Annotated in this window: 86 protein-coding genes (1 of these 86 cut by a window edge); 37 read left to right on the top strand and 49 right to left on the bottom strand. The window is 70.5% G+C overall.

Annotated elements, in window-relative coordinates; genetic code table 11:
• Nucleotides 1-817: 817 nt before the first annotated feature.
• Nucleotides 818-2725: a ricin-type beta-trefoil lectin domain protein gene (locus ABH935_RS33900; protein WP_370382038.1), complete on the bottom strand. Its 1908-nt coding sequence runs from the start codon at nt 2723-2725 to the stop codon at nt 818-820.
• A 209-nt stretch (nt 2726-2934) separates the two neighbouring features.
• Here ABH935_RS33900 and ABH935_RS33895 point away from each other — a divergent pair, with 209 nt between their 5' ends.
• Entirely contained in the window at nt 2935-4143 is a 1209-nt protein-coding gene (locus tag ABH935_RS33895) for an ROK family protein (protein WP_370382037.1), read from the top strand.
• A 95-nt stretch (nt 4144-4238) separates the two neighbouring features.
• On the opposite strand, the gene ABH935_RS33890 is transcribed toward ABH935_RS33895, so the two are convergent.
• Together ABH935_RS33890 and ABH935_RS33885 are read right to left on the bottom strand one after the other, a co-directional pair.
• Entirely contained in the window at nt 4239-4583 is a 345-nt protein-coding gene (locus ABH935_RS33890; RefSeq protein ID WP_370382036.1) for a hypothetical protein, read from the bottom strand.
• A gap of 33 nt (nt 4584-4616) precedes the next feature.
• Entirely contained in the window at nt 4617-5468 is an 852-nt protein-coding gene (locus ABH935_RS33885) for an NPCBM/NEW2 domain-containing protein (RefSeq protein WP_370382035.1), read from the bottom strand.
• A gap of 259 nt (nt 5469-5727) precedes the next feature.
• Here ABH935_RS33885 and ABH935_RS33880 point away from each other — a divergent pair, with 259 nt between their 5' ends.
• From ABH935_RS33880 to ABH935_RS33870, 3 genes are all read left to right on the top strand, one after another.
• Nucleotides 5728-6285 carry a hypothetical protein gene (locus ABH935_RS33880; RefSeq protein ID WP_370382034.1) on the top strand — a complete coding sequence of 186 codons (558 nt, stop codon included), beginning with the start codon at nt 5728-5730 and terminating at the stop codon, nt 6283-6285.
• Nucleotides 6286-6665: 380 nt separating this feature from the next.
• Nucleotides 6666-6914, top strand: coding sequence for a helix-turn-helix domain-containing protein (locus ABH935_RS33875; RefSeq protein WP_370382033.1), 249 nt, complete (start codon nt 6666-6668; stop codon nt 6912-6914).
• Nucleotides 6914-7549, top strand: a complete 636-nt coding sequence (locus tag ABH935_RS33870; RefSeq protein WP_370382032.1) for a Clp protease N-terminal domain-containing protein — start codon at nt 6914-6916, stop codon at nt 7547-7549. The genes ABH935_RS33875 and ABH935_RS33870 overlap by 1 nt, the downstream gene beginning before the upstream one ends.
• Nucleotides 7550-7580: 31 nt before the next feature.
• On the opposite strand, the gene ABH935_RS33865 is transcribed toward ABH935_RS33870, so the two are convergent.
• A complete protein-coding gene (locus ABH935_RS33865) occupies nt 7581-8954 on the bottom strand; it encodes an aspartate aminotransferase family protein (protein WP_370382031.1) in 1374 nt (457 codons plus the stop codon).
• A gap of 128 nt (nt 8955-9082) precedes the next feature.
• Between ABH935_RS33865 and ABH935_RS33860 the strand changes: the two genes are divergently transcribed.
• The 10 genes from ABH935_RS33860 (at nt 9083) to ABH935_RS33815 (ending at nt 22528) form a co-directional block, all read left to right on the top strand.
• Nucleotides 9083-9340 carry a hypothetical protein gene (locus tag ABH935_RS33860; protein ID WP_370382030.1) on the top strand — a complete coding sequence of 86 codons (258 nt, stop codon included), beginning with the start codon at nt 9083-9085 and terminating at the stop codon, nt 9338-9340.
• Nucleotides 9337-10047, top strand: coding sequence for a hypothetical protein (locus ABH935_RS33855; RefSeq protein WP_370382029.1), 711 nt, complete (start codon nt 9337-9339; stop codon nt 10045-10047). Before ABH935_RS33860 ends, ABH935_RS33855 begins: the two co-directional genes overlap by 4 nt.
• A complete protein-coding gene (locus tag ABH935_RS33850; protein ID WP_370382028.1) occupies nt 10044-10856 on the top strand; it encodes a protein phosphatase 2C domain-containing protein in 813 nt (270 codons plus the stop codon). Before ABH935_RS33855 ends, ABH935_RS33850 begins: the two co-directional genes overlap by 4 nt.
• A gap of 2 nt (nt 10857-10858) precedes the next feature.
• Nucleotides 10859-11896 carry a hypothetical protein gene (locus ABH935_RS33845; RefSeq protein ID WP_370382027.1) on the top strand — a complete coding sequence of 346 codons (1038 nt, stop codon included), beginning with the start codon at nt 10859-10861 and terminating at the stop codon, nt 11894-11896.
• A gap of 94 nt (nt 11897-11990) precedes the next feature.
• Entirely contained in the window at nt 11991-13352 is a 1362-nt protein-coding gene (locus ABH935_RS33840) for a hypothetical protein (RefSeq protein ID WP_370382026.1), read from the top strand.
• A gap of 3 nt (nt 13353-13355) precedes the next feature.
• Entirely contained in the window at nt 13356-15491 is a 2136-nt protein-coding gene (locus ABH935_RS33835) for an AAA family ATPase (RefSeq protein ID WP_370382025.1), read from the top strand.
• Entirely contained in the window at nt 15488-17260 is a 1773-nt protein-coding gene (locus ABH935_RS33830) for an Hsp70 family protein (protein ID WP_370382024.1), read from the top strand. The genes ABH935_RS33835 and ABH935_RS33830 overlap by 4 nt, the downstream gene beginning before the upstream one ends.
• 2 nt (nt 17261-17262) lie before the next feature.
• Complete coding sequence (locus tag ABH935_RS33825; RefSeq protein ID WP_370382023.1) at nt 17263-18483, top strand: hypothetical protein; 1221 nt, start codon at nt 17263-17265, stop codon at nt 18481-18483.
• Between the two features lies 1 nt (nt 18484).
• Nucleotides 18485-20902: a GTPase-associated protein 1-related protein gene (locus tag ABH935_RS33820; protein ID WP_370382022.1), complete on the top strand. Its 2418-nt coding sequence runs from the start codon at nt 18485-18487 to the stop codon at nt 20900-20902.
• Nucleotides 20903-20908: 6 nt separating this feature from the next.
• Nucleotides 20909-22528: a hypothetical protein gene (locus ABH935_RS33815; RefSeq protein ID WP_370382021.1), complete on the top strand. Its 1620-nt coding sequence runs from the start codon at nt 20909-20911 to the stop codon at nt 22526-22528.
• A 43-nt stretch (nt 22529-22571) separates the two neighbouring features.
• Here ABH935_RS33815 and ABH935_RS33810 read toward each other — a convergent pair whose 3' ends face one another.
• From ABH935_RS33810 to ABH935_RS33715, 20 genes are all read right to left on the bottom strand, one after another.
• Nucleotides 22572-23198, bottom strand: coding sequence for a 4Fe-4S single cluster domain-containing protein (locus tag ABH935_RS33810; RefSeq protein ID WP_370382020.1), 627 nt, complete (start codon nt 23196-23198; stop codon nt 22572-22574).
• A gap of 229 nt (nt 23199-23427) precedes the next feature.
• Nucleotides 23428-25686, bottom strand: a complete 2259-nt coding sequence (locus ABH935_RS33805; protein WP_370382019.1) for a hypothetical protein — start codon at nt 25684-25686, stop codon at nt 23428-23430.
• 13 nt (nt 25687-25699) lie between these two features.
• The gene (locus ABH935_RS33800) at nt 25700-28402 is read right to left on the bottom strand and encodes a CHAT domain-containing protein (RefSeq protein WP_370382018.1); all 2703 of its coding nucleotides are present in this window, start codon (nt 28400-28402) and stop codon (nt 25700-25702) included.
• Nucleotides 28403-28560: 158 nt separating this feature from the next.
• On the bottom strand, nt 28561-28806 hold the full coding sequence (locus tag ABH935_RS33795) for a hypothetical protein (protein WP_370382017.1): 246 nt from the start codon (nt 28804-28806) through the stop codon (nt 28561-28563).
• A 70-nt stretch (nt 28807-28876) separates the two neighbouring features.
• Nucleotides 28877-31441, bottom strand: a complete 2565-nt coding sequence (locus ABH935_RS33790) for a caspase family protein (RefSeq protein ID WP_370382016.1) — start codon at nt 31439-31441, stop codon at nt 28877-28879.
• 85 nt (nt 31442-31526) lie between these two features.
• The gene (locus ABH935_RS33785; protein ID WP_370382015.1) at nt 31527-34532 is read right to left on the bottom strand and encodes a helix-turn-helix transcriptional regulator; all 3006 of its coding nucleotides are present in this window, start codon (nt 34530-34532) and stop codon (nt 31527-31529) included.
• Nucleotides 34533-34764: 232 nt separating this feature from the next.
• Complete coding sequence (locus ABH935_RS33780; RefSeq protein WP_370382014.1) at nt 34765-35793, bottom strand: hypothetical protein; 1029 nt, start codon at nt 35791-35793, stop codon at nt 34765-34767.
• Between the two features lie 429 nt (nt 35794-36222).
• Nucleotides 36223-40035: an AAA family ATPase gene (locus ABH935_RS33775; RefSeq protein ID WP_370382013.1), complete on the bottom strand. Its 3813-nt coding sequence runs from the start codon at nt 40033-40035 to the stop codon at nt 36223-36225.
• The gene (locus ABH935_RS33770; RefSeq protein WP_370382012.1) at nt 40020-40754 is read right to left on the bottom strand and encodes a 4Fe-4S single cluster domain-containing protein; all 735 of its coding nucleotides are present in this window, start codon (nt 40752-40754) and stop codon (nt 40020-40022) included. The genes ABH935_RS33775 and ABH935_RS33770 overlap by 16 nt, the downstream gene beginning before the upstream one ends.
• A gap of 187 nt (nt 40755-40941) precedes the next feature.
• Nucleotides 40942-42270: a hypothetical protein gene (locus ABH935_RS33765; protein WP_370382011.1), complete on the bottom strand. Its 1329-nt coding sequence runs from the start codon at nt 42268-42270 to the stop codon at nt 40942-40944.
• Between the two features lie 275 nt (nt 42271-42545).
• On the bottom strand, nt 42546-46085 hold the full coding sequence (locus ABH935_RS33760) for a CHAT domain-containing protein (protein ID WP_370382010.1): 3540 nt from the start codon (nt 46083-46085) through the stop codon (nt 42546-42548).
• Between the two features lie 81 nt (nt 46086-46166).
• Nucleotides 46167-48530 carry a putative Ig domain-containing protein gene (locus ABH935_RS33755; protein WP_370382009.1) on the bottom strand — a complete coding sequence of 788 codons (2364 nt, stop codon included), beginning with the start codon at nt 48528-48530 and terminating at the stop codon, nt 46167-46169.
• A gap of 342 nt (nt 48531-48872) precedes the next feature.
• A complete protein-coding gene (locus tag ABH935_RS33750; protein WP_370382008.1) occupies nt 48873-50225 on the bottom strand; it encodes a recombinase family protein in 1353 nt (450 codons plus the stop codon).
• Nucleotide 50226: 1 nt separating this feature from the next.
• Entirely contained in the window at nt 50227-51336 is a 1110-nt protein-coding gene (locus ABH935_RS33745; protein ID WP_370382007.1) for an ABC transporter ATP-binding protein, read from the bottom strand.
• A 1-nt stretch (nt 51337) separates the two neighbouring features.
• The gene (locus ABH935_RS33740) at nt 51338-52927 is read right to left on the bottom strand and encodes an ABC transporter permease (protein WP_370382006.1); all 1590 of its coding nucleotides are present in this window, start codon (nt 52925-52927) and stop codon (nt 51338-51340) included.
• Nucleotides 52924-54012 carry an iron ABC transporter substrate-binding protein gene (locus ABH935_RS33735; protein WP_370382005.1) on the bottom strand — a complete coding sequence of 363 codons (1089 nt, stop codon included), beginning with the start codon at nt 54010-54012 and terminating at the stop codon, nt 52924-52926. The genes ABH935_RS33740 and ABH935_RS33735 overlap by 4 nt, the downstream gene beginning before the upstream one ends.
• Nucleotides 54013-54231: 219 nt before the next feature.
• Nucleotides 54232-54732: a MarR family winged helix-turn-helix transcriptional regulator gene (locus tag ABH935_RS33730; RefSeq protein WP_370382004.1), complete on the bottom strand. Its 501-nt coding sequence runs from the start codon at nt 54730-54732 to the stop codon at nt 54232-54234.
• Entirely contained in the window at nt 54729-55610 is an 882-nt protein-coding gene (locus ABH935_RS33725; protein WP_370382003.1) for an NAD-dependent epimerase/dehydratase family protein, read from the bottom strand. Before ABH935_RS33725 ends, ABH935_RS33730 begins: the two co-directional genes overlap by 4 nt.
• 151 nt (nt 55611-55761) lie before the next feature.
• On the bottom strand, nt 55762-56532 hold the full coding sequence (locus ABH935_RS33720; protein ID WP_370382002.1) for a cupin domain-containing protein: 771 nt from the start codon (nt 56530-56532) through the stop codon (nt 55762-55764).
• A 20-nt stretch (nt 56533-56552) separates the two neighbouring features.
• Nucleotides 56553-57119: a TetR/AcrR family transcriptional regulator gene (locus tag ABH935_RS33715; protein WP_370382001.1), complete on the bottom strand. Its 567-nt coding sequence runs from the start codon at nt 57117-57119 to the stop codon at nt 56553-56555.
• 189 nt (nt 57120-57308) lie between these two features.
• On the opposite strand from ABH935_RS33715, the gene ABH935_RS33710 reads away from it, so the two are divergent.
• A complete protein-coding gene (locus ABH935_RS33710) occupies nt 57309-57641 on the top strand; it encodes a chorismate mutase (RefSeq protein ID WP_370382000.1) in 333 nt (110 codons plus the stop codon).
• Between the two features lie 898 nt (nt 57642-58539).
• On the opposite strand, the gene ABH935_RS33705 is transcribed toward ABH935_RS33710, so the two are convergent.
• A complete protein-coding gene (locus tag ABH935_RS33705; RefSeq protein WP_370381999.1) occupies nt 58540-59301 on the bottom strand; it encodes a GntR family transcriptional regulator in 762 nt (253 codons plus the stop codon).
• Nucleotides 59302-59520: 219 nt separating this feature from the next.
• Nucleotides 59521-60939, bottom strand: a complete 1419-nt coding sequence (locus ABH935_RS33700; protein WP_370381998.1) for a cellulose binding domain-containing protein — start codon at nt 60937-60939, stop codon at nt 59521-59523.
• Between the two features lie 306 nt (nt 60940-61245).
• Between ABH935_RS33700 and ABH935_RS33695 the strand changes: the two genes are divergently transcribed.
• The 5 genes from ABH935_RS33695 to ABH935_RS33675 are packed head-to-tail and all read left to right on the top strand — an operon-like array spanning nt 61246 to nt 66410.
• On the top strand, nt 61246-62592 hold the full coding sequence (locus ABH935_RS33695) for an extracellular solute-binding protein (RefSeq protein WP_370381997.1): 1347 nt from the start codon (nt 61246-61248) through the stop codon (nt 62590-62592).
• Nucleotides 62589-62957 carry a hypothetical protein gene (locus tag ABH935_RS33690; protein WP_370381996.1) on the top strand — a complete coding sequence of 123 codons (369 nt, stop codon included), beginning with the start codon at nt 62589-62591 and terminating at the stop codon, nt 62955-62957. Before ABH935_RS33695 ends, ABH935_RS33690 begins: the two co-directional genes overlap by 4 nt.
• A complete protein-coding gene (locus tag ABH935_RS33685; RefSeq protein ID WP_370381995.1) occupies nt 62954-63943 on the top strand; it encodes a carbohydrate ABC transporter permease in 990 nt (329 codons plus the stop codon). Before ABH935_RS33690 ends, ABH935_RS33685 begins: the two co-directional genes overlap by 4 nt.
• Before the next feature lie 24 nt (nt 63944-63967).
• Complete coding sequence (locus tag ABH935_RS33680) at nt 63968-64798, top strand: carbohydrate ABC transporter permease (protein WP_370381994.1); 831 nt, start codon at nt 63968-63970, stop codon at nt 64796-64798.
• Nucleotides 64799-64844: 46 nt separating this feature from the next.
• A complete protein-coding gene (locus tag ABH935_RS33675; RefSeq protein WP_370381993.1) occupies nt 64845-66410 on the top strand; it encodes a beta-N-acetylhexosaminidase in 1566 nt (521 codons plus the stop codon).
• Here the strand turns inward: ABH935_RS33675 and ABH935_RS33670 are convergent.
• Nucleotides 66383-68200: an LCP family protein gene (locus ABH935_RS33670; RefSeq protein WP_370381992.1), complete on the bottom strand. Its 1818-nt coding sequence runs from the start codon at nt 68198-68200 to the stop codon at nt 66383-66385. The genes ABH935_RS33675 and ABH935_RS33670 overlap by 28 nt on opposite strands.
• 119 nt (nt 68201-68319) lie before the next feature.
• Nucleotides 68320-69177, bottom strand: coding sequence for an NmrA family NAD(P)-binding protein (locus ABH935_RS33665; RefSeq protein ID WP_370381991.1), 858 nt, complete (start codon nt 69175-69177; stop codon nt 68320-68322).
• A 67-nt stretch (nt 69178-69244) separates the two neighbouring features.
• On the opposite strand from ABH935_RS33665, the gene ABH935_RS33660 reads away from it, so the two are divergent.
• Nucleotides 69245-69589, top strand: coding sequence for a hypothetical protein (locus ABH935_RS33660; protein ID WP_370381990.1), 345 nt, complete (start codon nt 69245-69247; stop codon nt 69587-69589).
• Between the two features lie 139 nt (nt 69590-69728).
• Here ABH935_RS33660 and ABH935_RS33655 read toward each other — a convergent pair whose 3' ends face one another.
• Complete coding sequence (locus tag ABH935_RS33655; protein WP_370381989.1) at nt 69729-70826, bottom strand: glycoside hydrolase family 19 protein; 1098 nt, start codon at nt 70824-70826, stop codon at nt 69729-69731.
• 384 nt (nt 70827-71210) lie between these two features.
• Between ABH935_RS33655 and ABH935_RS33650 the strand changes: the two genes are divergently transcribed.
• The 4 genes from ABH935_RS33650 (at nt 71211) to ABH935_RS33635 (ending at nt 74483) form a co-directional block, all read left to right on the top strand.
• Nucleotides 71211-71699, top strand: coding sequence for a hypothetical protein (locus tag ABH935_RS33650; protein WP_370381988.1), 489 nt, complete (start codon nt 71211-71213; stop codon nt 71697-71699).
• Between the two features lie 95 nt (nt 71700-71794).
• The gene (locus ABH935_RS33645) at nt 71795-72841 is read left to right on the top strand and encodes an aldo/keto reductase (protein WP_370381987.1); all 1047 of its coding nucleotides are present in this window, start codon (nt 71795-71797) and stop codon (nt 72839-72841) included.
• A 101-nt stretch (nt 72842-72942) separates the two neighbouring features.
• Nucleotides 72943-73521 (top strand): SigE family RNA polymerase sigma factor, encoded by a 579-nt coding sequence (locus tag ABH935_RS33640; RefSeq protein ID WP_370381986.1) that lies wholly within the window; start codon nt 72943-72945, stop codon nt 73519-73521.
• Nucleotides 73518-74483, top strand: a complete 966-nt coding sequence (locus ABH935_RS33635; RefSeq protein ID WP_370381985.1) for a hypothetical protein — start codon at nt 73518-73520, stop codon at nt 74481-74483. The genes ABH935_RS33640 and ABH935_RS33635 overlap by 4 nt, the downstream gene beginning before the upstream one ends.
• A 146-nt stretch (nt 74484-74629) precedes the next feature.
• On the opposite strand, the gene ABH935_RS33630 is transcribed toward ABH935_RS33635, so the two are convergent.
• The 3 genes from ABH935_RS33630 to ABH935_RS33620 all read right to left on the bottom strand — a co-directional run bounded on the left by ABH935_RS33630 (nt 74630) and on the right by ABH935_RS33620 (nt 77548).
• Nucleotides 74630-75457 carry a heavy metal-binding domain-containing protein gene (locus ABH935_RS33630; protein WP_370381984.1) on the bottom strand — a complete coding sequence of 276 codons (828 nt, stop codon included), beginning with the start codon at nt 75455-75457 and terminating at the stop codon, nt 74630-74632.
• 89 nt (nt 75458-75546) lie between these two features.
• Nucleotides 75547-76476: a nuclear transport factor 2 family protein gene (locus tag ABH935_RS33625; RefSeq protein WP_370381983.1), complete on the bottom strand. Its 930-nt coding sequence runs from the start codon at nt 76474-76476 to the stop codon at nt 75547-75549.
• Nucleotides 76477-76540: 64 nt separating this feature from the next.
• Complete coding sequence (locus tag ABH935_RS33620; RefSeq protein ID WP_370381982.1) at nt 76541-77548, bottom strand: zinc-dependent alcohol dehydrogenase family protein; 1008 nt, start codon at nt 77546-77548, stop codon at nt 76541-76543.
• Between the two features lie 130 nt (nt 77549-77678).
• Between ABH935_RS33620 and ABH935_RS33615 the strand changes: the two genes are divergently transcribed.
• A complete protein-coding gene (locus tag ABH935_RS33615; RefSeq protein ID WP_370381981.1) occupies nt 77679-78254 on the top strand; it encodes a CGNR zinc finger domain-containing protein in 576 nt (191 codons plus the stop codon).
• 27 nt (nt 78255-78281) lie between these two features.
• On the opposite strand, the gene ABH935_RS33610 is transcribed toward ABH935_RS33615, so the two are convergent.
• Complete coding sequence (locus ABH935_RS33610) at nt 78282-78869, bottom strand: TetR family transcriptional regulator C-terminal domain-containing protein (RefSeq protein ID WP_370381980.1); 588 nt, start codon at nt 78867-78869, stop codon at nt 78282-78284.
• Between the two features lie 140 nt (nt 78870-79009).
• On the opposite strand from ABH935_RS33610, the gene ABH935_RS33605 reads away from it, so the two are divergent.
• Entirely contained in the window at nt 79010-80026 is a 1017-nt protein-coding gene (locus ABH935_RS33605) for an alcohol dehydrogenase catalytic domain-containing protein (protein ID WP_370381979.1), read from the top strand.
• A gap of 10 nt (nt 80027-80036) precedes the next feature.
• Here ABH935_RS33605 and ABH935_RS33600 read toward each other — a convergent pair whose 3' ends face one another.
• The 4 genes from ABH935_RS33600 to ABH935_RS33585 all read right to left on the bottom strand — a co-directional run bounded on the left by ABH935_RS33600 (nt 80037) and on the right by ABH935_RS33585 (nt 83115).
• Nucleotides 80037-81038 (bottom strand): alpha/beta hydrolase, encoded by a 1002-nt coding sequence (locus tag ABH935_RS33600; protein ID WP_370381978.1) that lies wholly within the window; start codon nt 81036-81038, stop codon nt 80037-80039.
• 98 nt (nt 81039-81136) lie between these two features.
• Nucleotides 81137-81475: a hypothetical protein gene (locus ABH935_RS33595; protein WP_370381977.1), complete on the bottom strand. Its 339-nt coding sequence runs from the start codon at nt 81473-81475 to the stop codon at nt 81137-81139.
• Between the two features lie 60 nt (nt 81476-81535).
• Nucleotides 81536-82291, bottom strand: coding sequence for a GAF and ANTAR domain-containing protein (locus tag ABH935_RS33590; RefSeq protein WP_370381976.1), 756 nt, complete (start codon nt 82289-82291; stop codon nt 81536-81538).
• A 128-nt stretch (nt 82292-82419) separates the two neighbouring features.
• Complete coding sequence (locus ABH935_RS33585) at nt 82420-83115, bottom strand: ANTAR domain-containing protein (RefSeq protein ID WP_370381975.1); 696 nt, start codon at nt 83113-83115, stop codon at nt 82420-82422.
• 207 nt (nt 83116-83322) lie between these two features.
• On the opposite strand from ABH935_RS33585, the gene ABH935_RS33580 reads away from it, so the two are divergent.
• Together ABH935_RS33580 and ABH935_RS33575 are read left to right on the top strand one after the other, a co-directional pair.
• Nucleotides 83323-84726 (top strand): mycothione reductase, encoded by a 1404-nt coding sequence (locus tag ABH935_RS33580; protein ID WP_370381974.1) that lies wholly within the window; start codon nt 83323-83325, stop codon nt 84724-84726.
• Between the two features lie 116 nt (nt 84727-84842).
• On the top strand, nt 84843-85496 hold the full coding sequence (locus tag ABH935_RS33575) for a hypothetical protein (protein WP_370381973.1): 654 nt from the start codon (nt 84843-84845) through the stop codon (nt 85494-85496).
• Between the two features lie 239 nt (nt 85497-85735).
• Here the strand turns inward: ABH935_RS33575 and ABH935_RS33570 are convergent, their stop codons facing one another.
• Nucleotides 85736-86023: a hypothetical protein gene (locus ABH935_RS33570; RefSeq protein ID WP_370381972.1), complete on the bottom strand. Its 288-nt coding sequence runs from the start codon at nt 86021-86023 to the stop codon at nt 85736-85738.
• Nucleotides 86024-86196: 173 nt separating this feature from the next.
• Between ABH935_RS33570 and ABH935_RS33565 the strand changes: the two genes are divergently transcribed.
• Nucleotides 86197-86490: a GlsB/YeaQ/YmgE family stress response membrane protein gene (locus ABH935_RS33565; protein WP_370381971.1), complete on the top strand. Its 294-nt coding sequence runs from the start codon at nt 86197-86199 to the stop codon at nt 86488-86490.
• 76 nt (nt 86491-86566) lie between these two features.
• Here the strand turns inward: ABH935_RS33565 and ABH935_RS33560 are convergent, their stop codons facing one another.
• Nucleotides 86567-87148 (bottom strand): hypothetical protein, encoded by a 582-nt coding sequence (locus ABH935_RS33560; protein WP_370381970.1) that lies wholly within the window; start codon nt 87146-87148, stop codon nt 86567-86569.
• Between the two features lie 124 nt (nt 87149-87272).
• On the opposite strand from ABH935_RS33560, the gene ABH935_RS33555 reads away from it, so the two are divergent.
• Nucleotides 87273-87854, top strand: a complete 582-nt coding sequence (locus tag ABH935_RS33555) for a hypothetical protein (RefSeq protein WP_370381969.1) — start codon at nt 87273-87275, stop codon at nt 87852-87854.
• Nucleotides 87855-87956: 102 nt separating this feature from the next.
• Here the strand turns inward: ABH935_RS33555 and ABH935_RS33550 are convergent, their stop codons facing one another.
• From ABH935_RS33550 to ABH935_RS33535, 4 genes are all read right to left on the bottom strand, one after another.
• Nucleotides 87957-89051, bottom strand: coding sequence for a 1-acyl-sn-glycerol-3-phosphate acyltransferase (locus ABH935_RS33550; RefSeq protein WP_370381968.1), 1095 nt, complete (start codon nt 89049-89051; stop codon nt 87957-87959).
• Between the two features lie 2 nt (nt 89052-89053).
• Nucleotides 89054-89962, bottom strand: coding sequence for a patatin-like phospholipase family protein (locus tag ABH935_RS33545; RefSeq protein WP_370381967.1), 909 nt, complete (start codon nt 89960-89962; stop codon nt 89054-89056).
• Nucleotides 89963-89975: 13 nt separating this feature from the next.
• Nucleotides 89976-91793: an APC family permease gene (locus tag ABH935_RS33540; protein ID WP_370381966.1), complete on the bottom strand. Its 1818-nt coding sequence runs from the start codon at nt 91791-91793 to the stop codon at nt 89976-89978.
• Between the two features lie 327 nt (nt 91794-92120).
• Nucleotides 92121-93149, bottom strand: coding sequence for a GDSL-type esterase/lipase family protein (locus ABH935_RS33535; protein ID WP_370381965.1), 1029 nt, complete (start codon nt 93147-93149; stop codon nt 92121-92123).
• Between the two features lie 83 nt (nt 93150-93232).
• On the opposite strand from ABH935_RS33535, the gene ABH935_RS33530 reads away from it, so the two are divergent.
• Nucleotides 93233-93637, top strand: coding sequence for a hypothetical protein (locus tag ABH935_RS33530; protein WP_370381964.1), 405 nt, complete (start codon nt 93233-93235; stop codon nt 93635-93637).
• Nucleotides 93638-93663: 26 nt separating this feature from the next.
• Here ABH935_RS33530 and ABH935_RS33525 read toward each other — a convergent pair whose 3' ends face one another.
• The gene (locus ABH935_RS33525; RefSeq protein ID WP_370381963.1) at nt 93664-94104 is read right to left on the bottom strand and encodes an ATP-binding protein; all 441 of its coding nucleotides are present in this window, start codon (nt 94102-94104) and stop codon (nt 93664-93666) included.
• 87 nt (nt 94105-94191) lie between these two features.
• A complete protein-coding gene (locus ABH935_RS33520) occupies nt 94192-95202 on the bottom strand; it encodes a LuxR C-terminal-related transcriptional regulator (protein ID WP_370381962.1) in 1011 nt (336 codons plus the stop codon).
• A 218-nt stretch (nt 95203-95420) separates the two neighbouring features.
• Between ABH935_RS33520 and ABH935_RS33515 the strand changes: the two genes are divergently transcribed.
• Genes ABH935_RS33515 through ABH935_RS33505 form a run of 3 tightly spaced genes read left to right on the top strand, consistent with a single transcriptional unit; the run spans nt 95421 to nt 98816 of the window.
• The gene (locus tag ABH935_RS33515; protein WP_370381961.1) at nt 95421-95600 is read left to right on the top strand and encodes a hypothetical protein; all 180 of its coding nucleotides are present in this window, start codon (nt 95421-95423) and stop codon (nt 95598-95600) included.
• Between the two features lie 11 nt (nt 95601-95611).
• A complete protein-coding gene (locus tag ABH935_RS33510; protein WP_370381960.1) occupies nt 95612-95959 on the top strand; it encodes a hypothetical protein in 348 nt (115 codons plus the stop codon).
• 43 nt (nt 95960-96002) lie between these two features.
• Nucleotides 96003-98816: a hypothetical protein gene (locus ABH935_RS33505; protein WP_370381959.1), complete on the top strand. Its 2814-nt coding sequence runs from the start codon at nt 96003-96005 to the stop codon at nt 98814-98816.
• Nucleotides 98817-98931: 115 nt separating this feature from the next.
• On the opposite strand, the gene ABH935_RS33500 is transcribed toward ABH935_RS33505, so the two are convergent.
• Nucleotides 98932-99579 carry a maleylpyruvate isomerase N-terminal domain-containing protein gene (locus ABH935_RS33500; protein ID WP_370381958.1) on the bottom strand — a complete coding sequence of 216 codons (648 nt, stop codon included), beginning with the start codon at nt 99577-99579 and terminating at the stop codon, nt 98932-98934.
• A 242-nt stretch (nt 99580-99821) separates the two neighbouring features.
• Here ABH935_RS33500 and ABH935_RS33495 point away from each other — a divergent pair, with 242 nt between their 5' ends.
• Entirely contained in the window at nt 99822-103199 is a 3378-nt protein-coding gene (locus ABH935_RS33495; protein ID WP_370381957.1) for an FtsX-like permease family protein, read from the top strand.
• 11 nt (nt 103200-103210) lie between these two features.
• Nucleotides 103211-106117: a hypothetical protein gene (locus tag ABH935_RS33490; protein WP_370381956.1), complete on the top strand. Its 2907-nt coding sequence runs from the start codon at nt 103211-103213 to the stop codon at nt 106115-106117.
• Between the two features lie 25 nt (nt 106118-106142).
• Here ABH935_RS33490 and ABH935_RS33485 read toward each other — a convergent pair whose 3' ends face one another.
• From ABH935_RS33485 to ABH935_RS33475, 3 genes are all read right to left on the bottom strand, one after another.
• The gene (locus tag ABH935_RS33485; RefSeq protein ID WP_370381955.1) at nt 106143-107774 is read right to left on the bottom strand and encodes a hypothetical protein; all 1632 of its coding nucleotides are present in this window, start codon (nt 107772-107774) and stop codon (nt 106143-106145) included.
• A gap of 69 nt (nt 107775-107843) precedes the next feature.
• A complete protein-coding gene (locus ABH935_RS33480; protein ID WP_370381954.1) occupies nt 107844-108983 on the bottom strand; it encodes an alpha/beta hydrolase in 1140 nt (379 codons plus the stop codon).
• A 13-nt stretch (nt 108984-108996) separates the two neighbouring features.
• Nucleotides 108997-109065 carry the end of a hypothetical protein gene (locus ABH935_RS33475; protein ID WP_370381953.1) on the bottom strand. It continues 180 nt past the right edge of the window, so 69 of the gene's 249 nt are visible here — the last part of the coding sequence; the start codon falls outside the window, past its right edge — the gene reads right to left on this strand; it ends in the stop codon at nt 108997-108999.

Raw genomic sequence — 109065 nt, 5'->3', positions numbered from 1 at the left:
TCCGGCGGGCGCTCTACAGCGAGGGGGCGACCCGCGCGTCCGGCGCTTCGGCGGCGGCCCGCGACTGCTCGGCTTTCTATCCGCTGTTGCCTGCGTTGCGCTGGTCGGCGGCGGTCGCTGCTTGTGGTCACCAGGGTTCTGTGCCCCTCGCCACGTCGTCGCCGTAAACGGAACCAGCCCGGTCCGGTGGTGTAAAGCCGGATCGCTCCTGCTGTGGTCCGGTTTCGTCCGGCTTGACACCACCGGCCCGGGCAGGTTGGCAGAGCCCGCCGACGCGGCGAGGGGCCCAGAACCAACACCCCGCATGGTCCTTCGGACCCCCTCACCACACCACCGGTCGCGCTGGCCCGTCACCACCCGCAGCCACCAAAGCACCGGCTCTCACCGAAACCGGCAGGCTGGCAGCCGCCGGATCGACGACCGTTCCGCCGAAATCGGCAGCCTGGCTGCGCCGCTCCGACTACCGTTCCGCCGAGACTGACCGCCGCCCGCCGCCCGCCGCCCGCCGCCCGCCGCCCGCCGCCCGCCGTCCGCCGTCCGCTGCCCGCCAGTGCAACCCGCTCAGAGACCGCCGCGTGGTCGTGCTTGCGCCTGGCCGCCTGCCCGCCACCGCGACTCGCCCGCCCCACCGAACTGCGTCTCTCTCCCGCACCCCAACAGCGAAGTGGTGGTGGAGGCACTCGCCACTGCCTCCACCACCACCCTCGCCGCCGCGTGGCGTCAGCAGGCCCGCCGCCTGCTGGCGCTCCGCAAGCGCGGGGCGCGCGCCACCGAAACCGGCGCGCGGCCCGCCCTTTCCGTCGTCAGTTCCCTCGGCTCACGACGGTAGGTTCCACTGTTGGTTTGCACCGTCGGTGCAGTCCCAGATTTGTAGCCTGGTGCCGTTCGCCGAGCTTGGGCCGGTGGCGTCCAGGCAGCGGCCGGAGTTGGTGTTGACCAGCTCGCCGTTGGCTTGGTGTTGCCATTGTTGTGCTGCTGTTCCGTTGCAGTCGTAGAGTTGGACCTTTGTGCCGTTCGCTGTGCCGGCGCTGGTGACGTCCATGCACTTGCCGAGGGCCTGCAGGGAGCCGTTTGAGGCGACCGTCCACTGCTGGGCCGCGGTTCCGTTGCAGTCGTACAGCTGGACTGCGGTGCCGTTCGCCGAGTTCGCGCCCGCTATGTCGACGCACTTGCCGCCGTAGCCGGTGATCTGGCCGGTGGTCGTGCCGCCTCCGCCGCCGGAGCCTTGGGTGCCGCTCCAGGTGAAGGTGGCGGAGGTCTGCGGCGGTAGTGAGTAGCTGAAGTTCTCGTTGCCCCAGTTGACGGTCAGGGTTTGCGTGCTGCCCGACTCGTTGTAGGCGACCAGTGCCTTGGAGCCGTCCGGGTTCTGCCATGCGACGTTCGGGATGCTGCTGTTGGCTGTGGAGTCGATGCGGTACGCGCCCGGCTTCACGAACTTGGTCAGCTGCCCCATGTCGTAGTACTCGATGTTGTAGTCGACCTGGCCGGAGCGCGAGTCGCCGTTGTGCACGGTGATCAGGCCGGTGCAGGTGCCGCAGCCGCCGTTGTGCGGGCCCATGTTCTGGTCCACCGCCAGCGACCACTTCACCACCGACTTACCCCAGTTCCGGGTGTAGTCGATGATGTTGTTCATGTCCTCCTGCTGCTGGTTGGCGATCCAGGTGCCGCCGGAGTGCTCGGTGTCGTAGGCGTCCACGTTCGGGTACTGGTTGTGGATGTCCGTCTGCGTGGTGACGCTGCCTCCGTACCCGTGCCACGCGATTCCGCCGAAGTTGGGGTCGTTGCGGACCGTGGCGTCGTCGACGGTGGGGGCGCCGTACGAGGCGTAGGTGTCGGGGTTCCAGTCCAGGGCCAGCACCTTGGTGGACAGACCCGCGGCGTGGAAGGCCGGGAGCAGGTCGTTGACCGTGAAGTAGTCGAGGCCTGATCCGTTCCACTGCATCGACGGGTAGCCGGAGCAGCAGGTGGGTTCGTTCTGCGCCGAGACGAAGTCGATCGGGACGCCCTGCGCCTGGTACGCCTGGATGTACTTCACGAAGTACTGCGCGTAGGCGGAGTAGTACTGGGACTGGAGGTAGCCCTGGCTGTACGCGCCGCTGTCCTTCATCCACGGCGGCGCCGTCCACGGCGTGGCCATGACCTTCAGCCCCGGATTGAGCTGCTGCGCCTGCTTGGTCAGCGGCAGGACGTCGGCCATGTCGTGCGCGATGGAGAAGTTCGCCAGCGACGGGTCGGTCTGCCCCGACGGCATGTCGTCGAACGTGTAGCTGTACCGGGCGAGGTCCGAGGCGCCCAAGGGGTTGCGCAGGAAGTCCAGCCCGATGCCTGTCGTGGGGTTGAACAGGTTGTTCATCAGGGTGTTGCGGGTGGAGGCGCTGAGTGCGCCGCTGCTGTTCATCAGCCAGGCCGCGGTGTCGGTGAAGGACGCGCCGGCGCCGGTGAACTGCTGGTAGTGCGTGTTCTCGTTGACGTTGACCACCTGGCCGCCGCCGCCGGTGCCGGCGCTGAACGAGATCGGCGCCTGCTGGTGCAGGCCCTGGGTGACGTTGCGGCCGCCGGAGTCGTTCGTGGTGGTCAGCCAGATGTTGACCGACTCGTTCGCGGCGTGGGCCGGAGCCGCGTCGGCGATTGCGAATCCTGACGTAACAAGCGCGGCGGCTGAGACCGCGCGGATCAGGAGTCGGACGCGGTGTCTCGCGGTGGAGCCTGGTGACGATTTAGACATGGGGGTACCGCCTGAGGACTACGTGGGGGAGTGGGGAGGTGTGCTGGGTTGATCGTCTCAGCTCTTTTATTCACTTCTTAGTTCAAGACGTGATTGAACTCTCACCGCTCGGTCTCGTCAAGGGTCTAAACCAATCGGCCGCCGAAGCCCTTCGGTGTGGATCAGCCGAACCCGACCTCGCGCGGCGGTGACATGGCAGAATCCGTCCCGTGACCTCCCGCGCCCAGAAAACGACCCGTGATCTGCGGTGGCACAACCGCTCGGACGTCCTGACGCGGCTGTATCTCCGGGAGTGCACCAATCGCAACGACCTGGCGCGGGCCTCCGGGCTCAGCGCCGCGACGATCAGCAACGTGGTCTCCGACCTGATCGCGGACGGCCTGGTCGGCGAGAACGGTTCGCAGAGCTCGGCCGGTGGCCGGCCGCGCTCGCTGCTGCGTGTGCGCCCCGACTTCGGGCACGTGGTCGGCGTCGACATCGGCGAGACCGAGATCCGGGTGGGCCTGTTCGACTGGACGCTGCAGCCGGTCGCCGACGACGAGGTGCGCGCCGTGGCCACCGCGCAGATCCCGCCGCACGAGGTGGCCGACCAGATCCTGTCCGAGATAGCCGCGGTCACCGCGCGCGCCGGCATCACGCCGGACGGCCTGCTCGGCGTCGGGATCGGCGTGCCGGGCGCGGGCGGGTCGGTGATCCACGCGCCCACCCTCGGCTGGTCCGCGGTCCCGCTGGCCGGGCTGCTCCGCGCCGGCCTCGGCTTCGCGCCCGACGTCGACAACGGCGCGATGGCCTTGGGCCAGGCCGAGAACTGGCGCGGTGCCGCACGCGGCGCGGAACGTGCCGTGACGCTTCTGCTGGGGATCGGCGCCGGCGGAGCGCTGTCGATGACGGCCGGTCCGGCGGGCCGGGCCCGCAGCTTCACGATGGAGTGGGGACACACGGTCGTCGACCTCGACGGCCCCACGTGCCGCTGCGGCGCGCGCGGCTGTCTGGAGACGTACATCGGGGCCGAGGCGATCCTCGCGCGCTACGCGGCCACGTCGGGCAGCGCGCCGTTCGACGGCGACGGCGTCGAGGCGCATCTGGCCGAACTCGTCGCACGCGCCGTCAAGCAGCAGGAACCCGCGGCCGGCGCGGTGCTGGACGACACGGCCCGGTACCTCGGCATCGGAATCAGTAACCTGATCAACCTGGTCGCGCCGGACCGCGTGATCCTCTCCGGCTGGGCCGGCGCGTTGCTGTGCGACGCGCTGTTGCCGGCTGTGCGTCTGGTCGTGCGGCAACACGCGCTGCCTTACCTGCAGGAGTTCACGCGGATCGAGCCGGGCGAGCTCGGCCCTTCGGCGACGGCGCTCGGTGCGGCGACGTTGCCAGTCGCGCGGCTGTTGGCCGACGGCGGCCGGCGCGGGGACGAGTGAGGTTCGGCGAGCCCTGATAAGTCGACGAGCCCGGCGTGAACGACCAACGTCGCTTCCGCCGGGCTCATTCCTCGGCCGGGCCGTTCCCGCGAGATCTACCGCGCGTAGGTGACGACCTGGGCCGCGGGGTCGAATCCGGTGTTCTCCCACTTCCAGCGGGTGACGCGCGGGATGACCCAGAACCCGTAGATGCCCAGCGTGATGAAGCTGAAGAACCACCACTTGAGCCAGTTGCCGAACAGGCTCCAGGCCGATCCGGTGAAGATCAGGCGCTGGCCGTCGATGAACGAGTGCTTGGCCTGCCAGCGCTGCATCAGCACGACGCCGAACGGGTAGCAGATGCCGAGCGTCAACATCGTGATGAGGCCGGCCAGCAGGGCGGTGCCCCAGAACGTGGCGGCGCCGCCGTCGAACATGAAGCGGTTGTTCTCGCGTGCCATGGTGCTGACTCCTTTTCGGAGGGGTTTTCGGGCTCAGGACGAGCTGGGCGCGGGCGGGTGGTAGCCGGGGACGGTCGTCAGCTGGCCGTTGCCGAGGATGAGCGTGGTTCCCAGCGCGTCGGAGTTGTCGCTGTCGAGGCTGGTGTACTTGATGTCGAGGCGGAGTACGCCGCTGACGTTCAGGTTGATCTGCGCCGGGTGACCGAGCGTGGGTGTGAAGGTGGCGATCTTGAGCCCGTCGCCGTCGATCTCCACGGTGGGGTGCATCGTGGACTTCGCCGAGTTGTCGTCGAGGCCGATCTGGCCGGTGAACTTCGTGTAGTAGCGGCCGAGGTTGTAGCCCACGTCGCCGTTCGTGTTGTACTCCACGATGTCCTGCATGATCGAGAACTGCTGAAGCGTGCCGTTGATCATGGGGTTCGCGTTGTGTGACTGCCACGTCCCGCCGGCCGGCGCCAGGTCGACCAGCGGTACGACGCCGACCCCGGTGGAACTCGGGTTCGGCGAGGTGTCGATTGCCGACGGGGCAGTGGTCCCGGTCGGCGTGCCGGGGGCGGTGCCCAGGGGTCCCGCGGCCGAGCCGCTGGACGTCGCGGACGACGGCGCGGCGCCGGCCGCGGTGGTCGTCGCGGTCGTGGTGACGAAGCTGGTCGGCCCGGGCGTGACGGTGTTCGTGCCCTTCGATCCGCCGCCGACGGACATGCCGAGGGCGCCCCCGACGATCAGCGCGACCGCCGCCGGGACGACGGTGAGCAGCTTGCCGCCGGGCGTCCGCCAGGCGTTCTTCACCTGGTCCAAAGCCCCGCCCGCACCGTCGGGGCGGTTGCCGTCCGGTCCGGCGGGGTAGCCCCAGCCGGTGCCGGGTGTTTCGTTCCGCTCGGTCATGATGTCCTCCTCTGAGATCCCGGGCCCGTTGTCGCGGTGGCACCACCGTGGCGTCGTTCTCTGACGGACGGGCCGGAGGACGGCGTGGCGCGAGGGCTGGCGGACGGCATGCTCAGCGCGATCTGCCGCAGGGCCGTATCCAGGTGCTTCGACTTTCCCCGCACCCCGGCGCGCCGGACCCGCCGAAGCCGTCCCGGCCAGTAGCCTTCGCCAAAGTTGATCTTGCTGGCACCGACTCAGGAACCGGAGACCCCACCCGATGAGATCCGCCATCCTCGGCCCCGTGCTGACCGCCGCCGCGGCCCTCGCGCTCACCGCCGCCGCCCCCGGCGCCCCCGCCCGAGCCGCCACCACCGCCTCGCCGGTCCTCGTGGCGAGCTGCACCGCGACCATCAGCGGCACCTACACCTCGCCCCTGGACCCGGGCGGCACCAACGCCCAGCAGGCCGACATGATCCAGCAGACGGGCAACGTCACCTGCGTCGACGACGCCGGCCAGCCCCTCGTCCGGGGCGCGATGACCCGCACCACGATCCTGCCGGCGGCCCAGTGCAGCGGCATCGCCTACAGCGACCCCTCGACGACCACCATCAACTGGACCGACGGCACCACCACCAGCCTCACCCTCGACCAGGCCAACGTGGTCTCAGTCCTCGGCGCCGCCTCCACCACCGGCACCGGCACCGTGACGACGAACAGCACCAAGTTCGCCGGCGACTCCATCGACGGAGCCGTCATGGGCACCGGCCCCGGCTGCGGCACCCCGGCCGGGCAGACCACGGTGAACTCGACGGTAGTGTTCACGCTCGCGCACTGAGGTGCATGAAGCGCACTGAACGCGCACGGCGATCGGCGGGGCTGCCTGGCGGCCTCGCCGACGTCGACCGGCAGGCCGCCGCTCGCGAGCCGCCACTTGCCGAACTCGCCGATGCCTGCCGCAATCAGCATCGCCCGCCGGTCGCCAGCCTGCCGCTGCCTCCCCGCGTGCCGCTGTCGTCGGCCGCCGCGCGCGAGCCGCCAGTCGTCGAGAGCGCCGTTGCCTGTCACGACCGCGCGCGCTCGCGAGCCGCTGCCTGCCGTGTGCCTCCGCCAGCGTGCCGCCCGGCCGCCAGATGTCGCCCGCCGCCGCTGATCGCCGAGCCCCCTCCCCGTCAACCCCGGTTGACAACCCGCCATCCGTCAACCTACATTGACACCATGACCGAAGCAACAGATCTGGCTGCCGCAGCCGGCAGCACCGACCCGCGCGAAGGCCTCCGCGCGGTGGCGGCGTTGGGCCGGTTGCTCGAATCGCTGGAGTCGCTCCAGGTGCACCACGCCCGGGCGAAGGGCTGGTCGTGGCAGGAGATCGCCGATGAGCTCGGCGTCAGTAAGCAGGCTGTGCACAAGAAGCATGCGGGGCGGGCGCAGGGTGCGTCTGTGCCGGTGTCCGGACGGGAGTTGTGATGTTCGAACGGTTCACGGGTGAGGCGCGGGCGACTGTCGTCGTCGCTCAGGACTCGGCGCGCGTCCTGGGGGATCGCCGCATAGGGACCGAGCACGTGCTGCTCGGGCTCGTGCAGGGTGCCGACAGTGTGGCGGCGCGGGTGCTCGCCGGGGTCGGGGTCACGCGGGAACGCGTCCTCGCCGACATCGAGCGGATCGAGCAGGGGCGGCAGGAGCCGGAGCGCGATCTGGTCGAGAAGGACGCCGCGGCGCTGCGCACGATCGGGATCGATCTCGACGCGGTGCGCGCCGCCGTCGAGGAGTCGTTCGGACCCGGCGCGCTGGAAGGCGGTGCCGCGCACCGTGACGGAAGTCAGGTCCCGTGGTGGCGTCGGCGGCACGGTAAGGAATCGCAGACCCGGAACACCGGCTCACCAAGCGGCCACATTCCCTTCTCGCCGCGCGCCAAAAAGGTCCTGGAACTCTCGCTCCGCGAAGCCATGGCCCTGAAGCACGGCTACATCGGGACCGAGCACCTCCTGCTGGGCCTGATCCGCGAAGGCCAAGGCCTGGCGGCCCGGATCCTCACCGAGGAAGGCGTACGACTGGAGCACCTGCGCGAACTCGTCCTGGAGGAGCTTCAGCGAGCTGCTTGACAAGCTGCTGAGAAGGTCGCAGAAAGAACTCTCAAGCCGACCGGGCCTGCTTCATCAAAGTCTTCCCGAAGTCCCACATCATCCCCGTCCCCTTATGCGCGTCCTCCATGACATCCGCAAAAGCGGCCAGAAACTCCTCGACCTCGCGCTCCCCAATGGTCAGCGGCGGCAGCAGCTTCACCACCTCCAGGTAGTCTCCCGACACCTGCGTCAGAATCCGGTGCCGCCGATACAGCGCCATCACGATCATCTGCGCGAACAACCCCTTGCGGGCCGCCTGCAGCATCGACCACCCGGCCTTCAGCCGCAGCGACGAAGCCTTCCCGAACTCGATCCCGATCATCAGTCCGCGCCCCCGCACGTCCGCGAGCATCTCGTATCGTCCGATCATCTCCCGCAGCCCCGTCATGAGCTGGTCCCCGGCCCGCGCGGCGTTCGCCGTCAGCTCCTCGTCCTCCAACACCGACAAGGTGGCGAGCGCCGCGGTCATGGCCATCCCCATCGACCCGAACGTGGAATCGTGCACCAGCACCCGGTCCATCGAGGAGTAGACCTTCTGGAAGATCCATTCCTTCCCGAGCGTCGCGCCGACCGGCACGAACCCGCCGGACAGCGTCTTGGCGACCGTCACGAGGTCCGGCTCCAGCCCCTCGCTCTCATACGCGAAGAACGTCCCCGTCCGCCCCAGCCCGGTCTGCACCTCGTCGCAGATCAGCAGCGCCTTGTACTTCCGCACCAGCTCCCGGGCCCGCACCAGATAGCCGGCCGGCGGCAGGAACACCCCCTTGCCCTGAATCGGCTCCACGATGAAGGCGGCGACATCGCCCTTGCGAAGCTCCGCCTCCAACGCCCCCAGATCCCCGAACGCCACCGCCGCCCCGGGCAGCAGCGGCCCGAACCCGTCCCGGAACTCCCGGGCCCCGTTCACCGACAACGACCCGGCCGTCAGCCCGTGGAACGCATGGTCGGCATACAGCACCCGCGCCTTCCCGGTCGCACACCGCGCGAACTTCAACGCGGTCTCGACCGCCTCCGTCCCGCTGTTCGCGAAATACGCGCGCTCCATCCCCGGCGCCTTGCCCACCAACTGCTCGGCCAGCACCCCGGCCGGCAGCGCGCAGTCGAACTGCACGAGGTCCGCGAACCCCGTGTCCAGGTACTGATGCAACGCCTGCCGCACCACCGGATGGTCGCGCCCGAGCCCGAACACCCCGAACCCGCTGAGGAAGTCCAGGTACCGCTGCCCGTCGGCACCCACCAGGAAAGCGCCCTCGGCCTGCTCGTAGACGGTGTCGAAGCCGATCGTCCGCAGCATCCGGGCCAGCTGGGGGTTGCCGTATTTGGCGTGCAGCCCGTATCCCTCGCCTCGGCGCGCGGCGAGTAGTTCGGCGAGGTCGAATCTCATGTCACGAGTTTCGCGCACGGAAGTCCCTTAGCGGACGTTCAACACGATTTACCCGGAACGGCACCCCGTCGTCGCGAAGAATGAAGATCCTATTCCGAACCCGACGACGAGACGGTAGCGTGCGAGTCGTGACACCGGGTCCCTTTCGAAGGAGTCTGCGACGCGGTCGGCGCGAGACCGAGCCCCAGGACGTCTGGGCGGCGGTCGACGGCATGCCGGGCGTCGTGCTCACCGTGCCGTCCCCGGAGATGTTCGTGATGATCGACGGCCTCGCCGTCCGCGCGACACCGGAGCCCGGCACAGCACTGCCCGGACCCGGCGACACCGTGCAGATCCGCCATGAGGTTGACGCCGCCCCCAACACCGCCCGCCTGGTGGCCGCATGACCGCCGACCCCTCCACCTTCGCCCGCCACGGCTACCACGAGCGCATCCCCCTGGTCCTCGTCCTGGACACCTCCGCCTCGATGGGCCGCCCGGCGAACGCGCCCCGCATCGTCCAGCTCAAGGACGCACTGTCCCGGCTCCTCGCCGGCCTGCGCGCCGACCCCGCGCACGCGGCGCGCGTCGACGTCGCCTTCGTCCTGTTCGCCTCCAGCATCGAGGAGCCCGGCCGCGGTTTCCGCCCGGTCGGCGACGTCGTGGTGCCGCCGCTGACCGCCGGCGGCCACTCCGTCATGCTGCCCGCGATCTGGCGCGCGCTGCGCATCGGCGAGGACCATCGCAGTGCCCTGGTGAGCGCGAACGTCCTGTGCCGCCACCCGGTCGTCTGCCTGATCACCGACGGCGCGCCCACCGACGGCAACGGCGAGTTGCAGACCGAACGGGACTGCGCGCTCGTCGCGAAGGAGCTCCGCGTGGCCGAGGCGAACGGCAGCCGGTTCGTCGCGGTCGGCGTCGGCGGCGCCGACCTGGACCTGCTCGCGACGCTGGCGCCGAAGTCGCATTTCGCGGTCGGCGACTTCGACATCGGACGCGTCGTGGACATCATCACCGCCAGCGTCGAGATGCGCGCCACCGGCGGCAACCCCGACGCCGACTACGGCCTGCTGGAGAAGCTGAAGAAGATCCAGGACCTGGAGAACGGGATGTGAGGCCCTGGGGCCCGGTAGCCGGTTGGACCCAGACCGGCACATCTCACGTGGCGCGCGGCCGACCGGCCCAGGACGCCTTCCTCATCCGCCAGGCGCAGGACGGAAACGACGCGCAGGACGGCGACGGCAACGCCCCGCTCGTGATCGCCGTAGCCGACGGCGTCGGATCCCGGCACCGCAGCGCCCTCGGCGCGCACCTCGCCGTGGACGTCGCCTGCCGGCTTCTGGCCCGCGGCGTGCCCGACCCGACGGCGTCGGCGGCGATCTGGACCGACTGGATACGTGCGGCAGCCACCTCGATCACCGACGAACTCCACCGCTGTGTCATGGCCCTGACACCCGACTCTGATCCCGCCGAACTGTCGACCACCATGGCCGCAGCGGTGCTGCACGGATCCTGGGCCGGCTTCGTCGCCATCGGCGACTGCTTCGGCGCGGTGCAGACCTCCCCGGCCACCTCCACCTCGCCGACCTGGCACCTGGTCCTGCCGCCGACCGCGTCGACCCGCGCCTTCGCCCTCTGGGACCCCGACCTGACCGCGGTCCTCCTCGCCACCGACGGCTGCATGGCTCTGGCCCTGGAACGCCCCGAAACGCTCGGACTCCCCGCCACCGCCGGTCCACAGCCCGCCCCCGCGTTCTTCGACGAAGTCGCCCGCGGGATCCGCGCCTACGACGGCTCCGCAGCCCTCGCCGACCTGCTCCGCACCGGCGCACCCGGCCGCTCCGCCGACGACATCACCATCGTCTGTGCCCTGATCGCCCACGCCACCCCGGGCGCCGACACCACCCCGGCCGACGGGCACTGACCGTGCCGATCGACGTCGTCACCGCGGACGGCCGCGCCCTGACCCTCACCGAGCGCGTCGGCGTCGGCGCGCAGGGCGGTGTCTTCCGGGTCGCCGGATCCTCGCTGCTCGCCAAGCTGATCATCGGTGCCGACGACACCTCGCCGACGGCCCGCAAGCTGGACCGCATGGTCCGCCACAGCCGCGCCCCGCGCACCGTGAAACTCCTCGGCGGAACCGGAGCCGAGACACCGCCGCGCGCCGCCTGGCCGCTGGTCCGCATCGCCACTCGCGACGGCAGCGTCGTCGGCTTCCTCATGACCGACCTGACCGCCTGGTACCACTCCTTCGACGTCTTCTTCTCCCCGCGGTCCCGCCACGCCGCCTTCCCCGGCATCACCTGGGCGCTCGCCGTCGCCGCCGCGCGCGACCTGAGCGCCCTGGTGGCGGACCTGCACGCCGAGAACTACGTCATCGGCGACCTCAAAGCCGGGAACCTGTGGCTGGACACCGCCGGCCGGGTCGCGATCAGCGACGCCGACTCCTTCCAGTTCACCGACGGCGAAGCGTTCTTCGCCTGCCGCGTGCGCTCCGACGGCTACATCGCCCCCGAACTGACCGCGTCGCCCGACCGCCTGCCCGACGAGCACACCGACACCTTCGCCCTCGGCGTCCTGGTGCACCAGCTGCTGATGTGCGGCGCGCACCCCTTCGCCGGCGTCGGCCCGGACGGCGACTACCGGGGCCTCGACGACAACGCCGCGCGCCGCCGCACCCGCCTGCTCGACCCGGCGTCGGTACGCGTCGCGCCGGGCACCCCTCCGCTGTCAGCGCTGCCCCGACCGGTTCGCGACCTGCTGAAGCGCTGCTTCGACCCCGGCCGCGGCGGCCCGCGATCACGGCCGACCGCCCGGGAATGGTTCGACACTCTGTCCGCCTGCGCCGCCCCACGTGCGCTCAAGCGGTGCTCGGTCATCGCCACCCATTGCTATCCGTCAGATATCCCGTGGTGCCCTTGGTGCGATGTGCGCAAGATCGGTGTGGACTGCTTTCCGCAGTGAACCGTGCCCTGATCACGCGGAACATCCGCGAGGGGAATCAGAACGCAGATAAGATCTCGGCGCGACGACGTCAGTCGATGGGGAGGGGCGGACCATGAGTGGATCCCCGAAATACAGTGTCGTGACATACAACCCGCGCGCGATCGAGCGGGCCGCGCAGGCGCGTGCCCGCCGGGAGCAGGCGCGCCGAGATCAGGAACGGCGTCGGCAGGAGCGGGAGCGGGAGCGCGTCGAGCGGCTGACCGCCGCGGCGCGGGAGGCGGCCCGCGCCGCGCTCGCGCCGTGCCGGGCGTCGGCCGACGAGCTGCGCACGACCGTGAGCGCCGGCTTCGAGAGCAACCTGCGCGTCTTGGACGAGCGGATCAAGACCCTGACAGGGCGCATCGGCACCGCGACGCTCGCCGAACAGCACGACATCGTCCAGAAGGCCGGGCAGGTGCGGCGGGAACTGTCCGATCTGCGGGTGCAAATGGCGGTCGCCGAAGGCGTCGCGAAGCGGACGGAAGTGGTCGGCACGCTGCGCGCGGCGCTGAACGCCGCCGATCTGAACCACGACGCTGAGGCCGCCACGCAGATCAGCCGGGCGCGCGAAGAGCTCGACCGGCTCCAGGACACGGTCGCCGGGGCCGACGGCTTCGCCTTCGACGTCCGGCGGGGCACGGCCGAGGCCGCCGTGAACCGCGCGCTGCTCGCCGCCGCCGGCGCGGCCGAGCGCGAGCGGACCGAGAAGCGCGAACGCGGCGAGGCCCAGGCGCGCCTGGCCGCCATGACCGAGCGCGTCGAGACCGCGGTGTCCGACGCCGTCGGCTTCGCGGCGGACGACATCGGCGAACCGCTGCACGCGGCGCTCGCCGCGGTCCGCGAGGCGCTGCTCAGCGGCCCGGCGTCCCGGGCCACGGCGCTGCTCGACGATCTGGAGCGCCGGACCGCCGAGACCGAGGCACGACTGGACGAGCTGGCGGTGGCCGCCGAGCAGCGGCTGGCGCTGGCCGACGTCCTCAAGGGCGCGATGGCCGGCCAGGGCCTGCTGTATCTCGGCGGCCAGGACCACGGCAGCAGCCTGACGATGAACTTCCAGCGCTCGAACGGCGCGGTGTACTGGACCCACATCGAGGACAGCGGTCCCGGGGGCGGCGGCGCCGTCCTGACCTACCGCATCGCCGGCGAGCCCGACGTCGCGGAGGAGTCCGAGATCGCCGTGACCGCCGACCGGGTCTGCGACGCCACCGCCGCCCTGCTGGACCGGGTGCACGGGGACCTGAGCGAGGACTACCGCGCCGGTCAGCTGTTCTGGTCGGGGCAGCCCAAGCAGCCGGGCCCTGATTCGGTCGAGCAGGAACTGCCGGTCTCCGAAGAGGTGGTCGAGGACCAGGAGGTGGGGAAGCCTGCGAAGAAGCCCGCCAAGAAGCATGCCGGTCCGCCCCAGCAGGCTAAGCAGCGTGAGCGGGGGGCGTAGTCAGTGACCGACCAGAGTGCTGACATACAGACCGGCACGGCCGGATCCGCGGGTGCCGTCACCGCCAAGTCCACGGGAGAGCTGCCGCTGTGGGCTGTCGTCCTGGGCTGGGAGCTGCGCCGCGGCCGACAGGTGATCCTGCACGGCGAGGTCAACGACCGGTACTGGCTCTGGGGGCGGCCTGCCAGCTTCCAGGCTGTGCTCGCCGAATACTTGGAGATCACCGGTGCGGAGGTCGTCGTCTGGTGGGATCCGCTCGACGGGATGACGTTCCCCATCCCCGGACACCACGAGCGCTTCGCCGAGCTGCTGCTCAACCTCGGCCGGGCCGACGTCGGCACGAGCGGCGAGCACCACGGCGACGACGAGCGGGCGCTCCCGCAGGAGAACCAGAACCCGCAGAATCCCTACCAGCAGGACCCCGATCAACAGGACCCTGACACCGAGCAACCCGCACGCCCCGGCTCTCGCCGAGCAGCCTCGGAGCGCGCGGGTCGGCGGGTGCTGGCCCCGCGCGGGTCGCGCGCGGCGCTGCCCTCGGACATCAACGAGGCGCTCGACCTCGCTCGGCGTGTCGCGGCCAGCCCGCTGGCGGCTACGGCGTTCGTCTTCCAGGACCTTGACGCCGCGCTGCCGACCGGCGATCCGACCAGCGCGGAGGGCTATCTGCGGCTGCGCGCCGCGATGGACGGTGCCGTGGCCCCGCTCCAGGCGGCGGGCAAGGAGCCGTTCCGGCGCAACGCCGTGCTCGCCGTGACCGGGAACCTGGCCCGGCTGCCGGACTGGCTGAACACCGAGGACCCGCGCATCGTCCCGCTGCGCGTCAACCGGCCGGACCAGGACGAGCGGCGGTGGTGGCTGGACCAGCTGCGGTCCGGGCTGCACGGCGTCGATCCCGGCACCGACCTGGAACCGCTGGTCCGCGCCACCGACGGCCTGGCCGGCTGGGAGCTCGACGCCCTGGTCCGCACCTCGATGCTGCGCGGCATCCCGGCCGACCACCCGGCCAAGCTGTTGAACGAGCTGCGTTTCAACGTCCGGACCAATCCCTGGGAGAAGCTGGACCGCGGTGTCATCGCCAATAGCGCGCAGGCGCTCAGCGCGCAGGTCATCGGCCAGCAGGCGGCCGTCACGGCGGTCGCGGACGCGCTGAACACCGCGTACGCGGGTGTCGAGTTCGGCAGCTCCGGCACGGCCCGGCCGCGCGGCGTGTTCTTCTTCGTCGGGCCGACCGGCGTCGGCAAGACCGAGCTGGCCAAGGCCGTCACCCGGCTGCTGTTCGGCGACGAGGCGGCGTTCGCACGCTTCGACATGAGCGAGTACCGCGAGGAGCACGCGGCGGAGCGGCTGGCCGGCGCGCCGCCCGGATACGTCGGCTACGAGCAGGGCGGCGAGCTGACCCGGCGGGTTCAGGAACGGCCTTTCAGCGTCCTGCTGTTCGACGAGATCGAGAAGGCGCATCCGGTCGTCCTCGACAAGTTCTTGCAGATCATCGAGGACGGCCGGCTCACCGACGGCCGCGGCCAGACCGCCTACTTCTCCCAGACGCTGGTCATCTTCACCTCCAACACCGGCGCCGACGCGATGTGGGACCTGGTCCGGGGTGCCGCCGACGACCTGCCGTACGAGCGGATACAAGAACACTTCATGCGCGAGGTGGAGGCCGCGTTCCAGGCCATGCACCGGCCGGAGATCTTCGGCCGGCTCAAGCCCGGCGTCGTGGTGTTCGACTTGTTGCGCTCGCAGTACGTCACCGGCATCACCAACCGGCTGCTGGACCAGCTGGCCGGGTCGGCGCTGGAGGACCGCAAGATCGTGCTCGACCTGGACCGGCGGGGCCTGTGCGCGTGGGTGCTAGCCCGGATGCAGCTGCCGGAGAACGCCCGGTACGGCGGTCGGCAGATCCGCAACGAGCTGGAGGGTCTGCGCGTCGCGCTCGCCGGGTACGTCGTCGAGGCGAACCCGGCGGAGGGCAGCAGGCTGCGGGTGGGCGTCGACGCCCACGGCGGGTTCGAGATCTTCGCCGTGCCCGCGATCGGCGGCGCGGACCCGATCGGCACCCCGACCACGACGAACAGCACGACGAACGGCACCGCGGGCTGGAACGCGGACTGGAACCCTGACGGGAGAGGCGTATGACGGTGTTCGGCATCGACCTCGGACGGAGCCAGGCGTGCATCGCCTGGCTCCCGGCCGGAGCCGACGCGCCGGGCTCGGCGGCGATCCCGCCGGCGGTCCGTTTCGCCGGTCCGGACGAGGTCCTGGTCGGAGAACCGGCGCTGGCTGCGCCGCCGGGCGAGTCAGGACCCTTCATTCCCTCGGTGTACGACCTGCTGGCCCGGTCCGCCGACGTCCTCGACGCCGACGTGCAGGCCTTCGAGCGCACGTATTCGCCGGAGTGGGTGGCGGCCCGGGTGCTGTCCGAGCTCGCCGACCGGGCCCGCGCCGCGACCGGCGGCGCGGTGCGCGACGTGGTCCTGGCCACGCCGGTCGAGCTCGGCGTGGCGCCGATCGCCGCGCAGCGCCGGGCCGCCGACGAGGCCGGCCTGGCGGTCCGGGGCACCGTGCTCGCGCCGATCGCCGTCTGCATGCACTACGAGGCGATCGGCGAAGGCCTGGCCCAGAACCTCGTGGTCTGCATCGTGGACGCGGCGGGGCCGCAGATCTGCGCGTTGCGGGTCCGCGAGTACCTGGTCGATGTCGTGCGTGTGCCGCAGACCGCCGAGAACTTGATCGACGCGGTCCGCGCTGCCGGTGCGACGGTTGGCGGGGCGGTCCTGGACGACCTGGACGCCGTCCTGCTCGCCGGGGCCGATGCGACACCCGACCTCGCGGCGCAGCTGCACGAGGCGCTGGGGATCCCGGTCCGCTGCGACGAGCCCGCAGCGGCGGTCGCGGCCGGCGCGGCGCGTTCGGCGGACTTCGGATTCCTGCGCGTCAACACCTCCGGGACGGCGTCGACGCCGAGCCCGGGCCCGCGCTCCGGCCCGATCCCCGGCCCAAGGCAGTCGCCGTTCGCCACCACTCCCGAGCGAGAAGACCCCGAACCCGCGCCCCGGCAGCCGCAGCCGAACCCGACGGCCGATGAGCACATCAGGCCCCGGACTCAGCCTCCTTCCACACCACCGACCTCGGGCCGCGCCTCGACCGCGAACACGAACACGAACACGACCACAAACGCGACCACGACCACCGACCCGGGCCCCACCACCCCGCCACCGCGGACCCCCTCCGAACCGCCCACCGGACACGTCCCCCGAACCCACGCCGCCGCCCCCGCCGGCCCCGACGCCGCCTACCCGCAGCCGGTGGCCGCGCTGACCGCCGAGCGCCGCGAAGACCACGCCCTGCTGACCTGGATCTGGCCGTCGGACTGTGTCATCTCCGTCGTCCGCTGGCAGATCGGCAGCGGCGTCGACGCCCGGCGCGGCGAGACCGAGTGCACGCGCCGCGTCTACGAGCACGAAGGCGGCTTCCAACTGCGGATCGGCCCGACCGAGAGCCTGTTCACCGTCGAGGCCCTGGTCCCCGGCTCCAGTCCCGAGCCCGGCCCGCCCTCCTCGGTCGGGCTGGCCGCCCTGCCGCCGGCGATCCGGTACGTCCCGGCGGTCCAGGGACGCGGCAGCCGCCGCACCGGACAGGTGACGCTGACCAGCGACACCGACTGCACGTTCCCGGCCATCGACGTGGTGCTCGCCCGGGGCCACTACCTTCCCCGCGGCGCGCACGAAGGCGAAGTCGTGTACCGCATAGCCGGCGCGCACCTGTCGCCGAGGACGCCGCTGACCGTCCAGTTCCCGCTGGCGGGGCACCGCGGGCCGTTCTGGCTCGTGTGCTTCACCGCCGACCCGGCGGAGGCGTCGGTGGAGTTGCTGCCCGAATCGCTGCACCGGCTGAAGGTGGGATGACCATGAGGATGTCGCTGCCCAACAAGCTGCCCAGCGCGCTGTCGTCCAAGAAGCTGATCTGCCCCTACTGCTACGAGCAGTTCCCGATCCGGGACATCCTCTTCCGCTGCAACACCCGCACCGGCCGCACCGGCCGGCGCTGCGTGGCCAAGACCGACGGCATCCTGGAGGAGCGCACCGGCAACGGACGCGAGCTCGGCCCGGTGTTCGCCGCCGACGGCCGCCAGACCACCGCGTCCTGCCCCGACTGCACCAGCGAGACCCGCTACCGCGTCTGCCCGGTCTGCCACAGCCAGCTCCCGACCCAGTTCGGCCTGGTCGACAACCTGCTGATCGCGATGGTCGGCTCCAAGGAGTCCGGCAAGACCGTCTACATGACGGTGCTGCTGCACGAGGTGATGAACCGCGTCGGTGCGCGGCTCGACGCCTCGCTTATGGCAGGGGACGAACACACCCTGAGCCGGTTCCGCCGCAACTACGAGGACAACCTCTACGAGGACCACCGGCTGCCGCCGGGCACCGTGTCGGCGAGCACCAACGACAACCGCGTGGACCCGTTGGTGTTCCGGCTCAGCGTCAGCGCGCAGGGTCCGCTGCGCCGAGCCCCCGTGCACACGCTGCTGTCGTTCTTCGACGCCGCCGGCGAAGACCTCACCTCGCAGGACAGCGTCGACCTCAACACCCGCTACCTCGCCAACGCCGACGGCGTCCTGCTGCTCCTCGATCCGCTCCAGATGCCCGGCGCACGGCGTGAAGCAGCTCCCGGCACCCGGATGCCCAGCGCGCAGTACGACACCTCAGTCGGCGTCCTGACCCGCATCACCGACATGCTCCTGTCCCAGCCCGGGGCGGCCAAGAAGGGACGCATCGACGTCCCGGTCGCGGTCGTCTTCCCCAAGATGGACGTCTTCCGGCACCGCCTGCGGCGCGGCAGCCCGCTGACCGTCGAGCCGCCGGCCGGCGAGAAGTTCGACGTCGCCGACAGCCTCGACGTCCACACCGAGATGACGAGCCTGCTGCGGGACTGGGACGGGGTCCAGATCGACCAGCTCATGCGCAACACCTACCGGCGCTACCGCTACTTCGGGGTGTCCGCGCTCGGCGCCAACCCGACGCAGAACGCCGAAGTGGCCGCGACCGGCATCCAGCCCTACCGCGTGGCGGACCCGTTCGTCTGGCTGCTGAGCGAGTTCGGCGCCGTCGGCCGCGAGGGAAGCGGGTGACGTGGCCCTCGAACAGCTCTACTACACCTCCTGCGAACGGGGGCTGACCGGCTTCGCGGGCTACCAGTTCAACGCGGTGAGCCCCGGGGCCTCGGCCGAGACCCAGCGCGAGGTGCTGTCGCAGATCGCTTACAAACCGCCGCGCTCGCAGATGTTCCCGGCCGAGGCCGACGAACTCGCGCGATGCCCGGTGAACCTGTGCTTCCGGCCCGGGACACCCACGCTCCTGGCCAACGTCGAATACGTCGGCCAGGACTTCTCCAAGCGCTTCGGCAACTACTTCGCGCACACCTTCGCCGCCGACTCGATCGACGACCTCGCCGAAGCCCTCGGGCCGCTGCTGCCGATCGAGCTGTGGCGCGCGCCGGTGTGGGCCGCGGTCCAGGCCGACGGTACAGAGCTGCCGCGCTTCTCCGGGCAGCTGCCGCGCGGCCTGGTGAGTCCGGCCTCGGTCCGCGACTTCCTGGCCGGTCATCCCCTGGGCGACCGCTTGGACGTGGCGCTGTCGGCGCTGTTGTCGGCGGCCGCAGCGGCGGTTGAGGGCCGGTCCCGGCCGGTGCTGCTCGTCGAGTCGGACTCCGACCGCGCGGCGCAGTGGATCGCGGCGGTGTCGTATCTGCTGCCGCCGCGCGCCGGGGCGGCACTGGCGTTCGCCACCTACCGCGCGGACCCGTCGGCCAGCCGCCTCCATCTGATCGGCACGGTGCCCGAGACGATCGCCGATCTGCCGTTGGACGTCATCGACTCCTTCGTGGTCTTCGACATGGCCGCCGGGTCCGTCGCCGAAGTCGCGGTTCACCCGCTGGCGGAGTTGGCGGTCCGGGTCGGGGTGTCCAAGGCGCGGGCGCTGTGGCAGACCGCCGGCACCCTCGCCGCCCCCGACAGCTTCAGCCTGGACGCCTGGTTCGGGCCGGTCGCCGCCGCGGCGGCGCTGGGCCGGGTCCAGCTCACCGTCGCCGAGGCCGACCGGGCGGTGGCGTGGGCGACCGACGCGGCGCTGGACCCGGCGGCGCTGGCCGAGCTGGCCATGGTCCTGCACGACCAGCCCGCGCGCCGCGACCACCACCTCCCGGCGCTGGTGGAGCTGGCCCGGCGCGGCGGCGACCAGGCGCTGTGCGACGAGATCCGGTTCGAGCAGATCGATGCCGAACTGGCCCGGGTCCGCGCCGCCGACACCGAGGACTCCGCCGCGATCCGCATCGAGTCGCCGACCATCCGGCGGCGCGCGGCGGGCCGGCTGCGGGAACTGCTCGACGTCGCCACGGCCGTCGAGGCACTCCGGCTGCTGCACTGGGCCCGGCGGGCCGGACTGGAGCCGGAGCTGGACCAGGTGTTCCTGTTCGGGTTCGGCAAACGCGCCCTGGTGTCGGCGGCGTCGGCGGCGTCGTCGGCGGCCGGCGGAAAACAAGGCGCCGCCCCGGGATCCCTGCACACCGCGCTCCGGGAGTGGCCGGCGATCCGCCGGGGCTTCGTCGCGGAGCTGGCGACCCTCGCCGGCGAACAGCCGGAGGAAGCGGACCAACTGCTCGACGGGCCGATAGGGGAGTTCCTGGCGGGCGCCGACTTCGACGACGACCTGAAGGAGTACCAACAGCTCCGGGAGTCCGTGCTGATCGCCCGAGCCAGGCGGCAGCCGGTGTTCCGGGTCGAGGTGCTGCTGCGGATCCTGAAGCGGCGCGGGCAGGAGCTGCCGGATCCGGCGCTGCTCAAGCGGTTGTGGCAGACCTGGCAGTGGACCAAGGAGGACATGTGCGCCGTCGCCGCGAAGGTCCCGGTGCGCCGGCTGGACGACGACGAGGTCGCCATCTGGTTCCTGAACACGCTCAAGACGGCGTCCGAGAACGACGATCTCGAATGGTACGTGCAGATCGGCGGTGATCTGCTGGCCTCCCCGGCGGGAGGGCGCCTGACCAAGTCGCGCGCCCCGCTGGACGAGGCGCTCCAGTTCGCCAACGTCTGTGGCGCGGTCAAGACCTTCGAGCAGTTGGGGCAGGTCGTCGGCGGCTTCTCGTCGAACAGCCTGGTGATCAAGCTGATCGCCCGGCGCTATCTGTTGTGGCTGCTCATGCGGCGCGAATGGGAGCCCAGGCAAGTTCGCACGGTGCTGGAACGGGTTCCTCCGAGCATCGTGAACGACTTCCTGGGACGCCTCAGGACCGGGCGGGGCGATCAGAGCGCGGCCTATCTCAAGCGCGTCGCAGGGGTCTACCTCCGCTTCGCCAACATGTATGAGGACAGCGCACGCGCCGAGATGCTCGCGCCGCTCGTGGACATCGTCAGGGGCCTGAAGAAGGCCGATTGGGACGAGCTGCGGAACCTCGTGGAGATCAGCGATCCGCTGCTCACCGACGAGTTCCACAGTTTCGAGACCAGGTACCGGAAGCTGCGGTTCGGCGGCAGCTTCCGCCGAGGGGGGTGACGGAAAGTGGAGGAACTGTTCTTCCTCATTGTGATTCTGGCGGGCGTCGCGCTGTACTGCTTCGCTCTGATTTTCTTCGTGATCGTCGCCGGACCGTTCGTGGTCCTCGGCACGGCGGCGGTGTTCGTCATCACGGCCGTGGCCGGCTATGCCCGGATCCTGATACGGACGATGTCAAACCCGGATCCAGTGCGGCGCGACCCGCGCGGGTTCCCGCCGGACCGGGAACCGGAGCAGGCCTATCGGCAGTACTTCTTCGGCCCCGCGCTGTTCGACCTGCGGCGGATCCTCAGGCAGGGGCAGGCCGGCGGCATCAGGTTGTTCCAGGACTGGGGCGCGTCGATCACGGGGCGCTTCATCACCAGCCCGGGGTTCTCGCCGTTGATGGCCCGGCCGATCGGCTTGGTGCTCTGGGCCGGCCTGATCGTCGGCGGGTTGGGTGCCGCGGTCCTGCTCGCCGTGGTCGCGCTCCTGCACGCGCTGACGATCGGCATCGCGCAGCTGGTGGCCCGGGCCGCGATCGGCGTGCTCCGCGGCGTCGACACCGCGTTGCTGGCCGTCAAGGGGATCAAGGGCATGACGTGCCCGCACTGCTACCGGAAGATCGACTACCCCTCGTACAGCTGCGATGCCCCCGACTGCGCGCGCCGGCACCGGGACGTGCGTCCCGGGCGCTACGGCGTGCTGCGCCGGCGCTGCGCGTGCGGCGCCCGGCTGCCGACGCTGCTGCTCCTCGGGAGCCACCAGCTGCCGGCGTTCTGTCCGGAACCGGAGTGTGGGAGGGCCATGAGTGACGAGACCGGGCGTCGCCGCGAGCAGATCGTGCCGCTGTTCGGCGCCCGCGCCGCCGGCAAGACCCAGCTGATGGCGGCCATCATGATGCGGCTGATGCGCGAGGCCGACCGCGACCGGATCCCGGCCCGGCTCGCCGACGACGAGACCAGCCGCGCCTACCGGGTGCTCACGGAGATCCTGCAGGAGGCCGGGCACGTCACCGGCACCGGGCCGGAACTGCCGCGGGCCCGGTCCATCTATCTCGGCAGCGGACGCTCCGAGCGGCTCATCCACCTCTTCGACGCGGCCGGCGAACGGTTCACCACCGTCGACCGGACCGACGAGCTGGAGTACTTCCGCGCGGCGCGCTCGCTGTTGTTCGTGCTGGACCCGCTGTCGGTGCCGGCGTTCCGGGAGACGCTGCGGCCGCAGGCGCGCGACACGCTGGACTGGTCGCTGGCCTCGAAGGAGCCGCCGGGGCTGGTGTTCGACCAGGCCGTGCAGACCCTGATCCAGATGGGCGCGCCGACCAAGAGGACCCGGCTGGCCGTCGCGGTGAGCAAGTTCGACCTCTTCGACGGCCTCGGCACGGCCCCGCCTCGGACCTCGGACTCGGCCGCGTGCGAACGCTGGCTCACCGAGGAACTGGGCCTGGGTAACCTGATCCGCGCGATGCGGCACGAGTTCGGCGAGGTCCGCTTCTCCTTCACCGCGGCGGTCCTCACCGCCGACGGCGAGGTCGATCCCACGATCGCCACCCTGAGCTCCTGGCTGCTCGGCGGCGAGCGGCTGCCCCGGCAACTCAGGAAGCTGACGGCGGCGCGGCCCCGAGCCGAACCCAGCGCCCCATGATGACGCGGCGCCAGTGCCGGGGCGGGCCAGTCCGGCCGCCCCGCTACTCCGGACTCAGAACCACACCCTCGCCGCGCACCGCGTCCTCGAAGGACTTCCGGAACCCCGGCACCGGCGGTACCCCGACGAACGTCACGGAGTCGGCCTCGACGTGGAACTCGATCCCGGCGGACGTGTCGGGATCGGGCAGCACGTGCCGTCCGCTGAGCAGGTGCACCCGCTGGTTGTCCGAGCCGCGCCAGGCCAGATCGGCATGCCGGGCCCGCACGTACGGCCCGTCGACGAGGATGTCGAGCCGCTCCAGGAGCGCGCGCTGGCCAGCGTCGCCGTGCCGGGTCAGGTGGTCGAGCGTGAACCCGCTGTAGGCCAGCACCGACCAGTCGCGCCCGGCCCGGATCAGGTCCACCACCTCGGCGAGCGCCGCGGCCTGCGCCATCGGCTCACCGCCGGAGAAGGTGACGCCGGTGACCTCCGCCGGCAGGGCACTGATCTGCTCGGCCAGCGCCTCAACCGTGGTCCGGATCCCGCCGTCGAAGTCCAGGTCCTCGACCGCGATGCAGCCCGGACAACGCAGCGGGCAGCCCCGGACCCACACCACGGCGCGGACGCCGGGCCCGAGCGTTCGGACCGGGCTGGCGAAGCGGCTGATGGACAGTTCGGTTCCGCTCACGGCAGACCTCCGGGGTTCCACGGCGACTCAACGTACTGGCTTTGTGCGATTTCTGACGGAGAGGGTGGGGATCATGGCCGACTCTGCGGGAACTGGCCGACGTCTACGAGCAGACCAAGGACCGCGCGGTACTCGAAGAAGCCATCGAACTGCTGCGGGTATCGGCGACGGCTCTCTGCACCAAGGCGCGTGACCGCTGAGAACCACCAGCCGCTGCGCAGGATCTGCGTCATCGACCCCGGTACACCAATGCCGTCCAGTCGTCGCCGGCCGCATCCGTCGTCTCGAACCGCGATGCCAGCAACGGCGGCAGTGCGGCGAGATCGGGCTCGCGCAGCTGCCGGCGAACCGCACGCACGGCCGCCGCCGGCGCGCGGCCGACGTCGGCCAGCTCCGTGTGCAGCAGGAAGTAGGCCACCGCGGCGAAGTCCTCCGGCACCGGCCGCCGCCACCCGACGACCCCGGTGAATCCCGCGGTGAGCAGGATGTCCGCCAACGGCTGGAAGTGATCCGGCGGCAGGATCGCCAGCCCGCCGCGTTCCACCCGGACATCGCTCAGGTCCAGTTCGGAGGAGTCGGCCAGCTCCAACGTGCCGGCCTCCGTCACCCCGCACGCGAGGTGCAGCACCGACGCCTCCAACCGGGAACGGACCTGCGCGGCCGTCCCCGCACCGTCCGCGGCCTCGATCAGGCCGCCGAGCCCGACGGAGTGCGGATAGAAGCTGCGCCGCAGCAGCATCGTCTCCACGGCGGTCGGCATCCGGTCGCCGCGCGGGTTCGCGACGAAGACGGGCTCCTCCGCGACCGGGCGGACCTTGCGCTGCGACAGGGTTCTGAGTTGCGACAGCGAAGCGACGTAGGACACCGTCACATCGTCCGCAGACGCCGACGGCTGGGATTCCTGCGGGGATCCGCCGTCGACGACCACCAGCGTCCGGGCCGTGCCCGGCTCGCCGGCCGGCTCGAACCGGCTCTCGGCCGCGTTCCAACGCCGCGAATCGGCCGGTCCCGGCAGGTCGACCGCCTCGGCGCCGACGGACTGGAGCAGCGCCGTGAGGCCTCCGAGCCGGGAACCGATGACTTTCAGCGTGCCGTCGGGGGACAGCTCCGCGAGGTGGACCAGCGCCGGGATGGCGTCCGGATCCTCGTCGGCCACGGTTTCCGCAGCGGCCAGCAGGCTTGCGACCGCCGCCTGCGCGTCGCCGTCGGTCGCCGCGCCGGAGTCCTTCCCCCAGCCGTCGTCGTCACCGTCACGGCGCGACCGCAGATGCAGCGCGACCGCCAGCAGGAAGTGGTCGGCCCCGGAGGGCGCTTCCACGCTGTGCACGATGCCGGCCGCGGAGGCGACGAACTCGTCGACCCACGCCGGGGGCTCGGCGGCGCTGAGCAGGTCGGCGGCGACTGCGAAGACGTCGTCGCCGGCGCTTCCGACGCCTATCAGGGTGCGCAGATCGGCCCGCATCGCGTCGGCGTCCACCGAGAAGCGCGTGCGCTCCGGCCGCTCCCGCTGTTCCGGCGGCTCGGGTGCCCCCGACTCGGGTAGCCGTGACTCAGGCTGCTTCGACTCAGGCTGCTTCGACTCTGGCTGCTTCGACTCAGGCTGCTGTGCGTCAGGCCGCCCCGACTCGGGCCGCTTCGACCCAGCCCCCTGCTGCTCCCGCACCCCCTCCCGCACGCTGTTCCCACCCGCGTCGGATTCCGGCTCCCGGAACATGGCGCTGGGAAAGTCCGTGGGATCGGCGTGCTGCGTCCACTCGGTGTGGAGGAACGACGCGTTCGTGATGTGGCTCCCCACCCCGAAGCCGTCCGTCTCGAACTCCCGGACGAGCTCCTGCATCTCGGCCATGGAACCCATCATCACGTCCAACTGCGTACTCAGGTTCGGCGAGCCGAACGCCGTGAAGATGCGGTGCATCGTCTCGGCCATGCGGAGCATCTTCGCGGCCGTCTGGGACAGCTGCGGGACCGTGGTGACGGTCGTCACCTCGCGCAGGTTCTCGATCGCCCGCTCCATGTCCGCGATCGTGCCGGACGGCGTGCCGCGGCTTATCGCCGCCATCAGCGCGTCGGGTGACTGCATGATCTGCACGGCGCGCCTCAGGTAGGCCTCGCCGAGGGTGGCGCGCGCAAAGCCGACCGAGGCGGCCGGCAGGGCGCCGGGTCCGGCCGCCAGGGTCTCTTCGAGCAACGAGATGCCCGCGTCGCGGTCGGCGACCGGACTGTTGTGCATGGAGTGCCGCACGCAGCGGGAGACCCCGAGCATCGAGGTGGCCTGAACGCGGAGGATGTCGCCGGGTTCGAGGTAGCCCAGCGCCTCGTCGACGGCGGTGATGGCCCGGTCCAGGTGGGCGAGCCCGACCTGGGCGCCGATCCCGGTGCGCGAGTACCGCATCCAGTGCGCCTGCCCCAGCCGCAGCAGCGTCTGGGCCCGGGCGCTGCCCGTCAGCCCCGCCAGTTCGGTTTCGAGGCGGGTGGTCTCGTCGTCCAACGCAGTCTCCTCCTCATTTTCCCCAGTGCACGAAACCGGCCCAGGACTCGACCCCGGCCGCGCGTTGCGCGTCGTAGCGCTTGCACAGCGGGCCCGGCATCGACTCCGGCAGCCGCCGTTCGGGGTCGAGCATCCACAACTGGGCCTTGTGCAGCGCTTCCCACGGAGCCGGCGAATCAGTCCTCAGATAGTGGTGGAACATGAACATCAGCACCGAGGTCTCCTCGTCCGGCACCGCCCACAGCGTGGAGAGCACCGAGCGGACGCCGCCGGCCAGGAACGCCGTGCCCAGGCTGTAGGCCTCGTCGTAGCCGTGGATCGACCGGCCGGTCCGGCAGGCCGCCAGGACCGCCAGCCCGATGCCGCTGTCCGGGCCGCGGGCCATCAGCTCGATGATCTCCTGGGCCGTCACCCGGCTCTTGTCCGCCAGCATCAGATACGAGGTGGCCTCCTCCCCGGCGGTGTCGATGACGCCGTGGCAGGCCAAGTGCATCACCGCGCCGGGGCGGGTGGCCGCGAGCCAGTCGCGGACCTCCTGCGCGGTCCCGGCGCCGGCCGGACTCGGCTTGCCGTCGGCGCGCCGGCCGATGTAGCGGCCGGCCCGGTAGAAGGTCTGGTGGACGGCGAACGCCTCCAGGCGCGCCGCCGGCAGCGGCGCGGCCTCCCCGGCGGTGTCCGGGTCGCCGACGACGAGCCCGACCGGCAGCGTGCGGACCGGCTCGGCGTCCGCCGAGCGGCACAACATGCGCGCCGAGGCGGCCTGCGAGAAGGCTGCGTACTCCAGCGCGTAGCGGCCGTCCCGGCTGCGCGCCGCCTGCCACGGGACCAGGGCGAGCTGGCCCATCGGCACCAGGACCAGCCGGTGCGGCCGGCCGTTGTCCGGGGTGGGCAGGGTCGACAGGAACTGCTCGATGATCGGCCCCATCGCCGCCCGCCATGCCCAGTCGCACAAGCTGTCCAGGCTGGCCGTGTCGTCGGGCTCCCGGGGCATCGGCTTCAGATCGCGGCCGCGGGTCGCCAGGGACGTCAGATACCGCTCGGCGTCCGTGCCCGGCCCGACTTGCAGGTTCGCCAGACTCATCGACGCGAGCTGGCCCCGGGCCGGCACGATGACCGCCCAGCCGGGACTGCTGCCCGCCGCCGGCAGGAGGTAGACCAGCGCGTCGACGTCCAGGTCGTGCAGCGCGTACCGGATCTCGGCGACGCTCGGCGGATCGAGCAGGCGCGCGTCCTGGTCCAGCGCCCGCAGGACGTCGCCGCGCAGGCCGGCCGGCATCCGCTCCGGCGCGCCCTCGGCGGTGGCCGCGCTCCAGCGCTCTGCCAGATCGGGCCGCCCGGCCTCTCGGAGACGCTCGGTCACCCCCTGGAACTCGGTCGCGGCGAACAGCATCAGGCCGCGACCCCCGTCCAGGGACTGGACGGCGTCGCCTACCTTGCCCTCCAGCAGGCACATCCGCGCCGCGTCGGCCGCGAACCCCGCGGCGTCGCGTGCGGCGTACTTCGCCGCCGTGATGCCGTCCTGCAGCAGCACCTGCCAGGCGGTGCCGCGCAGCGAGTCGAGGGCGCCCTGCCCGGCCGCGGTGTCGCCGCGGCGCCGCTGGATCCGGGTGAACATGTCGTTGATGTTCGACCACTGCGGATGCCGGGGCCCGCCGGCCAGGGCCCGGGCCTCGGTCAGGGATTCGTGCGCGAGGTCCAGGTCGCTCATGGAGTTGGTCAGTTCGTTGCGCCGGATCAGGGCCATGGCGTAGCCGCTGAGGTGGAATATCCGTTCCGAGGTCGGGTCCGGCGAGAGCTCCACGGCCGCGCGGTAGTGCTCGACGCCGGCGCTGACCCGGTCGAGGTCTGTCTCGTCCCATCCGCGCAGCGCTATGCCGCCGGCGAGGGCGTACCGCAGCGCGCGCGTGGCGGGGTCGACGTCGGTCTGCGCGGCGAGTTCTTCCGCGGCGGCGAGGTCGGCGGGACCCGACCCGGGGGAGTCATCCCTGATGTCGCCGAACAACGTGGCGGCCGGGCCCATCGCCGCCATCGAATCCTTGAGGCCCACGCGGATCGGGTGCTCCGGCGGCAGCCGCGCGATCGTCTCCTGGATCCGGGCGATCCCCGGCCTGGGGTCGCCGCCGGTCTGTTGAACGCGCTGGGCGTCCGCGACCGCGGCGAGCAGATCGGACAGCAGGGCCGCGTCGCTGTTGCCGGGAAAGAATTCACGGACCGTCTCCACGTCCTCGATCAGCCGGTCGGGCATCGAGGCGTCGCCCTCGTCGAAGGAGACGGAGGCGGACAGCATCCGCCGGGCGACGTCGACCAGCTTGGACAGCATCGGGTCTTCGGCGCCGGCCGACTGCGCGAGTTCTTCGAGCTCTGCCAGGGCCTGGGCCGGGGGCAGGTGCGAGTCGCCGGACACCGCGGCTATCAGGACGTGCAGCCGCGCCATGATCCGCATCCGGGGCCAGCCCGGGTCCCGGGGCGGGTCCTGATCGGCCAGGACCAGCAGCCGTTCGAGTTGTGCGGCCTGGGCCCCGCCCTGCCGCAGCATGGCGCTCGGATCGATGCCCGTGCCGAGCCGCAGGGCTATCAGCTTGACCGCGAGCCGCGCCCGCGTGCCGGTGTCCCCGGCGTCCCCGCCGAGCCGGTGCAGCGCCTCCACCGCCAGGTTCCAGTCACCCTCGCCGGCGATGGCCGCGTAGACCTGGTATCTGTCCGGATCGATCGACATAACACACCTCCTGTGGGCCATCTGACGGATCGGGCGGGCCGGTGCGGCGCGCGGGTCCCGGCGCGGGCGTCCCATTATCGTCGAACCCTGATGGACCGGCACCGGAACACACGGCGGTCCGGTCACCCCGGGGTGACCGGACCGCCGCCGCGAGGCGCTCAGATGGAGGTCTCGCTCGGCCGCGGGTCCACGCAGGCGTCCAGGACCACGCTGGTGACGGTGCGTCCGTTGATGAGGATCTCGACCCGGCGCCGCTTCGCGTCCAGCACGGCCACCCGCGCGACGGTGCCGTTGTCCAGCGCGTCCTCGATCTGCTTGAACACGTCGGCCGCGTCCGGCTCCTGCGGCAGGATCCACACGGCGCCGTCGACGGTGATCTGCTTGTCGGTGCTGCTGTCGGTCATCTCTGAAGGTTTCCTTCCATCGGGATACTTGCGATTCCCCGTTCCGCCGACTACCTGACGGACCGGGTGTTCAGGACACGTCGTCGATGCTGTAGGCCAGGGAGAAGTCCTGGACCCGCCGTGCGCCCTCGGCGGGGTGGCGCCCGACGCCGAACGCCTCGGCGGCGAGCCTGGAGCCCCGGTAGAGCCCGATGACGTCGCTGACCGTGCCGCGCAGCAGCCGGTAGGCGACGTTCACCACGATCGCGCCGACGCCCACCATGGCCGCCGCCGCGGCGGCGTAGGGCAGCCCGGTCATCGCCCCGCCCGCCTTCGCCAGCGCCTCCTGCATCTCGAAGGCGGAGACCTCGTCGCTCAGCAGCTCGCCGAGGTCCACGGCACCGTCGCTGTCCCGGGACACCCACAGCGCGATGTCGAGATAGTCCACCACCGGGCCGTGGAAGACGAGCATCCGGTCCAGTGGCAGCGGCTCGCCGTCCCGGATCCGCGAGAACCGCTGGGTCCGCGCCCGGAAGGCGGGCTGCGGCGAGCCCTCGGCCCCGGTCAGCACGATCGCGTCGACCCGGACGTCGGTCCCGCCGAACCGGGCCCGGTTGCGGTGGATCACCAGCTCGTCGAGCCGGACCGCCACCGCGGTCGGCACGGTCGGCCCGGTCGGCCCGGTCGGCCTGACCGTGTCGCGCGGCAGCAGACCGGCGGGCCCCGGGACCGACACCTCCTCGACCAGGAAGCCGGGGCCGGAGGCCGGTTCGAGCTCGAAGTCGATCTTCCGGACGTCGTAACGGCCGGCCACGCCGCGGGCGCCGGGCAGGTCCCGGTCGCCTCCGGCGGCGACCTGGTCCACCACCGCGGTCAGCGGCGAGATCGGGGCACCGGGCAACCGCGATGTGATCTCGTGCTGTATCAGGGCGCTAAAATCCTGGGGCTGCTCCGTCACGAAGGCGAGCACCGTCTCGGTCCGGGAATTCACCGGGGCCAGACCGCTCGGCCAGTCCAGGGCCGCTCCTTCGAGGACGCGCCGCACTGGTTCGTAGCCGAACACGTACTCCTGCTGATCATCGAGCGACAGGCGGAATCCGGACGGCGCGAACTGGGTCAGGACCGTGACGCCGCCGGCGACGCCGATGTCCACCAGCGTGACGTACACGGGAGCGTCGTTGTGGGTGCGGACACTGATGTACACCTTCTGACCCGTCCGGACGACCGCGCCGGCATCGGGCGACGGCCGGCGCCGACCGTCCTCCACCAGGCCCCACTCGTACGTGACCTTCGCACCGAGCGCCCAGCTGGAGTCGGCGTCCAAGGTGCGCAGCGCCTCGGCCCGGGCCAGCCGTTCCAAGTCGCTGACCGCGTTGGCGCGGGCGGCCGCGGTGCCGGGCCGCGGCGCGTGCAGCGCACCCACGCGGTCGGCCACCGTCACGCCGCCGTCCTCGTCGATCCACAGTTGGGCGGCGAACGGCTCGTCGCCCTCGGCGACCCGGAGCAGGGCGGAGTTCTGCACCGCGCTCCGCAGTTCCGTACTGTGCGGGGCATCGGTGGGTATCGACACGACGAGTTTGGGCGCCGACGCCTTCACCCGCACCGCCCGCGAACCCGTCGGCACCGGCGTGGCCCCGTTCACGAAGGTCAGCGGCCCCTGGGCGAACAGCGGCCCGACCGCGTCCACCGTCAGCTCGCCGATCGTGTCCTCGGACGGCGACACGATCGCGAAGACGTCGCCCAGGCGCACGCCGAGCAGCGGCGCGCAATCGAGCTGGAGGCGGCTGCCGCCGATGTCCCGCACCGGGAGCGAGTCGAGGTGGTCGTCCTCGGTCGTCTCGAACAGCAGTCGGCGGGACGGGCCCTCGGCTTCGGGACGCTGGCCGAAGACCAGGGTGGAGACCCGGAAACGGACGCCGTCGAGCAGACTCGCCCAGCTGACCTTCTCCTGGCCCGCGGCGTGCAGTGCCATCGTGAGGGCTTCGGTCATGATGCCGATCCGCTTGCCGCCGACACCGGGGTACTCGTACGCCAGCTCTTCCGGCGCACAGGCCACGATCCGCACGGCTCGGTGGTTCCCGGCCGAGCGTGCGAGGCCGGAGCGCAGCCCCTCGGCTTCCATCCGCGCGATGTGCGAGCTCAACTCCTCGTAACTGGTCACGTGGCCGGTGCGCTTCGGCTTGAACTGGATACGCGACATGCGGCTGGAATGGCAGCAGTCGAAGATCGACACCACGTTGTCGGTCCGCTCGGTCAGCCGGCTCTGCAGAACCGACAGCTCCACCGACGTGATCCCGCGGAAATCGCCCGGCCCGGACTGGTCGAAGTCGTAGGGGACGATGAACTGCAAGTCCATCGGCTCCGGTTCGGGCTCGGCCGCCGCGGAGGCCGCAGAAGCCGCGGCCGGCGGCGGCAGCGCCCGGCCGCCGTGCCCGCTGTAGTAGACCACCGACGGCTCCCCGGGCACGGCCAGGGATATCAAGCGCTCATAGGCGTCCAGGATCGCGGCCCGGGTCGCGCTCTTCCCGGTGAGGACGAACTCCGGCTCCACGGTCAGCCCGCGCTCCTCCAACGCTTCCTTCATCGCCGCGATGTCGTTGTCGACACCGGTGAGTTGTTCGAGGGCGCCGCCGATCAGCAGTGCTCTTCCAGGCATGGCGTGTCCTTTGTCGCGTGCGGAAACAACAAGTGCAACGAATACATGACGGACCCCGTCTCAGGGCCCGCCGACGGGCGCCGCGTCAGAACAAGCCGGTTCTCAGGGCGATCACGGTCGCCTCGGTCCGGCTCTGGACGTCGAGCTTGCGACAGATGCGATACACGTGGGTCGCGACGGTGCTCTCCTCGATGCCGAACTCTCTGGCGATCTGGCGGTTGGTGGCGGCCTTCGTGACCAGAATCCGCAAGATCTCCCACTCCCGCTTCGTCAGGCCGTACGGCCGCGAATCCGGCTCCGGAGGCTGAGGCTGAGGCTGAGGCTGGGACTGAGACTCAGACACCGAATCAGTGTTCAGCTTCTCCACCGCGTCCTTCAGCGGCTCGGCCCCCAAACGCGTCGCCGTGTCCCTCGCCTCCGCAACCGCGACGGCCGCGGCCTCCTCGTCCCCGGCGGCCAGGGCCGCGGCGGCCTGTCGCCAGCGCGCGTACGCCATCGGGTACGGACGGCCGATCTCCGCCCACGACTTCGCGACGCCGTCCCACAGCGGGACCGTGTCGTCGCCGAGCGTCCGGTGGTACTCGGCCCGGCACAGCTGGAGCAGGATCTGCTCCTCGTGGCTCGCGGGCCTGGCGGCGGCCTGCTGTTCGGCGGCGGCGATCAATTCCGCGCCGAGTTCGGCGGCGTCGGAGATCTGCGCGCCCGCCTCGGCGGCGCGCGCGGCCCGGTCCGCCGCGGCTCGCAGGCCGACCGAGTACAGGCGCAGCCGGACGAGCACGTTCTCGGTGTCCGCGACCGCGGCCAGACCGCTGCGTACCGCGTCCAGGGCCTGCGACGGCTCCTCCTTCCAACACCGCAGTTCCGCCTGGCACGTGTGCCACGCGGCGACGAACCGCGTGTCGGTGATGCCCTGGCCGCCGACCTCGGACATCAGCCGCTCGGCTTCGGCGTACTCGCCGCGGGCCACGTCGAACTCGGCGACGGTGAGCCGCAGATAAGCGCTCAGCTCCAGCCGCGGCCGGTCGGCCATCGCCTGCGCGAGGACCTCGCCGGCCTCGTCCCACCGGCCCAGCAGCATCAGCGACGCGGCGGCGTTGTTCGCCAGGACGATTACCAACCGTAGTTCGGTCACCCCGATCGCCTGGGCGCGCCGCAGGCCGGTGCGCGCGGCCTCGACCGAGCCGTCCAGATCCCCGGCCAGCTCCAGCCCTACGGCGAGATTGCCGTACGCGCCCAGCAGCCCTTCCAGATGGTCCTCCTGGTCGGCCAGCTCCACGGCCTGCCGCAGCCGGGGCTCGCCGTCCGCGACGCGTCCGAGGAAGGACAACGCCAAGCCCACGGCGTTCAGCGCCCGGCCCTTGGCCGCCGCGTCGCCCGCGGTCTCGGCCAGCTCGACCGCCCGCTCGGACCGGTCCAGCGCGGCCTGGTAGGAACCGGCCCGGATCTCCGCCATCGCCAACCCGACCAGCGCCCGGGCATGCGCCGCGCCCTCAGGGGCGGCCGCCTCCAACAAGCGCACGGCGTCGGTGTATGCCGACCGGCCCTCGACGACCGCTCCGTTCTCCCAGTGGTAGCTGCCGAGGCGTTCGTACAACTCGCCGAGCCGGCCCGGATCGTGTCGGCCAGCGACCGTGTCGATCGCCTTGCGCAGCCGGGCGACCGCCTGCGGCACATGCCCGGCCCAGCGCGAGGCGGCCGCTGCGGCGTCGAGTAGGTCCACGTAGGAGCGGCCCGCGGCCACCTCCGGGTCCGGGACCCTGGCCCACAGCTCGTCCAGCACCCGTCCGTACTGGCTCTCCGCCTCGTGGAACGCCCGCACCCGCATCGTGGCCTTGCCCGCCCGCACCGCCGTGGCCAGCGCCTCGGCCCGGTGATCGGTGTGGAACCAGTGGTGCGCCAGCTCGACCTCGGCGCCCCAGCCGTGCGCCAGCCCCAGCGCCACGTCCTCGGTCAGTGCCTCGGTCAGTGCCTCGGCCATCTTCGTGTGCAGCCGCCGGCGCTCGCCGATGCCCATCTGCTGGTAGACGGCCTCGCTGAGCAGCGCGTGCTGGATGGCGTAGGACTCCTGCTCGATCTGGTCGACGACGAGCATGCCCTGGTTGCGGCACTCGCGCAGGGCGCTGTCGAGCACGTCGGACGGCAGCCCGCAGACCGCCTCCAGCAGCCGGTCGTCCAGCCGCCGGGCGGCGGCCGCCGCGACCCGCATCACCTGCCGGGCCGGCTCGCTGAGCGCGGCGATGCGGGCGAGCATCAGTTCATTGATGGACTCCGGGACCCGGCGGGCGTTCGGATCGGTCAGCGCCCCGGAGAGCAGCAGCTGCTCGGCGAAGTAGGCGTTGCCGCCGGACAACCGGTGGCAGCGCCGCACCAGGTCCCGGTCCGGCGGCGTGGCCGCGTCGGGGAAGAGCGCGCCGATGAAATCCCTGAGATCGAGCTCGGTGAAGGAGGGCAGCGCCACTGGATGAACGTGCCGTTTGAACTCCGGCTCGGCCAGCAGGACCCGCAACGCGTGCCCCGGCACCAGGACCGAGCGGTGGCTGCACACCAGTAACGCCCGCTCGCTCGACAGCCGCCGGGCGAGGAACGAGACCAGGTCCAGCGTGGACTGGTCGGCCCAGTGCATGTCCTCGAAGACCAGCACGACCGGTGCGCTTTTCCCGAGGTGTTCCAGCATCCTGAGGACCGCGCCGAAGACCCGCAGCTGCCCGGATCCGGACGGCGCCACGTCCGCCGTGGCGGCCGCCGTCCCGGTGAAGTCGGAGACCAGGTGCTCCAGGTCGTTCCAGGTGGAATCGGTGATCGCGGCCCGGATCTCGTCCTCGCCGCGCTCGCGCACCAGCATCCGCAGCGACTCGACCAGCGGCGCGTACGGGATCAGGCCGCCACCGAGCTCGATGCAGGCCCCGCGCAGCACGTGTGCCTGGTGGTCCTTCTCCGCCTCCGCGACGAACTGCGCCAGCAGCCGGCTCTTCCCGACCCCGGCCTCACCGCCCAGGACGACCGTGCCGGCCCGCCCGGCGGCCGCCTGATCGAGCAGGCCCCGCAGCTGCTGGAGTTCATGGTCGCGTCCGACGAATCGTTCGGCCGTCATGGCGTCATTGTGGCGCGACCACGGCGGACGCCGGTACCCAATGACGGATTCTGGTTTCCCTTGAAGGAGATGCTGGACATTCGGCCTCACGCCGCTCCGCCGACGATAGGCTGGCCGGTCGAGCTGGGAGGTTTTCCTCACGACCGCAGGACTCTGCGACGCCGACCGGCTCCGACGGACTGTGGCGGACTGTGGCGGCACGCCACCGGTGCTACGAGGGGCGTCGGCGGCCTCACGTGTCTTCTTCGTCCTGTGCCAGCGCTTCGAGCAGAATCTCCAGCAGCACCTGGGTCACGCGGGCCAGGGCCTCGGGGTCCTCGATCATCCGGGCCACGCGCTCGTCGAGGTCGGGGGCGCTGCCGGGGGTGCGGTCGAGGAGATCGGAGCCGGTGCCGCCGTGGAAGACCTCGGTGAGGATGCCCGCGACGGCGGCGTGCGGGTCGTCGCCGGCCAGCAGGCGGGCCTCGACCTGGTCGATCACGCGGGCGGCCAGCTCGTGCAGCTCGGCCTCGGCCGACTGGTCCGGGCCGCCGCAGGAGACGTAGTCCGGCTCGCGCTCGGCGTCGCCGTCGGTGCGCGGGGCGCACATAAGAGGCGCCTGCTTATGCCCCAGGGGGCGTTCGACGAAGAGGTCGAACCAGGCAGGATTCTGCTTCATAGCCGCCAGCACGCGCTCGACGTCCATCGCGACCTGCCGCTCGGTGACGCCCGGATCGCCGGTGGCCGCCGCGCGCCGGTCCGCCCACGTCCCCAGCGGCCACAGCCCTCCGGGAGCGACGTTCGGCACTCCGACCCAGGTGAGGACGTCAAGGGCCAGGTCAAGCAGCCAAGGGTCGCCGCCCAGGGCGTCGCGTAGCCACAGGGGCAGTCGAGGTCGTTGTTGCGCGCCCCGAATTCCGCGCCTTTTACGATTCGCATCTACAGTGACGGCGTTCAGCCGCGAGGCTATCCAGCCGCCGAGGTTCTCAATCCGCTTGTCAGCATGCTTCAACAGATCGAGAAGAGCGGCTTCCACATCGTCCTGAAAACGATCATGACACTCGGGCAGCAGAAAGGCAGCGCCCGCGGCACACCGGTGGTGTCCCCGCCCCCGCTCCAGCCGGCGCGTCAGGCGGTCGAAGACGACGTCTGCGACGAAGCGGTACAGGACCGGGTCGGCAGCGTCCGCGTGCTCCGCCATATAGCCGGACAACTGTCCCTCCCGAGCTGCCTTCTTGATTTCCTCTTCGACCTTTTCTCGTACCGGGTTCTCGTCGGCCATGCCGCGTCCCTTTCTTCATCTACCGCTCCCGCGAGGCCGTTTCACGGATGCCGAAATCGCGCGCCGTACCTGCGGCGGAGCGCGTGTGATCAGCAGGAAAGGTCCGGAAGTCGGGACTCGGAATTCGTGTTTCCCGAGGCGATTTCACGGTAAGGAACCGCGCGCTATCGCGGCTAGCGGTAAGAAGAAAGACACTAATAACTATGTACGTGCCAGGCGCCCGGGCCCGGCGACCCAGGGCCCTGAGAGCCCGATCGCTGAGAATCCATTACCCCACGCGACCTCGGCGGCCACCGGAGTGGACAGAACCATTACCCCGCACACCGAGGCATCCACACCCGCACTCAGCACCCTGTGACCCTGACGGACGCGACAGGAATCGGCGCCGCCCGGACCACCGTGGCCGAAGCGGCGCCGCCAGAACCCCACCTATTCGCCCCCCGCACCGAGCCCATTCCTGACGGCCCACAACGCCGCCTCAGTCCGGTTCTGCACCCCGAGCTTGCGCATAATGCGATGCACATGCGTGGCCACAGTGCCCTCGGCCAGCCGGAACCGACTACCGATCTCCCGGTTGGAGCACCCGGTGGCCAGCAGCCGCAGCACATCGGCTTCCCGCGGAGTCAGCGCCACGATGCCGAGCTCCGGCACCACCGCGGGCACCGCACTACCGCCTGCCGCGGCACGGCTGCCGGCCGATGCAGCAGCGCTGCCCGCCGCGCGATCGCCTGCCGCAACACCACGCGCCGCTGCGGTGTTGGCTGTGCTGCCGCCAGCGCCTGTGCCCCCTGGCGCGCCACCGCTCGCCGCGACACCACCCGTTACGCCGCTACCTGCCGCGCCGCTGTCGGCCGCCCTGCTGCTGGGTACGCCACTGCTCCCCGAACTAGCGCTGCCTGCCGCGCCATCGTGGGCCGCGACACCGCTCGTTACGCCGCTGCCTGCCGCGCTGCTGCTGGGTACGCCACTGCTCGCCGAGCTAGCGCTGCCTGCCGCGCCACTGTTCGCAGCACCGGTGTTGTCTGAGCCGCGGCCTGTTGAGCTAGCGCTGTCGGCCGCGCCGCCGCCTGCCGCGCCGCTGTCGGCCACCATGCTGCCGGGTGCGCCACCCCTCGCCGAGCCGCCGCTGGCTGTGCCGCCGCCTGCTGAGCCAGCGCTGTCTGCCGCGCCGCCGCCTGCCGCGCCGCTGTCGGCCACCATGCTGCCGGGTGCGCCACCCCTCGCCGAGCCGCCGCTGGCTGTGCCGCCGCCTGCTGAGCTAGCGCTGCCTGCCGCGCCGCTGCTGCCACCCGCACCTTCGCCGCCTGCGATGTCGCCGCTCGTATGCCTGCCCGCGGCATCGCCCCCCAGGCGCGCCACCAACCGCGCCGCCTCAGCACGCAAAGGCTCCGCCCCGAGCCGCCCCGCAGCCTCAGTGGCCTGAATCGCAGTCGCCGCTGCTCCCGCCACGCCGTCCCGCGCCGCCGCGCCTGCCTGCCGCCAGCGTGCGTACGCCGCCGGATACGGCCGCTCGACCCCGTCCCAACCCGCGGCGACCGCGGCCCAATCCTCCGCCGAGTCCGCCCTCGACGCCCTGCGGTCCTCGGCCTCGCACTGGCGCCGCAGCAGCTGCACCACCGCCGTCTCGGGCAGGGTCGCGGCCTCCTCCGTGGCGAGGTCGACCAGATCGGCGCCCGCCACCAGAACCCCGCCCGAGCGCCGGAGGCGGTGGTCGGCTGCGGCTCGGAGCCCCACCGCGCACAGCCGTAGGCGCATCAGTGCGTTGTCCGTGGTCTCCAAGCCCTGGAACGCCGTCCCGTAAGCGCGCACCGGCTGCCCGCGCCAGCACCACAGTTCCGCCTCGCACGCGTGCAGGGCCGCGGTGAGCCACGGGTCGCTGCTCTGCTGCTGCCCGCGCAGCTCGTCGATCAGGCGCTCGGCGTCGGCGAAGCGGCCGCGTTCCACCTCGATCCCGGCCAGCGTCAGGCGCAGGCGCGCGCTGTTCTCGGCGTGCGGGCGGTCCGCCAGTGCCTCGTTCAGCAGGTCCGTGGCCTCGTTCCAGTGCCCCAGCAGCATCAGCGACGAGCCCGCGTTGCCGGCCAGCGCGCCGCCGAGCCGCGTGCCCGCGAGCCCCAGCGCCTGGGCGCGGCGCAGCCCGGCGCGCGCCTGGTCGGCCGAGCCGGCCGTGTCGCCGGCGAACGCGAGCGCCCGCGCGAGATTGCTGTAGGTGCGCAGTACGTCCTCTAACCGATCGGCGCGGTCCGCGACGTCCAGCGCCCGCCGCAGCACCGGCTCGCTCTCCGCCGTCCGGCCGCTGACGGCCAGCGCCACGCCGGCCGCGTTCAGCGCCCTGTTCTCCGCACCGGCGTCGCCGCAGTCGTGAGCGAGCACGACCGCCTCCTGCGCACGATCCAACGCCATGTCGTACGCCCCCGCCCGCACCTCGGCCATCGCCAGCCCGGACAACGCCCGCGCATACACCGCCTCACCCGGCGCGGCCTGCGCCAACAACCGCACAGCCTCGGCGTACGCATGCCCGTCCTCGGGCGCCTCCCGCGCCTCCCGCACCAACCGCGCCTCCCGCTGATAGCTGCCCAGCCGCTCGTACAACTCGCCCAACCGCCGCGGGTTCGCATGCGGCCCCGCGGCGTCGACCGCCTCCTGCACATGCGCGACGGCCTGCCCGACGTGCCCGGCCCACCGCGCCGCATCCGCCAGCGCGAGGAGAATCTGCTCACGCGAACAGCGAGCCGCCTCCTCCGGCTCGGCCACCTGGTCCCACAAAATCAGTGCACGCCGATAGTGGCTCGCCGCCTCATGAAAGCCCCGCACCCGCATCGTCGTCTCCCCGGCCCGCACGGCCGCGACCAGCGCCTCCGGATACCGGCGCGCGCGATACCAGTGGTGGGCGAGCTCCACCACGACGCCCCAGTCCCGGGCGAAAGCACCCCCGGCGCCCGCAGCCAGCGCCTGAGCCACCTCACCGTGCAGCCGCCGCCGCTCTCGCGGAGCCATCGCCTTGTAGACCGCCGCGCCGAGCAGCGCGTGCGGCACGACGTACCGACCCTCGACCGCGTCCAGGACCAGCATGCCCTGGTCCTGACACTCGTTCAGCGCCTCGTCGAGGACGTCGGACTCCAGTCCGCTTACAGCCTCCAGCAGCCGATCGTCGGCCCGTCGCGCCGCCGACGCGACCCGCAGGACGCGCCGAGCCGCCGTGCTGAGCCCAGAAACCCGAGCCAGCACCAGTTCCTCGACGGACCGTGGCACGGGCTCCTCGACCGAGTCAGCCGACCCGCTCAGCACCCCGGACACCGCCAACTGCTCGGCGAAGAACACGTTGCCGTCGGAGACTTCGTGGTACCGCCGCGCCGCGTCCCGATCCAGCGGCGCGAACTCGTCGAGGAACAAGGACAGCTCCGCCTCGGTGAACCGCGGCAGCTCCATACTCGTCACGCGCGGCCCGAACCCGGGCTCGGCCAGCATTCTCCGCAGCCGGTGCCCGGCCGGCAACGCGGACCGGTGGCTGCACGCCAACAGCGTCCGTTCGCCGGCCATGGTGCGTGTCAGATAGGAGACCAGATCCAGTGTCGATTGGTCAGCCCAGTGCAGGTCCTCGAAGACCAGCACCACCGGCGCGGTCGTGCCGAGCCGTTCCAGCATCCGCCGTACGGCGCTGAAGATCCGCATACGTCCCGGCACACCCACATCAGGCCCGGCAGGAGTAGCGCGATCGGCGCCGTCAGAGACCAGATCGGCCAGATCGTTCCACGCCGGCCCGGCCGCCTGCCGCACCGTCTCAGGGCCCTGCTCCCAGAGCAGCGCACGCAGCGACTCGACCAGCGGCGCGTACGGGACGACCCCGTCCCCGAGCTTGACGCACGAACCCGACAGCACGTGCGCGTTGAGGTCGTGGCGAGCCCGCTCGGTGAACTCGGTGATCAACCGCGTCTTCCCGACCCCCGCCTCACCGGCGATGATCGCCGTGGCAGCCTGCCCTGATCCGGCCTGGCGCGCCAGATCGACGAGCTGCCCGAGTTCGGCGGTCCGGCTGACGAATGTGGCCGCCCCGCCGACCTTGCCCCGCGCGACCCGCTGGATCCGGCCGCGCCAAGTCTCCAGCGCCGCGGCCATCCGCTCGGGTTCGACCCCGGCGGCGGTGGCCCGGTTCCACAGCACGGTCAGCTCCTGCGCGAGCGCATCCGTCATCCGGGCACGCGCCGACTCCCGGAAGCCCTCGAAGCGCGTCAGTCGTTCGGACATGGCAGCACCTCGCCTTCCTTCTCGCCGGATGCCCGCCAGGTGACCCCGTCCACGACCAACCCGGCCTGCCGCAGCGTCCGATCGATACGGCTCAACGTGCCGGTTCGGGGCACCCCGATGACCCAGACCCCTGATTCGTCCACCCGCAGTTGCAACGGGGGAGCCGCGACATGCTTGTCCACGGAGATCGCGTAGCGCCGACGCCCCAACTCGGTGAGCGGCCGCAGCTGTTGGTTCGCCGAGCCGCGCCACACCAGATCGGTCGGCTGCCCGGCCTCGTAACGTCCGGTGATCAGCGCGTCCGCATACCGCGTCGCGGCCAGCCGTTCCTCGTCGAGCTCGTCGAGTTCGTACCCGGTGTACAGCAGGATGTCGGCCTCGCCGTAGCCGGCCGCCGCCGCAGCGGCGCCGTCAGTACGGACCTCGGCACGGACCTCCGCCGCGCGCCGCAGAAACTCCGCGAGCGACCCAGCTTGCTCCAGCGGCTCGCCGCCGCTGACGGTCAGCCCGGTGGCCCCGTCGGCCAGCGCCGTGCGCCAGCGGTCGACCAGATCCTCGACGGCGACTTCGACGCCGCCCTCTGCGTCCCAGGTGTCCCGGGACATGCAGCCCTTGCAGGCCAGCGGGCATCCCTGCACCCATACCCCGAGGCGGATTCCGGGGCCGAGGGCGGTGACGGGATAGTGGCTCCGGCTGATCCGGAGGGCCGGGGCGCTCATGCCGGGGTCCTCAGGCCGCACCCGCACCGGGACCGGTCCCGGACCAGAGCGTCGTCAGACGCCGGCCCGGGACCGTTCCCCCCGGTGACGCCGCCGATCGTCCCCTCCCCGTTCGGCGACGGGTCATCGTGGTAGTGCTGACGGACGACCTGATGGGCGAACTGGCCGGCGGCCGCGGCGGAGCTCATCACCGTGCCCCCTTCATCGGCCTCGGGGCGTGGTACCCGGGCCCGGGCTGCGCGACGTCTCCGCTGGGCGCGTCCCCTTCGAAGCCCTGCGGCACATAGCCCTCGTCGGTGACCACGGCCGCGCCGAGCCGGCTGCCCAGCGTCCGGATGTCGGCGTTGAAGTCGACGCAGCGCTCCCGCTCCCGGGCCGCGGCCTCGTCGCCGTCCAGGGCGTGCGCGCGGACGACCCGGCCGTGCACAGCGCCGTGGCTGTCGATCCAGATCTCCGCCGAGTGCTCCGCGCCCCAGTCCGGCCGGGCCAGCCGCAGCTCGGCCGAGTGCCGCACGTCGAACTCCGACTCCAGCGAATAGCCCAGATCGGTCAGGCAGGAGCGCATCAGGCCCTCGACGAAGTGGCAGCGCGCCTGCGCGGCGGCCCACTCGGCGGCCTCGGCGCCCTCAGCGCGCAGATCCGCGCTCAGGTCGCGGTCGCCGGCCACCACGGCCCGCAGCTTCGCGGCCGTGCCGGAGAACGGCGTCGGGGGATCGCCCAGGGCCGACTGCTCTTCCAGCACCACCAGCCACTGCCCGGCCAGCCGGCGCCGGGAGGCCGCCGCGTTCACCGCGGTCACCTTGGCCCGCAGGCTCTCCAGGTACGACCGCGCCTCCCGGGCGTCGTCCTGCGCGACACACGCCGCGGCGGCCAGCACTTCCCGGTGCTCCCGCTCGTCGGCGTCCGGGTCCAGGGTCTCCAGGACCGCCTTGACGTCCGCCGGCGTCGGCTTCATCGGCGTCTCGGTGGCGACCGCGGCCGTGGCGCTCTGCCCGCGCTGTTTCTGCAGCAGCTCCTGGTACTCCTTCAGCGCCTTGGCGGCATCCGGCCGGGCCAGGACGTACTGCGGCAGATACGCGCCCAGATGACGGGCCTCGTCGCCGGCCACCGCGACCCGCACCGCCTCCTGCGCCCGGGCCACCAGCTGCGCCGTCAGCTCGGTACGCCGCGACGCCTCGGCCGCGGTGCAGCCGGAGATGCTCAGCGGCGCCGGGAGGTCGACCTCGACGCCGGCCTTGGTGGCCCGCGCCCGCAGGGCACTGATACGGCTGTTCAGCTCGGCCGCGTCCGCCGCCACCACGCCCCAGATCCGCCGCGAGATCTCGGCGTCGGACTGCGCGGCGGCGATGTCCTCCAGCCGGGCCCCGTAGTCGCCGACCGCACGGAACGCGGCCTCGGCCGCCATGTTCGCCGCGCGTGCCACCAGCACCGCGGCTGCACCCGCGGTCAGCACCGTGGCCGCTGCCGCCGCGGCGGCCACGGCCGGCGGCGCGATGAGGATTCCTCCGGAACTCATACATTCCCTCCCGTTTGGATATGACGGACAGAGCCGGTCCAGAGCGGTCAGTGCTGGAACCCGACACGCAGCTCGCGCGCCGCCGGGACCTCCCAGGGGTTGCGGGGCCGCAGCCTCATCACGTTCTCTCCTCCGTCCCGGGCCCGGCTGTCATCGAGCGACGCCGTGCGCTGGATTACTGACGGACGAGAAGGAGCGGCGCGAAAGACAACACCTCGCCGACCAGGTGGTCGACGAGGTGAGGGGCGGTCTGAAGCCGTTAGGCTGTCAAGGCTTTATGAAAGCCCTGCGTTGCCCTGGTGGATGAACGGAGCCCACTTCGAGACATCGTCCAGCGGCGTCCGATTCTCCTGGAGCAGAAGCTCGCGCACCGCTGGAATCGCCTCGCGATCGGTGTCCAGCATCCAGCGCTGCGCCGCGCGCAGGGCTTCGGCCGGAGTGCGGTCGCCGACCGCGAGGTAGTGATGGAAGACGACCATGCAGACCGCGGTCGCCCAGTCGTCGACGGCCCACCGGGAGCCGATCACGTCGGTCGCGCCCCGCGCCACGAACGCCGTGGTGAGGGTCAACGCCTCGTCGTGGTCGCGGTTGCTCAGGTCGGTCTCACAACAGTCGAGGACGACCAGCGAGGAGAAGCGATCCCGCGTGCCGGGGCGGGAGGCGTCCACGATCTCGGCCACCGTGAGGTATTCGGGTCCTGTGTCGCCTTCAGACTCTTCCTCCGCCTCATCCGGCCGCGCCAGCAGCAGCCGCGAGGCGGTCGGCCGCGAGCTCGCGGTACCGTGCGCGATGATCTGCACCATCGACGCCGGCTCCCGGCCGCTGTCGCCGGTCAACGCCGCCTGCACCTGCTCAGGCGTCCCCGGGGCCTCAACCTCCTGGCCCTCCACCGACCCCATGAGCCGGGCCGCGGGCAAGTAGGTCCGACGCAGCGTGACGGCCTCCTCCTTGGCGTAACGCAGGGTCCTGCTGGGATCCACGACCAGGACCGGATCGGCGGCATACGGCGTCCTGCGCCTGGACAGACTGCGCACCAGCTCATCCGCCGACGCCGCATACGACACGACGAGCACGTCGCAGGCGCGCGGCGGCCGGGACAGCCCGGCCGTGGACGGCCTGGGGGAGATCAGCGCCGCGTGCCAGGGCACCAGACCGAGCCGGCCGCAGGGGATGAGCACGACCCGGCCCGGCGCTTCCGGCGTGGGCACGAAAGGCAGCGCCGCGATGACCCGGTTCAGCACGGCGGTTCCGGCCCAAATGCAGAGCTCGTCCAACGAGAGCTCCCAGCGCGGCTCGGGCTTGAGATCCCGCGTCGGCTCCTGACCCCGCAACCGCTGATACCGCCTGGCCGACTGGTCAAGATAGTCGTCCACCTTGCCCAGGCTGCTGAGCGGCAACTCCCGAGTGGCGCCGTTCCGGAGGATCATCAGGGCCTTGCCGGCCACGCCGTCGGTGCCGGGCAGGAGGTAGACCAGCGCATCCAGACCGGCCCGATCGAGGTGTCCGACGATCTGCGCCAGCGTCGGCACCACGAGCAGATCGCGCTGCGGCTGGGAGTCCGAGCCCGGCTCCGGTTCGGCAGCCGCTGAGGCCGCTGAAGCCGATGAAGCCGCACGCGGCGCGCGCAAGGCTTCCAGCGCGCGACGCCTCAGATCGCTGGGCAGGTTGAACTGGACGGCGTCCGCACCGGGCACCGCCGCGCTCGCCCCGCCGACTTCGCTGACCCCGCCGGCATCGTTCCCGGATCCCGCGCCGGAGCGCTCCCACTGCTCGGCGAGCTCCGCCTCACCGACCGCACGCAGACGGTCCGGCACTGTCCCGGCGGTCGCCGTGGCCCGCAGGACGAGGCCTCGTCCCAGCTCCAGCACCTCGATCGCGTCTTCGACGCGGTGCTCCTCCAACGCCCAGCCCGCCGCTCGCAACCCGCGAAGAGCCCCGGTCCGCGCCGCCTGCAACCCGTGCTCGGCCCCGAGCTGCAACAGCACGTCCCCGGCCACCAGCTCCAACGACTCTCGCGTCAGCGCCACCGCCCGGCGGTTGTCGCGCAGCGCGGCGTCACGCCGGTTCCGCAGCGCCTCTGCCAAGCTCCACAGAACACGGCTGGCGATCTGCGTGCCGGTGCGCTCGGTGAGCAGATCCTTCGCCTGTTCGAGCGCATCGATCGCCTCACCGAGGAACTTCGCCTTCGCGGGGCCGTCGCTGAGAAGGAGGTACTGCGCCATCAGCCCGGACGCGAGCAGCATCCGGGCCTGGACCGCCCCGTCGTAGGAGACCAGGTCTGTCGTCAGCAAGCTGCGCGCGCTGTCGACTGCCTTCCCGACCTCCACGGGCCGATTCTCGAGTGCGCCAAGGATCATGTGTGCCAACGACGCGAGGCTGTCCATGTGCGGGCGCACAGCCTCCGGCATCGGCTTCTCACGTGCGACCTGGATATGCGCATAGGCCTCGCGGGCCATATCCCTGTCGTGACGGCGCACCGCCAAGGCAAGCTTCGCGAGCGCCTGCTGCATCGGTTGGAGAAACTGCCACTCGGCAAAGGCCTCCGAGGTCGGACCGGCTTGACTCAACTCTGCGACAAGTCTTCCCAGAGCTGCTTCGTCCTCGGATTCGATGGCTTCGGAGGTCCGTAGGCTCTGCCCGAGATTTCCGCTCACCAGACTGATCTCGTCGAGCTCTGGATCCGACGTCTTGAGTCCGTCACCTTGCAGCAGTCCCAGCAGTCCCAAGGCCTTCGCCTCGTCCTGCCTGTTGCCATAGGAAGATGCCGACCACGACAGCAGGCTGGGATAGACCGAGGTGAGGAGCCAGGACATCTCGCCGGCCTCCGGACTGTCCATTACCTCCCGCAGGTTCCGCAGGGCCTGATCCACCTCACGGGGATCATTCGTGCGCACTGCCATGGCGAGCCGGCCGAACGCGGCGATGCCCAGACTCCGGCTCGTGCCGTCGGCCTCGTAGCTGCTGATCCGGGTTTTGAACTCAGCCGGATCGAGCGCCCCGGGCACGCACATCTCGATCAGGATGGCCAGATCGTCCCAGGGCATGCTCTGGTCGGCGTGCGACGGTGTCTCCGGGACCGCCGGCGGATTTGCCGCCTCGGGAGCTTGGCGCCGCTCCAGGGTCTCAGCCTGCTTCATCAGCTCGCTCAGGATCGCACCGAGCTGGCCGGTCGGCTGGACGGGCAGCTCGTCGATGTGCTCGCGCATGGCGGCCGTCGTGACGTTCGAGGGATCCCGCAGCAGCTGCAACCAGACGTTCAGCGTCATGCTGAAGGACTGCAACTTGGCGGCGCGCGGATCGTCCGGGTGAGCAGCGACGATTTCCTCGATGAGTTCGCGCAACTCGTGGAGGTCGTTGACGATCGGCCCGCTCTCCTGCATCTCTCGGATCAGAGCCAGCATCGAGCCCAGCTTGCCGGTCGCGTCCGGCCCGAAGTCCGCCACGTTGGCGGGCAGGAGCATCACCGCGAACAGCAGCATCGCCTCCAGGTCGGACTCGGCGGTCAGGTGTCCGCCGGCGCGCCCGGCCCGGAAACAGCGCAGGGCCTCCGCCCGATTCGCATCCGTCCACCCGAAGCGGTTGCCCCGGAACGCGTGCAACGCGCCCAGCGCCACCCGCAGCGCTCCCAGCGACGCGTCGTCATCGGCGAGCAAGGCGCTCGCGCGCAGTTCGAGCCCGGAGGCCTCCTCGATCATCCGGTCAAGGTCGGGGGCCGACGGCGGTGCCGTCGAAGATCTCGCGGTGACCAGGGCCGCCGCTCGGGGCAGCAGGTTTTGTACTTCCTCACGCAGGTTTGACGGGTCCTGGTGGTCCATGACCTCAGTCTGACGGACTGAAAAGGGCGGCGGACCGTTTCCGGTCCGCCGCCCGCCGTCCTCAGAACATTGACTCAGTCGTCAGTTCACGTTGAGACCGGTGTCGTCGATGACGAACGAGGTCTGGAGCGAGGCGTCCTCGGTGCCGGTGAACTTCAGGGTGATGGTCTGGCCGATGTAGCTGGCCAGGCTGAAGGAGTGCTGGCTGTAGCCACTGTTGGCGTTGAGGTTGCTGTAGGTGGCCAGGGTGCCCACGACGGTGCCGGAGGAGTTCAGGACCTGCACCGACAGCTTGTCGTAGGCGGTGCTGGTGGTGGTCTCGGCGGTGTCGATGTGCAGCCAGAAGGAGAAGTTCGCCGTCTTGCAGGTGGAGGCGATGCTGACCTTCTGCGACAGGGTGTCGGTGTGGGTGGTGCCGTAGCCGTCGAGCCAGGCGTCGTAGCTGCCGGTGTGGGCGGGCTCGGAGGTGGTGTCGCTGTTGATGACACCGGCGGTGGCGGACCACGGGGTGGCGCTACCGGTCTCGAAGCCGGGGTTGCCCAGCAGCTGTGCGGCGGTGCAGCCGCCGCCACCGGAGGGGTTGACGGTCCAGGAGAAGGTGGTGGAGCCCGAGGCGGTGCCCGAGGACGCCGTCACGGTGACGGACGAGGTGCCGGCCGCGCTCGGGGTGCCGGTGATGGCGCCGGAGGAGCTGATCGACAGGCCGGCCGGGAGACCGGAGGCCGAGTAGGTCAGCGACTTGCCTGCGGAGTCAGAGCCGGAGATCTGCAGGGTGCTGATCGCAGTACCCTGTGTCGAGGTCTGGCTACCGGGGTTCGTCACCGAGACGGTCTCGGTGCCACCGGAGGAGTTGACCGTCCAGGTGAAGGACGTCGAACCCGAAGCCGTGCCGGACGATGCGGTGACGGTCACGGTGGACGTGCCCGCCGCGCTCGGGGTGCCGGTGATGGCGCCGGAGGAGCTGATCGACAGGCCCGCCGGCAGGCCGGTGGCCGAGTAGGTCAGCGACTTGCCCGCGGAGTCCGAACCCGAGATCTGCAGGGTGCTGATCGCAGTGCCCTGCGTCGAGGTCTGGCTACCCGGGTTGGTCACCGAGACGGTCTCGGTGCTGCTCCCCGTCTGCAGGCCGGCGATGCCGTTGGGGGTGCCGATGCCGGTGGGGCCGTCGTAGCCGGTTCCGGCGGTGCACAGGTAGGCGGGGGTGCAGCTGCCGTCGTTGCCGGAGGTGACGTCGTAGAAGTTGCCGGTGTGCTGGTAGATGTCCTGGGCGGGGGTGGCGCCGGCGTTGCCGGCGAGGGCGAACATGGCGGCGACCATGGGGGAGGAGGCCGAGGTGCCGCCGACTTCGTTCCAGCCGGTGTTGCCGTTGGAGGTGTCGTAAACGGCGACGCCGGTGGCCGGATCGGCGTCGGCGGCGACGTCGTTGTCGATGCGGTTGGAGCAGCCGGCCGGCAGGCTCAGTGCGGCCTGCCACGAGGGCTTCGTCTCGTAGGCCGAGCAGCCCGATCCGGTGCCCTCAGAGCCGGTGGTGGTGTTCCACACCGACTCGGTCCAGCCGCGGGAGTTCGACGCGGTGGCCAGGTTGGTGCCGCCGACGGAGACGACGTTCGGCGAGGTCGCCGGGTAGCTGACGCCGTAGTCGGAGTCACCGGCGGAGACCGTGGTCACGATGCCGGAGGCGTGGGTGAAGTACGAGGAGTCCTGCGAGCTCTCGGTGGAGGACTCGGAGCCGCCCCAGGAGTTCGATATGTAGCCGGCCAGGCTCGCGGCGGTGTTCTGCGCGACATACAGGCCGTTGCTGGAGTCGTCGTTGGCTTCGACCAGCACGATCTTGCACAGCGGGCAGATGGCCGAGGCCATGTCCAGGTCCAGGGACTCCTCAAGAGTCCAGTCGTCGCCCGCCGGGGGAGCCGAGGGCAGCGGCGAGGTCTGGCCGTTCTGGTTCACCTTGGAGAAGGTGCCCGCGGGTAGGCCCGCGGCGGACCGGTACGCGGCCAGGTCGGAGGCGGCGTTGGCGTCGTCGTAGGCGTCGACCAGCGCGATGGTCCGGCCCGCGCCGTTCGAGGCCGAAGCCGACGTCAGGTTGTACGCCGACTGCAACTGCGACGGCCCGTACCCGACGCCGGACGGGATGGCGTTGGGGGAGACCGCCGCCGCCGAGACGCCGACCCCGTTCCGCTTCAGGGCGAAGCAGGACTGGTGGCCGACCACGATGACGGCGGAGCAGGCGTGCGTAGAGCCCTGATTCGCGGCCGAGACCGCGGGCTGCGAGGCGTGGGCGGAACCGGCGGCCTCCGCGGCGATCAGGTTTGCGGATGCCGAGGCGGTCGCGGCCGGGGCCGGGGAGGCGGTGGCCCCCGAGGTGCCGGCGACTGCCAGCGCGCTGCCCAGGGCAACGGCTGTTGCCAGGCGCGCGGTCGCGCGCAGGCGTGAACTGATTCTCACGGGGATGGTTTCCCTCTCGGTGTGGGGTGGCGGCACGCCTTGTCAGGCACGCCGCCGTTCGGCAGGGGATGAGCCCGATCGATCTGGAGGGGAAGTTAGCGCCGCGGAGATGGTCGGTCAACGGCCTCTCATATAAGTCTATAGATATGCGCCCACTGGCTGCCGTAGAAGAACTACGCGCCGGTAATAGCTTTTGGCCTGCGTACTTTTCCGTCGGGTTGAGAATCGGGGGCGGGTCGAGATCGAACGCGCGCCGCGTACGATACCGGCAGTGCTACGCAGCGTAGTATCTCAGAGTTCATATATCTGCTGCCCCCGGACTCGTCAAGGCGGGGGATCGGGTCAAGGATCGCCGCGCACCAAGGTGATGCGGCTGGTGTCGAAGATGCTCCGCGCGGTTGTCTTCGGCCCGATCACGACTGCCGCGAACAACGCCCGCAGCACCGCCGCCTGCCGCGCCTCCGGCAACCGCTGCCACTCGTGGGCCGCGTCCGGGCCGGTGGCCACCCCGTCCAGCGCGCGGATGTCGCGCAGGTCCACCTGCCCGTGGTCGCGGCGGAAACCGTCGCGCCGGCCGGCCGGCGCGACGGACGGCCCGCGCCGCATGCTGACCGGACCGTCGAGATCGATCGAGCCGTCCCAGTCGGTCAGCAGGTCCACCGCCGCTTCGCTGACGAAACGTTCCAAGGAGGCCGCGGCTATGTGGAGTTTGCAGGTCCGGGGCAGCGGACTGTTCAAGGAGGCGCAGGCGTACATCCGGTAGTCGCCGACGATCGAGCCGACCATGTGGACATCGCACTGGCCGCAGATGACGAGCCCGGTCAGCAGATAATGCGCACGTTTCCGGTGCCCGGCATGGGTCGCGGCCCGCGCCGTCCGCTCCTTCTGCGCGCTGCGCCAGTCCTCGACGCTGACGCACGGCTCCCAGTTCCCTGGACGGAGCCCGCCCTCCTCCCGGTCAACGCTGCCGCGGAAGACCCGCAGTCCGGCGTACCTCGGTGCCAGCAGAATCCGGTCGACGCCGGTCGTGGTCCAGGTGCTGCCGGTGGAGGTCGGCACGCCGCGGGCGTTCAGGTTCCAGGCGATGGCGCGCAGGCTCTCGCCGTCGAGATACCGCGTGTAGATCTCCTGGACCACTCGCGCCTCGCCGGGAATCAGAGCTCGCATTCCGGTCTCGTAGCCGTAGGCTCGACGGCCGCCGCCGTGCGGCTGCCCGGATTCCGCAGCCAGACGATGCGCCGCGCGGACGGAATCCGACAGCGCCGCGGACGTATGGCTCAGGTGGCGCGCTTGCTCAAGTGCGGACTCGCGAATCTGAGGATCGCTCAAATCCAGCTCATCGCCGAAACCGTGCAACGCCACCGATTTCGACTCCGCCAGGACCAGCAACTCGACCACGTCGGCCGGTCGATGACGGACCAGCATCGACGGCCGGAACACCAGCACCGTCCGCGCCCGGCCTTCGCGGACCGCCGTGAGCAGCGCGGTCCAGCCCGGCCGCTCGGTCTCCGGCTGCCAGATCGCCCGCTGCCGGTCGGCGAACACCAGCTCCGGCCGCACGCTGACGCCGAGCGCGGCGGCCAGCGCACGTCCCTGCCGCTCCTGGGCGTCGATCGGCGCCTGGTCGGCGTCGGCCCGGTGCGGGACACAGCAGTAGAGCGCGCCGCGTCCCGCCTGATCTTGCTGCCCGGCCATGTCAGGACACGACGGCGCTGGTGGTCACCTTCGCGGGTGGACCATCGGAGGACACGGCATTCTTCGGATCGCCCGAGGTGCCGATCGGATAGGCGTATCCGTTGACGCCTATGTGTACCCGCTGTCCGGCCGCCGGCGGCGCTTCCGTGACGTACGCGATCAGCGGCGGGCCCACGATGTGGCTGTCCTCCAGGGTGAGCTCGACGCGCCAGTCGGTGCCGCGGAACCGGGAGTCGAGGATCCGCGCCTCGGCGGTACCCGCCCCGTCCGCACCGAGCCGGAGCTGTCCGGGACGTAGCATGACCGTCTGCGATCCACCCCGGTTTTTGTAGCCGTCTTCCAAGGCCAGAGCACCCAGCGCTGTCTCGGCCACCTCGCCGCGCACGACCGCCGGCAGCAGGTTGGCCTCGCCGAGCGTCCGCGCGATGTCGGCGTCGGCCGGCCGGTGGTAGAGCGCGTGGCCGCTGTCGGCCTGCACGATCCGTCCGGCGCGCAGCACCGCGATGAGGTCGGCGAACGACAGCGCCTCGTCGACGTCGTGCGTGACCAGGATCGCGGTGGCGCCGGCCGCGCGCAGCGTGGCGGCGACCTGGGCCCGCACCTCGGTGCGCAGCGCGGCGTCCAGGGCGGCGAACGGCTCGTCCAGCAACAGCAGCTCCGGACGCGGCGCGAGCGCCCGCGCCAGCGCGACGCGCTGCTGCTGGCCGCCGGACAGCTGGTGCGGATGCCGGTCTCCGAGCCCTGACAAGCCGACCAGGTCCAGCAGCTCCTCGACACGTTCGCGACGGCCGGGGCGCGGCAGGCCGAAGCCGATGTTGGCGGCGGCCGACAGGTGCGGGAACAGCGCGCCGTCCTGCGGTACGTACCCGATGCGCCGCCGCTCGGCCGCGACCTGTGTGCGGTCGTCGTTCAGCACGCGTCCGCCGACCGCGACGGTCCCCGCGCTCGACCGGTGGAATCCGGCGATCACCCGGAGCAGCGTGCTCTTGCCGCATCCGGAGGGGCCGAGGATGCAGGCCAGCGTCCCGTCCTCGACGGTGAGGTCCAGGCCGTCCAGGACCGCGGCGCCGCCGTGGCCCGCGCGCAGATCCGTGATCGTGAGTCCGCTCATGTCAGGCTTCTTCCTTCGACGGACGAGCAGTTCCGAGCGTGCGGCGGGTCAGCAGGACGACGGCCGGGACGGACAGGACGGTCATCATCGCCGCGTAGGGCGCGGCGGCGCCGTAGGCCAGGCCGGTGGTGTACGACCAGAACCGGGTCGCCAGCGTCTCGGTGCCGGTGGGGTGCAGCAGCAGCGTGGCGGTCAGCTCGGTGCTGGCGGTCAGCGCCACCATCGCGAACGACGCGGCCAATCCCGGCGCGATCAGCGGGAGCGTGACCCGCCCCAGCACGACCAGGCGGCGCCGGCCCAGCGAGCGCGCGACGTCCTCCACCCCGTGCGGGACGTGGGCCAGCGAGGCCCGCACCGCGGTCAGCGCGAGCGGGAAGAACAGCACGACGTAGCCCGCGACCAGCATCGGAGGCTGCTGATACCAGGGCTGCGCGTAGCGGATCGCGAAGAACACCACGGCCAGGGCTACCGCGATGCCTGGAAGGGCACGCGTCAGATACGCCAGGCGCACGATCCCGAAGGACACGTGCCCCGGGTGCCGCCAGGCGAGCAGCGCGACCGGCACCGCCGCCGCGGTCGCCACGGCCGCGGTGACCAGCGCGTAGCCGGCGGTGGTCGCGGTCGCGGTCCAGATCGAGGCGGACGGCAGGGTGCTGGAGTTGCCCTTGGCCAGCCAGTATCCGAGGGCGTACACCGGGACGCCGAGGGTGGTCCCGACCACGGCGGCCAGACCCGCGACGGCCGGGATCCGCCCGGCGCCCAGCCGGATCGGGTCGGCGGGCCGGGCCGCCGCGCCCTCCCGCACCACGCGGCCCCGCCGCCGACCGGCTCCGGCCTCGGCGCCGATCACCAGGACCGCCAGCACGATCAGCACCAGCGCCAGCACCGACGCCGAGACCGTGTCGAAGCTGGTCTCGAACTGGGTGTAGATCGCGGTCGCGAAGGTGGTGTAGCGGACCATCGCGAACGCGCCGTACTCGCCGAGCAGGTACAGCGACACCAGCAACGCACCGCCGGCCAGCGCGGGCCGGGTCTGTGGGAGCGTCACGCGCCACAGCACGCGCCACCGGCTGTGGCCGAGGCTGCGCGCCACTTCTTCGGTGGCGGCGTCGCTGCGGCGCAACGTCGCGGCCACCGGCAGGAACACCAACGGATACAGCGAGGTGGTCATCACCAGCACCGCGCCCCAGAAGCCCCGGACCGAGGGGAACAGCGAGACCCAGCAGTAGCCGTGCACGAATTCCGGGACCGCCAGCGGCATCGCCAGCAGGACGGTGAAGACGCGGCGGCCGGGTATGTCAGTGCGCTGCGTCAGGAAGGCGGCGCAGAAGCCGAGCACCAGCGTCGCGGCCGTGACCGTGACCGTCAGCTCCAGTGTGTGCCACAGAAGCGTGGTGACCAGTGGACGGCCCAGCAGCCGGCGGACCGAGTCCCAGCCGGACTGCCCGGCCTGCATCACCACGAACACCAGCGGGCAGCACACGACGAGCGCGACCGCGGCGGCGACCAGCGGAAGGGCGAACGGAGCGCCGGAAGCCCGGCGACGTAACGTCGCCGGGCTCATCGTCTTCAGTAGAGAGTTCTGGCTCACGAAAGGAGGCCGACGCTCTGCAACAGGTCCAGTGCCTGCTTGCCGTCACCCAGATCGGTGGCCGGGACCACGGGGTCGGCGGCCGACAGCGGCTTGTTCAGCTTCGCGGCGGTCACATCGGCCAGCAGCGGGTACTCGTAGCTCTGCGAGGTGGCGATGATCTGCTGCGCCGGCTGGGAAACCAGGTAGGCCAGGAACGCCTGGGCCGCGGCCTGGTGCTTGCTGGAGGACAGGATGCCGACGCCGGAGACGTCCACCAGCGACCCCGGGTCTCCGGCCGCGAAGAAGGACAGAGCGCTGTGCACGGAGCCGGCCCCGACCTCGTCGCGCATGCGGTACCAGTAGTAGTGGTCCACGACGCCGCCGGCGACTTCGCCCTTGTTGATCGCCGCGATCAGGTCCTCGTTGGAGCTGTAGACCTTGCCGTTGGCCTTGAGGCCCTGCAGCCAGGTCTTGGTCGCGTCGGCGCCGGCGGACTTGATCATGCGGGTCACGATCGGCGTGAAGTCGGTCTCGCTGGGCGCGATCCCGAGCTTGCCCTTCCACGCCGGGCCCGCCAGGTCCTTCACCGACGTCGGCAGCTGCGCGGCCTGCACCGATCCGGTGTTGTACGCGAACACGGCGCTGCGGGCCGAGACGCCGACCCAGTCCCCGGCGGCCGCGCTGTCGGAGGCCGGCACCGCGCTCAGCGTGCTCGCGTTCACCTTCGCCAGCAGGCCCTTCTCCTCCAGCGTGGTCAGCGCCGGCGGGTTCTCGGCGAAGAAGACGTCCGCGGGGGAGGCCTTGCCCTCGGTCAGTACCTGGTTCGCGAGTTCGGCCTCGTCGCCCGAGCGCACGTTCACCGTGACCCCGGACTTGGCCTCGAAGTCCTTCACGAGCGCCTGCACGGTCTGCTCGTGCTGGCCGCTGTACACCGTGATGGACTGCCCGGCCACCGAGCCGCCCGACGCGGAACCGCCGCCGGAGCCACCCGCCGCCGGCTTCGAGGTGCTGCTGCCGCACGCCGCCAGCACCACGCTGGTCAGCGCGGCCCCGAGGACCACCCCCGCCGACTTCCGACCGGACCGTACGGCACGCGTGAGCACCGAGAACCTCCCTGTTGACGACGAACTGCCGCCGCGTTCGGCCGACGGGCGCTCGTGGTTGAGCCTAGGCACACCGTACTTAGGATTGCCTAAGCGAAGAACAGGGGGGTAGGGGGTGGACGCTGGCGCCGGGGTGGCGCGCTCCGGCAGTGGTTCAGGCAGGGGCTCAGCGGTGGCTCGGGCAGCGCTCCCCTTCTGGTCAGGCCGCGTCAGGCTGCGTCAGACCGCGGACGACCGCCGTTCGGCGGAGGCCGGCGAGTCGATGCGTCGCACGATCTGCTGCGCGTCTTGGCCGAGGCGGCGCAGACGTTCCGGGGAGAGGTTGTCGACGACGAGGTGGCGGACGAACGCGACGTGGGCCGGTGCCGCCTCCTCCATCTTGCGCATCCCCTCCGGGAGCAGGACGGCGTTGGTGAAACGGCCGTCGCAGGGGTCTGTCTCACGGCGGACGAAGCCTCGGGTTTCCAGTCGCCGGACCATGTGCGACAGGCGGGACAGCGAGACGCTGGCGGCTTCGGCCAAGTCGCTCATCCGCATCGTCCACGCCGGGGTCTTGGCGAGCGTCGCCATGGTCATGTACTCGACCATGCTCAGGTCGGCGTCCCGTTGGAGCCGGCCGTCGATGGCCCACGGCAGCCTGGTCATCAACCGGACCACCGCGAGCCATGCCGACAGCTCTCCGGCGTCGAGCCAGAGCCCCTCGTGGGGGTCCGAGCTCACTGGCGGTAGCTTCCGTGCCGGAACTCCTCGACGAGGCTCGGACGCGTCGGACGCCAGCCGAGCTCCCGCTGCGCCTTCTCCGCCGTGGTGGACTGGTCGAGCAGCAGGACTTCGGCGAAGTACTCACCGAAGCGGGACTGCGCTTCCTCGACCGACCCCGGCACCGCGCCCGGCGCGCCGACGGCGACCGCGACGGCCTCGGTGATCTCGGCGACCGTCGGGTTGCTGCCGTCGCCGAGGATGTAGTAGCCGCGCGCGCTGTCGTTCTCCAGCGCCAGGCGGAAGGCGGTGGCGAGGTCGGCGGCGTGCACCGTCGACCAGTGCTGGCGGCCGTCGCCGAGCATGATGAGCTTTCCGGACTCCTCGCGCGGGGAGCCGAGCAGCGCGCCCGGGAGGGCGCCGCCGCCGTCGCCGTACGCGACGCTGGACACCAGGATCGTCGTGCGCGGGCCGTCGGCGGCCAGGATCCGCTGCTCGATCGGCTCCTTCCAGGCCACCATGGCCGGCGCCCGGAACGGGGAGTCCTCGGTGATCGCGGTGTTGTCGCCGTAGACCCACAAGCCGCTGATCTGGACGTAGGGCTTGCCGGTGCCGGCGTAGGCCTCGATGACGGCGTCCACGACCGCGTTGTCGACGTCCGCGCTGGTGGCGTCGCCGGGGCTCGCGGTGTGCACGGCGCCGTCGGTGTCGGCGAGCAGCTGCGCGACCCGGGCCCGGTCGGCCAGGTCGACGACGACCGGGGTCGCGCCGTTGGCCTCGGCGGTCTTGGCGCCGGCCTCGTCGCGGACCAGCGCGACGACCTCGTGGCCGTGCTCGCGCAGTTCGGTCAGGACGTGCGAGCCGATGAACCCGGTGGCGCCGGTGAGTGCGACTTTCATGGTCTTCACCCTTCTGCGGGTTGGTGCGGTTTCGACTTGCTCCTTCAAGTGAGACTTTAGGGCTGATGACTTGAAGCGTCAAGTGGAATGGGGGAAGACTGGTGCTGAACTGCGCGTCTATGCGTGATACGTGATGCTGTGACTTGAACTCTCAATCCTGGTTGGGGAAGACGAGTTCGGCGTTCACGCCGTCGGCGAGCAGGAAGTAGCCGAGGAAGGTCACCCCGTCCTGCTGCGCGTCGAAGCGTGCGATCCGCACGCCCTCGGGCTCGTGGAACACGTCCCCCGGCCCGAGCGCGACCGCGGCCTCGCCCTCGATCTGGTACACGGCCGAGCCGGTCTCGATGCTGCCGAAGACCGGGCCGTTGTGGACGTGCAGCCCGGCGGCGTAGCCCGGGGCGATGGTGATCCGGCGGATCTCGACGCGGTGCGTGGCAAGGGGTTCGGGCAGCTTCTGGTCCAGGACGATCACTCGGCTCATCGGCGGCTCGGCTTCGGCGGTGGTCGTGTCGGCTTCACCGGTGTATTCGACCCCGTATTCAGCGTCCGTCACGGCGTCGCCGAACTCTGCGGTGCGGCCGTCCTCGGGCAGCTCCTCGATCGCCAGATGCGTCATCTCGCCGTCGGGCGTCGCGCCGTGCCAATGCCATTCGCCGGCCTCGATCCGCACGCTGTCGCCGGTGCGGATGGTCTCGACCGAACCGCCACGGCGCTGCACGAGCGCGGTGCCGTCGGTGACGACGAGGACCTGGCCCAGCGGGTGGTGATGCCAGCGCGTGCGGGCGCCGGGTTCGAACCGCACGCTGTCGACCTGTGTGCGAGACGGGCCGGCGGGCGTGGCGAGTTCGTCGATGAAGGCGCCGCCGGTGATCCACTCGGAGGAGGCGGGGGCACCGGTGCGGGGAGTGCGGGAAATCTGCATGCTCGGTCTTCCTTCGGTGGTCAGCGGACGGATGGGGCGCCGAGCAGCGCGAGAACGCCCTCGATCGCCTGCTGGAAGGCCTGCGGGTCGTTCGCGGCGCGCGCGAGGACGTACCCGCCCTGGAGCGTGGCGACGATCGCGGTCGCCGTCGTCACCGGATCGAGCGCCGGATTCAGTTCGCCGTCGGCGACCCCTTCCGCCACGAGGGCGGCCAGGCGCTCGCGCAGCCAGCTCAGCGTCTCGGCGACCGGCGCGACCAGCATCGGCGTGGCCATCACATCCGGGTCCTGAGTCAGTCGGCCGATCGGGCAGCCCTTCATGACTTCGCGCTCGCGACGGAGATAGGCGGAGATGCGCTCCAGCGGGGTGCCCGGGCCGGACAGCACGGCACCCACGCTCGCGCGCATCTCTTCGGCGGTGCGGTCGATGGCGACGCGCGCCAGCTCCTCCTTGCCGGAGAAGTGGTGGTACATGCTGCCTTGGCCGGCGTCGGCTAGCTGCTGGATGGTCTTCGGGCTGGTCGCGACGTAGCCGCGTTCCCATAGCAGTGTGCGGGTGCTTTCGATGAGCCGTTCTCTTGTACTCACGGGGGGTAGTGTACATACCAGTAGGTACAGGGGCGACGGCTTTGGGCGGGGTCGGCCCGGAGTTCTCGCTACCGGCGGCCGGGGAAGTGCTGCTGATGTAGGGCCCTGATATAGGTCTTACCTTGCTGTCTCGGCATTCGAGACGAGGTCGCTGAGGATTCGAGTGCGGGGACCGGTACCCTTGGCTGTATGACGAGCGATTTGTCCACAATGCAAGACACTGAAGCATCGCAGGAGGACGCGCGCGGCCGTCTCCTGGAGCTCCGCGCCAGCATCGACAACCTCGACTCGGCCGTCGTGCACCTGCTTGCGGAGCGCTTCAAGTGCACCCAGCAGGTTGGTCGGCTGAAGGCCCGGTACGGTATGCCGGCGGTCGACCCCGAGCGGGAGGCCGTGCAGATCAAGCGGCTACGGTCGCTGGCTGAGGAGGCTCATCTGGACCCGGAGTTCGCGGAGAAGTTTCTGAACTTCATTATTGACGAAGTGGTGCGGAATCATCGGAACCACGCTGCGGGGCAGTAGGCGGGGTGGTTGGTGCTGGAGGGGCGGGCCGTCTGCTATCGATGGGTCTTGGTGGACGGCCGGGTTGCTTTTGTCGGACGGCCGGGCTGCTTTTGTTGGGGCGTCTGGCTTGCTGGTGCTGGTGCTGGTGCTGGTGCGGGTGCGGGTGCGGGTGCGGGTGCGGCGTGGGCTTTGGTGTTGGTGTCGGCGGCGCGTGCTATATGTACGTACAAGGGGCGATAATTTCCTAACAAAATGCCAGCATGCCCCACTCGCACACTGGGTTGCGTCGGCGGCTGCCGGTTTTCGTTAGCAAGATCGCGCGGCGGTTCAGGTTTCTGCGGCGTCGCGTTGGCGGCTGGCGGTTTGCGCGTGCACGACCGCGCGCCGGTCCGAGTCACTGCGCATGTCGTAGGCGGCAATCGTCGTGCGTGGTGGGCGCCTTGAGGCCTCCGGCGGGCGCTCTACAGCGAGGGGGCGACCCGCGCGTCCGGCGCTTCGGCGGCGGCCCGCGACTGGTCGGCTCCCTTTACGCTCGTGGTGCGCCGCGCTGTCTGCCGACGGTCGCTGCTTGTGGTCGCCAGGGTTCTGGGTCCCTCGCCGCGTCGTCGCCGTAGACGGAACCAGCCCGGTTTGGCGGAATCAAGCCGCATCGCTGTTGCTGTGGTCGCCTCTCGTTCGGCTTGACACCGCCAAACCGGGCAGGTTGGCAGAGCCCGCCGACGCGGCGAGGGACCCAGAACCAACACCCCGCATGGTCCGGTCGGACCCGACGAACCACGTGGTCGGCCAGCGCTGGCCCGTCACCATCCGCAGCTGCCGAGGCACCGGGTTCCAGCGGAACCGGCAGCTTGGCCGTATCGGCAGGCTCGTTGTCGCGCCGCTGCCGATCGTCGTGGCGGCCGCCGGCGGCCCGTCCTCATCCCGACGTCGCGTCTAGGTGCAGTCGCGTCGTGATGCGGTACCGGTCGCCGCGGTAGACCGAGTGCGCGAACTCTACGACGCGGCCGGTGGTGTCCTTCGTTGTGCGCTCGACTTGGAGTAGGGGGGCGTAGACCTCGATGTCGAGTAGTTCGGCCTGCTCCGGGTTGGCGACCGTTGGTTCCATCGTCTGTACGGCGTCGGAGACCGTGATGCCGTGCCGGTCGCGTAGGAGGTGGTAGAAGTTGCCTGATTCGACGTCGTCCGGTTTTAGGTTCGGGACCAGTGCTGCTGGGACGTCCAGGCGCTCGATCGCGATCGGTTCGCCTTCGACTAGTCGTACGCGCACGATGCGCAGGATTGGTGCGGCGGCGGTGATGTTGAATCGGGTGGCGCGTGATGGGCCGGCTGGGGACGTGCGGAACGTGACTACGTGGCTGGTCCAGTTGCCTTCCGCGGATGGGGCTGCCAGGGCTGCGGGGCCGTCCGCGCTGTCGCCGGTCAGGGCTTGGTCGATCTTGCGTGGGCTGGTGAAGGTGCCGCGGCCCTGGTGGCGGACCAGGTAGCCGGAGCGGGCCAGGTCCTGGAGTGCCGCGCGGACCGTGGGGCGGGACACCCCGAGGGCCTCGGCCAGGTCGCGCTCGGAGTCCAGGCTGGTGCCGGGGGCTGCGGTGTCGATCAGTTGCAGGAGGTGGTCGCGTACGCGGTCGCGCTTGGCGGTGGCCACTTTGCGGGCCGGGCGGGTCTCGCTGCCTGTCACATCGGACGATTCTGCCAGGTGGAGCGGCGGGCGTCTTGGGCCGTCGTTGTGGCGGGGCGTTGGTGGGGGAGTCGGGGGGAGGGGAGGCGCGGGAGGTACGGAAGTCATCGGAGCAATCGGTAGGGCGGCGCGGCCCGGGCTCAGGTCGGGCCGCGCCGCCGGTCGGGAGGGACCCGGCCGGCGGGCCAGCCTGGTCCCGGGAGGCCGGTCAGGGGCGGATCAGCTGTTCGGGACGCTGTCCGTGAAGTGCGTGCCGCCCTGGTAGTAGCCGTTGACTGTGCTCTGCACGTCGGCTGGGGACTGTGCGACGCCCTTGGCGTAGTAGACCCAGTTCACCTTCTCGTTCCAGGTGCGGGCGCCGGTGAAGGGCAGGTCGATGAACCACTCGTTGAAGTCGATGGTCATCGCCTCGCGCGGGTAGTACTTGCCGGTGCTGGAGAAGACCTGCTTGCCGTCGATGTAGTACGTGACGGTGCCGCCGTAGACCGTGGCCACCAGGGTGTGCCAGCCCTGCAGGCTGCCGATGGTGTCGTTCGTGACCCGGTCCATGGCGTCGGCGCTGTACCAGGAGGTCGTGTACATCGAGTTCGCCGGGCCGCCCCAGCCGCCGTTCGGCAGGTACTCGAAGTCGTCCTCGCTGTAGAGCGAGTTGTCGGGGGTGATGGTGTAGAACGTCTCGTTCACGTGGTCGCCGTTGGCGCCGGTGGTCGGGGCGTCGTTGAAGTAGACGCGCGCGGCGTAGGTGCCCTCGAAGAACTTCTGGTGCGTGGTGTCGATCTCGGCCTGCTTGGTGCCGGACGTGGTGCCGTCGGTGGAGGCGGTCAGATCCATGACGTGTCCGCCCTGGGCGGTGCTGTCGGCGGGGAAGCTGAACGTGTCCGCGGTCCAGGAGTTCTGCACGCCGGGGCCGCCGGCTCCGGTGCGGATCGCCCAGCCGTGCGCGCCCAGGTTCGGGTCCGACGGGCCGCTGTAGGAGAAGTCGTCGAACAGTACGCCGGACGGTGTCCCGCCGCCGCCGGAGCTCGGCGAGGTCGAGGGGCTGGTGCTGGGGGAGCTGGACGGGCTGGTCGGCGGGTTCCCGCCGGGCGCCGTGCCGGAGACGACCGATCCGTTGACCGCGAGCGTGATTGTGCTCGTCGGGCCGTATGAGGTCTGCGAGGCGTTGAACGAGTAGTCGTCGGCCTGGTCCACCGGTGCCCAGCCGGCGGCGTTCATCCGCAGCTGCAGGTCTCCGGTCGAGGCGCCGGGCGCCAGCGAGCCGCCGGTGAACCCGACCTCCAGGTAGTGGTCGGCGGTCGCGGTCGGCGAGGCCAGCGTGCCGATGGTGCCGGTGACGTTCCCGCAGCCCATCTGCGCCCATTCGCAGGAGAACTGGTACGACGGCGAGGAGTCGATGGTGAAGTAGTAGCGGATCTTCACCGTCGACAGATCGAGCGGCCCGCTGCCGGTGTTGGTGACGGTGAACCAGGGCTCGACCATGTCCGAGCCGGCCGAGCCGACGTGGTAGGCCAGCGCGGCCGGCGCGCCGGCCGCGTTCGCGGTCGTGGAGAACGCGGCCGCGGTGAGGCCGAAGGCGCCGGCGACACCGGCGGCGGCCAGCGCCGCTATCGAGCGGCGAGGGGCGGGATTGTGGCGCATCTGAAGAGAACTCCTTGTGGGGTCGGTGGCTGCCGAGGCGGTTCCCCGTGTTCACCTTGGACAGGACCATAGGTAACTTCCTGGAGCTGCTGGCGTTCAGGATGCGACCGAGCCACTGGTCTGTCAAGACCTCGTTCCGCTGTGCCCGATATGGCCATTTCTTGTGGTCACAGACGACCTTCGGTCAGTTGCTGCCGAGGCTGGGGCGTGTCAACGCGGAACCGTTGACATTACCAATGGGAAAGTGCAAGCATCCGTCGCACCTCGCTCATCTCCATCCGACAGAGCTCGAAGGAGAGGATCACCATGCGCATACGCATCTCGGCCGCCCAGGCCGCAGGCACTGTTCTCGTCCCGCTGCTGGCGCTCGGCGCCACGGCCTGCTCCAGCTCCGCGTCCGGCGGCACGTCCTCGACCGGCGGCGCGCAGCCGGCCGCGGTGGCCGGCTCCGGATCCGGCGCCGGCAAGACCCTGACCGTCTGGTACATGGACGGCGACCTGTCCACCGAGGCCCAGAAGGCGATCGACGACAAGTTCACCGCCGCCACCGGCGCCCAGGTGAAGGTCGAGATCCAGCAGTGGGACGGCATCAACACCAAGATCGCCACCGCGCTCGCGCAGGACAACCCGCCGGACGTGATCGAGATCGGCAACACCGACGTCCCGCTGTTCGCGGCGAGCTCCGGCCTCACCGACATCACCTCCGCACTCCCGCAGCTGCAGAACGGCCAGCACTGGCTGCCCGGGCTGGAGGGCCCCGCGACCGTCGACGGCAAGAGCTACGGCGCACCGCTGTTCGCGGGCAACCGCGCGGTCATCTACAACAAGAAGATCTGGGCCGCCGCCGGCATCACCACGGCGCCGACCACCTTCACCCAGCTGACCTCGGACCTGGACGCCATCAAGGCGAAGAACCCCGCGCCGGACTTCTCAGCGTTCTACTTCCCCGGCCGCTACTGGTACGGCGCGCTGCAGTTCGTCTGGGACGCCGGCGGCCAACTCGCCACCGAATCCGGCGGCAAGTGGTCCGGTGCCCTGGAGTCGCCGCAGGCGCAGCAGGGCCTGACGGCCTGGAAGAGCTTCGTCGGCAAGTACTCCTCGGCGGCCTCCCAGGACGTGGACACCACAGCGCCGGACTTCAACACCCTGTTCGCCCAGGGCAAGACCGCGACCATCCTGAACTCGAACATCAACCGGATCCTGAAGGTGGACGCGTCGCTGAAGGACGACATCGGCACCTTCCCCTTCCCCAGCGCCACCGACGGCAAGACCCAACCGGTCTTCCTCGGCGGCTCCGACCTGGCGATCGCGGCCAAGAGCAAGAACCAGTCCCTGGCCCTGGCGTACCTGAAGGCCGCGACCGACCCGAGCGTGCAGTCCTCGGCCATCGTCGGCATCGACCACTGGATTCCAGCGTCCTCCGAGGTGATCGACCAGACCATCAGCACCCTGCCGGACGTGTCGAAGGCCTTCTTCACCGCGGCCAAGACCTCGGTCCCGACCCCGGCCGTGGCCGGCTGGGCGACAGTGGAGTCGGACAAGTCCATCAACGACTTCTTCGCCGACATCGCCACCGGCCGCAAGTCCCCGGCCGACGCCGCCAAGACCCTCGACGCGCACCTCAGCCAGGCGCTGAACGCGCCCGCGCAATGAGGTTGCCGACCGCTGCGGGGGCGCCGGCCGGGTACGCCGCACCGGCCGCGCTGCCTGTGCAGGCTGAGCTGGTCACGCCGCCCGAGCTGGCTGACCTGCCCGAGCTGGCTGAGGTGGGCGCGCTGCCTGAGGTGGCCGCGCTGGCCGCGCTGCCCGAGCCAGCTGACCCGTCCGAGCTGCCTGAGGTGGCCGCGCTCGCCGAGTTGGTCACGCCGCCCGAGCTGGCTGAGGTGGCCGCGCTGCCCGCACTGCCCGAGCTCGCTGAGCCGACTGGGTTTGGTGCGCTGGCTGAGCTGTCTGTGTCGGCCGAGTCATCCGAGCGTCCCGCACCGCAGCCCCACCACCCCGAAGGAACCCACCCGTGAACGCCTCGCCCACCCCCGCGCTCCGGCGCCGGGGCGCGCCGCGGACCCGGCCCGCCGCCCCCGCCGATCCGGGGGCGGTGCCTCGCCCGCGGCGTCGTCGCCGGCAGCTTCAGCCCTACGTGCTGCTCGTGCCCGCTGTCGTTCTGCTCGGTGCGGTTGTCGGCTATCCGCTTGTGCGGCTCGGTGTCATCTCCACCCAGGGCTTCGGGCTTCGTACCCTGATCACCGGCCGTGCCACCTCCGTCGGCGGGGCCAACTACACCGCGATCCTGCATGACTCGCAGCTCGCTTCCGTCCTGGTGCGCACCGTCGTCTTTGCCGCGACGCTCGTTGCGGGCACCGTCGTCGTCGGGTTCGGTGCGGCGCTCATGCTGGTCGCCGTGGGGCGGCGGCTGCGGGTGGCGATGATGCTCGCGTTGCTCGGTGCGTGGGCCATGCCGACGGTGGCTTCGACGCTGGTCTGGCAGTGGCTCTTCCAGCCCACCTACGGTGTCGTCAACTGGCTGCTGACCCAGCTGTACGTCTTCGGCGATCTGCGGCAGCACGACTTCCTCGCCGGCACCACCTCCGGGTTCGTCGTGGTGTGGCTGCTCGTGGTCTGGATCTCCGTGCCCTTCGTCGCCCTCACGCTCTACGCGGGCCTGAGTCAGATCCCCGGCGACTACTACGAGGCCGCCGCGATCGACGGCGCCGGGTACCTGCGGCGGCTGCGCACCGTCACGCTGCCGTTCCTGCGGCCGGTGCTCCTGCTGGTCACCGTCCTGTCGGTGATCTGGGACTTCAACGTCTTCAACCAGATCTGGATCCTCACCAAGGGCGGCCCGGACGGCGCCACCACCACCATCGCGATCTGGTCGTTCACCAAGGCCTTCGCCTCACAGTCCTACGGACAGGGCGCGGCCATCGCGGTGTTCTCGGTGGTGCTGCTGGCCGTGCTGGTCGGCTGGTGGGTCCGGCGCCTGGTTCTCTCCGGAGAGGAATCGTGAGGGAGCAGTCATGAGGGAGCAGTCATGAAAGCATCGCCCCGTAACAGGGTCCTGCTGAACATTGCCGGCTGGGCGTTCGTCCTGGTCTGGGCCTTCCCGCTCTACTGGATGGTCAACACGGCCTTCAAACCGCAGCACGACATCCTCACCTCCACCCCTAAGTTCCTCCCGTTCCCGTTGACCCTGGCCAACTTCGCCGACGCCGTCGGCAAGCCGCACTTCGGCTCCTACGTCGTCAACAGCCTCGTGGTCACGCTGTCCGTGGTGGTCGTCGCGACCGTCGTCGGCTTCCTCGCCGCCTTGGCCCTGGCCCGCTTCCGCTTCGTGGGCCGGCGCGCGCTGCTCGTCACGATCTTCGGCATCCAGATGATCCCGGCCCCCGCGCTGGTGATCCCGATGTTCCTGACGATGAAGAACCTGCACCTGCTCAACAACCTGCTGTCCCTCGGCCTCACCTACACCGCGTTCGTCGTCCCGCTCACCATCTGGATCCTGCGCGGCTTCGCGCAGGGCATCCCGGTCGAGCTGGAGGAGGCCGCCGAACTCGACGGCGCGAGCCCCGGCCAGGTCATCCGGCACGTCATGCTCCCGCTGCTGGCCCCCGGCATCATCGCCACCTCGATCTTCGCCTTCATCACGGCCTGGAACGACTACATCTACGCCTACGTGATGATGAAGGACGACGCCCACTACACCCTCCCGGTGTGGCTGGCCACCTTCTCCACCAACACCGGCACCGACTACGCGGGCCTCATCGCCGGCTCGACGCTGTTCGCCGTCCCCGCCGTCGTCTTCTTCCTGATCGCGCAGACCCGGCTCACCGCCGGCATGACCGCCGGCGCCGTCAAGGGCTGAACCGGGCTGTGCCGGGATCGAACCGGGCTGAACCGAAAGGCTTTTCGTGATAATCCCCCGTCCCGCCGAGTACACCCCGCACTCCGGCGAGTTCGTCCTGGGAACCGTTCTGAACCTGGTCGCCGATCCCGGTGCCGATCGCGCCGCGGACCTGCTCGCGTCCTACCTCGGCGACCGCCCGCGCACCAACGCGGGTGCGGCGGCGCCGGTCGTCGAGCTCCGCCTGGACTCCGGCGCCCACGATCATCCGCAAGGCTACGACCTGCGCATCGACCCGGACCGCGTGCGGCTCGCGGCGTCCACTGAAGCAGGGCTCTTCAACGGCGTGCAGACCCTGCGGCAGCTACTTCCAGTCCCGGCGGCCTCCGCGGCGTCCCAGCGCTGGCCCGCCTGCCACATCCGAGACGCGCCTCGCCTCCCCTGGCGCGGCGTCATGCTCGACGTGGCGCGCCACTTCATGCCCATCGATTTCCTGCACCGCTTCGTCGACGAGATCGCCCTGCACAAACTCAACATCCTGCATCTCCACCTCACCGACGACCAGGGCTGGCGCGTCGAGATCGACGGTCTGCCGCTGCTCACCGAGATCGGCTCGACCCGCACCGAATCGATGGTCGGCCGCGCCGGATCCACCGTCTTCGACGGCGTCCCGCACTCCGGCCACTACACGCGCCGCGAACTCACCGCGCTCGTCGAGCACGCCGCCGCCCGCGGCGTCACGATCGTCCCCGAGATCGGCATGCCCAGCCACACCCGCGCCGCGATCGCCGCCTACCCGGCGCTCGGCAACCGCCCGGACGTCCGGCTCCCGGTCTGGACGTCCTGGGGCATCAGCGAGGACATCCTCGCCGTCCACGACGAAGCCCTCGACTTCTGCCGCCACGTGCTTTCCGACGTGATGACCCTCTTCCCGTCCCGCGCCATCCACATCGGCGGCGACGAGTGCCGGACCGTGCAGTGGCAGGAGAGCCCCGACGCCCGCGCCCGGGCCGCGAGCCTCGGCCTGCCGGACGTCTCCGGCCTGCTCGGCTGGTTCCTGAGCCAGATGCACGCCTTCCTGACCGAACACGGCCGCCGTGCCGTGTGCTGGAACGACGGCGTCGACGACCTCGACCCCGGCGTGGTCGCGACCGCCTGGCTGAAGCCGGAGCACGCCGCGGAGGCGATCGCCCGCGGCCACCAGGTGATCATGGCCCCGCACGAGCAGACCTACCTGGACTACCGCCAGACCGGCCACCCCGACGAGCCGCCCTCGGCGGACGACCGCGTCCTGACCCTGGCCGACGCCTACTTCTTCGACCCGCTGCCGACCGGCCTGACCGCGGTCGGAGCCGCCGCCCTGGACGACGGCTCCGGCGGGCCCGGCGTGCTGGGAACCCAGGCCCAGCTCTGGACGGAGTCCGCACCGACGACGGAGGTCGTCAGGCATCTGCTTTACCCGCGGCTGTGCGCGTTGGCCGAAGGCGCGTGGAGCGACGAACGCCGTGATCCGGCGGACTTCGCCCGACGGCTCCAGCCCCACCTGGAGCGGCTGGCGGCGCTCGGCGCGTTGCCGGCCGCTCGTCCGGCCGGCTGGGAAGGCGCTCAGTACACGCAGGGGATGCCGTTCTGAGAGTTGGCGTCGACCGCCGGGCCGCTGTCGAGCCCGCCGCCCGAGGTGCTCGCGCTGGTTGAGCCGCTCGACGGAGTGCCTGTCGAACCGCCGGTGGAACCGGTTGAGGAGCCGCCGGTCGGCGTGCTCGCGGTGAGTGTGGACTGCTTGAAATCACCGCCCACGACGACCGTGATGCCGTTCGCCGGCAGCGAGCCACTGGCGACCGGCACGGTCCCGGCGGCCATCGCCGTGGCGATCTTCTGCGCCTCGTCCTTCGCACCGGCGCCGTACTGGATGACGGTGTGCCGGACGTTGTCGTGGTTGCCGGTCTTGGTGACCGGGACGCCGGTCTTGTCCATGATGAACGAGGACACCTTCAGCGCCAGGCCGTTGCTGGGGGTCCCGTTCAGAACGGTGATGGCGTCCTTCGGCGGCGTCGGGGTGGCCGTGGTGGCCGGTGCGGTCGGTGCCGAGGACGACGGCGCCGACGAGGCGGTGGTCGGGGGCGCGACCGCCGCGTCGTTGTTGAAAGTCGAGGCGAACTCCTGCTTGATCGCGGCCGGATCGACCGTCACCGCGTCCTCGCCCTTGATCGTGATCGGTGCGCCGGTCGGCAGCGTGATGAACTCGGCGTTGCCGCCGGTCAGGTTGGACGCGCTGGCGGCGAAGTCGAGCACGTTCCAGTTGTCGTTCTTGTCGATCACGATGTCGTTCGCGACGACCTTCATCAGCGAGTCCATCTTGCCCAGGTCGCCGAACAGACCCTCACCGCGCAGCTTGGACATCACCGAGGACAGGAACGCCTGCTGCCGGTGCGTGCGGTCCAGGTCGCCGTTGATCAGGTGGAACCGCTGGCGCACGAACTGCAGCGCGGTCGCCGCGTCGAGCGTGGATATGCCGGCCGGGAGATTCAGACCGGTGCCGGCGTGGTCCTCGATCGGGTCGTAGGCCGGAGCCTTCAGGCATACCTGGATGTTGCCGATCGCCTTCACGATGTCGTAGAACCCCAGCAGGTTCACCTCGGCGAGGTGGTCGATGTGCTGGCCGGTCAGCTTCTGCACGGCGGCGATCGTCGCCTCCCGCCCGACCTCCCGGCTCTTCGCCTCCACATCGGCCTTGTTCTTGTTCCCGGCCCCGACCAGCTTGGCCTCGGCGTAGGCCTTGGCGTCGCCGTACGCCTCCTTGATCTTGCCTTTCCCGTCGTCCGGGAAGGTCGGCACCAGCGACACCGTGGACGAACCTCCCGGCCGGTCGACGTCGCTGTCGCGCGGGATCGAGTACGCCGTGACCTTCCCGCCGTTGGCCGGGATGTGCATGAAGATCAGGACGTTCGTGTTGTAACCGCCCTTCTCCGAGGACCCGGCGTGCAGCTCGTCCTCGACCAGCGATGTCGGCAGGTCGTTGCCGTTCATGTCCTTGCGCGAGTCCAGCCCGATGAGCAGCAGATTGATGTCGTTGCCCAGGTGCTTCGGGATGTAGCCGCCCTCGCCGGGCTTGGCCGCGTTGGTCGCGTTGGACGTGTGCAGGCTGTCGTTCAAGCTGCTGTTGACGTACCAGATCGAGCCGGTCGTGACGACGACAGCCGCACTGAGCGTGCAGGCCACCACCCGGCCGGCTATCACTCCCGCCGGTGGACGTTCCTTGCCGGAGCGGGGACGGCTCTGCCGGCGCCTGCCGTGTCCCGGTTCAGGAGCCCGTCGTCCCCGCTGTACCTCGTTCTCGCCATACCGGTTGTGGTCCTCGTACTCGTCGTACCGGTTGTGGTCCTCGTACCCGTCGTGCTCGTCCGGCTGCCAGTAATCAGACATGCCGCACCCCCACTTCCCGTTCCCGTAAAGCTGCCGCCCCCCGAACACCCCGATCTCAGCGATCTGATGGCCCGGGGCGGCGACAGCTTGGTCACGGCCGCGCTACAACCAGGAGGTCGTCAGCTGCGCGTGAAGGCGGAGGTGTGCTCGGCGGCCCAGGTCGTGAACGTCCTCGGCGCGGCGCCGGTGACGTCGGCGACGGTGCTGCGCACCGGCGACTCGTCCAGGTTCTCGTCGGCGTAGAAGTCCAGGAAGGCGTCGATGTAGCGCTGCGGAGTGCCGTCGGCGGCCATGGACTCGCGCGCCTGCTCGTCGGTGAGTCCCACGAAGTTCAGCGTCCGCCCCAGCACCTCGCCGACGATCGCGACCTGCTCGCGGGGGAGCAGCGCCTCGGGACCGGTGGGCAGCAGCACTTCCCCGGCGTACCGGTCGGGATCGGCGAACACAGCAGCGATCACGGCGGCCAGGTCTGCCGGGTGCAGGCAGGCCGTGGCCACATTCGGGAACGGCAGTGTCACGGTGTCGCCGTCGCGCACCTGCCCGGCCCACCGCAGCGCGTTGGTCATGAACGCCGAGGGCCGCACCACGGTGTGCGGCAGCTTTGACTCCGCCGCGGCCTGCTCGCTGCGCACCATGTACTCGGTGACGGCGTTGGACATGTCGCCGCTGCCGGCCGACACCCCCGACAACTGCACGACATGACCGATCCCGGCGTCGCGCGCCGCCGCGTACAGCCCGGGCATGTCGGCGTAGCCGGGCAACAAGAACAGCGCCTCCGCGCCGGCCAGAGCGGACGCCATCGTCGCGGGGTCGTCGAGATCGGCGACCGCGGTCTGGACGCCGTCGCCGGCGAGCCGCGCCGCGTCCGCCTCGGCGCGGACCAGGGCCCGCACCGGCATGCCCTTCGCGACCAGGGCCGAAACCAGGGACCCGCCGACGTTGCCGGTCGCCCCGGTGACCACAGTCAGAGCGCTCATCGCTTCCGCCTCCTTGTCGATCTTCTCGATGATTTCAGGCTACTGAGTATCAAGAAGTCCGCGGTCTATGTCGGCGGAACGCTGCCCGGGTGTCGGTCGTTCCACCATCGTGAACGACAACGGGGACGGCATCTATCTTCATGGCTTCACCCGCGACGGCGGGTCCATGGGCCAGTCCGGGCCCTACCCGCCGGACCAGACCGCGGGGATCGAAGAGGGTCGCAAGGCTTTGAAACGCCTCGGCGCGCGCTACGTCATCCGGGTGCGGGCCGCGACCGCCGCGGAGGCTGCCGAGCAGGCCGTGCGAGCCTTTCAGGACCCTGACACGGATACGCCGCCCGAGCCGCGGTCACTTTCCGACCGCGTCGGCCGCGTGGTAGCCATGGTCGCCATCAAGCTGACCAAGCCCTGACCGGCCTGGCCGTATCGCCTGTGAACCAGCGGCGGCCGGGGAACTGCCCAGCCAGTCCGGCGTCAATCGCCGAACCGCTGCACAGTCGATCCCCGGCCGCCGTCGCAGTGCTCTGATCTTCAGTCCGCAGCGAGTCGTCTCAGCAGGTGAGGTTCCCGCCCGGCGAAACACCGAGGACCCCGGTGATCGACTCGTAGTCGTTCACCCGGTCCTGCATCTCGCCGGTGTTGCCGCCGTTGCACTCGATGTCGTTGATGGCGCGGATGGTGGCGCCGAACCCGTTGCCGTTGACCATCGCGTCGTGGGAGGTCACGGAGCCGTTGCCGGTCCCGGTGAACCAGTACCACAGCGCGGTCTTCCACGAGGTGGCCGAGTCGGTCGCGACCAGGTTCGGGTTGTCGAGCAGGTCGATGCCGAGAGCGTTTCCGGCCGCGTAGTAGTTGAAGTTCCAGCTGATCTGCAGCGGGCCGCGGCCGTAGTACTGGTACGTGCCGGCCGGGCAGCCGTAGGACTCGCTGGCGCAGTAGTTCCCGGACTGGTCGATCTCCGAGATGTACACCAGGCCGCCGGTCTCGTGGTCGACGTTGGCCAGGAACGCCGCCGCCTCCTGCTGCTGCGTCGCGGTGCTGCCGGTGGTCGCGAACGCGGGGTACGCGCTCAGCGCGGCGACGAGACCGTCGTACGTGTAGAAGGAGTTCCGGTTCGGGAAGATCTGGTTGAACTGCGCCTGGCTGACGACGAAGCCGCCACCGCCGCCGCCACCACCCCCGCCGCCACCGCCGGAGCAGGTGTACGGCGACCAGTACCAGGTGCTGATCGTCGGGTCATAGCCGGGGTTGTCGTGGGTGGCTATGTAGAGCCCGCCGTTGGCCGTGTACGTGACGATGGCGCCGGTGCTGTAGTTCTGGCCGGCGACCCAGGCCGGGTAGCTGCAACTGCCGCCGCCACCGCCCCCGCCACCGCCGCCGGAACACGCGCCCTGATCGGCCCACACGTTCTGGCCGTTGTTGCCAGGGATATCACCCTGGGTCCACCACTTGGCAGACCAGTTGTCGCCGTTGTAGGAAGCGGTCTGCCCGCCGGTGTAGACGGCGGTCGAGCTCCACGGCGCGGCGCAGGCCGCCGCCGCGTGCGCCGGCGCCTGGGGGAAGGCGACCAGCGACAGCCCGAGCACACTGGCCAGTGCGACCAGCAGCGCGAGCAACCGGGAGCGTCCCGGTGCGTGAGTAAGGGTCATGTGCCACTCCGTTGTGTTGTGGGGGACATCGAGTGGTTCCCCTAGGAGCAAACAGAATTGGTCCAGACCAGTCAAGGGTTTGGGCCGGAATTGGTCCAGACCGGTTCGAGCGACCCTTACTCAAAATGTGCGAGCCTTGACATCGTCGGTGGCGGTAGCCTGCCTCAAGAGTGCCGCCGCCACAGAAGCAGTAAGGCGAAGCATATGAACCGCATCATGGCGCCATTGGTCCTGGTCATGTCATCCGCTGTGCTCGTTGCTTGTTCCTCCTCGGCGTCCCGTCCGGCTCCGCCGCCGGCGTCGAAGACGTCTCCTTCCGCTGCCTCTTCCTCGTCCTCTTCCGCTCCTGCGACTCAGCCCTCTGCGACAGGCGCGAAAGCTCTCGTGCTGGGCCTGCCCGACCTGCCGTACGGCTGGGCGGTCTCCGTGCTCTCCACGAACAGCTCGGTGTCGTCTCCGTGCGCGGCGCTCACCGCGGACGCGAGCAAGCAGCTGTCGGCGCAAGCCGAAGCCGACTTCCAGCAGTCGGAAGACGGCCCGTTCCTCCAGGAGATCCTCGCCACCGGACCGGAGCAGCAAGCGCACACGGTCTGGGCGTCGATCCAGCAAGCGGCGGGCAAGTGCGCCACGCCGGACTCCAACGGGGAGTCGACGACGCTGTCCACCACACAGTTCCCGTCCTATGGCGACGAGAGCTACGCGCTGCAGCTGAAGGCCGTCCGGGCGGGGGTGACGTACACCGGCGACGTCGTCGTCATCCGCAAGGGTCAGACCTTCGTCGAGGTGGCCGTGTTCGGCGTTCCGGGCATCTCGCCGGTGTCGGCGCCGCTGGTCCAGCAGATGGTCGGCAAGGCCGTGGGCAAGCTCACGTAACGGGTCTCCAGTTCCTTTAGTGGTCGCGTCGGTGCTACGGTGATCTCCGAAGTTAACGGAACCTCAGTTCCGTTAGTGATCTGGAGGTGGGACTCGTGGAATACCGACGGCTGGGTGAGTCAGGGCTCGTCGTCCCCGCCCTGAGCTTCGGCGCGGGCACGTTCGGCGGCAAGGGGGCGCTGTTCAGCGCGTGGGGCGACACCGACGCCCGCGAGGCGCGGCGGCTGATCGACATCAGCCTCGACGCCGGCGTGACGATGTTCGACACCGCCGACGTCTACTCCGACGGCGCCTCCGAGGAGGTGCTCGGCGCGGCCGTGAAAGGCCGGCGGGACCAGGTTCTGCTGTCGACCAAGGCCGGCCTGCCGGTCGGCGACGGACCGCAGGACGCGGGCACCTCGCGCTCGCGCCTGGTCAAGGCCACCGAGGACGCGCTCCGGCGGCTCGGCACCGACTACCTCGACCTGTTCCAGGTGCACGCTTTCGACGCCGGCACGCCGGTCGAGGAGACCATCTCAGCCCTCGATGATCTGGTGCGCGCCGGCAAGATCCGCTATGTCGGCGCGTCCAACTTCTCGGGCTGGCAGCTGATGAAGTCCCTGGCCGCGTCGGACCGGCTGCACGCGTCCCGCTACGTGGCCCACCAGGTCTACTACTCGCTCGTCGGCCGCGACTACGAATGGGAGCTGCTGCCGCTGGCCGCCGACCAAGGTGTCGGCGCACTGGTCTGGAGCCCCCTGGGCTGGGGGCGCCTGACGGGAAAGATCAGGCGCGGAGAACCGCTCCCGGCCGGCAGCCGTCTGCACCAGACTGCCGACTTCGGTCCGCCAGTCGACGACGAGCAGTTGTACGACGTGGTCGACGTCCTGGAGCAGCTCGCCGACGAGACCGGCGCCGCCGTCCCGCAGATCGCGATCAACTGGCTGCTGCGCCGCCCCACCGTCGCCTCCGTCATCGTCGGCGCCCGCAACGAGGAACAGCTTCGCCAGAACCTCGGCGCCGTCGGCTGGGAACTCACGCCGCAGCAGGTGGCGCGCCTGGACGCCGCGAGTGGGAAGGAGGCGCCGTATCCGTATTTCCCTTACGAGCGGCAGGAGGCGTTCGCGCGGCTGAATCCGCCGCTGGTCGGGACCCGGCGATAGCGCCCCGGTCGATCATCGCGACAGGACTTCTTCCGATCCCCGTGCAACCTCCTGCCACACTCCTTCCGTCCTAGGCGGGACATGGGAGGGGAGGGTGCTGGATGCGCCTTAGAGATGAGGCAGAGTTCAAGGAGTACGTCGCCGCGCAGTCGCTCGCGCTGCGCCGTACCGCCTATCTGATGTGCGGAGATTGGCATCAGGCTGAAGATCTCGTGCAGACCGCCCTGCTGCGGTTGTACCGGTGGTGGTCGAAGGTGCAGCGCAGCGACAGCCGCGATGCGTACGTCCGCCAGGTCCTTGTCCGCTGCCTGATCGACGAGCGGCGGCGGAGCTGGCGCCGCGAGCGGCCGTTCGCCGAGCTGCCGGAAGTCGGCCTGCACATGCGGGACGAGGACGGCGGGAGCGGTGAGGACGCAAGCTCTGGCTCCGGATTCGAGATCCGCCTCGGGACCCGCGACGAGATCTTCGCCGCGCTCGCGAAGGTGCCGCCGCGTCAGCGCGCGACGCTGGTGCTGCGCTTCTGGGAGGACATGTCCGTCGAGCAGGCGGCGCATGTGCTGGGCTGCTCGGTCGGCACCGTGAAGTCCCAGACCGCGCGCGGCCTGTCCGCCCTGCGCACGCTGCTTCAGCCGATCGCAGAACCCTCCATCAGCCGGACCGAGAAGGAGTGGGATCGATGACCGACAACCAGTACCGTGACGACCGGGTCCATGACCTGTTCGCGCAGATCGCCGACGACCCGGCCCCGCCGCTGGGCTTCACCGCCGACGGTATCGCCGACGTCGGCCGCCGCGGCGCCCGCACCCGCCGGATCGCCGCCGTCGGCGGGGCCACCGCCGGCGTCGCCGCGATCGCCGTCGCCGTCGCCGCACTGCCGGGGGCCGTGGGTACGGGGCGGGGCGTGACGAGCGGGTCTCCGAAGATCAGCCCTGCCGCCACCAGTTCCTCTTCCTCGTCGGTCGCACCGGATCCGGTCTGCGCGGCGGACGTGGCCAAGGCCGTCGTGCAGGTCGCCGGGGACCAGGGATACGAGGCGCGGAAGAGTCTGGCACTCCAGGCGTGCCCGATGCTGCGGGCGATCGGCACGGTTCTCGACCCGTCGGGCAAGCACCTGGTGGAGGCCGACATCAGCGGACTCGCGGTGCGGCCGGACATCGCGTCGACCGAGGTGGTGACCAGTGGCAGGATGCTCGGCCCGGTCGCCAACCTCTGCTACAACTACGAGGGCGCCGCCTCGACCAAGAACCAGGCCATGTGCGCCGAGCTTTCCGAGGCCTCCATCGAGGTCGTCTTCTCCTACCCCGGCGAACCGGACCCGTCCCAGCGGACCGGAGACCTGACGCTGGCCAACCGCGGGCCCGGCGCCGGCACCGGATCGACCTCCTGGATCGAGAAGAGCACCACGACTCTGAAGGACGGCTCCACCCTGACCCTCAGCGAGGTGCGGAACGGGGACCGGGTGGCGCTCAAGGCCAGGCGTGTGCTGGCCTCGGGTTCGGCGCTGACGATCGTCGCCGCGGACGGCCACGACACCACATCCGCGATCGAGCAGCCGGGGTCGGTCTACAACCCGTTCCCGTTCACGCTGGAGCAGATGGCGGCGGCGGCGAGTGTGAAGGAATACGTGCCGCTCAAGCCGTGATGTCGCACCGGGAGCGGTGAACGGCGGCACCCGGAATCGGCGGTGACTCGACTGCTGCCGGCATGGGTTCGCGTGGCATCGCGAACAACGAACAGCGCGGTGGCGCTCCCGAATCCGGGGGCGCCACCGCTGGTTGCTCTCCGGTGTCAGCCCGACAGTGGCATCGTCATCTGCGGCGACACCGGCGACGCGTCCTGATGCAGCTTGCTGACCGCGGTCCCCATCGCGAAGAACTCGATGGCGTGCTCGCCCCAGACCCAGTCGTTCTCGTGCACGGTGACCCCGACGATGCCGTCCGCGCCGACCTGGTTCCCCTCGTACTGCATGCGAGACATGGCGATCTCGCGCGCGTCGTAGACCGCCTGCGTGTACGTCCCCAGCTCGGTGTTCTGCCCGGACGCCTGAAGCGCCTGCCGGAACGTGAGGTGCGCGACGTGGTAGACGCACGTCCCGAGCACCAGCGCCCGCGGAACCCAGCCGTGCTGCCACAGCGTCCAGAAGTCCTGCCCGGACAGGTGCGACGTGAACGGCCGCCCGGCCGGGGTCCGCAGCCGCATGTCGTTGTTCTCGGCCTTCACCGCCGTCCCGATCGCGACGAACTCCATGATCTCGGCCGAGAACGCGTACCGCCGAGCCCGCACCTCGACCCCGATGATCCCGTCGGCGCCCAGCATGTCGGCCTCAGCCTCCATCCGAGCCATCGCCAACTCCCGCGCGGTGTACATCGCCTGCGTCAACACCGTCAGCTCCTGACTGGTGTTCCACCGCGCCGGCTGGATCCCGATGTGGTAGATGCTCGTCCCCATCACCAGCCCGACCGGTGCGAACCCGGCCTGCGTCGCCAGCACGAACTCGTTCACCGACAAGTCGGACGTGAAGCACGGCCGGCCCTGCTGCGACTGCGCGAGCCGTCCCCTGGCCGAGTCCGGAAGCGGCTGCTGTTGCTGGGATATCGGTCCGTTCTGCTGGGCCATGGTTCTCTCCTCCGGTACTCGCCGTGTGGTGGTGTGACCGGACTATGCTTCGCCAGCGCTTGAACACTGTGGAATCTGTGTTGAGCGATCTAGAACATCGTGTGGTCGTTCGCCGCCGTGGCAGGAACATCCTGCACGACATCCCAGTGCTCGACGATCTTCCCGTCGCGCACCCGGAAGGTCTCGGCGACTGCTTGGCCGAGGTCTCCCGGGTTCGCCTGGTAGTGATACCGCACGGTGACGTAGTCGCCCTGCGCCATCACCATCTCGCTCGACACCACCGCCTTCGGGTGCGCGGCGGACTGGGTCTTGTAGGCCGCCGCTACCGCTGCGGACCCGTTGGGCAGGTTGGGATCGTGTTGGTAGAGGTTGTTCGCGAGATAGCGCCCGATCACCGACGGGTCGTGCTTCTTGTAGAGCCCGTCGAAGTACGCGTTGACGATCTGCTCGCTGCGTCGGGTGGACGCCGCGGGGTCGGGCAGGTCGGTGCGCGGGCTGCTCAGCGTCGAGTACAGGTCGTTGCCGCTCGCGGTCTTCGCCGGCACCAGCTGGATCACGTCCCAGTGCTCGGCCAGCTTGCCGTCCTTGACCCGGAAGGTGTCGACGATGTCCGCGAAGCTGACACCAGGGGACTGCTGGTAGTCGTTCATGATGCTGATCAGGTCGCCCTGGGCGATGACCCGGACGAGCAGGTTGCGCGGCTGCGGATTCTGACTCGCGCGCCAGTCGATGTACGTGCGCAGCCCCTGCGGGCCGTCGCTCAGCGTCGGGTTGTGCTGGATGTAGGTGGGGCTGACGTACTGGGAGATCACCGAGGAGTTGTTCGAGTACAGCAGCTGCTCGAACATGTAGGTCGTCAGCGCCTCGTTGATCGCCGTCGTCTCGTCACCGGTGCCGGAGCGATGCGCGGAGCCGGCTGCGGCCGACGGAGCCGCGGCGGCGGTCACCGCCAAGGCGCCGACCAGCAGTGCGCCGGCGGATCCTGCCGCGGTGAGCCGGGAGAACTTGCGTGAAGCCATGGTCGTGGGAAACCTTCCTGGGACGTGGATGTGGGGCTGGTGGAAGTGGACTGATGGATGGGGACTACCGGCCCGATCGCAGGCCGGGGGTGAACAGGACCTTGCCCGAGCGGCCCGGACGCTGCGCGTGCGCGAGGGCGTCCTGGAACTGCTCCAGCGAGTACGTCGCCTCGACCGCGACGCTGAAGACCCCCTGCTTCAGCAGGTCGAACAGCTCGCTGTAGACCTGCTCCCGCTCCTCGCGCGAGGCGTCGCGCACCCAGTTCAGGACGAGGAACGCGCGCAGCGAGACGCCCCGGAACATCAGGTCGGGCAGCGGGAGCGTGGGAGCCTGCCCGGTGATCGAGGTGAAGACCACGACGGACCCGCCGGATTCGACGGTGCGCACCAGCTCGGCCACCTGCGCCGAGTCGCCGGTGCCCTCGAACAGCACCCGCAGCCGGGCCTGGCCCAGCGCCTCCAGCGCGCGGTCGCCGAGGCCGTCGCCGTCGATCAGGACCAGGTCGGCACCCAACTGCTCCACCTGCTCGGCGACCTCCTGGCGGCGCACGACCGCCAGGACCTTCAGGCCGGCGTGCTTGGCCAGCGGGATGAGGTTCTGGCCGACGGCCGAGTTGGCCAGGTTCATTCCGATCCAGTCGCCGGGCTGGAAGGCGGCGAAATCGCGCAGCAGCAGGTACGCCGTCGCCGAGTTGATCGGCAGCATCGCCAGCTGCGGCGGGTCGGCGTCGTCGGGGACCGGTACGACGTACTCGGCCGGCACGACAATGCGCTCTGCCCATGTCCCGTACTGGAACGTCGGCAGGAGCAGCACGCGGCGCCCGACAAGCGCGGCGTCGACGCCGGGCCCGGCCTGCACCACCCGCCCGACCCCCTCGCCACCGAGCCCGCTGGGGACCCGCGGCTGCACCGCGAACCAGCCGGCCGCGAACAGCACGTCGGAGGGGTTGATCGGAGCCGCCTCGACCTCGACGAGGACGTCGCCGGCGCCGGGTACCGGGTCGGGGTTGTGGGCCAGGGCGACGGTCTGAGCCAGGTCGCCGCCGACCGCGGAAAGGATGATCTCGGACATGACGTGCACCTTCGGCATCGTGGAACGGCGGTAATGGACTAACGCCGATTGACGCTTACCGTTCTAGCACGACGATCGCCCGCCGCGTAAGGGGCTTTTGAAAATAGACCTTGTCGCCTACCATGAGGACATGGTCAGCAGCGGAACTCCGAAGCCCGCGGTGCAGGTCCCGCCCGCCGCGGCGGCGCTCGTGGACCTGCTCAACTCCCGGCCGCACGCCACGCCGCTGCTGCCGGACACCCTGCAGGACGCCGCGTCGTCCGGTGATCTGCTGCGGCCGTTCGGCCAGCCCGAGGGCGAGTCGCCGCCGCCGGAGCGGATCGCGCAGCTCAAAGTCCTGCGTTCGGACCTGATGGACCTGGTCGGCGGCCCGGAGGGACAGGGCGGGGAGCAGGCGTGGGCCAGGCTGACCGAGCACGCCTCAGACGTCGACCTCCGCCAGTCCTTCACCCCGTCCGGCGAGGTGCGCCTGCGGCAGGTCGGCGGCGACCCGGTCGTCGGCGCCGTCATCCTGGCCGTCGCGCAGTTGGTCGCCGACGGCGCCTGGTCGCGGATCCGCGCCTGCGCCAACGCGTTGTGCAGCCACGTCTTCTACGACACGACCCGCAGCCGTACCCAGCGCTGGGACTCCTACGAGACCTGCGGCAACCGCACCAACGTCGCCGCCCACCGCGCTCGCGCGCGCAGCCGTGCGTCGGCTACCTGAGCGGCGTCTTCCTGAATCGCGCCTGAATCAAGACGCAGCAGGCCGCTGCAACAGCCGGTCGAAGACATTGCTGAAGAAGGCATCGAACGAGGCCCCGCTGCGGCTGGTCCGAGCCGCGAGAAGAGCTCCCTCCCAGGCGGTCATCACGAACAGCGCGGTGGTCTGCGGATCCAGGCTCTGATCGACGTCGCCGAGACGCACCGCGTCCGCCAACGCTCCGGCCAGAGCCTCGCGCCAGTAGGTGAACCCCTGCTGGACCTGCTCGCGCAGCACCTCGCTGTGGTCGCTGATCTCCGCTCCGAAGTTGCCCAGCAGGCACCCGCGGGAGTACTCGTAGCCCTCCTGCTCCGCGCGCAGGAACTCGAAGTGGCTGCGCAGCCGGGTCAGGGGAGCGACCGACTCGTCGGCGAGGTCCTCCAGCCGCCTGGTCTGTCCGTACAGATCCAAGATGGTGACGGCGAGGGCTTCCTTGCTCTCGAAGTGGTTGTAGAACGAGCCCTTCGGGACGCCGGCGGCGTCCGTGATGTCCTTGACGCCCGCCGCGTTGTAGCCGTGCGTGTGGAACCGCTCCGCGGCCGCGTCGACGATCTGCGCTCGCATGCTCTGCCTGGCCATTGATACCTCCGGTCTCCAATATGGCCGCTCGTCTTGATCCGTGTCAACCCAGGTCCGCCCGGTTGACGGAATTCAAGACGACCGGTCATCATGAAAAAGTCCGGTGGGTTCGCCGGCTCCCTCCACACCTAGGAGTTCTCATGTCTGTCTACCGAGCAGTGCAGGTCAGCGGCTCACGCAGCTTCGCGGCGGTCCAGCGCGAGGCCGAGGAGCCGGGGCCCGGCTTCGTCCGCCTGCGGGTCGAAGCCTGCGGCGTATGCCACTCCGACGTGTTGGCCGTCGAAGGGCTGCGCGCGGACCCGTCCGTCCCGGTCGTTCCCGGGCACGAGATCGTCGGCGTGATCGAGGCGGTCGGCGAGCAGGCGGGCAGCTGGCAGGTCGGCGACCGCGTCGGCGTGGGATTCCTCGCCGGCCACTGCGGGGAGTGCGACTCCTGCCGCCGGGGCGATTTCGTGTACTGCCAGAACCAGCAGCAGACCGGTACGACGGTCGACGGCGGCTACGCGGAGTCCGTGATCGCCAAGGCGACCGGTCTCGTGCGGATTCCGGAGGGCCTGTCCTCCCACGAAGCCGCGCCTCTGCTGTGTGCCGGACTGACCACCTTCATGGGGCTGCGCGCGATCGACGCCGCGCCCGGAGCGCTCGTGGCCGTGCAGGGCATCGGCGGCCTGGGCCATCTCGCGCTCCAGTACGCGGACAAGCTCGGCTACCGTGTCGCGGCCATCGCGCGCGGCGCTGCGAAGGCGGAGCTGGCGTACTCGTTCGGAGCCGACCACTACATCGACAGCAGCGCGCAGGATCCGGGAGTGGCGCTGCAGGAGCTCGGCGGCGCGGCGGCCGTGATCGCCACGGCGTCCTCCGGCGCCTCGATGAGCCCTCTGATCCCGGGGCTGGCGCTGCGCGGTCGGCTGGTCGTCCTCGGCGCCTCGGACGACCCGATCTCGGTCCAGACCTCAGATCTGATCTTCGGCGGCCGCAGCATCGTCGGCAGCCTCACCGGCACGCCGAGCGACAACGAGGACAACCTGCGCTTCTGCCTGGCCCAGGGGATCCGGCCGATGACGGAGCTGATGCCCTTGGCGGAGGCGGCGAAGGCCTACGAGCACATGATGTCCGGGCAGGCCAGGTTTCGCGTGGTTTTGGACGCCGCCGTCTGAGACGGCTATCTCACTGCGTGGCGGGTGCCTGGACGGCGCCGAACGAGCTTTGGTCGAGCCAGTCGCCGAGCGCGGTGTAGGCGTGCTCGCGGACCTCGGGCAGCGAGAGGAAGACGTCGTGGCGTGCGCCGGGAACCGTCAGCAGTGTGTACCGACCGCCCAGGCACGGCGTCCGCCCCGCGATCTGCTCGACGTCCAGAACCAGGTCGGCGCGGTCGCTGAGGTCCGAATACCGGCGGGAGAAGTGCGTGCGGTCGGACCTGAGCACCAGCGTCGGCACGCTGCCCAGATCGAGGCCGCGATGCAGGCGGGCATGGCCGCGCCGGATCGCGTTCAGCCAGCCGAAGGTGACCGGAAAGCCCGACAGGGGCTTGAGTCCGAGGTCGAATTCCCACTCGCCGGTGCCGCTGCAGTGCAGCGTGGCGCCGTACACGCCGGGGAGCTGTTTGAGTGCGCGGAAGGGGGCGACCTTCGCCAGGACGCGCAGGGCCTGGGTCAACACCGCGCGGCGCGCCGCCGGATAGATCTGGAGATCGAACCACGGACTGTTCAGCGCCATGCCGGCGACCGGAGCCACGCCGCCGTTCGCGCGTCGCCGGTCCAGCCACAGCGGCAGGATCAAGCCGCCGGTCGAGTGCGCCGCCAGGAGAACCGCGGCTCCGGGGTGCTCCTCGCCGATCACCGCGACGGCGCGTTCGAGCTCCTGGTCGTAGTGCGCCAGGTCCGACACGTAGTGCGCCGTCTGCCCCTCGCGCAGCGCTCGGCCGCATTTGCGCAGGTCCAGAGCATAGAACGCGAGGCCGCGGGCCGCGAAGAAGTCCGCGAGGTCCGTCTGGAAGAAGTAGTCGGCGAATCCGTGCACGTACAAGACCGCGCCGTGGACGACTTCACCCTCGCGCGGATCGCGCCGCACGAGCACCGCGGTGACGGCGCCCTCGCCGTCCGGGTCGGGGCCGAGCTCGAACACCTGCTGGTGATAGCCGGCCAGCCGGTCTGGCGTCCACTGCGACATTGGCTCGTCCTCCGCACGAAAGCTGTGAGAACGGCAGAGTAGTGGTCCGGCGTGAAGCGAGCGAGGATGCGGGGTGTCAGCTGCCCTGAGGCAGCCTCTTAGGGAATCCGCGCGTCGTGCTGCTGCGCGGCCTCCCGCACCTCGTCGGTCAGCTCGGCTTCCTTCACCGGCCGCACCGACGTGAAGTGCCGGCCGACCGGACAGTACTGGAGCCGTACCGTTCCGAGCCGGACCGCCTTGAGCGACGCGCCGGGAATCCAGATCGTCGTGAACAGGTGGCCCGCACGGCACCGCACCACCGTCTTCAAGCCGACGGCATAACCGCGCTTGCGCATGTAGGCCGTCTCCAGGGCGATCGTCCCGGCGACGAATACGAGGGTGCGTAGCAGGCGCTTCTTCGGCTGGCCTTCGCAGGACGCGCGCGTCTTCTTCGGCATAAGCCCAGTGTGCACCCGGCGCCTCTTCCCTGCTCTGCCGAACGTCGTTCACCACCGGGTTCAGGAGGCTGTCGTGCCCTGCGAACGCGTCCCTGTCGTGCCCATCAATTCGGCCTCGGCCGAGGTGCCGTTGGCCACCTCCCGGGCCAGGTCCGACAGCCGCAGGTTGTGGCTGCGGGCGTGCCCGCGCAGCAGCGCGAACGCCTCGTCCACTCTGATGCCGCGCCGCTCGGCCAGCACCCCCTTGGCCTGCTCGATCGCGATCCGGCTGGTCAGTGCGTACTGGAGCTGTTCGGCCAGCAGGTCGGCGTGCCGGAGGCTGCGGTGCGCCAGGATGGCGACGGTGGCCACGTCGGCCAGGGCTTGGCCGCTGCGGACGTCCGCCTCGGTCAGCGCGCCGGGGCGTTCGCAGAACAGGTTGAGCGCGCCGATGACCTTCTCACGCAGACGCAACGGCAGCGCGTGCGCCGACACGAAGCCGGTGGCCTGCGCGGCCTCGGCGAACCGGGGCCAGCGCTCGGCGCTGGCGAGCAGGTCGACGTTGACGACCGGGCGGCCGGTGGTGAAGGCGTCGATGCAGGGACCGGCTTCCGATTGCAGCTCGAAGAGCTCCAGCAGCCGCGCGTTCTCCGTGGAAGACGCGGCGGCGTGCAGCACCTTGGCCGCGTCGGAGAGCATGATGCCGGCGGCGTCCACATCCAGGATCTCCACACAGCGCTCGGCGAGCGTTTGCAGGAAGTCGATGACGTCGAAGTCCTCCACCAGCGTGTCCGTGGTGTCGACGAACGTCTCGGCGAGCAGTCGTTCGCGCGTCATGTCCATGCCTCCCAAATACGGCCGCCAGCCCTGCCGGCGGCACTCCCCACGCGATCGGACCAGCGATCGGACCAGCACTCGGACCAGCACTCGGACCAGCGATCGGACCCGCCGATCGGACCCACGAGCTACAACCCGTCGAAGCGCAGCCGGCGGGCCACGACGTCGGCGGCGACCTCGGCGATCAGCCGGTCCCGGCTGTAGGCGTAGGCCCGGAGCCGGGCCAGCGCCTCGGCGAGGCTGACGCCGAGCTGCACGCTGATCATCCCGGTCGCCTGGTGGACCTCGGCCCGGTAGGTCTGCGGAGCGGCCCATCCGGCCGGGACCCAGTTGTCCGGCCCGCCGTCCCGCACCGACCGGCGGCCGATCAGCACGACGGTGACCGCGATCGCCAGGCCCACGGCGTCGGTGTACTGCTTGTCGCTCAACGACCCCTCGGCCCCGCGGTACGCCAGCATCGTGCCGACGCTCATCGCGCCGATGTTCAACGGGAACGCGAACACCGCCCGGACCCCCAGCGCGGCGGCGGCCGGGGCGAACGCCGGCCAGCGCGCGCCGGACGCCGTCAGGTCCGGGGCCAGCACCGGAAGGCCGCTGGCCGCGCAATCGGTCCCCGGGCCCTGGCCGAGCGTGAACTGCAGGTGGTCGACCTCGGCGCTGACCGCGCCGCTGCCCCAGGCCAGGACCGTGCCCGAGGGCCCGGAGCCGACCCCGGCGGTGATGCCGTCGACGCCCAGGGCGCGCGCCGCGGCCTCGGCGGTGGCCCGGTCGTCAGCGAGGAGCTGATCAGAGTTCCGGTCCAGCATCGCCAAGACAGTCGTCATCTGAGCGCTGACCATGCGGATATCGCCCTTCCTCGCCCGGAACGATAGCGGTTCCTAGGTGTCCCGGCGATGACGAACGGGCCCGGGTCGGCCTTGTGGCGCGGGTTCGTTCGGCGACGCGGATCCGCCGCGCCGAGTCCGGTTTCGGAGCACGCCACCGCGACGGCGAGGCGTCCTGGCGACAGTGGTGTCGATGATGATGGGGGCATGGAGCATTTCGATCTGATCGTGATCGGCAGCGGATCCGGCGACTCGGTCATCGGCCGCCGGCCCCGGGACTGGAAGGTCGCGCTGGTCGACGACGCGGCGGTCGGGTTCGGCGGGACCTGTCTGAACGTCGGCTGCATCCCGTCGAAGATGTTCGTCTACACCGCCGGCCTGGCCGAGGCCGCCGGCGGGGCGGGAGAGTTCGGGCTCGACCTCCCGGCCCCCGCGGTGCGCTGGCAGGACATCAGGAATCGGATCTTCGACCGGATCGACCGGCATTCGGCCGAGGGACTGCACCACCGCCGCACCGGCGGCCCGGATCTCACCCTGTTCGAGGGCGAAGCCCGGTTCGTCGGTCCGAAGACGCTGCGGGTCGCCGGTGGCGCGACGATCAGCGCGGACCGCGTCGTGATCGCCGCCGGCTCGCGGCCGATCGTGCCGGACGTGCCGGGACTGGCGGACGCGGGATACCTGACCAACGAGACCGTCATGCGAATCGAGAAGCTCCCGGAGCGGCTGCTCATCTTGGGAGCTGGTTCGATCGCGGCGGAGTTCGCTCATGTCTTCTCGGCCCTCGGCGTGAAGATCACCGTGATCGCCCGATCCGGCGGCATGCTGAGGCGGGAAGACCGGGACGTCTCGCAGTTGCTCACCGACGTCGCCCGCCGGAAGTGGGATCTCAGGGAACGAAGAGAAGTCACCTGCGTCGAGCACGACGGCGCGGTTGTTCGCGTTCACCTGAAGAATCCAGACGGCGATGACGGCAGCGACAGCGACGAAGTCGTCGAAGGCGACGAACTTCTCGTGGCGGTCGGGCGACGCTCCAACGCCGACCGGCTGGACCTGCCCGCGGCCGGGATCGCGACGCATCCGGACGGCCGGATCGAAGTGGACGAACGGCAGCGGACGAACGTGCCCGGCGTGTTCGCGATCGGCGACGTCAGTTCGGAGCACCAGCTCAAGCATGTCGCCAACCACGAGGCCCGCGTGGTGGCGCACAACCTGGCGCATCCCGATCAGCCGATCGAGGCCGACCACCGGTTCGTCCCGCACGCCGTCTTCACCTCACCGGAGATCGCGTCGGTGGGACTGACCGAGCAGCGGGCCCAGGCCGACGGTGTCCGGTACGTGGTCGGCCGGCGCGACTACAAGGGGATCGCGTACGGCTGGGCGATGAACGACCCGGAGGGCTTCGCCAAGGTCCTCGCCGATCCGGAGACCGGACGGCTCCTCGGCGCGCACATCATCGGCCCGCAGGCGTCGGTCCTGATCCAGCCGCTGATCCAGGCGATGAGCCTGGGCCAGGACGCGCTCACGGTGGCGCGTGGCCAGTACTGGATCCACCCGGCGATGACGGAGCTCGTGGAGAACGCACTGCTCGATCTTCCGCTGCGAACCGGATGACGACTCGCGCGACGGCCTGACGGCATTGCCGACGACCTGCCCGTGGATTACTCGATATCGGGGGTATGGAAGGGCTCGTGCGCCGACCGAAGGTCACGGGAAGCAGGTGCGACGGCATGATCCGACAGGTGAAGTCCACAGCCCTGAACGTGCGGGGCGACAAATCGGTGGCTCGGCAGGCGATGCTCCTCACCGGGCAGAAGCTCCTCGACGAGGTGCTGGCCGTGGCGCCGAAGCTGCCGGTCCGCAGTCAGGAGACATTGCGCGAGCAGTATCCGGGGCGCACTACCGATGAGATCGCGGCGCTGCTGATCCGCACCGCGTCGCGCGCCACGGCCGCGACCGGCGCCACCGTCGGCGTCTGGGCGGTCCTGCCGTTCATCCCGGCGTTCCCCGTGGAGGTCGCCGCGGAGACCGTGGCCGTGGTCGCGATAGAGGTCAAGCTCGTCGCCGAGCTGCACGAGCTGTACGGGGTCGGCGTCCCCGGAACGAGCGTGAGCCGCATGACGGCCTACGTCGTCGCCTGGGGCGAGCGCCGCAGCGCCGTACTGGTCCCCGGCGGCTTCGTCCTGGCGATCGGCTCCCCGCTGCGCAAGCGGCTGTCACGGCGGCTGGCGGCCCGAACCGGTCGCAGTGCACTGTCTCTCGGCCCCCTCCTCTCCGGCGCGGCGGCCGGTGCGCTCTTCAACCGCCGCGAGACGCGACGCGTCGGACAGGCGGTTCTGGACGACATCCAGGCGAGGTCCTCGGCCACGGGGGAGTGGGACTGAGGGCTCGCGCCGGTTTGCCTCCGGATCAAAGGGGATCGGCCCGGGCGCTGCGGCTGCGTGCACGAAGGACGAGGTGCGCGACCTTCCCACGGTCGACCTCGACGAGCAGGATTGACCGGTTCGCCGATGGTTTGCCGATCCGAATCCGGGTCACCAGGCAGAGGTGGGCCCGCCCGCCATCCCCCCCGGGCGGGCCCCCTTCCTCCGCGGACCGGGCAGGCCCCGGCCGCCGGCAGCCCCTACAGGTCGCGCATCACGCGGCGCAGCAGCGCGCCGAGGGCCAGAAAGAAGAGGGCGGCGAGTCCGTAGTTCAGGAAGGTCCTGAGCTTCACGTTCGCCGGCGTGAACAGGTCGATGAACCAGGTGGCCAGCCAGCCGGCCCAGTCGGCGTCGGTGGACACGATGTCGTTGCCCTGGTTCGCGTTCAGCCACACGAAGATGATGTGGAGGACGAGGATGGCCGCGATGATGACGGCGGCGAGGGAAATCAGGTCTTTGGGTCCGCGCGAGCGGAATTCGTATGCCATGGGCCGCCTGGTGCCCCGGTTCAATATCGAATAACAGCCGTGGGGAAAAGGTTCGAGAATTCTGCGGGACAAGCCTGATTATTCTGGTTGATGCCATGAGACCTGGGTAGCAGGAGCCGGCCGCCGGGAAGTAAGGCGGCGCAGAAATCCCTTCCACGACATCGGAGATCCTCATGGGCATCATCGCTTGGATCGTGCTCGGCCTCGTCGTCGGCCTGATCGCCGACCGCGTCATGGGCAGCCCGCACGGCCTCATCGTCACCACCGTGATCGGCATCGTGGGTGCCCTGCTCGGTGGATGGATCGCCGACAAGGTCTTTCACGTCGAGAACATCCAGGGCTTCTTCAACATCTCCACCTGGATCACCGCGATCCTCGGGGCGATAGTGCTGCTGGGCGCCGTCGAATTGGCGACCGGAAAGCGGGGCCTCACGTCGGGTCGGCGGCGTAGTCTGCGTCGCCGCTGAGCGCCCGCCTCACACCCCGACCGAAATCATTCGGCCGCCGCAGCCCGAGGGCTGCGGCGGCCGAATTCGTTCTCTCTTACCCGGGGAGGATCACGCCGAGGAGCGAGCGGTACTGCAGGACGGCCCGCCGCATCACCTCGGTCCCGGCATCGTTCTGCCAGGTGGCGCTGAGCGCGTCACGGCGTTCCGTGATCGCGCTGACGTAGGCGGCGGAGATGTCCTCGATGAGGGCGTCGGCATCGCGCACGGACTGCGCCGGGTCCTCGACGAAACCGACCTGGATGGTGTTCCAGCGGCTGAGGAACGCGTGCTTGTCGTCCGCGGACAGCAGCTCGGCGGTGGACGCCGGCTCCGGGGGCGCCCCAGGATCGTCGGGAACCGCGGCAGCGGCGACCGGGACGTCGTCAGGGTCCTCAAAGCGGCTCGGGTCCTCCTCGGCGTATGCCTCGGCAGTACCTTCATCGTGCTCATCAGCGGCGTCGACCGGAAACTGGCTGTCCACGTCGATCCCGGCGGCCGCCATCGCCACGCGTCCCTGCGGACCCTGCGGTCCGTCCTGGAGCAGACGCTGAACGTGCGCCTCGTCGGGCGCGTGCTGGACGTCCTCGGTTTCGTTCTCGTTCTCGTCGACGGGGAGCTCGTCGGTTGCGTGCGTCATGTTCGTGCCTCTCGTACCTCATCGAGTTGGGGCCCTCCTGCTACCCCGGAACGCGATTCCAAACAGCCTGTTTCGGTCGCGGCATCGCGGGCATGGCTGAGCCCCGAGACCCCAGGAGGCTCTAATGTCCATCGGCGCGATCATCACCGTCATCGTCCTCGTCCTCCTCGTCGCCGTCGCGGTGTACGCGGCGCGGCGTGAGCACGCCAGGCGTCAGATCCGGGCCTCGTTCGGGCCCGAATACGAGCAGGTGAGAGCCGACTACGGCGGCGTACGCGGCGCGGACCGGGAACTCGCCCGGCGCACCCACCTGCACAAGAAGCTGCGCCTGGAACCGATCAGCGCGGACGACCAGGACTTCTACACCACGTCCTGGGACCACGTCCAAGGCGGCTTCCTCGACAACCCGGCGCTCGCCCTGACCGGTGCCGAGCAGCTGGTCGCCCGGCTGGTCGCGGCCCGCGGCTACCCCGCGGTGGACGACGACGAGCACCTGCCGCTGCTGTCGGTCCGGCACGGACACGTCCTCCCCGGTTACCGACAGGCACGGTCGGTCAGCGAACGCGCGGCGACCGACCCGACACTGGTGTCGACCGAGGAGGAGCGCAAGGCCCTGATCCAGTACCGGACCCTGTTCGAAGACCTGCTCGCCGCCCCCGGCGCGACGGCTCCCCGCGCGGCCCAGAGCTCGGGCGTCAAGCCGTAAGCCGAGTAGTCAAAGGCAAGTAGCCGAAAGCAAGTAGCCGAAAGCACGTCCGTACAGACCTGGTGCCGCGCCTCCCCGCCGAGGCGCGGCACCACTTGCGTCTCACTCCCGGTGCTCTCCGATCCAGGCGTCCACCTCGGCCCAGTTGTCCTGCAGCCACCGCAGGCGAGCCTCCCGATCGACCGGGATCCGCGAGGCGGGAATCGTCCACCAGGTCGCCTCGACCGGTTTCGTCAGCGGCACCGAGTGCCAGACACCGGCGACGGACTCCATGTGGTCCAGGCCGGTGTGCGCGACGAAGACGACCGAGGCGTCCGGGGCGGCGTCGATCGCCGCGAAGACACCCGCCGGGCGCGGCGGCAGCACGTGACGCAGCCGACGAGCGCGGTTCGCGGAGTCCCGCAAGCCCCGCCGCCGCAGCCTCGTGATGGCCCGGACACGGCGGCCCGGCGTGAAGTTGCCACCCTCGGGGAAGACCACCAGAGCGTCGGACGGGCCCATGCCGGCGGCCAGGCGTCCGATCTCCGCCGCCGTCTTCTCGCCGCGTTCGCTCTCGGCGTGTCCGTCGGGGTTCGGGTCGATGAAGCAGTGCGGCACTCGATGAAGCACGACATCGATCAACGGATCCAGCGCCAGCGTGTCCTTGAGCACGATGCGAGGCCGCCGCCGGCCGTGCACCAGCAGCGCGTGGATCAGCAGGAACGAGTCTCCGGGGCCGCCGTGCCGACTCAGGATGATCAGCGGCCCGGGCGGCAGTTCCGGCACCGTGGGCCTCCCGGAGCGGGAAGGGCCCACCGTCTCCGGAAGCCGCATCCGCAGCCCGTAAAGCCTGCCGGCCGCCGCATACAAACGATCGAGCAGGTGAGCCAACAGCCGGAAGTTCGCTTCCTGATACGCCTGAGATGACTCGGACGTCGCAGGTCCCTTCGACACGCGAAAGCCCGCGCGCCCCCGGATCACCACGCACGCCGCCAGCCCGCTGATCTCCGAGGCCAGATATACCGCCAGGAAGACAGAGAACCGAAAAGCGCGCCCCCGTCCGCCCGGACGCACCATGAAAGGCACCGTGAGCACCCCGACGACCGGGACCAGGGCGAACGTCAGCGCCGTGAAGAACAACAGCACCGGAATCGTGATCGTGCGGCGGAGCAACGGGAACCGCAGCACCGCACGCCGAACCGATATGCCGACGCCCATGACTACCTCCCGGCCAGATAAGCGGCCGACGCGCGGTATGACTGCTCGATCCGCGCCTGCGTGCGGCTGAAGTCGCGGAACCGCACGTACTTCGACCACCCGTCGGCGTCGGACGCGGCGTTGCCGGTGGGCAGGACGTGGATGGCGACGTCATGGGGCACCTCGGCCATGTCCCGGGTGAACCGGTGCCGGCGCGCGACCTCGAACGCCACCGCCGCCACCTCCCAGGGCCGGCTCGGCGCCGTCAGCGGCCGTTCCAGGTGCCCGACTTGCAGGACGTAGACGGTCGTGGCCCCGAGCGCGAGGGCCCGCCCCACCGGCACGCTGTTCACGATCCCGCCGTCCAGGAAGTGCTCACCGCCCACCCGCATCGGCGGCAGCAGCCCGGGGACCGCGCAGGAGGCCAGGACGGCGTCGGCGATCGGGCCGCGGGTGAACCAGTGCTCTGCGGCGCGCTCGATCGAGGCGGCCACACACTGGAACGGCACCGCCAGCTCCTCGATCAACTGAACCGGCAGGTCGGCTTCCAACCGCTTGCGCAGCGGCTCGTTGGTGAACAGGTGTGTCCGGCTGCGCAGTGCCGTGCCGAGCCGCGTCGTCAGGGAACCCTCGAAGACCCCGTTCTTGCCGAGTCCGGACCAGAGTTCTTCCAGGCGCGCCACAGCCACCTCGGTGGGATCGGCGGCCAACACCGCGCCGTTGATCGCGCCCACCGACGCCCCGACGATCGCGTCGGGCTTGATTCCGGCTTCCAGCAAGGCCCGGAGCATGCCGACCTCGTATGCGCCGCGGTGTCCGCCACCGCCGAGGACGAAGACGGTCCGCCCGACGGCCGAGTCGAGGCGGGCGTCGTCGCTGTCAGTGCTGTCAGTGCTGTCAGTGCTGTCAGTGCTGTCCGTCGTGGGACTCACGCTCCTTTCGTCGCTACCGCGAGGTGAGCCGGTAGGGGATCGTGCAGATGACGACATCGGTGCTGGCCCGCAAAACCGTCGCCAAGAGCAGGCCGCGCTGGTTCTGCAGGATGCGGTAGCGCCATCGGCGCGGCTGCACCTCGACGATCAGAACGGCGATCTGGCGACCGCCCTTCGCAGCCTGGCGGACGTAGTCGACCATCGGGTGGACCAGCGACCGATGCGGACTTACCAGGGTTTCGAGCCGGACACCGGGATCCCACCGGTCCCAGGCGGTGCGGAATTCCTTGCACTGGTCGGGGTCCGGCCACACGCTGACGGCGACGACATCGTCGGCCAGGGAGACCGCGGCGGACAAGGCGTGCTCGGTCAGCTTGCTGACACTGCCGACTGGGACGATCACCAGGGTCGGTGCCGGTGTGGGCGGCGGGGGCGTCCCGGTCAGGTCGAGTTCGTGGCCGACCGCCGTGTAGTAGCTCTGGATCCGCGCGAACAGCAGCATCAGCGCCGGCACGGTGATCACCACGACCCAGGCACCCTCCGTGAACTTGGTCGCGACGAACACGGCGGCGGCCAGCGCGGTCAGGGCCGCCCCGGTGCCGTTGAGCGCGGCGCGCAGCCACCAGCGCGGCGGGCGCTCGCCGAACCAGTGCCGGACCAGACCGGTCTGGCTGATGGTGAAGCCGATGAACACGCCGATCGCGTACAGCGGGATCAGCCGATCGGTGGCCGCGTGCACGACGATCAGCAGCAGCCCGGCCAGCACCGCCAGCGCGACGACGCCGTACCGGTACACCGGGCGTTCGGCGCGCAGCCCGAACAGGTGGGGCAGGCGGTTGTCCCGGGACAGCAGGCTCATCAGCACCGGCAGCCCGCCGAAGCTGGTGTTCGCGGCCAGGGCCAGGACCAGCGTGACGATGATGTTGGTGGCGTAGTAGGCCCAGCCGGTGCCGAACGACCCCGCGGCGAGCTGCGCCAGCACCGTGACGCCGCCGCGCGGGGCCACGTGCTGCCGGTGGATGAGGATCGAGAGCCCGATCAGCATGGTGCCCAGCAGCGCGCCCAGCATCAGCTCGGTGCGCTGGGCGTTCTTGGCGCGCGGCTCGCGGAAGGTCGGGACCCCGTTGGCGATGGCCTCGATCCCGGTCAGGGCCGAGCAGCCGGCCGCGAAGGCCTTCAAGATCAGCAGCACGCTCACCGCCTCGGCGGCGTGGACCGGTACGGCGCTCCCCACGACCGCGGCCGGGTGCGACCGGCCCAGGCCGATGCCGATGACGGCGAACACCGCGCCGAGGAAGAGCAGCATCGGCAGCATGAAGGCCCGGGCGCTCTCGGCGATGCCCCACAGGTTGATGCCGGCGATCACGACGAGTCCGATGAGCGCCAGCCCGAGGACGTGGCTCGTCAGCGACGGGAACACCGAGGCCAGGCTCGCCGCGCCGGCGGCCAGGCTGACCGCGACGGTCAGGACGTAGTCGACCACCAGGCTCGCCGCGGCCAGCAGGCTGACCGTACCGCCGAGGTCCTTCTTGCCGACCGCGTAGGCGCCGCCGCCGTCCGGGTGCACCGCGATGACCTGGCAGTAGGAGACGACCAGCACCGCCAGCAGCCCGGCGATGGCCAGAGTGATCGGCAGCGTCAGGCGCAGCGCCGAGGTCCCGGCGGCGGCCAGGACCAGCACGATCGCCTCCGGGCCGTACGCCACCGAGCTCAGCGCGTCCAGGGACAGCGCGGCCAGACCGCCGAAGCTGGTCAGATGATCCTTCTTGCCCTCGCCGTGCCGGAGCGGGACACGCGGCACGACTTTCTTCGGCGCTGTCCCATATCCCATGGCGGATCCTTGCTGTCGAAGCCTGCGGTCGTTTCGTGGCGCTTTAATCGCCTCTGTCACAAGGTACTGATCCGACGGGAGGGTTTATCGGACCGAACCGGAGTCGGGTTCGGCGCGCGGGTGCCGGACGGCCGGTCGTCGGAGGCTGTCGGCCTCCTGCTGTCCGGGACGCGTGAAGGTAAACAGGGCGATATCGCGGTGCATCTCACCGGCTGCTGAAGCCGAGCCGAGCCGGCAGGAGCTCCGGCAGTCAGCAGTCAGCAGTCAGCAGTCAGCAGTCAGCAGTCAGCGGCCGGCGCTCAGCGGTCGGCAGTCAGCGGCCGACGGTCAGCGGCCGGCGCTCAGCCGCAGCGGCTTCGAGCGCGGTCCGAGCCGTTCGCCGCGCGCCGAGGTGACGTCGAATTCGTAAAGGTGGCCGGCGGTCAGCCCCTGGGCCAGCCAGTGGTCGCCCAGCACGGGGATCGGTCCCACCCGGCGCGGCTGGCCGAGCGTGACGTCGCGGAGCGCGACCCGGTAGGCGGAGGCGCCCCGGACCCGATTCCACGTGAGCCGGATGCTCGCGTCCCGGTCGCGCGTCGCGGCGAGCGTCGGCTCGGCCAGCGGGAGCTCATGCGGTCGCGGGGACGGCAGCCGCAGGGGAGCGTGGCCGACTCCGAAGCGCAGCAGCGCGTCCGCGAAGTTCCCGGCCATGGCCAGCTCGCCCGACGGGTTCGGGTGGATGCCGTCGTAGGTGTCGGCGTCGGGGTCGAAGCCGCTGTGCATGTCCACCAGGGCAATGGGGGAGAGGTCGGTCGAGAGCGCGGCGAGGACCGAGGGAAGTTCGGCGTTGTAGTCCCGGATGGTGTCCCGGAACCACGCGTTGCCCCAGGTGGTGGTGCCGGCGATGGAGGCCGCCAGGACGACCACGGCCGGTGCGGCCGAGCGGGCCTCGGAGATGACGGCAGTCAGGTCGCGGAGGGCCTGCTCGGGCGGTCCCACGGTCGCGAGGTCGTTGAACCCGAGCTGGACCAGCAGGAAATCCGGGCGTTCGGCGGCGACGTGCTTCCGGACGGAGGCTTTCGCGGCATGCGCGGTCCACCCCGGCCGGGCGCAGTGGCCGCCCTCGAAGTGCCCCTCGCGGTAGGAACCGGTCATCGGGTTCTGCACGTCGGGGCCGGTCGGGAGCGGCTTTCCCTCCACGAGAGCCAGCAGGACGGGATCGTCGTACATCGAGAACGTTCCCGTGTACGGGCCCACGAACTCGGCCGGGGTGCCCGTGCGCCGGAAGTGCTGTGCCAGCTGCCAGCGCCAGGTGTAGTCGTCGTGCATCCCGCTGGCGAGCGAATCGCCGAGGACCATGATCCGGGGTGACCTCATAAGGCGCCTTTCGTCGTCGTTTCGCTGTCTGTTTGAAGCAACACATTCGGGTATGAGGCCGCGGATCCGAAGGAGGTACAACCATGGTGACCGTCCTCATGCTGCTGTTCCTGGTCGGGGCCGCCGTGCTGGTCATAGGCGGATCGGTGAAGGCGGCGAGAATGCAGTCTTCCGCGGCTCGCGGCCTCGACGTGGCCGAGTATCGCGAATGTTTGACCGATGCGGATCGGGAGTACATCGAGGATTCGTGGAAGAACGTCGAGGGCATCTACCAGCACGATCCCGCGGTCGCGCTCGACGTGGCGCACAACACCGTCGCCTCCGTTCTCGAAGCCCGCGGCATCGACACCACCCGGATCCCGGCGATTCACGAGACGACCGCGTCGGCCTCGGAGGGCCGGCCGGATTCGCAGCAGGAGATCCGTCGCCAGCTGCTCGGATACGCCCACATCGTGAACGTGCTGACCGACGCCACGCCGCACCCTTAGGGTGACGCTTCCCTCCACCCCGCGGATCATCCCGCCGCCGCCCGGTGCTTCACGATCTCCACGCGAGCGGTCGGCCCGTCGCTGTTCCAGGTGAAGTCGTCGACCAGCGCCGTGACGATCGTCCAGCCGAAGTCCCGGGTGTCGGGCGAGGTGAAGCCCTCGGCCCGCAGGCTCACCGCGACGCGGAGTGTCGAGGGGCTGACGGTGAACCGGCACTGCAGGTTCGCGTCCTCCTCGTCGCTCCGCGCAGTGATGGCATGACGCAGCAACAGCCCGCACGCTTCGTCGACCGCCAGCCGCAGATCGGAGGCCTCCGCCAAGCCCCAGCCGAGCTTGGCTCCCACCTGCGCACAGGCCGATCGGACGACCGCGAGGTAGTCGGGATCGGCCGGCACGCTGATCGCGATGGCCCCCGTAGCCGGGGCGAGCGCGGATAAGGCCTGCATCGGTCGGGATTCGTGTTCCATGGGGACACTCCCTTGGGCTTGGCGACGCCCGCCGCATGTCCGCTTCGTGTGGTGGTAAACCTTTGACGCCTTACGCAGGCAGTCGCATTACAACCAGCCACGCTGTCCGGCCTTGAGCCCGGCCTGGAAACGGCTGCCGGCGTCGAGCCGGCCCATGAGGTGTTCCATCCGGCGCTTGACGGTGCGCAGCGAGACGCCCAGCCGTTTGGCCGCGGCTTCGTCCGTCATACCGGAGCCCAGCATCTTCAGTAGCTGGCGTTCGGTGGCGGTGATGGTCGGCTGCGCGTCTTCCTGCGTGTCCTCCTGCGCGTCCTCCGGCCCGGGCATCGCGTCGAGGCCGACGGCGGCGTCCCAGGTCTGCTCGAAGAGGGCGACGAGGCTGGCCAGGACACCGGCTTCGCGCAGGACCGCGATTCCGGCGGCGGGCGCGTCGGGGTCCGCCGCGATGACCGCCACCGAGCGGTCGAACAGGAGCATGCGGGGTGGGACCAAAGGCGCGGTGCGGACGGCGTGTCCGAGGCCGGTCAGCCAGCGCGCGTAGGCCACGTTGGTGCGGTCGGCCCGCATGCTGTCCTGGTAGACGCTGCGCAGCAGCACGCCTCGGGCGGCGAGCGATTCGTCGAGCGGCCGGGCCGCGGTCAGGATCTCGGCGGACTGCGGCCCTCCCGGCACGACTGCCATCACCTCTGTCGCCGCCGAGGTGACCAGCTCTTCCAGCCGCGCCTGGATCGCGTCCAGACCCAGCACGTGTTCCACCCGCGCGTCGGGCGATCCCGCGACGTCCACGCCGTCCGCGATGAGGTCGGTGATCGCCTGCCGGCCGGCGGCGATCGCGGCCTGCCGGGCAGCTATGTCAGCCTGCTGACGCTCCAACAGGATGGCCATGGCGCGCTTCAACGAGACCGGGACGCGAAGGCCGGGATCCTCGCGGGAGTTGCGCAGCAGCGCCAGGTCGGCCAGTGTGTCCAGCGCCTCCCGGACCTGGCTCCCGGAGACCAGCAGATGCGTCGACAACTCGGCGACACCGAAGTCGGGGAAGGCCAGAAGGGCCCGGTAGACCTTCTCCGCCGTCGGCTCCAGACCAAGCGACACCAACATCCGCGATCCTCCTGCCCTGCTCGCTCTGTCGCTCAGCGAGAGCCGTGCCGTCGCCTGAATCCTGATATTCGCAGTCTGATCCAGGCGCGGACAAGTGTTTTGAATCTCTTCAAAAGGTGTCGGGCGGGTGTTCGGAGGTGTGGCCTGAAAGTGCCAGGCACCTTCGGGCCGCGAGAGATGTCTTTCTGCCTCCGTGACGTGCTGGAAAAGTCCTCGGCATGCCCCTTCGCACCCACATGCGCATCCGCATCGTCGTCCGCGCCGCCGCTGTCGCCCTGGTCGGCGTCGTCGTCCTGGTCACAACCGGCGCGCCGATCGGCGTCACCGGTGCGGCGCGAGCAGAGGTGAGCACCGCGCCGGCGCACCGCCTTGTGGCGGCGTGCGTGTGCTGGGGCTGAGGCCGAGGGCCATGGACCTCGTCCTCGTCCGGCTCATCGCGCCGAACGGCGTTGAAGTCACCGATCGACAGCCCGATCCCGAAACAGTCGCCGACATCCTCTGGGCCAACACGGCTGTCGACGACCGACTCGAACACATCCGAGCCCGCCACGGACCGACCGCCGGATCCTTCGATCTGGCTCTGTTCTACCGAACCGGGCCGGCATCGCCGACCGAACTGGCCGAATGCCTGTGCCGCCGCACGATCACAGCCTCACCCGCGCTCGGCGGCTGGGTCATCACCATTCCCGTCGACATCATCACCACCTGCTCCGCCTCAAATCCATCAGGAGACAGCCATGCCCTTGATTTCCCATAGCCGGCGCACTATCCGTGCCGCCGGCCTCACCACCGTGTTCGCCTTGGTCGCAACGATGGGGGCGGTGGCCGCCGCGGTGCCCGGCCACGCAGCGGTCGCCACGGCGACCGCTCAGCCACCGGCGCATCAGCGCACTGTGACGGTCGACGGTGTGCCGCTGACCATCGACTCGTCGCTGCTGCCGACCGACGCGTTGCAGGTCAGCAAGCCCGGAGACCTGGTGCAGCAGGCATCGGCGATGGAGTTCCAGCCCTACCGCGACTTCTCGGTCGCCGCCGTTCCCTTCGGAACGTCTCCGGTCGGGACGAAGTTGCCGTCGGCTGGTGCCGGAGACGTGGCGCAATACCGCGATCTCCTGAACCAGTCCGGGAGCCCGACAAGCACCGCGACCGGGCCGACCGCCTCGTTGTTCGGGCAGACCGTCGTGGGCACGCTCACCCATCGGACGGACGCCCCGGACGGGAAGAGCCGGATCGACATCGTCACGGCCCGCTGGGTCGTGGCCGCCGGCAATCGGCTGTGGATCGTCGAGGCGGCCCGGGACTCGGCCGGCGCCACGGCTGGATTCGGCAGGGGGATATCGGTGGCCAGCAGCGCGCTGGCCACGCCCACCACCGTGAAGGTGACCGCCGACGCCGCGTCGTCGAAGACCCCGACGCCCACGAAGCCTGCGCCTCCCAGCCGCGCGGTGACGAACAAGGCGCTGTCCCCTAATTCCGTGCCCTTGGGTGGAACGCTTCCGATGCCGTCGTGGTGGAGCGGGCTGTGCGACAACGGCAACGGTGCCGCCTGGAACCTCGGTACCAGTCCGCACGCTCTGAGCGGCGGCGCCAGTTTCATGGGTATGGAGGCTTGCGGCCCCACCAGATCCGACCGCGGCGGTGGTTCGGAGCCGGTGACGTCGGGCATGCCCGGTACCCAGGCTTACGAATGGGAGTGCGCTGAGCTGTCCGCCCGCTACATGGTGACGCGTTACGGCATCTCCAACCCCGGCGAGTACGGGAGCACCGCCGCGAACGACTTCTTCACGTCGTACGGCCAGGGGCACGGGTTCTCACTGATCTTCAACGGGACCAGCGGCCAGGCGCCCCGAACCGGGGACGTCATCAGCTGGGACGCGAATCCCAGCGTGCTGACCAGCGGCACCTCTCCCACCGCTCTGTCCTGGGGGGAGTCGAACAACGGCCACACCGCCGTGGTGACCGGTTCCAGCGTCAACTCCTCAGGCAACGGCAGCATCAGCATCATCGAGGAGAACTACAACGACAGCGGCACCGGCACGGTCTACGTCAAGGACTGGGTCGTCCAGTCGGTCATGGCCAGCCCGGTCGGCACCGTCAACTGGCTCCACAACCCCGCCGACGGCGGCACCACGGTGTCCGCGCCGACCTCGGTGACCATCAACGGCCTGGGCAACGGCACGCTGACCGGACCGGCGACGATCAGCAGCACCGTCACCCCGCTCACCAACGGGACCAACGACAAGCTCGACAGCCTGAGCTACTCCATCGACGGCACCGTCGTGGCGGCCGTCGGCGGTACCGGCAACCTGACCGGCGGCGACAACTACACCTGGACGGTGGACCCGATCAAGGGCACCGGCAGCAGTTCCGGCGGCGGCACGTGGAGCATTCCGGCGAACCTGCTGTCCAGCGGCACCCACACGATGACGGCGACCGCCGTCAACTCCGCGGGGAGCAAGACCGGGTCGGCCACCTTCACGGTCGCGACCGGCACGGACAAGCCGGTCGGCGCGACGCTGCTCCACGACGGGGTGACGAGCGTGTACTCCGTCGACGGCAACGGTCACCTGTGGGAGACCTGGTTGACCGCCTATGGCCAGAACTGGGCCACGCAGGACATGACGTACCTCTACGGCACGCCTGTCGTGAAGCCGGGTACCGCTCCGGCCGCCTTGTTCCATGACGGCGTCGCGAGCGTCTATACCGTCGACGTGAACGGCCACCTGCACGAGACGTGGCTGCCGGCGCTGGGTCAGAACTGGGCCACCCAGGACATGACCTATCTATACGGAACACCGGTCACGTCACGGACTCCGGTCGCCCTGGCGCACCCGAACGCGAGCGGTGGTACTGCGGCCAGTGTCTACACCGTTGATGGCAACGGGCATCTGGATGAGACGTGGTTGCCTGCGATGGGTCAGAACTGGGGCACGCAGGACATGACCTACCTGTACGGCTCTCCGGTGGTCAAGGCCGGGACCGGTCCGGCTGCGCTGCTTCATGACGGTGTCGCGAGCGTGTACTCCGTCGATGGCAACGGTCATCTGTGGGAGACCTGGCTGACTGCTTACGGGCAGAACTGGGCCACGCAGGACATGAGCTACCTCTACCGGACTCCGGTCACGTCCCGGACCCCGGTCGCCCTGGCGCACCCGAACGCGAGCGGAGGTACGGCTGCCAGCGTCTACACCGTCGACGGCAACGGGCACTTGGATGAGACCTGGCTGCCTGCGATGGGTCAGAACTGGGGCACGCAGGACATGACCTACCTCTACGGTTCGCCGGTGGTCAAGGCAGGCACTGCCCCGGCCGTCCTGCTTCATGACGGTGTCGCGAGCGTGTACTCCGTCGATGGCAACGGTCACCTGTGGGAGACCTGGTTGACTGCTTACGGGCAGAACTGGGCCACGCAGGACATGAGCTACCTCTACGCGACCCCGACCACGTCCCGGACCCCGATCGCAGTGGCGCACCCGAACGCCAGCGGAGGCACCGCTGCCAGCGTCTACACCGCCGACTCGCGCGGCCACCTGGACGAGACCTGGCTGCCGGTGATGGGCCAGAACTGGGCCACCCAGGACATGACCATGTACGGCACGCCGATCGTCAACTGACGGATCGTCGCGCCCACCGATCACATGCCCTGATCACAGGCCCTGATCACAGGCCCCGGTCACAGCGCCCAACACGCGGCGCTGTGACCGGGACCCCTCTTTCGTCCACGCCGAGTCACAGCGCCGAGATCGACGCCGGCGCCCGCTCGGCCCGGCTGAGCGCACGCAGCACGTCGGTCGCTCCATGCCGACGCAACGCGATCCGAGACAGCAGGTCGACCACGGTCTCGACGGCGACCGCCGGAAACTCGGGCGTCGGAACGCCGACGCTGTAGGCGAGATCGTCGCTGTGGACGAGCACCTCCAGCAGCCGGCTGGTGACGAAGTCGTCAAAGCTGATCGACCACGGCCCCCACGTCGGCCGCCGCACCGCGCGATCCGGCGCTGCGGGCAACGTGACCCGCAACTCCTCGACACAGGCCGCGACCCGCTCGGCGAGGTCGCCGGGCCCGCCGGCCGCGTCCTGCTCACCGCCGGCCCGAATGGCCTGGTTGAACGGCGAGTCGATATCGGACCCGATCCACGACACCCGCGCGTAGTACTCGTGGATCGAAATGACCGGCTCCACCGGAACCGGCTCGGCCAGCATCGCCGGAATGAAGAAGACCTGCGCGGCCAGGTGCCCCGCCAGCCCCCGCACACTGAGCTTGGGCAACGCAGAGTCCTCATGCCACGCGGCCGCCACCTCAGGCGCCGCCAACAGTTTCGCCACCACCTCGGCCGCAGCGAGGTAGAGCTCCCTGGTCTGCGTACTCTGCGTCATGTCCTGATCCCCTCCGGAGCCCATTGCTTCGGGACGATCAACTTCGCGGGCCGCAGCGTGATTCCCCTCAGGGCTGTTGTACCGGCGCCTGGGTCGCACCGATCGGAACCCGTGATCCGATCGTGACTGAGCCAAACCGAGAAAGATCCGCCCCCGACCGCAACGCGCCGCGCACGCCGAATCGTCTAGCTCTGAAGGGCCGGTCGCCGACTGGCATCAGGGGTTCCGCGCGAGGGGGTGCGATGCCGACGCACAGGCTGGTTCTCAGCCGGCTCCGGCGACAGCTGCCGACGATGAGCGCCGTGGTCGCGCTCATCGTCATCACGACGACGCTGCTGGCGATGCTGGCCCGGTTCGTCTCCGCCGCCGGCGACACCGCGGCGCAGCAGGCGCTGGCGTCGTGGCGCGCGTCCGGGCAGCTCACCGCGCAGCTCGACAGCCACCCCGATCCGGCGCAGCGCTCCGCGGCCCTCGCGGCGCTGGCCCAGGACACCGGCGCGCTGCCGCATCCCACCGTCGCTGTGGCGCAGGTGTCGAGTTCCTACGCGCTGCCCGGCAAGACCGCCACCGGCGATCCGCCGCTGATGACGTTCTGGGCGGCGGACCGGCTGGACCAGGAGGCCAAGCTGCTCGCCGGCGCCTGGCCCGCCAAGGGCGCCGCGGCCGGTCCGATCCAGGTCGCGGTCCCGCGTGCCGCCGCCGACGAGCTGAAACTGGCCGTCGGCGGACAGCTGACGGTCGTGAACCGGATCAGCGGCACCGCGGTCCAGATCGCCGTCGTCGGGATCTATCAGCCGCTCGACACGGCCGACCACTACTGGCAGCTCGACCCGCTCGGCGGCGCCGGGGTCAGCCGCCCGCAGCGGGCCTCCAGCGGGTTCCTGCAGTACGGGCCGTTCGCGATGGACGCCGCGGAGTTCGACCGCGCCACGGCCCCGGTGACCCTGTCGACCCTGCGGGCCCAGATCTCCCCGGACCCCGCCGGCATCGGCCAGGCCCGTATCCAGCGGTTCTCCGACCAGCTCAGCGCGCTGGTCAGCACCCTGAAACAAGACACCCGCCTGGGCAGCGCGACCGAGGCGTCCCTGGGCGCGCCGGCCCAGATCAGCGAGCTGCGACACTCCCTGGCCGTGGTCGCCTCCAGCGCCCTGATCCCCACTCTGATGCTCGCGCTGCTGGCGCTGTGCGCCCTGGTGATGTCGGCGAGCCTGCTGGTCGAATACCGCGCCGGCACCACCGTCCTGATGCGCGCACGAGGCGCCGGCGCCCCCACCCTCGCCTTCCAAGCCCTGCTGGAGGCGCTGGTGTTCACCGTCCCGGCAGCCGTCCTGGCTCCCTTCGTCGCCCAGGTGACCGTCCCCCACCTGTTCAGCGGCACCTCAGCGGCGGGATCCCAAGCCGCGACCTGGACCGCCTCGGTGGTCACGGCCGCACTGTGCACCGCGACCCTCGTCCTCACCGCCGTCCGCGGCACCAACACCGACGTCCTCCGCTCCCGCAACCGGCGCATCGCCGGCGCCACACTGCGTCGCGGCGTCCTGGAACTCGGATGCGTGGCACTCGGCCTGCTCGGCTACAGCCAGCTGCGCCGCTACGGCGCCGCCGGCACCCCGTCGGCCGACGGCTCGGGCAATGGCATCAACCTGGTCCTGGTCACCGCGCCGGCCTTCGCCCTGGCCGCCGCCGCGTTGATCGCGGTACGGATCGTGCCGCTGTTCGGCTGGCTCGGGCAGACCGCGGCCCGCCGAGGCCGCCGGTTCTCCTTCGAACTCGGCGCCTGGCGCGCCGGCCGCGGCGGCCGCATCGGCACCCCGGCCCTGCTGCTCGTCGTCGGCGTCGCGATGGCCGTGCTCAGCACGTCCTACTCCGCGTCCTGGCGGCGCGCGCAGACAGATCAGGGCACGTTCGCGGTCGGCTCGGACCTGCGGGCCTCCGGCTACAACCAGCCCGGGATCCTGGTCTCCGGGATCGGTAACCGGCTTCCGGCCGGGGACAGCGCGATGCTGGTGAGCCGGGACGTGGACACCGTCGGCGCCGGCGACACCTCGGTCACGGTGCTGGCGGTGCAGTCGGACAAGGTCGCCGGGACCGTGAACCTGCGGCCGGACCTGTATCCCGGCGGTCCGGGCGCACTCGCCGCCGATTTGGGCACCCAGCCCACGGCGCGCACGCTGCGGATCCCCGGCGAGCCGACCGGTCTGGCGCTGCGGGTCAAGGCCACGATGCCGGGTCTGAGCACGATGATCTGGCCGGCCGGCTACCTGGCGGACACGCCGACGGCGACCCTGACCGTGTCGCTCGCCGGCCGGCTCGGCCAGCAGGCGCAGGCCTCGGTCGCGGTGCCGGTCGACGGCCGGGAGCACGATCTGACGATCCCGTTCGGCTTCGGCTTCGGTTCCGGTTCCGGCTCCGGCGGCGGAACCGGTTCGGCCGGCACGCTGGCGTGGCCGCTGAACCTGACCGCGGTGAGCCTGGACGTCGCCGCGCAGATGGCGCCGCAAGCCCTCCAGGCACTGCAAGGAGAAACAGGGGCGCAGCCCACCAGCGGCGCCATGGACTCCCGCGTCCAGCTCGTCGTGGAATCGGCCCGGCCGATCGGTGCCGACGGACAGGCCGGCGCGCCGATCCCGGCCCCGGCCGCCGGGACGTGGACCTCCCTGGCCACGGCCGAGCAGAGTGTCGTCGCCTCCACGGTGAGCAGCGGCGGCGGCGCGTTTCTGAACCTCGCCACGAGCCTGTCGACGATCAGTCCGCAGGGCACTGACACGAACGTGGTCGTCGGCTACGGCACGATCCCCGCGGTGCTGACCCCGCACCAGGTCGACAACCTGCCGCCGGTGCCGGTCGTCGCCTCGGCCGCGTTCTTGAAGGCCACCGGCCAGCGCGTCGGCGACAGCACGAAGATCGCCGTGGCGACGCAGAGCATCACCGGCCACATCGTCGGCGAGATCGCGGCCATGCCCGGGGTCGACCACGGCGTTCCGGCGATCATGGTCGATCTCAGCCGCTGGAACGCCCAGACCGAACTGGTCACCGGCCACCAGGTGCCCGACTCGACGCTGGAATGGTGGGTCCGGACCGCACCGGGCCAAAGCGCCGCCACCGCCGCCGCGCTGCGGGCCCTGGACACCCCGGCGAACGTCGTGGCCTCCGCCGACACTGTCAGAACCCTGACGACGGATCCGGCGCAGAACGGGGTCCGCTCGGCGTACCTGTTGGCCGCGGCGGCCGCCGCGGCGTTCGCGCTCATCGACTTCCTGGTCCACCTGATCGGGGCGCAGCGCGAGCGCGCCAGCCAGAACGCCGTGGTCCGCGCCCTGGGCGCGACCCGCCGCCAGATCGCGGTGGCGTCGTCGGTGGAGCTGGCGTTCCTGGTGGGAGTGGGGGTGGTCGCCGGCTGTGCGATCGGCGAGCTGCTCGCGCACCTGCTGATCCCGGCGGTCATGGTCACCCGCGACGGATCGCCCGCGGTCCCACCGGTGGTGATCACCGATCCCTGGGTGCCGATGGCCGAACTCGCCGCCGCCGCGGCCGCCGCGCTCGGCCTGGGCGTGGCAACGGTTCTGTCGTCCAGCCGGCGCACCGCCGTCGGTTCCATGCTGCGCCTCGGGGAGGACTGACGATGTTGAGGGTGAACGTCATCGCGCGCCGAGGCGCCGCGGCGCACCGCACCACACTGCTGCTGGTGGCGTTGCTGGTGGCGGTGACCGGGGCCGCGGTGTTCGCCATCCCCGGCTACCTGGAGGTCCATCGCACGCGGGCCCTGCACGGGGCACTGGCCTCGGCCGGAAGCCAGATCCGGATCGGTGTCACCGAGACCGCGCAGCTGAACACGCAGGACCGGATCGTCGTCAGCGACGCGGCCTTGACCGAAGCCGACGCATGGGCGGCCCAAGCGCTTCCGCCGAGCCTGCACGCGGTGCTCGGCGCCGCGAGGATGGTCGCCGTGACTCCCGGTCCCGGCACCATGGGCGCCGGCTCCCACACCGCCGCCTCGCTCACCACACTGGACCTGCCGCCCAAGTTCGGGCTGCGGCCGCCCTACGGTTCCGACGGCAAGCTGCGCACCGTCTCCGGCCAAGCCCCGCCGACGCCCCAGGACACCAGGGCCGCGGGGCCGACCGACCAGCCGGCGGACGGTTCGGCACCGACGGTGTGGGCCTGGATCTCCCAGGCCGCGGCTCAGAAACTCCACGTCGGTGTCGGCGACCAGATGGCCCTGACCGCCGATTTGTGGGGCGTTCCGATCAAGGTGACCATCGCCGGGATCTTCGCCCCCGTCGACGCGGCCGACCCGTGGTGGACCGACCCTGACACCAACACCGCGGACGCCCTGGCGACACCCCAGGTCGACACGACGATGGTCGGGAACGAGCAGCAGACGTTCTGGCGTTCGGACCTGCTGCTGGACGACGCCGGCGCGCAGGCCGCGGGCGTCCACACCGGCATGACGCTGAGCTGGAGCTTCCCGCTGAAGCAGAACGCGATCGGCACCGGGAACGCGGCCGCGATCGTCAATGAGCTGAATCGCGTCAAGAGCGGCGCCGACCTGCCCGCCTCGCCACGCATCACCGATCCGCAGTACCGGAATTTCAGCGTCGACATCCTCAAAGCACCGGGAGTCAGCACACCGCTGCCGCCGATCCTGTCCGGCTACCTGAGCCGCGCCGGTGCCTCCATGGTCGTCATGTCCCTCGGATTGGCGACGCTGGCAGCCGTCGCCATCGGCGTGCTGGCACTGGCGATACGGCTGCTGATCCACCGGCAGCACGCGGACCTGGTCGTGGCCAGGGCTCGCGGCGCCTCGCTCCCGCAGCTGGCACGCGGCGTCGGCTACCAGGTCGCGGCGGCCACCACCGCGGCGGTGGCAGCGGCCTTGGCTGCGGCGTGCGCCGCGGGCTACGCGACCTTCGACGCCGGCAGTGTGCTGCTGGCCGTGGCGGTGGTGGCCGGGACGTTCGTGCTCGGCGCCGGCCAGGCCGCCGCCGCGCTGCGCGGCAGCACCGGCTCGGCCGGGTTCGTGGCGCGGCGGCTCGGCGGCCGGACGGACGCGGTGGCGCGGATCGGGCTGGAGCTGATCGTGCTGGCGCTGCTGGCCGGGCAGATCATGACGCTGCGATCGCGCGGCCTGGGCTCGGTGGGCACCGGCATCGACCCGGTCGTGGCCACCCTCCCGGTGACCGTGGCGCTGGCCGCCGGGGTGGTGCTGCTGCGGCTGGCCCCGCTGGTGCCGATCACGCTGGCGGCGGCGCTGGGCTCGGGCCGCGGCGCGACGGGTTTCGTGGCGACCTCCTCGGCCCGCCGCAACGCGGTGATCGGCCCGCTGGCCGCCGTGGTGATCCTGGCGACGCTGGCCGGCTCGGTGTTCGGCGCCACCTTCACCCGTTCGCTGTCGGTGGCCCGCGACGTCGACCAGTGGGCGGCGGTCGGGGCGGGCGCGCACGTGAACGACCCGTTCGCCGGCTTCGGCAGCTCCCGCATCACCGACACCGACCTGGGCCGGATCCGCGCCATGCCCGGCATCAGCGCCGCGGCCGGCGCGTCCCTGGACGGCGGCGCGTCGTTCGCGGCCGGAGCGGCGAGCGGCAGCGGCGGCGACGCCAACGGCAGCGGCGGCCAACCGGTCACCCTGGTGGGCCTGGACGTCGCCGACTACCTCACGGTCATCAAGGGCACCCCGCTGGACACCCCGGGCCTGCACCGCGCTCTGACAGTCCTCGAACAGGCCTCCGCGGCCCGCCCGGCCACCGACTACAGCCAGAGCAACCCGGCCCACCCGCCACTCCCGGCCCTGCTGACCTCCGGCGCCGCCCCGGGCACCGACGGCGCCGTCCAGGGCACCGTGCAGTACGCGGGCATGCCGGTCACCATCGTGACCAACTCCCCGGCCCTCCCGCCGGGCATGGCGCCCAAGGGCGAGGCGGTCCTGCTGGTGGACTACCAGATCCTCAAGGCACAGATAGGCTCCGCACCGGCCCGCAGCGACGCATGGGTGTCCGGCCGTGCACAGGCCCTGGCCGCGCTGAGCGGACCGGGCCTGTTCTCGGAGGCCAACGACCAGGTCACGGTGGAGTCCGGCCCCGCGGACGCGGCAGGCACCACCGACCTGGACCGCCTCACCGAGCGCGTGTACGCAGGTGAGACGGTGCTGGAGGCACTGCTGTGCGCACTGGCGGTCCTGCTGACCCTCGCGGCAGGCTCGGCAGCCCGCCGCCGAGCGGCGGCCTTCCTCGCCACAATGGGCTTCGGCCGCCCGCGCCTTCGCCGCATCGCGGTACTGGAAGCGCTGCCCGTACTGCTGGTGGTGACCGCAGGCGGCCTGGCAACCGGCCTGGCGACAGTGCCGCTACTGGCCGGCTCCGTCGACCTGTCCTCCCTGGCCGGCCTGAACTCGGCACACCTGGCGGTCCACACGAACGTGGCGGTGGTAGCGGCGGCCACGATCGCAGTGCCAGGCGTGGCGCTGCTGGCGGTGTTCGCGGAGGCGGCGCTGCGCCGGCCGCTGACGGTGGTCAGTGCACTGCGATCGGAGGGCTAGATCGGTTCCATTGATCGTGAAGCGACTACAAATCCCGTTGATCCAGGTGCTTCGCCAGTTCTTCGGGTGACAGCCGTCTTACTTGATCGCCCTCGGCGTCCCAGAGCTCCTGGAACTGGTCGATGGCGAAGTTGGCGACGCCGTGGCCGACCGCTGCGCTGATATACGGAGTCACCGAACTGCGGGTTCCATACGGCATGAAACCGATGACCACTGTGTCATCGGCCTGATAGACGCTGCTCGTGGGCGACCGGTCGTAGAGCCGGACCGCGACGGCGTCCGGGGACAGTTCCAGATTCTCACTGGACCGCCGGGCCAGCGCGGCCAGCCACCGCAGGTTGGCGCGGATCTCCTGCTCCAGGTCCGGCCGGTTGATCTCGGCGGCGCGGGCTCGGCAGGCCGCGGATCCGGGAGCCATCAGCAGGACGCGCAGGCGCGCTCCGTGGCGGAGCGCGTCGAGGGCGGCGTTGAACGCCGCGCCGGACGCGGCCAGGGCCGAGCCTTCCGTCAGGAGCAGCGTGGAGCTCGTGTCCATGATGCGGATGTCTCGAACCGAGCTGCGGATGAGTTCGGTCAGGACCCGCGCCGGAAGCCGCCGATAGGACTCTGTGCGTGCGGCGTCGTGCTGTGCCGGGTCTTTGATCATCCGATAGATGCGGCGATCGCTGCGAGGAAAGCTCTGGGGGTAGCGCTTGTGCAGACTCAGCAGTAGTTCGGTGTGCAGCGCGGTGCCGATCGGCACCGGATCGGCGCGGTACAAGGTGGGGTCGTGCTCGCCGACCAGGAACCGGGGTTCGTCGAGCAGTTCCAGGCGTCGGTCGAGGCGGTTGGAGGCGAGGTAGACATGGCTGTCGTGCTCGACGGCGCGCAACTGCATGGCGACGTCGTCGGGCCGATCCGCGTCGCGGACCGGGATCAAGCCCTCCGCGCTCCGCGACGAATCCCACAGGCTGTCGAACCCTTCCAACAGGTGCGCGCCGAGCAGGGTGTCGGCACGGACCTCGATGTGCGGGGCATCGTCGGAGACCGCGTCGTTGGGAACCGTGGTGTGGATCAGGATGTCGTCCGCTCCGTGCATGATGAACGGTGCGGGGACGGTATACAGGCGCAGCTCGACCAGGCCGCGCTTATCGTCGTCCAACGCTGCGATGTAGCCGCGAACCTGGGTGATGGCGGCCGTGATCCGCCGATCCAGATCGAGGTCCGGGTATCGGTTGCGAAGCTGCTGGGCGCGAGAACGGGAGATGTCTGAGGCCGGGCTCATCAGCAGGATCCTGACCTCGGCCCCGTTGTCGACCGCGGCGCGGACCGCGTTGCGGAACCGGAAGTCCTTGGTGGCGTCTTCTTGGATCAGCCTGCTGGAGGTGTCGAGGATGCGGATGGCGTCCTGGGCTCTGGCCACACGTTGGCAGAACTTGCGGTGGTTGAAGTGCGGGTGGGCGCGCATGCCGCCGGCCGCGGCGCGCACGATCGGCTCGATGAGGAACAGGATCGTCAGACCGCCGAGCATGTCGCAGGCGGCGTTGAGCATGAAGTTCGGCATCAGGCCCGGTCCGAACCCGGTGAGCACCGCCAGCACGCTGAGGGCGGCGACCAGGGTGCTGAGAACCGTGAACGCAGCAAGGGTCGCGTGAGATCTGGTCCAGCGCGAGATCATTGCCGTCCTTCCTTTCCGTGTCAGGCCCCGCCTCGGCGAGGAGGCGGGGCCTGACGGTCCGGGGTGGGATCAGGTCGCGCCGAGCGCCTGCCGCAACCGTGGGATCAGGTCGTCCAGGTCGTGCGACCAGCACAGACCGTTGTGCCCGCCGTAGCAGTCGGCCCAGGCGGTGCCGGTGCCGTCGCCGTAGTCGACGAAGTGGGACGGGACGCCTGCCGCGTCCAGGTTCGCCTTCAACCGCTGCGCGGCGCCTTGCAGCCACCACTCCAGGAAGATGTTCGCGCCGTGCGGGTCGCTGACCGGCGGGACAGGGCCGCCACCACCGTTGCCGACGTAGATCGAGACGCCCATGCCCTGCAGAGCGGCGGCGTGAGCGCCCGGGTCGACGTTGTTCCACAGGACGTCGCTGTAAGGGTAGACGACCGAGAACGGGTACGGCGTGCCGAAGACATCGTCGCTGCCGACCGCCGGGCTCGGGGCGAAGCTGACCGGGACCTCCGTCAGCGAGGCGACGACGGCTTCACGCAGGTCCATCGAGTTGCGGGACAGATCGTCGTCCCCGGACAGGGTGGCGACTTGCGAGAACAGGTCGGGGTAGGTCTCGGCGTAGTGGAGAGCGCCGAAGCCGCCCATGGAGATGCCGGCGACGCCGCGGTGCTGCTTGTCGGCCAGGGTGCGCAGGTTCGCGTCGATGAACGGGATCACCTGGCCGATGTGGAAGGTCTCCCAGTTCTGCGCGCCGGCGGCGCTGTTCTGGTTGAGCCAGTTCGAGTACCAGCCGCGCGGCCCGCCGTCGGGCATCACGAAGATCATGCCCGAGGTGCTGTTGACGGCGCCGAACCCGGACCAGAAGGACGCCGGGTCGGCGCCCGGATACGAACTGTTCAGCAGGTACAGCACCGGATACCGCTTGGCCGGATTGCTGTAGTAGTCCGAGGGCAGCACGATGCGGATGTGGTGGCCGCCGTTGTCCAGCTCCGGCTGCCCGGCGACTTGCGGCGTGGAGACCGTGATGACGAAGTCGAACGCGGTGTTGGTCTGCGTGTAGGCGGGCTCCGTTGGGATCTGGGTGAGCCCGTAGAGGTCGGTCAGCGGTGGCGGTGCCGTCGGGTCTGCTCGGGCCGCGGACGGCTCGATGGCGGTGCCGGCCATGGTGCCGAAGGCCAAGACCATGGCGGCGAGGGCGTTGGTGAGGCTTCGCTTTTTCATGCGTCGCTCCTATTCAGCAAGCGTCTGATTCATCGGAGGCGTCGGTTTCCCCGACGACGTCGTGATGGTGGATGTGGATGTC

This window comes from Catenulispora sp. GAS73, from assembly GCF_041262085.1.
GTDB lineage: Bacteria > Actinomycetota > Actinomycetes > Streptomycetales > Catenulisporaceae > Catenulispora.
This window is presented reverse-complemented; position numbering and strand designations above follow the sequence as displayed.

Excerpts from the sequence above, each read along its gene's own strand:
- ABH935_RS33570 (WP_370381972.1), bottom strand. The coding sequence starts at position 86,023 with ATGGCATACGAATTCCGCTCGCGCGGACCCAAAGACCTGATTTCCCTC.
- ABH935_RS33695 (WP_370381997.1), top strand. The coding sequence starts at position 61,246 with ATGCGCATACGCATCTCGGCCGCCCAGGCCGCAGGCACTGTTCTCGTC.
- ABH935_RS33750 (WP_370382008.1), bottom strand. The coding sequence starts at position 50,225 with ATGGCCGGGCAGCAAGATCAGGCGGGACGCGGCGCGCTCTACTGCTGT.
- ABH935_RS33640 (WP_370381986.1), top strand. The coding sequence starts at position 72,943 with ATGCGCCTTAGAGATGAGGCAGAGTTCAAGGAGTACGTCGCCGCGCAG.
- ABH935_RS33575 (WP_370381973.1), top strand. The coding sequence starts at position 84,843 with ATGATCCGACAGGTGAAGTCCACAGCCCTGAACGTGCGGGGCGACAAA.
- ABH935_RS33605 (WP_370381979.1), top strand. The coding sequence starts at position 79,010 with ATGTCTGTCTACCGAGCAGTGCAGGTCAGCGGCTCACGCAGCTTCGCG.
- ABH935_RS33525 (WP_370381963.1), bottom strand. The coding sequence starts at position 94,104 with ATGGAACACGAATCCCGACCGATGCAGGCCTTATCCGCGCTCGCCCCG.
- ABH935_RS33510 (WP_370381960.1), top strand. The coding sequence starts at position 95,612 with ATGGACCTCGTCCTCGTCCGGCTCATCGCGCCGAACGGCGTTGAAGTC.
- ABH935_RS33485 (WP_370381955.1), bottom strand. The coding sequence starts at position 107,774 with ATGATCTCGCGCTGGACCAGATCTCACGCGACCCTTGCTGCGTTCACG.
- ABH935_RS33520 (WP_370381962.1), bottom strand. The coding sequence starts at position 95,202 with ATGTTGGTGTCGCTTGGTCTGGAGCCGACGGCGGAGAAGGTCTACCGG.
- ABH935_RS33790 (WP_370382016.1), bottom strand. The coding sequence starts at position 31,441 with ATGCCTGGAAGAGCACTGCTGATCGGCGGCGCCCTCGAACAACTCACC.
- ABH935_RS33565 (WP_370381971.1), top strand. The coding sequence starts at position 86,197 with ATGGGCATCATCGCTTGGATCGTGCTCGGCCTCGTCGTCGGCCTGATC.
- ABH935_RS33745 (WP_370382007.1), bottom strand. The coding sequence starts at position 51,336 with ATGAGCGGACTCACGATCACGGATCTGCGCGCGGGCCACGGCGGCGCC.
- ABH935_RS33665 (WP_370381991.1), bottom strand. The coding sequence starts at position 69,177 with ATGAGCGCTCTGACTGTGGTCACCGGGGCGACCGGCAACGTCGGCGGG.
- ABH935_RS33620 (WP_370381982.1), bottom strand. The coding sequence starts at position 77,548 with ATGTCCGAGATCATCCTTTCCGCGGTCGGCGGCGACCTGGCTCAGACC.
- ABH935_RS33770 (WP_370382012.1), bottom strand. The coding sequence starts at position 40,754 with ATGAGCGCCCCGGCCCTCCGGATCAGCCGGAGCCACTATCCCGTCACC.
- ABH935_RS33795 (WP_370382017.1), bottom strand. The coding sequence starts at position 28,806 with ATGACCGACAGCAGCACCGACAAGCAGATCACCGTCGACGGCGCCGTG.
- ABH935_RS33720 (WP_370382002.1), bottom strand. The coding sequence starts at position 56,532 with ATGCAGATTTCCCGCACTCCCCGCACCGGTGCCCCCGCCTCCTCCGAG.
- ABH935_RS33625 (WP_370381983.1), bottom strand. The coding sequence starts at position 76,476 with ATGGCTTCACGCAAGTTCTCCCGGCTCACCGCGGCAGGATCCGCCGGC.
- ABH935_RS33610 (WP_370381980.1), bottom strand. The coding sequence starts at position 78,869 with ATGGCCAGGCAGAGCATGCGAGCGCAGATCGTCGACGCGGCCGCGGAG.
- ABH935_RS33830 (WP_370382024.1), top strand. The coding sequence starts at position 15,488 with ATGACGGTGTTCGGCATCGACCTCGGACGGAGCCAGGCGTGCATCGCC.
- ABH935_RS33825 (WP_370382023.1), top strand. The coding sequence starts at position 17,263 with ATGAGGATGTCGCTGCCCAACAAGCTGCCCAGCGCGCTGTCGTCCAAG.
- ABH935_RS33560 (WP_370381970.1), bottom strand. The coding sequence starts at position 87,148 with ATGACGCACGCAACCGACGAGCTCCCCGTCGACGAGAACGAGAACGAA.
- ABH935_RS33600 (WP_370381978.1), bottom strand. The coding sequence starts at position 81,038 with ATGTCGCAGTGGACGCCAGACCGGCTGGCCGGCTATCACCAGCAGGTG.
- ABH935_RS33840 (WP_370382026.1), top strand. The coding sequence starts at position 11,991 with ATGAGTGGATCCCCGAAATACAGTGTCGTGACATACAACCCGCGCGCG.
- ABH935_RS33710 (WP_370382000.1), top strand. The coding sequence starts at position 57,309 with ATGACGAGCGATTTGTCCACAATGCAAGACACTGAAGCATCGCAGGAG.
- ABH935_RS33585 (WP_370381975.1), bottom strand. The coding sequence starts at position 83,115 with ATGACGACTGTCTTGGCGATGCTGGACCGGAACTCTGATCAGCTCCTC.
- ABH935_RS33635 (WP_370381985.1), top strand. The coding sequence starts at position 73,518 with ATGACCGACAACCAGTACCGTGACGACCGGGTCCATGACCTGTTCGCG.
- ABH935_RS33660 (WP_370381990.1), top strand. The coding sequence starts at position 69,245 with ATGTCGGCGGAACGCTGCCCGGGTGTCGGTCGTTCCACCATCGTGAAC.
- ABH935_RS33515 (WP_370381961.1), top strand. The coding sequence starts at position 95,421 with ATGCCCCTTCGCACCCACATGCGCATCCGCATCGTCGTCCGCGCCGCC.
- ABH935_RS33495 (WP_370381957.1), top strand. The coding sequence starts at position 99,822 with ATGCCGACGCACAGGCTGGTTCTCAGCCGGCTCCGGCGACAGCTGCCG.
- ABH935_RS33870 (WP_370382032.1), top strand. The coding sequence starts at position 6,914 with ATGTTCGAACGGTTCACGGGTGAGGCGCGGGCGACTGTCGTCGTCGCT.
- ABH935_RS33900 (WP_370382038.1), bottom strand. The coding sequence starts at position 2,725 with ATGTCTAAATCGTCACCAGGCTCCACCGCGAGACACCGCGTCCGACTC.
- ABH935_RS33780 (WP_370382014.1), bottom strand. The coding sequence starts at position 35,793 with ATGGCCGACGAGAACCCGGTACGAGAAAAGGTCGAAGAGGAAATCAAG.
- ABH935_RS33690 (WP_370381996.1), top strand. The coding sequence starts at position 62,589 with ATGAGGTTGCCGACCGCTGCGGGGGCGCCGGCCGGGTACGCCGCACCG.
- ABH935_RS33700 (WP_370381998.1), bottom strand. The coding sequence starts at position 60,939 with ATGCGCCACAATCCCGCCCCTCGCCGCTCGATAGCGGCGCTGGCCGCC.
- ABH935_RS33535 (WP_370381965.1), bottom strand. The coding sequence starts at position 93,149 with ATGAGGTCACCCCGGATCATGGTCCTCGGCGATTCGCTCGCCAGCGGG.
- ABH935_RS33615 (WP_370381981.1), top strand. The coding sequence starts at position 77,679 with ATGGTCAGCAGCGGAACTCCGAAGCCCGCGGTGCAGGTCCCGCCCGCC.
- ABH935_RS33875 (WP_370382033.1), top strand. The coding sequence starts at position 6,666 with ATGACCGAAGCAACAGATCTGGCTGCCGCAGCCGGCAGCACCGACCCG.
- ABH935_RS33680 (WP_370381994.1), top strand. The coding sequence starts at position 63,968 with ATGAAAGCATCGCCCCGTAACAGGGTCCTGCTGAACATTGCCGGCTGG.
- ABH935_RS33590 (WP_370381976.1), bottom strand. The coding sequence starts at position 82,291 with ATGACGCGCGAACGACTGCTCGCCGAGACGTTCGTCGACACCACGGAC.
- ABH935_RS33890 (WP_370382036.1), bottom strand. The coding sequence starts at position 4,583 with ATGGCACGCGAGAACAACCGCTTCATGTTCGACGGCGGCGCCGCCACG.
- ABH935_RS33785 (WP_370382015.1), bottom strand. The coding sequence starts at position 34,532 with ATGACGGCCGAACGATTCGTCGGACGCGACCATGAACTCCAGCAGCTG.
- ABH935_RS33760 (WP_370382010.1), bottom strand. The coding sequence starts at position 46,085 with ATGGACCACCAGGACCCGTCAAACCTGCGTGAGGAAGTACAAAACCTG.
- ABH935_RS33480 (WP_370381954.1), bottom strand. The coding sequence starts at position 108,983 with ATGAAAAAGCGAAGCCTCACCAACGCCCTCGCCGCCATGGTCTTGGCC.
- ABH935_RS33765 (WP_370382011.1), bottom strand. The coding sequence starts at position 42,270 with ATGAGTTCCGGAGGAATCCTCATCGCGCCGCCGGCCGTGGCCGCCGCG.
- ABH935_RS33550 (WP_370381968.1), bottom strand. The coding sequence starts at position 89,051 with ATGGGCGTCGGCATATCGGTTCGGCGTGCGGTGCTGCGGTTCCCGTTG.
- ABH935_RS33885 (WP_370382035.1), bottom strand. The coding sequence starts at position 5,468 with ATGACCGAGCGGAACGAAACACCCGGCACCGGCTGGGGCTACCCCGCC.
- ABH935_RS33670 (WP_370381992.1), bottom strand. The coding sequence starts at position 68,200 with ATGTCTGATTACTGGCAGCCGGACGAGCACGACGGGTACGAGGACCAC.
- ABH935_RS33775 (WP_370382013.1), bottom strand. The coding sequence starts at position 40,035 with ATGTCCGAACGACTGACGCGCTTCGAGGGCTTCCGGGAGTCGGCGCGT.
- ABH935_RS33725 (WP_370382003.1), bottom strand. The coding sequence starts at position 55,610 with ATGAAAGTCGCACTCACCGGCGCCACCGGGTTCATCGGCTCGCACGTC.
- ABH935_RS33865 (WP_370382031.1), bottom strand. The coding sequence starts at position 8,954 with ATGAGATTCGACCTCGCCGAACTACTCGCCGCGCGCCGAGGCGAGGGA.
- ABH935_RS33580 (WP_370381974.1), top strand. The coding sequence starts at position 83,323 with ATGGAGCATTTCGATCTGATCGTGATCGGCAGCGGATCCGGCGACTCG.
- ABH935_RS33540 (WP_370381966.1), bottom strand. The coding sequence starts at position 91,793 with ATGGGATATGGGACAGCGCCGAAGAAAGTCGTGCCGCGTGTCCCGCTC.
- ABH935_RS33630 (WP_370381984.1), bottom strand. The coding sequence starts at position 75,457 with ATGGCCCAGCAGAACGGACCGATATCCCAGCAACAGCAGCCGCTTCCG.
- ABH935_RS33800 (WP_370382018.1), bottom strand. The coding sequence starts at position 28,402 with ATGTCGATCGATCCGGACAGATACCAGGTCTACGCGGCCATCGCCGGC.
- ABH935_RS33555 (WP_370381969.1), top strand. The coding sequence starts at position 87,273 with ATGTCCATCGGCGCGATCATCACCGTCATCGTCCTCGTCCTCCTCGTC.
- ABH935_RS33530 (WP_370381964.1), top strand. The coding sequence starts at position 93,233 with ATGGTGACCGTCCTCATGCTGCTGTTCCTGGTCGGGGCCGCCGTGCTG.
- ABH935_RS33500 (WP_370381958.1), bottom strand. The coding sequence starts at position 99,579 with ATGACGCAGAGTACGCAGACCAGGGAGCTCTACCTCGCTGCGGCCGAG.
- ABH935_RS33655 (WP_370381989.1), bottom strand. The coding sequence starts at position 70,826 with ATGACCCTTACTCACGCACCGGGACGCTCCCGGTTGCTCGCGCTGCTG.
- ABH935_RS33880 (WP_370382034.1), top strand. The coding sequence starts at position 5,728 with ATGAGATCCGCCATCCTCGGCCCCGTGCTGACCGCCGCCGCGGCCCTC.
- ABH935_RS33595 (WP_370381977.1), bottom strand. The coding sequence starts at position 81,475 with ATGCCGAAGAAGACGCGCGCGTCCTGCGAAGGCCAGCCGAAGAAGCGC.
- ABH935_RS33855 (WP_370382029.1), top strand. The coding sequence starts at position 9,337 with ATGACCGCCGACCCCTCCACCTTCGCCCGCCACGGCTACCACGAGCGC.